We start from the raw sequence: 115,343 nt of genomic DNA, 5'->3' as shown, positions 1-115,343 counted from the left end.
ATCTGCTTGAATCACGGCATCGATGACATCATGTCGGACATTTTCACTAGTCAAGCGTTGACGGAAACGCGCTTTGATAAAATCAAGCACCTCTTCTTGTCCACTAGTCAGTTGAATCCCGAAACGTTGTCCATCGGTATTAACTTTTTCGTCAATGGCTGCCTGTAATTTCCGCAATGGGAAGTACCAACCACGGTTTTCGACAATCCGTACAATCCCATATGATTGACGACGCAAGGCATAAGGGTCATTTGAACCCGATGGCACCATCCCTACGGCAAAGAAGGAAAGCAAGCTGTCTAGTTTATCAGCAATGGCCAAAACAGCTCCAATTTCTGACTCTGGCAAAACCCCTTCAGAAGAGATTGGCAGATAGTGTTCCCGAATTGCTTGGGCTACGGCTGGTTTTTCTCCTTGCAACAAGGCATATTTTTCACCCATAATCCCTTGCAACTCTGGAAATTCCCCTACCATATTGGTGACTAAATCAAATTTGTAAATTTCTGAAGCCCGACGCAAATCTTCCAATTGTTCATCGGATAACCCAACTGTTTCCCCAATAATTTGAGCTGCGACAGCAACCCGTTGCATTTTTTCGTAGATACTCCCGATTTTTTCGTGGAAAGTAACATTTTTTAGTTTTTCCACCAAGTCATCGATAGCCAATTTTTTATCTTCATTGTAGAAGAATTCAGCATCTTCCAACCGGGCAGTCAAAACTTTTTCATTACCCTTAGCTACATTTTCCAATTTGACATTGTTCCCATTACGAACTGAAATAAAATGCGGTAATAGCAACCCTTCTTGATTACGCACGTCGAAATAGCGTTGGTGTTCTTTCATGGAAGTTACTAAAACTTCTTCCGGAACCGCCAAGTATTTGTCTTCAAAATTACCGACAAAAGCGGTTGGGTATTCTACTAAATTGTTGACTTCTTCTAACAAGTCTTCGTCTAAGCCTACTTGAAACTCATTTTTGGTAGCTAATTCAGCGATTTGATCTGTGATGAGTTGTTTCCGTTTCAGCGGATCCACAATAACAAATTCGGCCGCCAATTTTTCTTCATACTCTGCGGGATTTGCAAAGGTCACATCTTCTCCTAAGAAACGATGGCCGCGAGAAGTCCGTCCCGTTTTCACATCAAGAATTTCAAACGGCAAGACTTCATCATCCAACAATGCCACAATCCAGTGAATCGGGCGAATGTATTCAAAATCAAAATTACTCCAATGCATCGTCACAGGGAAAGTTAAGCTGGTAATCACATCTTTTAAGCCGGTCAAGACTGTTTCTGCTGCTTCACCCTTGACGTATTTTGTGACATAGACATATTCCACACCTTTAAGCTCTTTAAAGGTAATGGCGTCTGTCGTCACTCCTTGCCCGCGGACAAAACCTTGGGCGGCTTTGGTCCAGTTACCTTCAGTATCCAAAGCAATCTTTTTGGCTGGTCCCTTGACTTCTTCCTGGATATCTTCTTGTTTGTCGACAATTTTTTCCACCAATACTGAAAGGCGACGAGGAGTAGAGAAAGCCTTAATCGATTCAAAACTCAAACGGTTTTCATCTAAAAAAGCAGTCACTTTTGTTTCCAATTGTTTCATGCTTGGTGTGACTACATGAGCCGGCATTTCTTCCAAGCCGATTTCCAATAACAAATCTTTTGCCATCTTATTTCTCCTCCTCTAACAACGCCGCTGCTGCAGCTGGATCCAACAATGGGTAGCCTAAGCGCGCCCGTTCTGCTACGAAAATCTTAGCCACAGCCCGTGCCATATTCCGAATCCGAGCCAGATACCCCGCCCGTTCCGTCACGGAAACCGCCCCACGAGCATCTAACAAGTTGAAGGTATGGCTACATTTTAAGATATAATCATACGCCGGATGCACCAAGTTTTCGTCAATGCAGCGTTTGGCCTCTTTTTCAAAGCGATCAAAGTTTCCTAGGAGCATCTCTTGGTCACTGATTTCAAAAGAATACTTGGAATGTTCATATTCCGGTTGATTAAAGATTTCACCGTATTTGACCCCTTCTGTCCACTCCAAATCATAGACGCTTTCCACTTCTTGAATGTATGAAGCTAAACGTTCCAACCCATAGGTGATTTCAGAAGTCACCGGTTTACATGCCAAGCCACCAACTTGTTGGAAATAAGTAAACTGGGTGATTTCCATGCCGTCGAGCCAAACTTCCCAACCCAAACCAGCACAACCCATGGAGGGATTTTCCCAGTTGTCTTCTACAAAACGGATATCGTGTTCTAGGGGTTCAATCCCCAACAGTTTCAAACTTTCCAAATACAATTCTTGGATATTGGCAGGTGAAGGTTTCATCACCACTTGGAATTGATGGTGTTGGTACAACCGGTTTGGGTTTTCCCCATAGCGACCATCAGCTGGTCGACGAGAAGGCTCCACGTAAGCCGCATTCCATGGTTCTGGCCCGATAGCCCGTAAGAAGGTATAGGGACTCATGGTACCGGCTCCTTTTTCAGTGTCATAGGCCTGCATCAACATGCAGCCGTTGCTTGACCAGAATTTTTGTAAGGTCAAAATAATGTTTTGGACAGTCATTTTTGTCATTGTGACGCTCCTTTCAAATATGTCGACAAGAAAATTGTCAAATTGTGCAAAAAGATGGTCCCCAAACAAAAAGCCCTGTGTTTGTCTTCTCCATAAAGGAATAGACAAACACAGGGACGAAAAATTCGCGGTTCCACCCTGCTTCCGAACACTCGGCAGCTTTCATTTGCTGATGCTCCCAAACGCCTACGCAAAAACGGCATCCATATCCGGCTTCCACCTCCCCGGATTCGCTGCAATGTCTGGTCTGTTTTGCAAATTTGATCAATGCATCTCTTTAATTACTTTATATAATAGCGACTCTGCCCGCTATTTGTCAATGAAAAAAGTTAGCTTGCCAATATTATCTCTAAGAATCATTCCTCGTTAGGCTCTTTTTTCTCATCAGCTTTTGGCATTAGCAATTTCGACCAACTTTGCATATCATCGATAAATTTCTTACTCTTTAAATGAATCCCCACATACTCCTCGTATAGCTGATCAATAAAGTGCCGCAAATTTTGCTTCGTTTCAGCCTTTACTTGAATAGAATTGATTTGCTCATAGGAAATTTGCATCAAGAGTCGTGCCAAATGCAGCCCTCGTGGATTGACATGCCAACGATAGCGGTCCATCTCAAAATGTCGCTGACACAACAAGCCAGCATATTTAGAAGAATAATCAAAGGGACCTTCTTGATTGCCACAAACTGCGCAATGGTCCAACTGGGGGGCGACACCAAAGCGTTGCAAGAGTTGCAATTCAAAAATATTAGTAATTATCTCAGGGTCAGAGCCATTGTCTAGCTGCATCAAGGCTTGCTGGGTAAAACTATAGAGATGAGGATCGTATAGATGATCCTCGATAGCAACATCCACCAGATTTAGCAGATAACTCCCATAAGCGGTTAAAAAGATATCTTGTTGAATCTGACGAAAAGGTTTGACTTCCTTCGCCCCATTTAAAAAGGACAACCCTTCTGAACGAATGGAGCCAAAATAGACTGCTTCAGTAAAATTCAACAACGCTGGGGCTAGCGGATTATTTTTACGATGGGCACCTTTGACGAAAAACATCTGCTTGCCATAGCTTTCCGTAAAAATCTTTACTAATTTATCTTTTTCCTGATAATCCCGCGAAAATAAGACAATCCCTTTCGTCTCTGCCACTTGCATCCAATCCCCACCTTTCTCAAATGCTATGTATGATCAACCAAAGGCAAATTTGTATTTGGCATTTGCCGGTCTAGCTATCGTCAGATCACTTCCTAGATCGCTTAATTTCACCTTTTTCGTAACACTAAAATGACAGCATGATATGCACTTAATTACTGATACATCAACATTTTTAGAGCATAACTTTTTATCAGCCCTTTATCATAAAAAAGGCAACAGCTGCTCTTTTCCGCCACTGCTGCCAATCCTGCCATCTGTTTTTCTCAACAGTTTTTTAAAAGTGCTGAAGCTCGTCCGCTAAAGACCTTTAAAAAACTTTTAGTAGTCTTCGGTTTTATAACCATAATCCATCAGATATGTTTGCTTGTCTCGCCAATCTTTTTGAACTTTAACCCATAATTCCAAGTACACTTTATCACCCAAAAGCAATTCAATATCTCGCCGCGCTTTGCTACCGATATTTTTCAGCATTTTACCACCTTTGCCGATGATAATACCTTTTTGACTATCTCGCTCCACGATGATTGTCGCTTGAATATGCACTTTGTCATCTTCATTGCGCTTCATGGAATCCACTACCACCGCTACTGAGTGAGGGACTTCATCTCTTGTCAGTAAGAGGACTTTTTCGCGAACAAGTTCTGAAACGATAAAGTATTCTGGATGATCGGTAATTTGATCATCGGGGAAGTATTGAGGACCTTCTGGCATTTGTGAAACCAACGTCTTCATCAAGGTTTCAAAGTTATTGCCTTCTGTTGCTGAAATTGGGATGATTTCTTTAAAATCCATCTGCTGACGGTAATCATCAATAATTCCCAACAATTGATCCGGATGAACTTTGTCAATTTTATTGATGATTAGATAAACAGGGCTAGCCACATTTTTCAAGCGTTCGATGATAAAATCATCTCCCCGCCCCCGTTTGTCATCCGCAGCGATCATGAACAAGACGGCATCAACTTCTCGCAGCGCGCTATAGGCGGTTTCTACCATAAAATCCCCTAAGCGGTGTTTGGGTTTATGAATGCCCGGCGTATCGATAAAAATCAATTGTGCTTCCTCGGTCGTGTAAACCCCTTGAATTTTATTTCTAGTTGTTTGTGCTTTGTCACTCATGATGGCAATTTTTTGGCCAACGATTCGGTTTAATAAAGTGGATTTGCCCACATTGGGACGTCCCACGATGGCTACAAAGCCTGATTTATGTTCTGTCATTGCTTACTCCTTATTGCGTTTCTCTGATTTTTATTGAAAGATTTGCCATAATTTAGGAATGAATAAAAAGGCCGCCACAATCAACGCAAAGCCCGAGGTCAGTAAGACTGCCCCAGCTGCCATATCCTTGATTTTTTTGCCGATGGGATGAAAGTGAAAATCCGTCACCATATCCACCACATTTTCAAAGACGGTATTGATGATTTCTACCAACCACACCAAAAAGATTGCTAATAATAGCCAGAGCCATTCCCTGGCATCAAGGCGAAAAATTAACCCGGCCAAGACGGCTAAAGCCCCCAAGACCGCGTGACGACGCATATTTTTTTCATCTTTAAAGACCGTCTTCACCCCAGTGATTGCAAATTCCACCGAGGCAATGAAGGTTTTATTTTTTTGCGTATTTTTATCTTTTGAGTCCATAAGCATCAAGGATTTCCTTTTGTAGTGTGAACATTTCTTTTTCATCTTCTGGGTTCATATGATCGTACCCATTGATGTGTAAAAAGCCATGCAACGCCAGAAAACCCAATTCGCGATCGTAGGAATGGCCGTATTCTTCCGCCTGTTCTTTGGCCCGTTCCACCGAGATCATCAAGTCGCCAAGTTCTCGTGGCAAAGGACTGTCTTCCTCGTCAAAAATGACTGGGATTTCCCCTTCTCCTTCTTCCTCCAAGGCAAAGCTGATAACATCTGTCGGCGCATCTTTCCCCCGGTAATCCCGATTGATTTCTTGAATCGCAGCGTTGTCCATGAAAGTGACAGACATCTCCGCATTTTCCGGTAGTTTTAGATGATCAGCTGCAAACTGCAGCAAATCATCAATCTCGTGAATTTTGTCTTCGGGTACACTATTGGTTTCATCAATAAAAGTGATCTCCATTAATTTCCACTTCTTTCTTGTTCTTCTTTCATTTTTTCCGCTTCTGATTTCATCTTTGGATATTTGATACGGGAATGGAAGGTACTACACAAACCATTGACGAGGGATTTTTCTACTAGGCGGATCTCTTTCATGGTCAAGCCACTATCATCCAGCTGACCATCGATGATTCGATCAATAATCAAATTGTGCACAAACTGTTGGATCTTCACATTGTCAGGATGGTCCATCGCCCGAACGGCAGCTTCACAACTGTCAGCAATGCTTACCACCCCGGCTTCTCTCGTTTGCGGTTTTGGCCCAGGATAACGAAAGTCGGCTTCCGTAGTCTTAGGATTACGTTCTTTGGCTTTGGCATAGAAAAACTTCATCATGGTGGTGCCGTGATGCTGGCGACAAATATCCACCACCATCTGTGGCATCTTGTGCTCTTCTAAGATTTTGGCGCCATCCGTCACATGACCAAAGATAATCTGCTTGCTGTCTTCTGGTAATAAGAAATTATGAGGATTCTCTGCTCCTTGAGGCAGGTTTTCCACGAAGAAATTGGCATGTTTTAACTTGCCAATGTCATGATAGTAACAGGCAACACGAGTCAATAACGAACGTCCGCCAATTTCGGCTACTGCATTGGCACTCAAGTTGGCTACCATCATGGAATGATGATACGTCCCAGGTGCTTCTTCCAGCAACTGTTTTAACAAAGGATGATTGGGATTACTCAATTCATTTAGTACAATGACCGAATCATCAGATACCATCAGTTCGATATACTGATGAAGCCCCATCGTCAGCAAAAGAGAAAAAATATTCCCGGCAAAGCCACAAATAATCGTCAGCCAAGTACTTCCATCACCAAAGCTCATCCCTTGGAAGACGACTAAGACAAAATTCAGTAGCGTTGGAAATAGCACAATCCATGCTACCGCTGGCCATCCTTGCTTGCCAATCGGTTCCCGTTTAACGATGCTACCCATCAAACCGGAAAAAAGATAGGTCACCAAGATTGTGGTCAACAAGTTGGTGCCCACCGCGCTGTTATAGACAAATAAGGCGGCAATCACTTGGAACATCGCTGCTAAAATACCCGCCCGGCGATTTAAGAAAAGATTTAAGACTAACGGAACAAACGCCGCGGGGAAAAATAGGGGAATGTAAGGAATTTGCTCTGTTTGAAAAACTTCAAAGAATTTCATTACCAAAATACTCAAAGCCAACATGCCGGTATAAAAAGTAAAAAGCTGTTGTCGCTGAGTTTTTGAATGAAACTGCCGACCAAAATAGAGGAGCACTGCTATTTGTAATAAAATCCCTAACGCCATCGCAACTAATGGAAAAATCGAACTCGTCTGACTGGTCAGACCCAACAGCTTCATTTTTTCCATAGCATTGCTATCGATTTGGGAACCTTCGCGGACGATGATCTCCCCTTGATAAATCATTACCGATTGGACCGCATTTCGAGCGGCTTCACGTTTTTCTTCTGTCGCGGCTTCATTAGGAAATTCATTCACCACGATTCCTTTGGCTATCAGTTCTTCCATGATGATTTGACCAGCATCAGAAAGGTCTAACGTCAGCATTTGCTGGGTAGCATTGTCCTGGATATCTGACAGGTTGCTTTTGCGAATATGCTGCGCCATTTCTTCACTGACAATATTTAAAGCTTCGTTTCGCACCGTAATCAGTTCACTAGCGGAAACTTCAAACAACGATTGATAAAAATCGGCAGACAAGCTTTGATAAAAGGCGACGTCCTCATCATCGATATTTTCAAATTTTTTCTTCAAGGCAGCGGTATGTTCATCCACAGTCGGTTCGGGAACACTTTCTTTTTTCGCCTTTTTCTTATCCGCTTCGTATTGCTTTTTCAAGTCATCATTGACGGTATTTACAAGATCAAATAATCGTTTCACTCGATCGTATTGCACTGTGGCTAAGTCTTCTTGGTAGTTGTACTCGGTGGGCACACTTTCAGCTGCTAACTGACGTTTTTGCTCAGTAGCAGCAGTATTTTCCACGGTTTTATTGGCACGAATATTTTCTGCAGCTACCTGACCTTCTGTGTAATTCTGTTGCTTTTGTTGCACACTAGTAAATAAGGTTGCAAAAACCAGCGCAAAAAACAACAGAAAAAGTAACGGGGTATACCAACGCCCAAGTTTTTGTTGAATCTTGTTTAAAGGTTGAATGATCATGAGTTCCCTCCGACAATAGTCATGCCCTAAACGGTTTTAGGGTCAGTTGTATCATGCATCGTTTTTTAAACTGGCCTGTCCATACGCTTCGATAATTTCCGCCACTACGGGATGTCGCACCACGTCGCTCGCTTCAAAGGTGACAAACTCAATCTGCTTGATATTTTGCAGGGTGCGTTCCGCATGAACCAAGCCACTGACGACACCTTTTGGCAAATCGATTTGACTCGTATCACCATTGACAATCATTTTTGAGTTAAAGCCAAGACGCGTCAAAAACATTTTCATTTGGGCAATCGTCGTATTTTGCGCTTCATCCAAAATCACAAACGCATCTTCTAGGGTTCGCCCTCGCATATAGGCAAGGGGCGCAATTTCGATCACACCTCGCTCCATCAAGCGATTCGTATGGTCCGTCCCAAAAATTTGATACAAGGCATCATAGACGGGTCGTAAGTAAGGATCGACCTTTTCTTTCAGATCTCCTGGTAAAAAGCCTAAGTTTTCGCCAGCTTCCACAGCCGGCCGCGTCAAGATAATCTTTTGAACTTCGCCTTTTTTTAAAGCAGCGATCGCCATCACCACTGCCAAAAAGGTTTTCCCCGTCCCAGCTGGTCCAATGCCAAAAACCACATCATGTTTCTTGACACTCTCCACATAAGTCTTTTGCCCGGCATTTTTGACACGGATGGGTTTACCATTACGATCTTTGACAATTTCTTCTTCATACATCGCAATAAAAAACGCCAGACGCTTTTGCTTACCCATCTTCAAAGCAGAGACGACATCAGGCGTACTAATATTGACGCCTCTTTTAATCAATTCTTGAATCGCTTCGATAACCGCTTTAGCCAAATCGGTCGCTTCTGGGCTACCTTCAATTTGAATAACTTCGCCACGAGCTCTTATGACTGTATCGGTATTTTCTTCGATCAATTTCAAATTTTTATCATGAGCCCCTAACAACATGGCAATGTCGTCAGATTAGGTTAATTTCATTTGTAAGGTTTGTCTTTCCTCAGTCAAAAGCGCATCTCCTTTATCCTTCATTCTTTCCCATTTTACCATAACAACAAGGAAAAGAAAAAAACTCTGTCATTCTTTCCGGCTTCAGTGATTTAGCAGAAGCTTATTTTTTTTGAGAACTTTTTGACCTAAACATCCACAATCTGACAGTATGAGACTTCCAGTGTTTCGTGAGGGAGAACCTTTTGAAGCCAAAAAAAATCGCGGACATGATATCCGCGATTTTGTGCATTCATTGTAATAATTCTTTGACGATTGCGTTGACTTGGTTGCCATCTGCTTTGCCTTTAACTTGTGGCATCACGACACCCATCACCTTGCCAAACTCCTTGACAGAAGCGGCACCGGTCTTAGCGATCGCCTGCTTAACAATCTCACGAATTTCGTCGTCAGAAAGCTGTGCAGGAAGATATTCTTCAACAATTGCGATTTCGACTTTGACTTTTTCTGAGAGATCGTCACGTCCGGCGTTTTCAAATTCAGCCAAAGAATCGCGACGTTGTTTCATCTCCCGGGATAAAATCGTCAGTTCTTCGTCATCATTCAAAACGTGTCCAACTTTGATCTCTTCATTTTGAATCGATGCTTTCAACATACGAATCACCGCCAAGCGTTCTTTATCTTTGGCTCTCATCGCTGTCTTCATATCATCGTTCAGTGTACTTAGTAGTGTCACACTACCAGCTCCAATCCTTTTGCGCCAAAATTAGAATTTTTTACGTTTTCTGGCTGCTTCAGATTTTTTCTTGCGTTTCACGCTTGGTTTTTCATAGAATTCACGCTTGCGAGATTCTTGCAGAGTACCGGCTTTTGACACGGAACGTTTGAAGCGACGAAGAGCATCGTCAAGAGATTCATTTTTACGAACCACTGTTTTTGACATGTAAATTCCCTCCCTCCGAGCTTAAAAAGTAACCGTTTTTGCTTTTTGAAAAATAAATCAAAAAACAAGACTGTCCTTAAAAAATTATAAAGGAGGTTTAAAACGGTGTCAAGGAATTCCGCAAAAAAATAATCCTCCCTTTGCTTCTTTTCGCTAACTCTAAAAATAAAATAACTACTGACAATCTTCACAGCGACCTAAAATTTCGAAACGGTGCCCTTCGATGACACAGCCAGGTAATTGTTCGGCAAAATAATCCATGGGACATAAGTCCAATTCTTTGGTTTTGCCACAAACCGTGCAAATAAAATGGTGATGATGGTGTTGACCATCTTGGCAACAATGAAAGCGAAACTTCATCTCGCCATTGAGGTCCGTTTCTTCCAGCAAACCAAGTTCCGCAAAATCATGGAGATTGCGATAGATGGTATCATAGCTGACTCCCGGAAACGCATCATCCAGATAATGATGAATTTCTTTCGCTGCGATGTACCGATTGCGTTTTGCCAAATAACTCAACATCATCTCGCGTTTTTTGGTGTGTTTAAAGCCATTTTCTTTTAAGGTAACCATGGCTTGTTCAATTTTTGTAAGGGTCATCTTTTTCCTGCTCCTTCACCTGATAAGCTTGGCAAAGCTCTTGGCGCAAAAAATATTTTTCTCCAGCGCCAAATCATAATGATTCCGAATTAAAAACCAGTAACCGTATGGTATAATAATCTACATAAAAACACAAGAGGAGTTGCTGTATTCATGAACGATGAAACCAATATTTTAACAATTTATGTGATCTCTGATTCGGCTGGTGAAACCGCTACAAAATTGGCCCAAGCGACCATGGCTCAGTTTCCAACAGTCGAATTCAACTTGTATCGCAAAACCTTCGTCAATGACAAAGAAAATCTCATCAAGGGCTTACGGGACGCTAAAAAGCATGATGCGATGATTCTTTATACCATGATTGATGAAGAGCTCTTGCAACTGATTCAAGCATTTTGTCAAGAAAGCGACTTGTACAGTGTCGATGTCCTCTCTTCCACCATCGATGAAATCGAAAGACGCAGTGGCATCAAAGCTAGCCGCGAACCTGGCGCCCTCCACCATCTGAATAAAAACTATTTCAAACGCATCAAGGCGATGGAATTTGCTGTTAAATATGACGATGGCAAAGATCCCCGGGGCTTTTTGGAAGCCGATGTCGTGCTATTAGGTGTTTCTCGGACTTCCAAAACACCTTTGAGCCTCTTTTTAGCCAATAAAAACCTAAAAGTCGCCAACTTGCCTCTAGTCCCTCAAGCCCACATTCCCAAACAGCTTTGGGAAGTGGATCCGAAAAAAATCGTCGGCCTCACCAACGACCCTGACGTCTTAAACAGCATTCGTAAAGAACGGATGCGAGCATATGGCTTAAATCCTGATACCGCCTACTCAGACATCGACAAGATTCGTGCCGAGTTAGAATTTGCCAATGAGTTATATCAAAAACTTGGCTGTGAGGTCATCAACGTGGCCTCCCTCTCCATTGAAGAAACGGCTTCAATGATTATGAATGCCTTGAAGTTAGAGGACCATAGTTATTACGCGACAGAAGAAGAATAGTTTTGTGAGAAAGCTGCTTGGTAATTCCGAGCAGCTTTTTTTAGGACAAGTTAAGAAAAAATGATTCAACCTCCAAAAGGCGAAGCAACAGTAATCAAACTCCTTGTCTACTGTCGTTTCGCTGCTGCAAAAAAAGGGAACCAACTGACTAGCTCTCACTATAGTTAGTCAATGGGTTCCCATCATTTACTCTTCGGTTGTGGTGGCCTTTCTCCGGACTCTCTGTCGACTAGGAATCTCGGCTAGTTGATATGGCGTCATCTGATAGACGTCATTTAACCAATTGTGATACAGAAGATGAGCGTGTCCCCGCCATCGATTGATAATCGGATTCTTGGGATTGTCCTGCTCATAATAATGCTGTGGTCTGGGGGTGTTTAGCCCTCTTTGCAAGTCCCGGTGGTATTCTTTTTCTAAGGTATCGGTATCATACTCAAAATGTCCCAAAATGAAAATATCGTGAGCGTCTCTAGAAATCAAAATATTGGGACCGATGACTTCATCTCGAGCAATAACTTGCAGTTTACTCCCATCGATTTGATCTTCGGCAATACCGGTATAACGCGATTGTGGCCCCCAGAAACAGTCGTCGAAGCCTCGACACAGGCGATGTTTTGCCACTACTTTTTGAGGAAAAACACCAAAGAGCTTTTCCGCATAAGCCACTTTTGCAATCCCATAATGATGGAACAAACCGGCTTGCGCTCCCCAGCAAATATGCACCACACTAGTGACATTGGTTTGGGACCAGTCCATGATTTCCGTCAGTTCCTCCCAATAATCCACTTCGGTAAAGGCTAATTGTTCCACCGGAGCACCGGTAATGATCATGCCATCGTAACAGCTCGTCACTACATCAGCAAAGGTTAAATAAAACTTTTGTAAATGAGTAATACTGGTATTTTTATGCTGGTGACTGGAAATCTGCAAAAAATCCACGTCAATCTGCAAGGGACTCTGGCTAATCAAGCGCAACAACTGTGTTTCAGTAGTAATCTTGTCAGGCATCAAGTTTAAAATCAACAAACGCAAGGGGCGAATATCTTGGTGAATCGCCCGCTCATTATCAATAGCAAAAATATCTTCGGCCAACAACACTTGTTTTGCTGGAAAATCCTCCGCCAATTTGATGGGCATCCTTATCCCTCCATTTGTTCAAAGGCTTGAGCCAAATCTGCCAAGATATCTTGGATGTTTTCAATTCCCACCGAAATTCGAATCAAGCCAGGTGAAATCCCGGCAGCGGTTAATTCATCATCAGACATTTGCCGATGAGTAGAAGTTGCTGGATGTAAGGCACAGGTCCGAATATCAGCTACATGGACTTCCCGAGAGACCATTTTCAAAGCGTCCAACCACTGGGCAGCCGCTTTTCTTCCAGCGGTAATTTCAAAAGAGATAACGCCACACAATCCCCTGGGTAGATATTTTTCTTTTAGCTCATAGGAGGTATCCCCTGGCAACCCAGGATAAGTAACCGTTGCAACAGTTTCTTGCTCTTGAATAAACTGGGCCACTGCCATGGCATTTTCAAAATGACGATCCATCCGCACTGGCAACGTCTCCATTCCCAGATTCAAATAAAAGGAGTTTTGTGGTGAAGGCGTAGCGCCCAAATCCCGCATGAGCTGCACTCGCGCTTTGGTAATATAAGCAGCTGCTCCAAACGTTTCCGTGTAGACAATTCCGTGATAAGTTTCATCTGGCGTGGACAATTGCGGAAACTTCCCATTATCCCACGGAAACTTCCCACTATCCACAATCACCCCACCGGTAGCCACCGCGTGACCATCTAAGTACTTAGTGGTGGAATGAATCACGATATCAGCACCGAACTCGATTGGCCGACAAAAATAGGGTGTGGCAAATGTATTGTCGATGATAAAGGGCACTTGATGATCATGGGCCAATTGCGCAAATTTTTCGATGTCCAACACTCGCATGGCCGGATTGGCGATGGTTTCCGCAAAAACCGCCTTAGTATTAGGTTGCAGTGCTTTTTGCAATTCTGCTAAAGGCAAATCTTGATCGACGAAAGTGACTTGAATCCCCATTTTTTGGAAAGTATGGGCTAGCAAATTATAACTGCCCCCGTAGATGCAGGAAGAAGCAACCAGATGATCGCCACTTTCCAAGATATTCAATATAGCTAAAAACGTCGCCGCCTGACCCGAAGAGGTACATAAAGCCCCCACGCCACCTTCCAAAGCCGCGATTTTCGCTTCCACTGCTCCTGTCGTAGGATTGGCCAATCGAGTATAAAAATAGCCGGCCTCCTCCAAATCAAAGAGCTTACCGATTGCCTCGGTGGAATCATAAGTAAAAGTGGTGCTTTGGCTGATTGGTAATACCCGAGGCTCGCCATTTTTGGGAGTGTAGCCAGCGTGTAGACATTTCGTTTCAAATTCCATATCGATTCCTCCAGTTTTAAGCGCTGTGGCAATATTGGCTAGCTTGTTCATGAATTCATCGTCAATCATAGCCTCACAATTATCTAAATATTGCCACAACATATTTGCTAAAAAAGATGAGACCGGCATTAAACAGCAACAGCCTCATCCTTATAGATTTAGTCTTGGTTAATCTATCCCAGTTCTTTAAAAAACTTGTACGCCTTCTCGATCCACTGCTAACACTTCCACCGCAGCATCTAATTCCAACGCGTTAAGTAACTGTTGGATTTTTTGACAACGATTTTCCGGTGTCAGCACTAACACGGTGGGCCCGGCACCACTCAAAAAGCAACCGTAAGCTCCCTCTTCATGGGCCAGTTCTCGAATCACTGCTAGATGGGGTACCAATTGACTGCGGTATTTTTCGTGGAAACGGTCTTTTTCCATCATCTGCCCAGCAACCGGCAAATTGCCCGTCATCAAAGCTGCAACCATCACATTGGCAATCGAGCTAGCAGCCACGGCTTCTTTAAAAGGCACTTCACTAGGTAAAACGTGACGGGCTTTTTCAGTACTCAAGGGCTGCCGTGGAATCACTGCAATAATTTTGCAATCCGGAAAATAGTGTCGGACCACATCCACCTGTCCGTCTACAGCACTAGCAATCACCAAATCGCCAAAGATAGCCGGTGCCACATTGTCAGGATGCCCTTCCAACTTCGTAGCGAGCACCACTTTGCTTTCTTGGGTCAAACCTAAGTTACCCAAACGGTTGGCTAATTCAATCCCTGCTACAATCACCGAAGAACTGCTGCCTAAGCCTCTTGTGATGGGAATATCTGAAGTCATTTTTAGATGGTGGGGAGGTAAATCTGGAACAAGCTCCAAAGCCGTCTTCAGCAATAAATTCTCCTGATCATTGGGAACTTCTGGCCCTAGCTCATGCTCCACTAGCCATTCATAACTTTCTTCGATGACTTCCACAAACAAGTAGCGATCCAAAGCCACCCCACAAGAATCAAAACCTGGTCCTAAATTTGCACTAGTTGCGGGTACGCGGATTTTCATAGTTTTGCCACACCTTCTCGTAAGTGAGTCCGCATTTCTTCTAGATCACTCATCTTATGGATATCAGCTTTGGCTTCTGCAATCGCCGTATCTGGATCTTTTAAGCCGTTACCAGTAAAGATAGTGATCACCGTTTCCCCTGGTTTGATTTTGCCGGACTTGACATGTTGGATCACGCCAGCTAAAGATGCAGCGGAACCTGGTTCAACAAAAACACCATCCATGGCTGCGACTTTACGGTAGGCGTTGAGGATTTCTTCGTCGGTGACCGAATCAATATAGCCTTTTGACTCATCCCGAGCAGCTTCAGCTAATTGCCAGCTAGCAGGATTACCGATCCGAATGGCAGTGGCAACCGTTTCTGGTTGTTCAATCACTTTACCGCGAACAATCGCAGCGGCCCCTTCCGCTTCAAACCCGTGCATTCGTGGCAATTCGGTCCCTTTGACCTCATGCCATTCTTTAAACCCTTTCCAGTAAGCGGAAATGTTTCCAGCATTACCGACAGGGATTGCCAAAACATCCGGCGCTGCCCCTAATTGCTCGCATACTTCAAAAGCAGCGGTTTTTTGCCCTTCCAAACGATAAGGATTGACGGAGTTGACTAAGGCTACCGCTTCTGTGTTAGCAATGTCCCGTACGGCTTTCAAAGCTTCGTCAAAGTTGCCGGGAATCGAGATAATATCAGCACCATAGGCAATCGCTTGGGCTAGTTTACCCATTGCGATTTTACCATCAGGGATCACGACATAGGCTTTGACACCAGCCCGGGTGGCATAAGCTGCCGCAGCGGCTGAGGTATTCCCAGTAGAGGCACAGATAATCGCCTTGGCTCCGGCTTCCACCGCTTTAGCTACCGCCATCACCATGCCACGATCTTTAAACGAGCCAGTAGGATTTAGTCCTTCGTATTTTCCGTATAACGTAATCCCCAGTTCTTTTGAAAGATTAGTCAATGGGATTAAGGGGGTGTTCCCTTCACACAAGCTAATCATCGGCGTTTTGTCAGTAATTGGTAAATACTCCTTGTATTGCTTCAACAAACCCTCGTACATAGTTTACTCCTCCATTACTTTCATGATTTGAGTGATCTTAGTATCCTCGATTTTTTCCACGGCGGACACGAATTGATGTCTTTGAACTTCACTGCAAGGCTCCGTCATCACCACGATGCGGCGTTTACCAGCAGTGGTTATTTGGTTTTCCAATTCACGATATGCGATAGCGAATCCTGTGGCTGCCTCTTTGATTTCCTGCCAAATCTGAGGATCGTCAGTGAGTTCCATAGCCACAAAATAGGCACTGAAGACATCTTTAGGATCAGCGAAGATTTTTTCGCTGCGGTAGTCAACAAACTGGGGTGCTGGTTTATTGTCCCCTTGATTCTCGGCAATTACCGCTAAATCTGTCACTACGCTTGTCGCAGTAGGCAAGGAGCCTGCTCCGGGACCAAAATACATGGATTGACCAATACCAGTACTACGAATAAAAACACCATTGAACTCATTGCGAATCGAAGCCAGCGGATGATGGACAGGCACAAGAGCTGGCGCTACCTCAGCAAAGACGCCAGTACCAACTTTTTTTGTCATCCCGATCAGTTTGACTTCATAGCCTTGGGTTTTGGCCAACTCAATATCTTCAATCCCAATGCCTCGAATCCCGCGTACTACAAAATCGTCAATGGCAATATCTGTACCGTAAGCAAAACGTGTCAAAATCACTGTCTTATAAGCCGCATCAATCCCATCTACATCATTGGTGGGATCAGACTCGGCAAAACCCAGTTCTTGGGCTTTAGCTAAGGCATCTTCATAAGACATCCCTTGTTCAACCATCTGTGTCAACATATAGTTGGTGGTCCCGTTGATAATGCCTAAGACTTCGGTGATTTCATCTGCGATAAAAGAATTGGCCAAGGTCCGTAAAATCGGAATCCCACCAGCCACACTCGCTTCATAATAGAGGGAAACATGATTTTTCACCGCCGTTTGTACCAATTCGGTCCCATGTTGTGCCAGTAGGTCTTTATTGGCTGTCACCACGTGTTTGCCTGTGGTTAAAGCAGCCAAGACAAACTCTTTCGCTGGATGGATTTTCCCCATGACTTCCACCATGACATCGATACTGGCATCTTCAGTAATGTCTTTGATGTCATAGACCAATTGCAAGCTGTGCTGCTTTGCAAAGTCTACTTTGTCTTCACCAGGACGAATTAATGCTTTGGTAATGACCAACTCTACGCCGGTTTTTTCTTTGATCTTTTGGCCTTCTTTGGCCAAGATCTCCACGACCCCGGTACCGACGACGCCGAGACCCAAGATGCCAATCTGCAATCGTTTCTCCATACGTTCCCCACCAATTCCCTTAATATTGTTAGAATTCTCCACTTTATTGTTACTAGCATACCAAAAATGACCGCAAAAAAAAAGAACTTTCCGAAAAATTGGAAAGTTCTTACATTGATACTAGCGATGATGGATATGCTCAAAGGTTTGCTCTAAGATATCAATCACATGGTCGTCATCAAAGCTGTATAAAATCGTTTTGCCTTCGCGACGAGATTTCACCACATGGTTTTCCCGCAAAAGCTTCAGTTGATGGGATACCGCCGACTGTTCCATCTTCACCCCTTGGGCAATGGCAGTCACATTGCGCTCCCCTTCTTGCAAGGACAGGAGAATTTTCAGTCGCGTCGGGTCTGCCAACACTTTAAAAAGCTGACTGACTTTTTCAATTTCTGAGGCCGTCTGTGGCATCTGCTCCGCTCCTTTCCTGTCAATTTTTAAAGAGACTTGGTAAGGAGAAACTCATCCTTACCAAGCATTTGCTTTACTGGCTTAATCCCCAGTTACTTCATTAATCGCTTGTTCCAACTCGGCTACCCGAGCATCGGCAGCCGCTTGATCCGTTCCTTTGACGCCGATATAGAACTTGATTTTTGGTTCGGTACCAGAAGGACGCACAGCAACCCAACTTTCGTCTTCCATCACATATTTTAACACATCTGATGGTGGCGTCGTCAATTTTTGAATGTTGCCATCTAAGCCCACACGTGTCAATTGTTTGAAGTCTTCCGTCTGCATGATTTTCACCCCACCCAAAGTAGATGGTGCTTCATTGCGGAATTTGTCCATGATGGCTTTGATTTTAGCTGGACCTTCCAAGCCGCTCAATGTCACAGAGATGGTTTTTTCGGTATAGTAACCGTATGTTTCAAAGATTTCTTGCAAAGCATCATACAAGGTCTTGCCTTGTTTCTTATAGTAAGCGGCAACTTCAGCCAGCATCACCAAAGCTTGGATAGCATCTTTGTCCCGAACAAAAGGTTTCACCAAGTAGCCGTAGCTTTCTTCAAACCCAAACATAAAGGTATGACTGTGGTCTTCCTCAAATTGTTGGATTTTTTCAGCAATAAATTTGAAACCAGTCAATACGTTAAACATCGTGACATCATAAGATTGCGCGATGGCAGTAGGCAGTTCACTGGAAACGATGGATTTCAATACCGCTGCGTTTTCCGGCAACGTCCCTGCTTGCTTATGAGCTTCCAAGATGTATCGTACTAAGATGGCACCGATTTGGTTCCCAGATAAGACTTGGTAGCTACCATCTGGCAAACGCACAGCTGCTCCTAGACGATCGGCATCTGGATCAGTAGCAATCAATAAATCCGCATCTTCAGCTTCACCGAGGCGAATGGCATATTCAAAAGCCGAATGCTCTTCTGGGTTAGGAGATTTGACAGTGCTGAAATTCGGATCTGCCACTGCTTGTTCAGGTACCAGCATGAATTTCTCAAAACCAGCTTGCTTCAAGGCTTTTTCACCTAACATTTTCCCGGTACCATGAAGTGGGGTGTAGATCAATTTCAATTCTTTCCCCATCTCATCGATCAATTCTTGGTTGATCGTAACTGTCTTAACATTTTTCAAATAAGGGGTATCGACATCTTCACCAATAATTGAAATTAAGCCACTAGTTTTGACTTCTTCATCTGACAACACTTGAATTTCCAGAGGATTGTCGATTGCCCGCACATAAGTCGTCAACGCATCCGCATCGGCTGGTGGCATTTGGCCTCCATCTTGACCATAGATTTTATAGCCATTGTAGGCCGCTGGATTGTGAGAAGCGGTAATCATAATCCCTGTAAAGGTTTTTAAATAACGAACAGCAAATGAAAGTTCCGGTGTCGGCCGCAGACTTTCAAACACATAAGAAGGAATATCGTGTTTGGCCAACGTTTTGGCAGCTTCCATGGCAAATTCTGGTGACATGTGCCGTGAATCATAGGCAATGGCTACCCCACGACGGCGGGTGTCAGCATCTTGTTCATCCATAAAGCGTGCCAAACCTTCTGTTGCTTGGCGGACGGTATAGATGTTCATCCGGTTGATTCCCGGGCCTAAAATTCCTCGCATTCCGGCTGTACCAAATTCAAGGGGTGCATAAAAGGCATCTTCCAATTTTTCTGGATCATCCCCTAGATCAGCCAATTGTTTTTTTAGATTTTCTTCCAAATCGGCATTGTTTTTCCATTGTTCATAGACTTGTTCCCAAGACATGAAATAACACCTCTTTCACTTTTAATTAGATTTCTCTTTTAGTATAACACTACCTTTTGACACCGCCAACAAACAACCACAAAAAAAGCGAGTAGACGCCGGTAATTTTGGCGAACTACTCGTTTTTGATAATTGAGCTAAGATAACTTTCTGTTTGCGCAAAAAATCAGTTGTTACCAAAACCACCACAGAACACTTTGCCTATTCCCCTTGTGGCACGACTTTTTGCTCTTCTAAATATTGGAAAACTTGTTGGCCGGCAATGCCACCCTCACCAACAGCAGTTGTAATCTGACGCAAGGTTTTCTCACGACCATCTCCAATTGCAAAAATACCTGGAATAGTCGTTCGCATTTGATCATCCGTTAGAATCCAACCGGCTTCATTGGTGATTCCCAAGGCTTTCACCGGTTCAGACAACGGTTCTAAGCCAACATAGATAAATAACCCATTGCAGTCTTCGATATGGGTTTCACCGGTTTTGACGTTTTTGATTTTCGCGCCAGTCACCACCATCTCGTTTCCTTGGATTTCTTCCACTACAGAATCCCACATAAAGGTGATTTTATCATTGGCAAAAGCCCGGTCTTGAATGACTTTTTGAGCCCGCAAAGCATCCCGACGATGAACAATCATGACTTCAGAGGCAAATTGGGTCAAATAGATGGCTTCTTCCACTGCGGAATCGCCACCACCGATGACAAGTAATTTCTTATTACGGAAAAAGGCGCCATCACACACTGCGCAGTAGCTCACTCCACGGCCGGCAAAACTTTCTTCCCCAGGCACACCCAGTTTACGATGGACACAGCCAGTAGCAACAATCACACTTTTTCCTTGGTACGTCTTGTCTTCAGTTACCACTTCTTTGTAGGTGTCATGATCGACCACTTTTTGGACGATACCATATTCATTTTTGGCACCAAAACGTGTTGCCCCTTCATACATTTTCATAGATAGTTCCGGCCCCATGATGGTATCAAAGCCAGGATAATTTTCAATCTCCGCGGTATTGTTCATTTGTCCCCCGGGAGCCCCCCGTTCAATCAATAGCACAGATAAATTGGACCGTGACGCATACAAGGCTGCTGTCATCCCAGCTGGGCCGGCACCAATTACGATTACATCATACATTCTTTTTCCTCCTGTATCAGGCGAGTGGTAGCTCACCACTTATCAATAGTAAGTCAATCCTAGTTGATTCTGGTCTTTCTGTCGAATACTATGCTCTGCTATGTTACTTTTTGATAACAATTTTTAAAAGACGTTGCTTTTTTCTGATAATTTTGTAAAATCATTGAGGCACAAGCGTTGGATTCAACGATACTTATTATAGTAGAAAGAAGGCGTACATACAATTGTCCCAGAAAAAAATCCTGAATATCTCTGATCGTGAACTGTTATTTTTGAGCTGGCCCATCTTTATTGAACTCTTTTTGCGGGTGGTGATTGGCAATATCAATGTCTGGATGATCGGTCATTATTCCGAGCCTGCGGTAGCTGCAGTAGGTGCAGCCAATCAATTGCTCAACCTGACCGTATTTATCTATGGTTTTATCACCGTGGGCACCCAAATCATCATCGCCCAGTTAATCGGAGCCAAGCGCATAGCAGAAATCAAGACGGTAATTAACACTGCCTTACTTGGTTCAGTGGTCATCGGTGTCCTCATCAGCCTGGCCTTTATCTTTTTTGCCGATCCCTTGCTCCACTTTATGAACTTAGACCAAGAATTGATTGAAATCGGTCGTAATTATTTGCAAATTTATGGTGGGAGTCTCTTTATTTCTTCGCTAACCGCTGTGGTAATCGCAGTGATGCGTAGTCACGGCTTCACCCAACCCGCTTTGTTAGTCCCGATGACTGCGAGTATTTTAGCGGTGATTGGTAATTACGTTGCACTGTACAGTCCTTTTGGCTTGCCAAACTTTGGCGTGACTGGCTTGGCAGCTTCTAGCGTCTTTGGGAACACCATCGGCTTATTGATTGCCGTCATTTTATTGAAGAAATACATCGGCTTTTCTATTTTTGATTTTCGCCCAAAACAAGTATCAAAAGACTATATCAAAAAAATCCTCACCTATGGCATGCCTTCTTCGGGGGAATCCCTTTCCTATCAGGGTGCGCAAATCGTCGTCACCATGATTGTCGCATCATTAGGCTCAAGTGTCTTAGTGGCTAAATCTTACATCACTGCGATTAGCCAATTTGTCTACCTTGTCGCTAATGCCCTTGGGCAAGGAAACCAGATTATGATTGGTCGCAATGTCGGTGCTGGTGAATTTGAAAAGGCCCACAAACGCGGCATCCGGACCATGATCATTGGCGTTTTTGCCTCGTTAATTATCTGTATCCTGACCTTCATTTTTATTGAACCCATCATGGGAATTTTTACGACGAATCAAGAAGTTATCGACATTTCCCGAGGTGTCTTCTTAGTGGAAATTGTGTTGGAAACCGTGCGGGCAGTCAATATTATTTTAGTCGGCTCATTGAACGCTTCTGGCGATGTAAAATTTCCTTTACTGTGTAGCTTGCTGGTACTGTGGGTCATCAGCCTACCTTTTTCCTACGCCATGGCCATCCCAGCTCATTTAGGATTGATAGGTGTTTGGATTGCTTACGCCATTGATGAAGGCTTACGAAGCATTCTGATGATCTATCGCTGGCACTCAGGCGTCTGGCGCAGCAAAGCAGTGGTCAATGCACCAACCCCAGAGTTTCCAGAAACTCAAGGGGAAGCTCTCCATTAACCCTTCTAGACAGAGGACATCTTTCAGATTTCAGCTTAGCAAATTACTTGCCATTTCAAAAAATGTTATCCTGTTTTTCGTGGCATCAAAATGACGGTATAATATGCCACTTAATTTCCAAACCATCAGCCTTTCGGGAGCTGAAGTTTTATAAGTTCTTTCTCTACAATTGAAAAGAAGCAGGTCTTCCAATCTTTTGGAAGACCTGCTTCTTTTGCTTGTGTCTTACCTATCGTGATGTTCGGGTAGAAAGACTAAACTGAGGCTTTTGTCACAGCCCCTTAATTCATGAGCGTTGAAGGAGTTGTGACAACAGCCTTTCTAATTATTCCAGTTACTCTCCTTCTGCTAAAGCTTGGTATCCTGAATCATATTGATCACGAAATTCTTTAGGAGTGATCCCATTGAGTTTTTTAAACATTTTCGAGAAGTAATTGGTATTGTTGTAGCCAATTTTTTCAGCGATTTCACTAATGGGTAGTGGTGAATGCAACAATAATTGTTGGGCTTTTTTGATTCGAATTTGATTCAAATACTGAGAAAAACTCTTTTTGGTTTCTTTTTTAAAAAGTTGACCGAGGTAGACCACATTCAAGTGTAATTGTTCGGCAATCGTCTTTAAGTTTAGCTCTTCGCGATAATCTTCCTCCACCAAGGCGATGACTTGACTGACCGCCTCCGAATAGACCGCCGGATGATCACTGTGACGGACGTTAGCCAGCACTTCTACTAAGAGTGCTTGAATCTGATCGATGGTCTGGCTTTTACGAATCGCAGCTACCGTCTCATCGTAGCTTTCCTGGGTAGCATTCGGAAACTGACGAGATAGATCGGCAAACAGCAAAAAAGCGACATAGCGGACATATTCCGGTGGATAGTGATAGTCGTTTAGCTGTTTAAAAATTTCTCCCAAGCGTTCTTTGACGGTACGTTCATCCCCGATCATCAAAGCCTTGTTGAAAGACAAGAAAGAGAGTTCCTCCTCCCGTTGCGGAACCGGTGTTTTATGATTGATTTTTTCCGGTAAAAGATCCGGATAAAAATCAGCCAAGCGTTGCATCTGCCACACCCGTTCATAGCTTTCATAGAGATTCTCCCATTCCGGTACGGTCTCTCCTACTAAGAAACGCAACTGTTGGCCATATTGTCGTTCAATTTCATGCAGGGTAACATATAATCGCTGCCGTGAGCCCATGACGATCCACAGCAGTTGAGCGGATTGATGAATCCAGCTAGTCACGACTAGCTGCTGCCCCTGAGCTTGAAGCCCGCTAGCAACTTGTTGCAGCGCATTGGTGGAACCTTCAAATAAAACCGCTGTGTAAGGTGACTGTTGTTGGAGTTTAAAGTGTTGGAGCATCGCCTCAAACTCGGCTTCATTGAGCTCATCATTGACCCAACGGATAACATTGGTTTCCAAGTACAATTGTTGTTGGCGATCCAATTGTCCCTCTTCTTCCAACAGTTTTTTGATCTGATTGACACTTTTGGCTAATTCATTTTTATCCACTGGTTTCAACAAATAATTTTTAACCCCTAAATCGATGCCCCGTTTAACGTACTCAAATTCTTGATACCCAGATAAAATCAGGCTAAAGAAATGCTGGCCTTCATTTTGGGCCGTTTCAATTAATTGGATACCGCTAATTTCTGGCATATTAATGTCGGTAATCAATAGATCAATTGCTTGCTCTTCCAAAAAGGCTAACGCTTCTTTTGCATTGCGGGCTGTTTTGACAATTTCAAAGCCCAGTTCTTGCCAAGGTAGAATTTGTTTCAACCCTTCCAAAATCATGTATTCATCATCAACTAGCATAACCTTATACATGCATCAAACCCCCTTCGTCTTTCACCTTAATCTGAATGGTTGTGCCTTCCCCTAACGTTGAATCAATCGTTAGCTCATATTGCTCACCGAAAAAGCTCTTCAAACGTTCGTGAACATTACGCAACCCGATAGAAGTACTCATTTCAACATCGACTGCCGCCAGTTTATTGCGCACTTGCGCCAAGCGAGTCGGCGTCATCCCTTTGCCGTTGTCTCGTATCAAGATGACCAACTCACCATTTGTCACGCTGGTTTTCACACTGATGGCATTGTCATTGCGGGTATAGTCGATACCGTGAACAAAATAGTTCTCAATCAAAGGTTGAATGGTAAACTTGGGAATTTCCACTTGCTGCGTTCCTTCTGCCAACTCAAAATGGTAAGCAATCTGATCTGGATAACGCATTTGATAGAGATAGACGTATTTTTCACAAAATGAGAGTTCTTTTTCAATCGTCGTGGTTTTTTCTTGAGTCGTATTGTTACGCAACAAAGCAGAAAAAGCATAGACCACGTCTGCCAATTCTTCTTGTTGGCGACTAAGAGCATACATCCGAATATACTCCAAAGTATTGTAAAGAAAATGGGGATTGATTTGCGACTGCAAAGCCCGCATGTTGGCATCTCGTTGCTTCACTTCAAGGGTATAGATATCTTCTATATAGTGATCCATACTTTCAATCATAAAGTTAATGGCTTCTGCCAAAACATTTAGTTCATCTTGTACTTGGGTAGCGTCAATGCGGTCCTTTAAATTCCCTTGCGAAACATTTTCGGTGACAGCAACAATTTTTCCCACCTGTTGAGAATAGCGTTTGAAAGTTCGCCGCAATGTTAATAATAAAAGCAACGCCAATAAGGTCCCAATTAGAACAATCACTAAACAAGTTCCTAAGGTCCGTCTCCAAAAATGTTGCTTACTGGTGAGTAATAAGATCCGATTTTGACTAATTGTCACCTGTTGGGAAACAAAATAGTCTTGTGCCACAAAACTTGGCAAGCTTTTTTGGTCTTTCACTGCTTCTTCAACGGCTAGTAACTCTTTTTTGCTTAATTTTCCTTGACGGGAATAAATCGGATCATCATTGTTATCAAAAACCAAGGTGGTCATTTCCAAATCTTTGGCATCCTGGGCCAGATCATCTAGAACCCCGCTCTCGGAGAAAACCGCCCAGATCATACCGATCGATTTTCCTGAGTAGTAGTCTTGAATACTCCGCTTCAAAACCAAGCCATCATCTTCCATCTTTAACTCACTGATCTTTCGACCATTGGGATGGGTGCGATCAGCTCGTAAAGTATCCTCCACATCCGCCATTTGAATATATAAGGTTTCCAAATCAGGATACGTTCCAAACATCGTAGCCAAGGTCGAAACAAAATTGATATCCGTTCGGTAAGTAGCATAGGAATCGATGGTGTACTGGAGATAATCCGACAAAGGCAACACTAAATAATTGCGCATATTTTCAACTTTTGAATTATTACCAGCTAAATCGGAATAAATGTTTAGCATAGCATCATTTTTATTCACCGCATAGCTCCGTACCTGACTCTCAACTGCGGTAGTTTGAGTGTCCAGTTGCTTTTTACTGGAATATGTGGTGTAAACGCATAAAGAGGCCACTGTCAACAGGATAATTCCGGTTAACAGAAGCCCATAAATAAACATCAATTGATTAATCAAGTAGCCTTTTTTGAACAATTTCATCCCTTTTTGGAACATGCTAAACCAACTTCCCCTCAACTAAATGCCGAATGTTTTTGGTGGCGTATCCGCTCCAGACCAAAAATAAACTGAAGGTGGCGAAAAGTAAGAGTCCTTTGAAAAACCAAGTCACCACCAAGATACTGATCACTCCAAAAAGAACTTTTAAAAACGTCCCGAAGTTCAAAAAAACACTGATAAAAGCCAACTTCAATAAATTACCAATCGAAATGTCGTAAGTGGTTTCATACTGTACCGCATATAAGTATACAACGAGTAACAAGAGAATGGCAAAAAACAAAACAAAAGATAAGATAAACCATAATAACCCCTTGATCTGACTGGCCAAAAATAAATTATAAGCCACGATTCCCAGCAAGGCAGCAAAAATCCAAAAAATACCATTGCTCCGTTTGAAATTGGCTTTAAAGCGTTCCGCCATTTTACCAAAAGTGATATTTTGATAATCCATCCCGGAGGTCAATAGCACATCATTGGCACTTTGAAAAGCTGGCCCCATCCCTAATACGATCCCACCAGCTAAAGTGAAGACTAAGATATATAAATTAAGTTTAATAATTGCCCAGAGGATATAAAAAAGACGTTGAATACCAGTACTTTCCATGAGTGTGCTCCTTTGTTTGCTTTTTCTTAGATTACTAGACCTAAGCATTATGTAAATTCCAAAGCAGTCGGTAGTGCTACCGGCTGCTTTGGCTAAAGATACTAATTATTTGTTTTCTTTGACGAAGGCGTCCAATTGACTTTGCATTTCTGTCATGACTTCTTTGATTCCTGCTTTTTCAAGTTCGTTATTCAATTCGTCAATGTTCTTTTCTGGGTCAACTGTCCCAGTATTCAAACTTGCAGCATAACGATTCATGACATTGATTACGTTAGTCATTTGTGTTTTCACTTTATCAGTGACAAATTGGAAACCAAGAATTGGTGAAACTTTTGCATTTTCGATACTTTCATCCCGTTCTTTGATCTGTTCATCAGTGATCGATTCTTGAGTATACAAGATCATGTTGTTCCCAGTGTTCCAAGCGGCCATATGGGTATTTGGTTGGTAACCATCTAACAATTTCAATTTGTCGTCACCGACTTTTTCCCATTGTTCCCCTTCAACCCCGTAAACCAAACCATTCAACAATTCAGCATCCGTGTTAAGCAAGTTCAAGAATTCTACAGCTTTTTCTTTGTTCTTAGAAGCGTTACCCACCACAAAGTTTGCCATTTGAGCTTGGCTAGTGGATTCCAATTGTTCTGTCAATGGACGAGAAACCAATGGACGGCCAGCAGCGTTAGTCAAAATCGTATCACCGTAGTCAACTGGTCCTTGGGTTTCTTCCCGCATGAACCAAGTGTCTTTATCCAGTGGATAGTCGGTGGTGCTAGTCGCAGCATCTGAAGGAATCAAGCCTTCTTTGTACCAACCATGCAAGGTTTTCAAGATATCTTGGAATTCAGGATCTTCATAACGATTGATAATTTTTGGATTTTTTTCATCATCCAATTTGACTGCAAATGGATAATCTTTTCCTAATGGGTAATCCGCATTGTAGGATGCTTTGAAGCTTTGGCCGATGGCAAAAGCCGCGATATTTGGTTCTTTTTCGTGGAATTGACGCAAGACTTCGGTTGCAGATTCATAAGAACCGTCTACTTTGGAAATATCTAAATCGTATTTTTCAACAAAACTTTGGTTGAAAGTTAACATTTGTTGCGCCCAAGCATTACCATAGACTGGGATCGCATAGAGTTTGCCATCGATTTTGTTCCCTTTGACATACATTTCTGGCAATTGATCCATATAATCTTTCGCATATTTTTCAGACAACTCAGTCAAGTCAGCGAAAGCACCTTTTTGTGCATTGGGTACATATTGGAAGGCAAAGGAAACATCATAGGCTTCACCAGATGCAATCACGGCAGACATTTTCTTGTCCCAGTCGCCCCAACCAACGTATTGAATGTCCACTGTCGCATTGATTTTTTCTTTAATTCGTTTGTTGGCGATTTCCATCAGTTTATCATAGTTTTCAGGTTTGTCCCCAACTTGGTACATCTTCAACGACACGGTACCTTTGTCACCAGAATCTTTCCCCTTGTCAGAAGAACTTCCGCAGGCTGCTAAGCCCAAGGTCATCCCACTGATGGCAGCAATTCCCAATACTTTTTTCCAAGCTTTCATTTCTATTCCTCCTATTTCTATTAGTTAAAACTGTCAGGTCCTTGATGCCGACTGATTTTTCAATTTCAACCAGCCTTCATCAAGTCCCTGGACAACTTTTGACTCCTACATGACAACTACACAACAGATTACTCTTTGACGCCGCCAATCGTCAAACCACCGACAAAATATTTTTGGAAGAATGGGTAAGTCAAGACAATCGGCAATGTAGCGATTACAGTGATCGCCATCCGAGCAGATTCACTCGGCAAAGCAGCTAAGCCACCTTGCAATTGGGCGCTCGCCCCAGCATTCTTCGACAAGTATTCCAAATTGTTCATAATGCGCATCAACAAGTATTGCAACGGAACCAGTTCATCTTTTTGGATGTACAACAACGCGTTGAACCAATCGTTCCAATAACCCAAAGCAGCAAATAAACTGATGGTAGCAATCCCTGGTACGGCTAGTGGCAAAACAATCTTCATAAAGATTTTCATTTCGCTGGCACCATCGATTCGCGCAGATTCGATGATACTATCAGGAATGGTCTTTTTAAAGAAGGTGCGCATGACTAAGATATTGAATGGCCCTAAGGCAAGAGGTAAAATCAACGCCAAAACAGTGTCTTGCATGTTCAAGAGATTGGTAACTACCAAGTAATTCGCTACCATCCCTGGGGTAAAGAGCATAGTAATCAAAGCAAAAACCGTAAAGAATTTCCGGTAAGGGAAGTTTGAACGCGAGATCGTATAAGCATACAAAGAAGTCATGGATGCATTGACGATTGTTCCCACTACGGTAATAAAGACCGTAATCCCAAATGATTGGAAAAGTTTTTGACTCATATCCCCTGCAAAGATAAAGCGATAAGCGGCCGTCGAAAATTCTTTCGGCCAAAAGGAGTAACCATTCACCGCTAAAGCATGTTCACTAGTCAGGGAAATGATGACTACGAAGAAAAAGGGTACCACACAGGAGATGGCAAAGACGGCAATCAAAATATTGAAGAGTAAGTTCGCTCCCGAACTGAAGGAACGGACTTGGACGTTATAGACTTGTTTCTTTTTCAAGTTTCCTTCCTCCTTAGAATAATGCTGAATCTGGTTCGATTTTGCGAACAATCATATTCGCGATAAGCAACAAGACGGCACCTACTGCAGATTGATACAACCCAGCAGCTGCGGTCATACCGATATCCCCAGTGGCTGTCAATCCGTTGTAAATGTAAGTGTCCAATACGGAAGTCACTTGGTACAACGCGCCAGAGTTTCGTGGAACCGTGTAGAACATCCCGAAGTCAGCTCGGAAAATCCCACCGATATTCATAATCAACAAGACAGTCATCATAGGAATGATTTGCGGAATGGTGACATTTTTGATTTGTTGCCATTTGCTGGCCCCATCCACCATCGCTGCTTCATAGTAAGTAGGATCAATCCCCATCACGGAAGCGTAGTAGATAATACTGTTGTAGCCTAACCCTTTCCAGACATTTAAGAAGACAAAGATAAATGGCCAAAACTTAGGATCAGCGTACCAGTTGATCTGTTCATGTCCACCAGCCGTCAACCATTGATTGACAATCCCTTTATCAGGGCTCAAAAAGGCATAAACAAAGGCACTAATGACTACCCAAGAAAGGAAATATGGTAATAAGGACATGGTATGGTAAACTTTCACCAATTTCTTATTCCGTAATTCACTCATGATAATCGCAAAGGAAATCGCGAAGAATAAGTTGAATGCCAAGAAGATGATGTTGTACACCAAAGTATTGCGGGTGATCAACCAAGCATCACTAGAAGAAAATAAGAACTTAAAGTTATCAAAACCCACCCATTTACTATTAATTAGTGCATCGATAAAGCCGTCTGGTGAATAATGAAAATCTTTAAATGCTACCACGTTTGCTAAAACGGGAATATAAAAGAAGAAAATAAACCAGACAAAGCCGGGGAGAGCCATCAAGATTAAGGCTTTATAGCGCCAAACATTTTCGAGAAAGCCACCCTTTTTTTTCTTTTTCACATTTTTCAGCTCCTTTCTGATTGTCGAGGAGTTTTTTGAAAGCCCTCTCACTCGATCCATAGTCAGTTTACCCGTTTTCTTTATGGGAAAGAAGAAACAAATTAAAGGTCTTCTTGAACAAATTAAAGAACTTTTTTTAGGTAATCTATGAAGAAATTGTGAAGACCACAAAAAAACGGTTTGACCGCATCCTAAGATGAAGCCAAACCGCCCCTGTATTTTACAAGGCATCATTATTGTTATTCCCCTAAGCTTTCGCCATTACTTTCAATCACTTTTTGATACCAGAAGAAAGATTGTTTCCGACTTCGAGCAAGGGTGCCTTGGCCTTCATCGTCTAGATCAACGTAGATAAAGCCATAACGTTTACTCATTTCACCAGTACCAGCGGAGACCAAATCAATACAACCCCAAGGCGTGTACCCCATCAAATCAACCCCGTCCAACTCCACCGCATCTTTCATCGCTTGGATGTGATCGCGGAAATATTGGATACGGTAGTCGTCGTTAATGGTGCCATCTGCTTCCACGACATCTTGGGCACCAAAACCATTTTCTACAATAAATAACGGGATATTGTAGCGATCATAAAGTTTACACAATGAGATTCGCAACCCCAATGGATCCACTGCCCAGCCCCAATCAGATTCTGTCAAATAGGGATTTTTAACCGCCGGCATTTGGTTTCCTCCGACATACTTCACTTTGTCCGGGTCAGCTGACGAAGCGGTGGACATATAATAACTAAAGCCGATATAATCCACCGTTCCTTGAGCGATTATTTCGTCATCTCCCTCTAGTTTTTCGATAACGATTCCTTCTCGTTCAAATTCCTTGATGCGGTGGGCTGGATAGTAGCCTTTCACCTGCACATCGATGAAAGATTCTTGATCGCGGTTAAACTGCAAAGCCGCAAAAACATCTTTGGGATCCGCGGTCATGGGATAGCTGGGAATGTAAGCGACCATCATGCCGATTTGGTTGTCTGGATCGATTTCATGGCCTTTCATAACTGCTTTGGCACTAGCCACAAATAGATGGTGCATGGCTTGCCAGCGTTTTGGTTTGCTGTTGTCGTGAATCCCGATTTGCGTCCAACTGCGCAGGAAGTTAATTTCATTGAAGGTCATCCAATAGCGGACTTTGCCTTTGTAGCGTTTGAAAATCGTCTCACAGAAAAAGACGAAGTAATCGACTACTTGGCGATCCAGCCAGCCATCTAACTCATCAGCCAAATGCATAGGAATATCAAAATGATTAATCGTCACCACCGGCTCAATCCCGTGTTTTTGGAGTTCATCAAAAATTCGGTCATAAAAAGCCAAGCCTTCTTCATTGATCGCAAAATCACCTTTTGGACAAATCCGGGCCCACGAAATCGACATCCGGAAGCATTTGAAGCCTATTTCCGCAAACAAGGCAATATCTTCTTGCCAATGATGATAAAAATCTGTCGCTACATGACTAGGGTAATACTGCTCCGGATCAACGTAGCCCACCGCTCCTGCTGGTAAACTCTGTTCCCGGGTCACCTGGTGTGTCTTACCATCCTTGGTTTTAAAACTAATCATCCGCGGGTGTTCTTTGCTACCACCGGTAATTGCATCCAAGGTACTCAAGCCTTTGCCACCAGAAAGATAGGCCCCTTCATATTGATTGGCGGCAGTTGCCCCGCCCCATAAAAAATCTTTTGGAAATGCCATCGCTCGTTTTCCTCCACTTCGTTGAAAAGAGGCAGCCGCTTTATCAGCCACTGCCCATTTCTGCTTAATTTTAGTCGTTACTCAAGTCTTCCCCATTTGAGGCAATCACTTGTTTGTACCAGTCAAAAGATTTTTTCTTGGTCCGAGCTAGTGTCCCATTGCCCTCATTGTCCCGATCCACATAGATAAAGCCATAGCGTTTTTTCATTTCGCCAGTCCCTGCTGAAACCAAATCGATACAACCCCAAGTGGTGTACCCCAACAAATCGACACCATCTTCTTCGACGGCGGCTTTCATGGCGGCAATATGAGCTGCCAAGTATTCAATCCGATAATCATCTGCTACATAGCCATTCTCATCCGGCGTATCTACTGCACCAAGGCCATTTTCCACGATGAACAGCGGTTTTTGGTAACGGTCATAAATATCATTCAAGGTAATTCGCAAACCTAATGGATCGATTTGCCAGCCCCATTCACTAGCTTCCAAGTAAGGATTTTTAACGGAAGCAAAAATATTACCCGCCGTTTGTTCCAACAACTCAGGATCTGTAGTAGATACTCGCGAAGAATAATAGGAGAAGGAAATGAAATCGACGGTATGAGCTTTTAACAGTTCCAAATCCCCAGGTTCCATCTTGATTTCGATACCATTTCGAGCCATCTCTTTTAAGGCATAAGCTGGATACTCACCGCGGGATTGCACATCGATAAAGAAGTAGTTTTCCCGGTCTGCTTGTCGTGAAGCCCAAACATCTTCCGGTTTACAGCTATAAGGATAGTACGCTCCCGCAGCTAGCATACAACCCACTTGATTTTCAGGATCGACTTCATGAGCAATTTTTGTTGCCAGCGCTGAAGCTAGCAACTCATGGTGAGCTGCTTGATACTTAACTTGCTCTTGATTATCTCCTTCTTCAAAGTACAGACCCGCTCCCATGAAAGGAGCATGTAAAATCATGTTGATTTCATTGAAGGTCAACCAATACTTAACCAAGCCTTTGTACCGGTTGAAAATTACCCGACAAAGGTTTTCATAAAAGCCCACCAACTCGCGGCTCCGCCATGCGCCGTATTTTTCAATCAGGTGCATAGGACAATCAAAATGGGTAATGGTTACTAAAGGTTCAATTCCATATTTTTTACATTCTTTGAAAATATCTTCATAAAACTGTAAGCCTTCTTCATTGGGTTCAGCTTCATCTCCTTTTGGAAAAATCCGTGACCAAGCAATGGATAGGCGGTAAGTTTTGAAGCCCATTTCCGCAAACATTGCGAGATCTTCCCGCCAACGATGATACATATCGATTGCGGTTTTTGCTGGGTAAAAATGCTCTTCATCAAAATCAAACATCTTCATTTTACCCGCGATAACTGGAAAACGATCCTTGCCAATCGGTACCACGTCGACATTGGCTAAGCCGCGGCCTCCTTGATCATAGCCTCCTTCACATTGATTAGCTGCGGTTGCCCCGCCCCATAAAAAGTCTTTCCGAAATCCCATTGATACTTTCCTCTTTTCTATTAAATTGATACCAGCTTATTCTAGTATTCGTTGTTATTAGATTAATCCAAAATGTTGAAATGCTGACCATAGTCCATGATCATCCACTGAAGCGGTGATATAATCCGCCATTTCTTTGATCTCTTCACCACCATTTCCCATAGCAACACCCGTTCCACAATGAGCGAGCATCGGGATGTCCACCTTGGCATCACCAAAGGCAAAGCTATCTGCCACCGGAATTTGTAAGTGAGTCAAGAGCTCTGCTACCGCCACGGCTTTATCAATATTCCCTAAAGCCAGGTCGCCAAACAAGGCTCGCTCACCGACACCGCCCCAAGTCCCTGCTTGCAGCTGGGGAAAAGCCTTTTTTGCATCCAAGAAATCTTGGTAATCTTCCAAGATAAAACTGATTTTATTGATATCATCCCGATACAAATCGGCATCAAAAATCAGATCTGGAAAGGCTTTGCGGACTGTCATATCCTCCCTGTTGCCCTTGCGTTGGGAATATTCTTGAATCGTAGGCTGGGCCCGCTCTTCAAAATTATGGCTAGCATACAGACCACTGTTGGCCTCCAAATAAAACTCCAAGCCCCGACTTTGTAACCAGTCGACGATTTTAGTCGTTTCGGCTAAGGACAAAGTCGCTTCTTTGAGGACTTCTCCTCCCACTTCGATGTAGCTGCCATTGCCACCAATATAGCCATCAAAACCGATAGCCACAATGGGTGGATACATTTCAGCTTTACTGCGACCAGTAACTGTATAGACGAGATTTCCTTTGGCTTGGGCTGCATGAATTGCTTCCACCGCTGAATCTGGTAGGTAGTTGTCATAGTTAACTAGTGTCCCGTCCACGTCGAGAAAGATTATTTTTTTAGTCATATCCGGTCCTCAGACTTTCACAGCATCCAAATTGCGAGCAATTTCGTCTTGTACTTGGATTCCTTCTTTTTCTAAACGTTGGATGGTCTCAGCAAAGTTCGGCAAGTACTTTTTATGAGCGATAAAGAGTTCATCCATCACGCGTTTGGCGGTGGCACCAGAAGTCACCAATGGATTCAAGGTAAAGGCTTGCAAAGCTGTCCCATAATCACCGGTCACCGCCGCTTCAATGGTCAACAATTCCATTGCTTTCATCACCTGTAACCAGCCCCGTTCGGCTACTGGTAATTCCCCGAAAGCGACGTTACGAGCTCCTTGACCACCGACATAAGCGGTCACTTCAACGACACAATCCGCCGGTAAATCTGGAACGGCCCCATTGTTTTTAGTTGAAACCACGATTTGCGTTTGCTTATTGGCATAAATCGAAGCAATCGTTTCACAAGCCGCATCGGAATAATAGGCTCCCCCCCGTTGTTGTAGCTGCTCTGGTTTATAGTTGAGTTCAGGATTTTTATACAGTTCAAATAATTCGTGTTCCGTTTGTTTCACTTGTTGGGCCCGGGTCCCCACTGTTTGATATTCTTCCAACGCATGATGAAGCATCTCTTCTTCTTGATAATAATAACGATGGTAGGCACAAGGAATCATCTTCATCTGTTCCAAGAGTTCCCGTTCAAAAGGAATATCATAAATATTTTTTGGTAAGCCGTTGTCCTCTTGGTACATTTTATCGATCAAATCCAAGGTGACATCATGGCCGTGAGCGTCTGCAACTTTATGCCAATGAAAATGGTTCAGTCCAGCAAACTTATAAATCAACTCATCCGTTTCTTTCCCAATTAGCCCTGGTTCCAACATGGTTGCCATCACCGGTACATTACACAAACCGATGACTTTATCCCATTTCCCGTAGCGCACGACCGCTTCGGTAACCATCCCACTCGGATTGGCAAAGTTGACTAGCCACGCATCTGGGCAAAGCTCTTTCATATCTTCAACAATATCCAAAATTACTGGCACGGTGCGGAAAGCTTTAAACATCCCACCAGCACCATTGGTTTCCTGCCCTAACATGCCGTAATATGCTGGGATTCGTTCATCTTTAATCCGTGCATCCAACAAGCCAACACGAAACTGTGTCGTTACAAAGTCTGCATCTTTCAACGCTTCTCGGCGATCCAATGTCAAATGGATTTTGACATCATAGTCGGTCGCATCCCACATGCGTTGAGCCATTTTCCCGACGATTTCCAGTTTTTCACGGCCTTCTTCAATGTCTACCAACCAAATTTCGCGGATAGGTAACTCATCATAACGTTTGATAAAACCTTCCATCAATTCTGGTGTATAGCTGGATCCGCCACCGATTGTTGCAATTTTTACGCCTGTTGTCATTTGTTATTCTCCTCACTTTTCCAATTAATTGATTAAACCGCGAACTCCTGTTTACATTTTCATTATCCGTTATGTAAATCTCATTTACTAGTTTTGACGAGTCATTCGCAATAGCATTTACAAAATAATTGGGAACCAGCCAAGATTTTGTAAAGATTTGTAAACTGCCGTCTAGCAACGACAAGTGCTATCAGAAGGAACGCTTTTTAGACTAGTAACCGCTTTCCATTAGAAAAAACATTCTAAATTCTTCACTAAAATATCTATTTAGCTAGCATAACATTTACAAATCAAATAAACTATTTGTAAATAAACGAGGTGATAAGATGCTACTCCGTGAAAAAATGCAAGGAACTGCCTTTTCCAGTGCCGAGCAACAATTGGTGGACTTTATTCTCCAAAACCCTGAAAAACTCCCCCATTTAACCGTTCAACAAATAGCACAAGCCAATTTTGTTCATCCCTCCACTTTAATTCGTGTGGCCAAAAAACTGGGCTTTAATGGTTGGGTCTCCTTAAAAGAAGCCTATCTCCAAGAAGTCCACTACTTAAATGATCATTTTCAAACCATCGATGCCAATCTACCCTTCACGGCATCAGATGGTATTACCACGATTGCTCAGAAGATGGCGGCTTTAGAAATCTCAACGATAGAAGATACCTTGGCTTTAGTCGATCACGATCACTTGAATCAAGCCAAGCAACTTTTACTCAGCTGTGCCCCCATCAAAATCTTTGGTAGCAATGCCAATCGCCTGATCTCACAAGATTTTGCCTTGAAGATGAATCGAATCAGTAAACAAGTCAGCCACTGTATCCCTGGTGAAGAAGCTTACGAAGCCAGTTGCCTTGCTACAACAGGCTGTGGCCTCTTGATTTCATATACTGGTGAAAACCAAGCTTTGTTGAAAATTGCTAAGATCCTGCAAGAACGGCAAATTCCGATTATTACGATTACTAGCATCGGCAATAATCATTTGAGCCAATTAGCTACTTGTCCGCTGCGCTTGACGACGCGAGAACGCTTGTATTCCAAAATTGGCAACTTCTCGATTAACAAGTCGATTTGTTACTTATTAGATTTGCTTTACGCCTGTGTTTTCGCAGAGAATTACACCCACAATCTCAATTCATTGATTGAAATCGGTGCCGCCGTCGATAAACGGCAAACCAGCCTAGCAATTATTGCTGAAAACACTGTCGAGACCAAATTGCAGTACCAAGATTCCTTTACCCCTAATTAAAGGCGAGTAAAGAAGAACCCAGCCCTGGGGTTTCCTATCTTGAGCCGACTTTGACTTTTTTGCAGGGGCTTACTGGACTATGCTTTTCCCCAATTGAATAGGTGCGCTGAATCAATGCCCACCTCAAAGCAATAAGAAAAGCTGGACGAACTTACTTTGCTCCCGAGAATTAAGGCGGAACCGCCCTATGATGTGCTTTACCATGAATCGGTTACGATTTAATTTTAGGAAGATGCTCGTCGGCCTTAGCAACTTTTGCTTAGTCCAACTGTCTGCAATAGCCAAACTAGTTCGTGAAGCCAGACATTTTTAGAATGCCTTAGTCTACAAGAAAAGAGGACAGCCGAGGTTGTCCTCTCTCTTGCCTAGGGTTTTCCTTTAAGCCAATGCAGTAATCAACTCATCACTGCCAGTTACTTTCGCTTTATCACTTTCAATGATATCCAAGTAGTCGCCGGCATTGGTAATGATAACTGGTGTTTCGACACTATAGCCAGCTGCTTCAATAGCTGCAATATCGAAGCTGACTAATTTTTGACCACGTTTGACACGATCCCCTTGTTTCACATGAGCAGTAAAATGTTCCCCATTCAGTTGAACCGTATCCAAGCCAATATGAATCAATAGTTCCAATCCATTATCAGAAATTAAACCGATGGCGTGTTTGGTTGGGAACAAGGTCATCACGGTGCCATCAAAAGGTGCAATCACTTCCCCTTTTTCTGGATGAATCACAACCCCTTTTCCTAAGACACCTTGGGCAAACGCTTCGTCTTTAGAAGTTGACAAAGGCATCATTGCCCCTGCAACCGGTGAAGTCACGATTTCTTTGCGGACTTGTCCAGCAGTGTCTGTCGTTTCAACTTCCACATAGTCATCTTTCCAGAAGAAGTAAGTCAAAGTGAAGCTGATTGCAGCAGCAACTAAAATCGCAATAATCGCAGTCCATGCATATTGCGCGTTGCCGTCTGGTGCGATGTAGCTTACGATCCCAAAGACGCCCAAGCCCCCCATTTGATAAGAGGTTGCACCGTTCATCATCATGATCATGCCACCGATAGCAGCCCCGATACAAGAGATGATAAATGGTTTTTTCTTCGGTAAAGATAATCCGTAAATCGCTGGTTCAGTTACCCCACAGATACCAGAAATAATCGCTGGAACTGCCAAGGTTTTGAGTTTTTTGTCTTTTAGTTTGAAGAACATTGCGACGATTACTGCTGTTTGTGCAAAGCTGGCTGCAAATGAACCTGCCAACACTTGTGAAAAGCCATTTTCGGTCATTTGCATGATCGCCATTGGCACCACCGCCCAGTGCAATCCGAAGATTACCAAGACTTGCCACAATGCACCTAGAACCAAACCATAAAGAGCTGGTGAGAAGGCCATCAAGTTATTGAAACCAAGGCTCAGTAAATCGGTTGCCCCAGAGATGATTGGACCAATGACTAAGAAACCAACTGGCAACGCAAGCAAGAGAACGAAGAATGGGACAAAGAAAGTTTGCACTAACTCAGGAATCACCCGTTTTGCCAATTTTTGAATTTGAGCCGCAAAAGCGACAATAAAGATAACTGGCATAACTGAGCTTGTGTAGTTACCAGCTACCCAAGGAATTCCCAAGAAGGTTTCATAGGCTGGTAAACCGAACAACGATTGCGCAGCACCATCTGGATAAGCGGCTGCTAATGTGCTCGCTTGAATACTCGGATAACAAAGAGCTGCCCCAATGACAATCCCCACCATCGTGTTCAAACCAAATTTACGTGCTGCCGTGTACCCAACAATCACCGGCATAAAGTAGAAAATCGCATCCCCGATAGCATTAAGCATCAAGTAGGTTCCGCCAGTTTGAGCATATTCAAACCAACCTGTTTGAGAAGCAATAAAGACTAAGAGGGCATTTAACCCTTTCACCATACCGGCTGCTGACAAGGCCCCCAAGAATGGTTGGAAACAGCCGCTTAAGATGTCGATAATTCGATTAAAGATACTGCCCCCAGAAGCTTCGCCGCCACTGTCTGCCGAAATCCCTGCCACATCGATAACATCTTCGTAAACCGCTGGCACATGGTTACCGATTACGACTTGGTATTGGCCACCAGATTTCATCACCGTTACCACACCGTCCATGTTTTTCAACACGTCATCATTGGCTTTTCCTTCATCTTTTAACTTGAAGCGTAACCGGGTAATACAATGGGTTAAGCTATTGATATTCTCCTTACCACCAACATTTGCTACAATTTTTTCTGCTAAATCACGATATTTTCCCACAATTTTCCCTCCTTATAGGTATGTAGAAATAAAAATAAATGCAAGCAACTTTTTTGTTTGGGTGAACCTCGCCCCTCCTTTAGTGAATGATTTTACTGATTTGCCTTCTGGACTAAACGAGCCAGATGGATTGTCAGATATAATTTTTCATCATTGCTCATCACATAATGATATTTTTCCGTGATGAACTGTTGAATCTTTAATACACCTTGATAAGCATTCCGATACTTCCGCTGAATGATCAGCAATAAGTCCTCATCTGTTTCATCTTGGTATTGTTTGCCACTCATAATACGTGAGGCAAAAAAACGGAGATGGGTGCGAAATCGATAAAAATACACCGACTCTTCATCAAATTGAATCTTGAAATAATAGCTGGCAATTTGAATAATTTCTTGCATCAACTCCGTCATTTCATAGACATCGTGGTGCTCGGTTTCTGTTTGGGCATTGACCAAATGCAAAGCGATAAACCCTGCTTCATCCTCTCCTAAGTCGATGCGATAACGCTGAGCAATCATGGCGACGGCTTTTTTGCCAATTGCATACTCATCAGGGAAGAAACGCTTAATATCCCACAATAATAAATTGCGCACCCGGATACCTTTTTTTACTCGTTGGATTGCCGTGTATAAATGGTCCGTGATGGAAATATAGATGGAATCATTGAGACTAGCTGCTAATTGCTTTTTGGCATCATCAATAATTTCCGTAGCTAGCTCCAGATACGTCACAGGCACGTCCATCAGCAACTCTTGAAAGCGTTGCGAAATCCCAGAATCTGAAAGATGGTAGCGTTTGTCGATTTTGCTTTCATCAATCCGATCACCATTGCGTTTTTGAAAGGCTAACCCCCGACCAGAGACAATAATTTCGTTATCTTTCTCATCTTTCGTCAAAACTACATTGTTATTTAGAATCTTGACGATTTCCATTTTACGGCCTTCCTTTCTAAATAATAAAACAATTATTATCATAAAGTTTTAATCTTAATTACATTTCCATGATAATAAACCTCATTTGGTTTGTCAACGCTTACAATGGATTTTTGTTGTTTTATTTTTTCAAAAATATGCAATAAACAAATAAAAAACCCAATGAATGCACACAAAAATGTGGCTTCATCAGGTTTAGCTTGTTTTCACAATCACTATCCAGAATAATCGGTCTATTTAATTCATGTCTATCTTAACAAAACAAGAAAACGCTGTCAATCACTATTTCTCTTTAAGTTCAAAAAACTTTTATTAAAGAAAAGACGATATTTTATTATCTTATTTTTTAAATCGCATGTATTTTTAATAAAGCTTCTGAGTGGTTTTTCGTTTTTCAAAATAAATCCAGTGATGTTTGATTATTTTATCATCTCTTTTTGGCTTGATAAAAGAAAACAGCCAGCAAGCAGGTTGTACTTCCCTGACTGCTGGCTTTGATGGATCTATCGTGGCTTGACTATTCCTCTACGGATTGCAATTTGTACATATCTGCATAGAGTCCAGCTTGAGCCAATAACGTCTCATGAGTCCCTCGCTCCACCACTTGACCTTTATCAAGGACTAAGATCATATTTGCGTCGCGAATCGTGGATAGCCGATGAGCGATGGCAATCGTGGTCCGGCCTTGGCGCATATTTGCCAGCCCCTCTTGGATTAGCCCTTCTGTTTCAGTATCGATATTGGCGGTTGCTTCATCCAGAACTAAAATTTTGGGATTTGTGACCATTGTGCGGGCAAAGGACAACAATTGTCGTTGACCGCTAGAATAACCGGCTCCTCGCTCGATTACCTTTGCATGATAGTCCCCTGGTAAGCTTTCAATAAATTTGTCCGCCTGAACAAACCGGGCCGCCGCTTTAATCTCTTCATCGGTAATATCTTTGTTTAGCAAGCGGATATTGTCAGCAATATCACCATAAAACATAAAGGCATCTTGCAAAACGAGCCCCATTTTCTGCCGTAGCTCACTGATGGGATACTCACGAATATCTTTGTCATCAATTAAAATTTGTCCTTCTGAAAACTCGTAAAATCGCATCAAGACATTGATGATGGAACTCTTCCCACTGCCGGTGTGCCCGACTAAGGCCACTGTTTCACCAGGATTTGCTACAAATGAAATATTCTTTAGGACATCATGTTCCCCATCATATGAAAAACTGACATTGCGAAATTCAATTTTGCCGGCACCAATTACTTCACTAGCATCGGGATTTTGCTGAGGTGTATACTCCTCTTCATCCATAATTTTTAAAATTCGACTTGAGGCTACTACTCCATCGGTAAAGACCGACAAGAAATCCATCATTTGGCTCATGGGATTGAAAAAGCCTTGGACGTAAGTGGTGAAGGCATAAATCAGCCCTACCTCCACTGGCGATTTTAAGGCATCAATGCCAAACAAAGTCAAAGATAAGGCGATGGCAATGGCATACAAGAAATTAATAATCGGTGAAAGCAATAACGAATTGGTTTTAATCATGGCATAGCGCGTCTTCAAATAATCATCATTGATTTCTTCAAACTCTTCATTCAGACGAGCTTCTTGACGAAATTGCTGAATGATTGCCATACCGGAGATGGATTCATTTAGCTTGGTATTTAACTGACTAAGGCGTTCCCGCATCTGTCGGTAAATTCGTGAGCTGAATTTTTGATAATACCAGATCACCACCACTAACAAGGGTAAGAATAATAAATTAGCCAAGGCAATCTTTGGCGAAATTTGAAACATCGCAATAAAAGACGAGCCTACCGCAAAAATCCCCGTTAACAACATCAAAAATACATACCAAAAATCATACAAGGTTTCGGTATCATTCGAAACTCGGGAAACAATGGAGCCCGCCGGTGTCTGATCGAAATAACGCATCCCTAACGTATGAAGTTTTTCAAATAGTTTCGTTCGGACATACTGGAAAGTGCGCAACGAAGCCATCGAATACATAAACCATTGATAAAACCAAATGATGGCTTTTAGTAAAACACCAAAGAAATAACCGGTCGCAAACAAAACAATGATCTGGGTCGTAGCCGTTTTGGGAGTCAGATAATCATCCATAAAAGTCTGGATGATCCGAGGTAGTAAAATATTGACTACCGATAACAATAAAGCAAAAACAATCGCCGTAAAAAATGTTTTTCGAAACGGTTTGGCAAATTGAAACATGCGTTTGATGATCACTTTTTGTTCCGAAAAGGGAATCGACTTGGACCATGCAGACTGCTTATCTTCCATTATTTACTGATACCTCCCTCGATTTTTGCTTCTAACTGTTGCCGTTGCCACATCCGATGGTACCACCCATCGATTGCTAACAATTCCTCATGGGTGCCTCGTTCAATGATCTGTCCTTCATCAATAACGATGATTTCCCCTGCATGCATCACTGAGCTTAAGCGATGAGCAGCGATGATCGTCGTTTTATTTTGGCGATAGGCTTTTAAGCCAGAGAGAATTGCTTCTTCTGTTTTGGCATCAACTGCGGACAAGGCATCGTCAAGGATCAAAAGCTCTGGATTGACCACCAACGCACGAGCGATGGAAAGACGTTGTTTTTGCCCACCGGATAATGACACACCTCGTTCCCCTACCATGGTGTCATACCCTTTTGGAAAAGCTTTGATATCTTCATCAATGGCTGCTAATGCGGCCGCTTGTTCAACTTGTGCTTGCGGCAGTTTCGGATTAGCAAAGCGAATGTTGTCTCTGATATTCATGGAAAACAAGAAATGATCCTGTGGTACATACCCAATGGAACCAAGTAACGCATCCAAAGTATAATCCTTAGTGTCTACCCCACCAATGGTAATGTTACCGGAAAAGTCATCGTATTCCCGCATCAATAACTTCATAATGGTTGTTTTACCGGCCCCAGTTTTACCAACAATCCCCAAGGTTTTTCCTTCAGCAAGAGTAAAGCGGATGTCTTTTAGCGCTTGCGTTTCTTGATCATCAGGATAAGCAAACGAGTCAATTTCAACCTGGATATCCCCTTTGGCTGGCGTCATTAAGGCATTCGGTCGTTCCTGAATATGGGATTTTTTTTGCAACAATTCTGCGACGCGATCATAGCTCGCATTGCCCCGTTCTAGGACATTGAAGAGGCGACCAATCGCAAACATCGGCCACACTAGCATGCCGATATAACTAATAAAGGAAACCATCTGGCCAATAGTGATGGTGCCGGCCATGATAAAACGGCCCCCCACGATGATTGTAATCACATAACTAATCCCAATAATCACCGTAATAAACGGATCAAAAAGAGCATCTAAGAAATTTACCCGGCGATTTTTGAGGATTGCCGTATCGATTTTGGTTTGAAAATCCCCTAAGTCTTCTTTTTCCTGACCAAAAGTTTTAATGACTTTCATACCGGTCACACTTTCTTGGGTTTTATCATTGATATCAGAAAAAGCTTCTTGGGAATCCCGAAAAGCATCATGGAGTTTGGAGCCTAACACCCGTGAAGTCACTGCCAATAAAGGGAGCGGCAATAAGGCAATCAAGGTCAAACGCCAGTCTACAAATAACACCATCGCGATAATGGTCGCGCCACCGGTGATAAAGGAATCTGCAAACGTTAAGATGCCCGCTCCGGCAACGTTTTGAATCGCATTTAAGTCATTGGTAGCGTGAGCCATCAAATCGCCAGTACGGTGTTCTTGATAAAACACGTGATCCATCTGGGTAAAATGTTGAAACAACTGCCGCCGTAAATCTTTTTCCAAACGGGCGGCCCCACCCCAGATATTCATTCGCCAAACGTAGCGAAACACATATTGCCCAAGAGCAGCCAACAATAAGATGACTACCCAAAAAATGATGATTGGCAATTGAATATTGTTTTCCGCAATTTCATCAATGATAATTCCAATAACTTTCGGTGGAATTAATTGCACGAGGGCTACCAAAACCAAGGCGGTAACCCCAATCAGGTAAGCCTTTTTTTCTTTTTTAAAAAACCAGTCTAATTTACGAAAGATCGACATCTTTACCCTTCCCTCTCCACTTACTTTCTTTACTGCACTCCCACGCTAACAAAACTGTTTTGCAGGTCGCCTCTAAAACTCGTTTGCTGCTACTCCTTCAGTTTTTATTTTCGAAAACTTTGTCACGAAAATAACCACACCCAATAAGAAAGCCGGCCGTTCTTGCTTCCGGAGAATGCCAGTTCGTGAAGCCAAAAATTTTAGACTTGGCATTGTGAAAATTCTCCAATACCTTAGTCTATAAAAAGGTTTTCACTCCCCAAAACCACAAAAATAGCGGGCCGAAAATCAGCCCGCTGGTAACATCAAAAAGACCTGCCTATTTTTTCTTGCTATTGCTGGCAGCTTGCCCTTTCATTTGCGCCATCATTTGACGAATTTTTTTCTCTGAAGGCTTTTGCCCCATCGACATCATCATTGAACGCAACATGTCCTCATTAATGGGAGGATTTTTTTCGAGATAATTTTGCATATATTTACGGGCGAGGAAGAAACCACCCACAGCACCCAATAATAGGGCAATGATTATCAATAATACGACTACCGGTGTTGACATCTATATCGCTCCTTTCCTTGTTTTGTCGCAAATTTTCACCCGCGACTCTCTCAATGAATTATTTTACTAGATATTTTCCTAAAAGAAAAGGCGTTTTCCGAAATTCATCGTATTTTCGGAAAAAGCCTTCAAACTCAAGTTAACGCAACATCCCGTGCGCTAAAAATCCAATTTCCAAAAAAGTAGAGCAAACCGCCGTACAGCCCCAGCAAACCTAAAGATTGCCAAAAATCCAAGGTTAACCATTGATCCAAAGGTTGGCCCGCCAATTGAGGAATTGTCTCTTTAATATTCGTTGCATTAAAGAAATTCCATTTCAGCCAGGGAAATTTCGTTTGGCCTAAAAATAAAAGATTATTGAAAAGACTACCGCCAAATAACAACCCAATACCCAAACCGACACTCATTGCTTGGGAACGTAAAATGGCTGAGATAAACATGGTGATGGCGATATAAAAGGATAACAATAATAAGTTGACACCAGCAGTCACCAGGGCTACTTTTAAGGCTGACCAATCCCCGAAACCAGCCACCGGTAACAAAGGTGACTCAGCTTTCATAAAAAGATTCGCGGCAGCAAGGCAGGTAATAAGCAACAGGACCGTCGACAAGAGACCAAAGAGGAGCGTCGTAAGGAATTTTGCTGCATAAACCTGCGTACGAGAATAGGGGCGAATCAGTAAAAATTTAATCGTCCCCCGTGAAAACTCCTCAGATATGATGGTGGCAGCGACAATCACCACAATCAGATTGAGTACCGACAGCATCGAGGCCAAGCTGGCAAAGGTTTGATTGGCCCCCACTTGCCGACTGGTGATGGCACCTCCCAAGATGCACAAAAAGATCGTCAATCCCAGCAAAAGCGCTAGCATGATCCAGGTTCCAAGTTTTTTCGTCAGTTTGAGCCATTCGTTGATGATTAAGTTTCCCATCTTACACCCCCCCTTCTGTCCACTTAAGAAAGACATCTTCCAAAGAATTAACTTTTAATACCAACTGCAAAAGACCAACATCACCATTGACCAGCACTTTGGCAATTTCACTCCGACTTTCTTCAGCCGTTACAACCAAGAGCTCGTCGCCTTCCGCGGTGACATGTTGAAACCCAGCCGCTGTTAGCAGCTCTTTGGCAAGAGTATTGTTAGTAGTGATTAGCGATACTTGATGGTGGTCGCCTCTTTTAATATCAGCCATGGCGACTTTATGGGTAACCTCACCGTTTTGCAAAATCACTAATTGATCTGCCAACTGCTCCACATCACTTAATTGGTGACTAGAAATCAAAACAGAGATGCCTTGGTCTCTAAGATCAAGGAGCATATCACGAAACTCCCGCATCCCCAATGGATCTAAACCATTCATCGGTTCATCCAATACCAAGAGGGCTGGTTGGTGGAGCAAGGCTTGGGCGACACCAAGTCGTTGCCGCATCCCTAAGGAGTAAGTTTTCACTTTTTGCGAAATCTTGTCTTCCAAGTGAACCGCCGCCACCACTTCTTGAATGCGGGCGTTAGAAATCGGTGTTCGACTGATCCGGGCGTACTGTAGCAAATTATCATACCCGCTAAGGTAATTGTAAAACTCAGGATTTTCCACAATCGCCCCTACATTGGCGATAGCGCTTTTGAAATCTTTGGTTAAGGAAGAGCCATTGATCATAATATTTCCTTGATCCAATTGCATCAGACTGACAATGACGCGAATCAGCGTAGTCTTACCAGCCCCGTTAGGTCCTAAGAGGCCGACGATTTGACCTTTTTCCACGACAAAAGCAACATTTTTTAGAATCATTTTTTTGCCAATGCGTTTCCAAATATTTGATAGTTCTAAAGCATTCTCAGCAGACACAAACTTTCCTTCTTTCGCTTCAATGTTATCCAATTCCTTGATTATTTCACCAGAAAACAGATGATTTCCGTGCAATTCTAATACTATTCAATAATCATAAGCAGTGGCTTTATTAAAGTCAAACTGTTTTCTAAAAATCCGACTAAAGTCTGACCCTGCGATTATCGAGGGCTAAAAATATTTTATTAGCACAAAAATATTTTTAGCTAGTAAACGGTGTAGGCGTTTTCATTTCGTGAGAAACATGCTATCATGAACTATAGGGTAAGTAAAGGAGTGTTAGCAAATGGAACAAACATTAGTCATTATCAAGCCGGATGGGGTCCGGCGTAAACTAGTTGGACGGATCATCCAACGCTTTGAAGATCGCCAATTAACCATTACAGCGATGCGAGTGGATCGGATGAGTCGTGATTTAGCCAAAGTTCACTATGCTCATCTGCAAGAGAAACCTTTTTTTGAAGAAATTCTGGAATATATGACCTCGGGACCGGTGATTTATCTCGTCTTAGAAGCAGATAACGCAGTGGCATTGGTTCGGGGGATGGTGGGCTTCACTGATGGCTTGAAAGCTACACCAGGGACCATTCGCGGCGACTTTGCCATTAATAAGGATGAAAATGTCGTCCATGCTTCCGATTGCCCGGAAGCCGCTCGCAATGAAATTCAGCGCTTTTTCGGAGCAGAAGCCCCATTGGAAATTGCGATTTAAAAAATGTTGCATCAAGAGTGCATAAAAATAGGCGCGTTCACTACCGATAAAGCAATCGTAGGGAACGCGCCTTTTTTTGACTAGTTTAAAAGCTACTGGTCTTGAATCTGGAGTTTTGCTTTTACGCCATAATTTTATCCAACAAATCAGCCTCAAAAACCTGATTTTTCAACATGGTGATTTCAAAACCATAGGGCGCCCGCTTATTTTTCTTATCTTCGCCAACGTATGGGGTTTCTAAAATCTTAGGCAATTGAGCGAGTTGGGGATGATGCACTACCTGATTCAAGGCATCAAAGCCGATAGTTCCAAAGCCAAGATTGGCGTGCCGGTCTTTGTGAGACCCTTGAGGATTTTTCGAATCATTGACATGGACGACTTTTAAGCGATCCAAGCCGATAATTTTATCAAACTCATTTAAGACACCATCAAAATCTTCCCGAATATTATAGCCTGCATCATTGGTATGGCAAGTATCTAGAGTCACTGAGAGTTTTTCATTGAACGTTACACCATCGATAATGGTGGCTAGTTCTTCAAAGGTCCGCCCGAGCTCCGTTCCCTTACCTGCCATGGTTTCAAGGGCAATTTGCGGAATTTGATCGCGTTCCAAAACTTCATTCAGGCCTTTGATGATTTGCTTGAGCCCCGCCTCCACTCCGGCGCCGACATGAGCTCCAGGGTGAAGCGTGATCTGCGTGGCCCCCAATGCTTGGGCCCGTTGGATTTCTGCTCTTAAAAAGTTCACGGCGAAACCGAAATTTTCCGGTTTAATTGTATTCCCTAAATTGATGATATAGGGAGCATGAACGACAATATTTGAGAGCTGGTGTTCTGCCATAAAGGCCTGACCGGCTTCAATATTTAAATCCTCAATCGGTTTGCGCCGGGTATTTTGTGGTGCCCCGGTATAGATCATAAACGTCGTGGAGCCGTAACCTGCGGCTTCTTCTGCTGCTCCCAAAAGCATTTTTTTGCCACTCATGGAAACGTGAGATCCTAGTAATAACATATCCTGTATCCTCCTAATTTTTCAATAAAAACCTTTGTTGTATTTAATGGTAGCCACCAACAATTGCTACTAATCTTTACCTGCTTAAGAAAGCAACAATCACCGTCATTAACGGTAGACTGATTAAAAAGCTAATCGATGAGCAAAAGCCGGTGATTTCTTCTTTGATACCAGCACTGACGGAATGAATCACGCTAAATAATGGCACCGGCGTCACCGCAAGCAAACACAAAATCAACTTGATGGACTGAGGCAAGGGGGCCAACCCAAAAAGAGCCACCAACACAAGACCAAAACCGTAACGTAGCGCGAGGCCTTTCACCACCAATTTCAAAGAAGTACGAGGTAAGCGCAATTGCAGATACAAGCCAATCATAAACATAGACAAGAATGTATTGGCACTGGCCACCGGTTTTAAAATCGTGAGCCAAGCTAGTGGCAACTGGAGATCCATCAAGCGAACAAAAAGCATCAGCAAGTAAAAGGTAAAGGGTGGACTAGTAAATAGCTTTTTTAAAATGCTTTTGAGATGAGGAGGCTCTTTTTCACCAGTGAGATGGTCGATCACCACCGTCGTGCCGCCAGCCAGCATGATGGAATTCCCTAAATCAAAAATCGATAAAATAGGCACCCCTGCCCCATAGAAGCTCTGGACAAAAGGCAAAGTAAAGTTGCCAATATTAAACCCCGAGCCAGTGTACAGTAGAAAAATCTGATCTTGCTGCGTATCTTTACCGGCAAATAGTTTTCCTACACCGATTTGGCTCAACGTCAGAAGCAAAGCAAAAGGAATCAGCAATAATAATTGGCCTGATAATTGTAATGTCGCAAGATTCACCACAATAACGGCGGGAATCGTAACATTGATGATTATCCGAGATAAAATCGTGCCGTCTCCTTTGCTTAATAACCCCGCTCTTTTTGTGAGATAGCCTAAGATGATCATAACAAACAATGACACTGCATTTGTAATAATATGCCCCATGTTCCCCTCCCTGAATAGTGAAACGCAAATTTGGCGGTCCGCTGAACAGCTTGACCGTACCACTCTTGCTAAACATCAAACGCTTTCTTTCCTCATATAATAAGAGAGGCCATCTTCAGATGACCTCTCTTGGATTTTAGAATTCCAACAAGAAATATTTTTTCTTGCCACGACGAATCACAGTGTAGCGATTGTCTAATTTATCTTCCGCAGTCAAAGCCGCCGTCAAGTCTTGGCGCCGCTCGCCGTTGACATAGATGGCTCCGTTTTGAATATCTTCTCGCGCTTGCCGTTTCGAAGCTTCGATGCCAGCAGTCACCAACAATTCCACCAATTGCAAATCATCGTCACTTTGAACTTGGTAACTTGGTACACCTTTAAACCCTTGCTGAATTTCCGCCGCCGACAAGCCTTTAATCTCACCAGAAAAGAGAGCTTCCGAAATATGAACGGCTTGTTGGTAAGCTGCTTCTCCATGAACCAAAGTCGTCACTTCTTTGGCTAACGCTTTTTGGGCGACGCGGGATTCTGGTGATGCCACAAAATCTTTTTCGATAGCCGCAATCTCATCTAAGCTTAGGAAAGTAAAGTATTTCAAGAACTTCACAGCATCCCGGTCATCGGTATTAATCCAAAATTGGTAAAATTCGTAAGGGGTAGTTTTTTCAGGATCCAACCAGACGGCATTGCCTTCTGTTTTCCCAAATTTCGTCCCATCTGCTTTAGTAATCAGGGGCATCGTCAAACCAAACCCTTGGACTTCCCGTTCCCGACGCAATAACTCAATCCCTGAAGTGATATTTCCCCATTGGTCAGAACCACCCAGCTGCAACAAACAGCCTTCAGAATCGTAAAGGTTAAGGAAATCGTAGGCTTGCAATAATTGGTAGGCAAACTCAGTATAAGAAATCCCACTTTCAATCCGACGTTTGACACTTTCTTTTGACATCATGTAGTTAATCGTAAAGTTTTTCCCTACGTCACGGAGGAAATCAATCAGTTTCATTTCCCCTAGCCAATCGTAATTATTGGCTAAAATAGCCGGATTTGTCTCATCGTCAAAGTCAATAAAACGAGACAGCTGGTTTTTGATACTTTGTGCCCAATCTTTGACTGTATTCAAGGTGTTCAACTGACGTTCTTGATCTTTAAATGAAGGATCGCCAATCATACCCGTTCCACCACCGACTAAAGCGATAGGCACATGACCGTTTTGTTGGAAGCGTCGCAGCATCAGAATCGGCAATAAGTGGCCGATATGCAAGCTGTCTGCAGTAGGGTCAAACCCGATATATAACTTCACAGACTCTTCGTTTAGTTGTTTTTCCAACGCCGCTTCATCTGTCACTTGGTGCACCAGACCGCGACTTTTTAGTTCTTCAAAAAATGCAGAACCCATGGTGTAGCCTCCTTAATTATTTTGAGATTTGCTTTTCAAATCTTCTTAATTTTGCCGATTCTTCTGCGTCTGAGACAGAAGAACAAAAGCAATGTCGTTCACTGTCCATCTTAACTGAATTGGTGGTTAAATAAAAGGGATAATTATAAGAATGTTTGCGATTTTATTAGTATTAGCTTGCTACTTTGGTGGGCGCTATCCATTTACGGTGATTTTTGCTATAATACAACGGTACTTGTTTGAAAGATAAGGTCTGTTTTGCTAACGTAGTCCTAGTAGTAAAACACGCCAGCCCTTTCAGCCAACCAAATCACAAGCCGCTCTTCAGTCTCCAACAACGTTCCTACTCATAAGGGTGGAGCTTTAGTAACTGCTTGTGGCAATATTTTGACGAGGTGAAAAACGTGCCCCAAAAGAAAAAACGCCAACCTACAAACGAGCCGGATGTCAAACATAAAGGCTGGTTTTATTTTAATGTCGGCTTGCGTACAATTAATGCGCTATTATTAGTAGGAATCTCCTTTTTAATCATCGGTGGTGCTTTAGTCGCCGGGATTGGTGCGGGTTATTTTGCCTATTTAGTAGAAGATACCCAAACCCCTACCAAAAAAGAAATGCAAAAAACGCTGGGAGAGTTTTCGGAAACCTCCAAGCTGGTCTATGCGGACAATAGCAATATCTCCACTATCCGCTCTGATTTAAGTCGAACGGCGGTAAAATCCGACCAGATTTCCGATTTACTAAAGAAAGCGATCATCGCAACCGAAGATGAGTATTTCAATGAGCACAATGGAGTGGTGCCAAAATCCGTCGTCCGGGCCCTCCTATCTGAGGCAACTGGCTTTGGTGGCGGAGGCGGGGGCTCGACCCTGACCCAGCAATTGGTGAAACAACAAGTCCTCACCAATGAAACCACCTTTAAGCGCAAAGCCAATGAGATTTTGCTGGCAATGGAAGTTGAAAAATATTTTTCAAAAGATGAAATTGTCACCATGTACCTCAACGTTTCACCATTTGGCCGCAACAACAAAGGGCAAAATATCGCCGGTGTCCAAGAAGCTGCCAAAGGGATTTTTGGCAAAGATGCCAGTGAAGTCAATCTTGCTCAGGCTGCCTTTATTGCAGGTCTGCCCCAAAGTCCAATCGTCTATAGTCCATATGACAATAGCGGCCAACTTAAGGAAAACTTATCCGCTGGTTTGAAACGAAAAGATTATGTCCTCTTTAGTATGTATCGTAACCATGACATCACCAAAAAAGAATACGATGCTGCGGTAAAATATGATCTATCCAAAGATTTCTTACAACGGGAAACCCAAGACAATAGCAATCATGACTTCCTCTACTACACTGTTTTAGGGGAAGCACAAGAAATAATCGCGGAAAACATGCGACAAGCCGATAAAGTTTCGGATAAAGAATATAAGAAAGAAAAAGTCAAAAACAGTTACTTAGAAAAAGCTGCGAATGAACTAGTCTCCGGGGGCTACACGGTAAAATCCACCATCGATAAAGACATCTACAAAGCGATGCAAGATGCCGTTGCCGAATACGGCTATATGCTGGATGGCACCGATACCGGTACCGTCCAAGTGGGCAATATCATGATGGATAATAAAACCGGACGCGTCCTTGGCTTTGTAGGGGGGCGGGACTTTAACGACAACCAATACAACCATGCGTTTGACGGCGCTCGTCCAGCCGGTTCCTCCATCAAACCGATTTTGGTTTATGGTCCAGCCATTGACCAAGGAATCTTGGGCACCGAGACCCGCATCTCCGACTTTGAACGGGAATGGGTCGGAAGCGACGATTTGGATGAAGATGATCCAAACAACTCCAAAGGCAAACCGATCGTCAACTCTACCAACGCTGGGACGAATACTTTCTTGACGACTCGTGAAGCCCTAAATGTCTCCTCCAATATCGCCGCAGTCAATGTCTTTGATAAACTGAAAAGCGAAAAAGGTGAGACCTTCGCTTACGACGAATACTTGAAAAAAATGAACTACCACGCCACCAACCAATGGGCCTATGAAGGGGCAGCTTTAGGTCCAAATGATGTGTCGACGATGGAACAGACAAACGGCTTCCAAACACTAGCTAATGGCGGGGTTTATGAAGAAGGCTATATCATCGAATCCATCACTGATAGCGAAGGCAATGTGGTATACCAACACAAAAACAAACCCGTTCAAGTCTTCTCCAAGGCAACCGCCTCGATCATGAACGATCTGATGCGGGGGATTCTCGACGCTGGCATTACCAGTAACTTCAAGTATACCGTCTCTGGTCTCAATTGGTATCTTGGACAAGGAGACTGGGTAGGGAAAACCGGCTCTTCTGATGAATACCGAGATTCTTGGCTGATCGTCTCCACCCCAGCCATCACCTTAAGTAGTTGGTCCGGGGTTGCCGACAATACCTTAAAAAATGATAGCGACGCCAGCAAACGCACGGGTCAATACATGGCTTATCTGGCCAACCGCATTTATATGGCCAATCCTGATGTATTTGGGGTCGAGGAACGCTTCCAATTAGATAGTAGCGTTAAAGGCTATGATGTAGCGACGGTTACCGGTACCGAAGCTGGTAAAGTCACAGTCAATAAAAAGCAACAAACAATTCCAGTAGCAACCACGCAATCCCTTTATGCTAAAGGAAAACCCGCTGAAGCTAGCTTCAACTTTGGGATTGGAGGCACAGAGGAAAATTACCAAACCTATTGGGAAACCATCTTCGGCAAAGAAGAAGAAAAGAAAAAGGAAACCGAAAAATCCAAAACTGGAAACACCAGCTCAAGTGGTTCTAGTGACGCTAGCGATTCCAGTAACACCAGTGACTCCAGCGAAGGAAATTCCGGGGCTTCCTCCGATTCAAGTAATACTGAGGAAGAGACGCCTTCCTCAGATGCTGCGGATGACGATGAAAAAACAGCAGCGGCTGAAACTGATAAAGATGACCCTGCCGCTGAGAAAGACAATGAGAACAAAGCTGACGAAAAACAAGACAAAGCAGAGGAAAAATAAGCATACATCCCCTTCAGCTTGGGGGACGTATGCTTTTCCCTAGGCTTGATAAAAGGGATGCTCTTCTTCGCTTCCTAAACCTGTCTTTTTCAGCTTTGCAAAGTTACCATCTCTCACATAAAAGGAGACCCTCGTCGATAAAACGAGGGTCTCCTTTTATGAAATGAAGCTGAACACTATTTAGCTGAAAGCGTTCGTGCTGCCTTTCTTATTCACTGTACAGCGATTTATTCAATTACTTGTAAGGTTTTATCAGTCTTCGTAAATGGTACGCAACCAGATTCGGTAACATATAGACAATCTTCAATGCGGACGCCCACTTTACCAGGAATGTAGATACCTGGTTCAATCGAGAAGCACATACCTTTTTCAATCACGAGGTCGTTACCTTTCACTAAGGATGGAAATTCGTGAACGGTGGTCCCAATCCCGTGACCTAGACGATGGTTAAAGTATTCCCCATAGCCAGCATCGCTGATAACATCTCGTGCGATTTTATCCAATTGAGCAGCTGTAATGCCTGGCCGAACAGCTTCTTGGGCAGCCAATTGGGCTTTCAAGGTCAAGTCATAGATTTCCCGTTGATAGGCAGTTGGTTCTTTGTAGGCGACTGTCCGCGTGGCATCACTACAATAACCTTTCCAGACGACTCCTAAGTCGAATAAGACTAACTCATTTGGTCGTACTTGATTCTCACCAGGTGCACCATGAGGACTTGCAGCATTTGCTCCGGCGAGAACTAAGGTATCAAAACTCATTTGTGACACACCGCGACGCTTTAATTGGTACTCAATTTCAGCAACAATTTCAGCTTCTTTGGCCCCTTCTTTGATGGCCCCAAAACCAATTTCAAAAGCCACATCCGCCCAGTCACCGGCTTCGATCATCGTGGCCATTTCTGCCTCGGTTTTGATCAGCATCAAACGTTGCACAATACTTGTCAAATCCAGTGAAAGATCACATGCTGGAAACATTTCCCGCAACAATTCAAAGCGATCAACAGTCAAGGCATTTTTTTCCAGCGCTAATTTCTGTGGTACACCGTAACGACTAGTGATTTCCTGCTTAATTTTTTCCCAAGGGTTTTCGCTATCAAGATACCCCACCACATCATAGGCCCAGCTGCTAGCTTGTGCATCCTCGACTTCTAAGGCTGGTGTGAACAAAAAGGGATTCCCTTGAGAAGGGATAAACAATGCCAAAATCCGTTCGTGAGGGTCGCTAGCATAGCCACTCAAATAAGCGATATGTCCAGGATCGGTAATATAGGAGAGATCCGCCCCTTCTTTCGCCGCTGCCGCTCGTAGTTCCGCTATCTTCTGTTGATTCATAACTATTGCCTCTTTTCTTTTTGATAATCGACAAGCCAAGTGCTTTTCATCCTAGCGCGTAACCCGTCGATAAAACACTCATCTTCATTATACCACTCTTACAAAAAAAGCACTTCTTGAAAGGAACACAACCTTTTCATGAAAACTGCAATAAAACGGTTGCAATCTTTGAAATAACATGCTATTCTTACTTAGAAATGTAAATCAGATTTTCTGAAAACAGATAAAGAGGAGCATAAATATGGATAAACAAACGATTACCATCTATGACGTCGCCCGGGAAGCGAATGTCTCAATGGCCACTGTTTCACGGGTTGTCAATGGCAACCCAAATGTGAAGCCGGCCACCCGCAAAAAAGTCTTAGAAGTCATCGACCGCTTGGATTACCGTCCAAATGCCGTCGCACGGGGCTTAGCAAGTAAAAAAACCACCACGGTGGGCGTAATCATCCCCGACGTCAGCAATATGTTTTTCGCTTCATTAGCACGAGGGATTGACGATGTAGCTACCATGTACAAATATAACATCATCTTGGCTAACTCCGATGGCGATGGTCAAAAAGAAGTCAATGTTTTAAACAACTTATTGGCGAAACAAGTGGATGGTGTCATCTTCATGGGACATCGTATCACAGAAGAAATCCGTGGCGAATTTTCTCGCTCTAAAACTCCGGTTGTTTTAGCTGGTTCCATCGATCCTGATCAACAAGTGGGTTCTGTCAATATCGATTATACTGAAGCGACTAAAGATGCCGTTAGCTTATTAGCCAAAAATGGCAACAAAAAGATCGCTTTCGTCAGTGGTGCTTTAATCGACCCTATCAATGGTCAAAACCGTTTGAAAGGGTATAAAGAAGCCTTGAAAGCAAACAACTTGGACTACAATGAAGGCTTGATTTTCGAAGCGAAATACAGTTTCAAAGACGGCTTGAGCTTAGTTGATCGCATCTTGAACAGTGGTGCTACGGCTGCCTTTGTTTCAGATGATGAATTAGCCATCGGGATTTTAGACGGCTTAATCGACGCTGGCAAAAAAGTTCCCGAAGACTTCGAAATCATCACTAGCAACAACTCTTTGTTGACAGATGTGGCTCGTCCTCGCTTGTCTTCCATCACCCAACCTTTGTATGACTTAGGTGCCGTTTCCATGCGTTTATTGACTAAAATGATGAACAAAGAAGATGTGGAAGACAAAACAATCATCTTACCTTATGGAATCGACGAAAAAGGCTCTACCAAAAAATAAACCAATAATAAAACAGGGCAGACTCGCTTTCGGAGAATCCCTTGGGTTGTAGTAGGACCGGTAAATACCAACTAAAAAACCGTTGTCATTTACCTTACCGAAGACAAACTTGTTGTATGTCCAACAAAATCGTTGGACAACAACAAGTAATTCCTCGGACATCCTTTATCCTACAACTCGAGAGCTTCTCCTTCAGCAAGTCTGCCCTGTTTTGTTGATAATCGCTTTATTCCCTTTGCTTCATAAATCCAGCAAATTATTTCTATGTAGGATAGCATGTGTACCTTTTTTAGCGGCATCAAAATATCGGTATGATACACACTTAATTTCTGATACATCCGTCTTTTTGGAGTTTAATTTTTGAAGATAGTTGGACTTAGCGGCTTTTAGTTAGCTCAACTGTCTGCGGTAGCTGAACTCATTTGTGAAGCCAAACAGAATATCCAAATCAAAAAGGCCCATCCATGAAGGACAGGCCTTTTCAGTTACTTAGCTTTCCCCCTGATCAGGGTTGTTTTCTTCCAGCGCTTCTTTTAAGTCTTCAGCAGCTTCGTTTAGGTCAGCTTTCGCCATTGCTACATTTTCACCGGCTTCTGCCTTCAGATCTGCCCCTTGGTCGGCAAGCGTCTCTTTGGCTACTGTGGCAGAATCTTTTGTAGCCTCTTTTAAATCTTCAAGAATTGGCTGACTTTCATCCACCGCTTCCGTCACAGAATCTTTGAAATCTCCTGCGGCATCTTTGACATCAATGACGATGTCTTCAACAGTTTCTTGGGCATCTTCTTTTAAATCAGAACCTTGATCTGCTAAATCCTCCGCCGACTTTTTAAAGCGTTGGGATAATTCTCCTGTTTGCTTTTTCAAGTTATCCAATAAATCACTAGAACCATCATGCATCCCTTCCACTGATTCTGATGCTTTATGTTTAATGTTATCAGCTAAATCATCGGCTTGTTGGCTCAACTTAACCGCAGTATCTTTCGCAACTTCTGTCAAATCGCCGCTTTTTTCTTTAACGGTATCTGTGTAGTCACTCACGACATCTAACAAATCATCCGCTTTTTCAGCCAATTTTTCCCGTAATTCTTTTCCTGATTCTGGTGCTAACAACAAGGCTGCTGCCGCTGCCGCACTGGCACCGATCACGGCACCTAATAAAAATCCACCTTTTTTACTCATGTTTGTCCCCTCCATTATTTTTTAAGCTAAGCCTTCTTATTCGTGGCTCATTACCTTCTTTTTTCAATGCTATTGGTTGTCATTCCGCTGTTTGAAAAATTTCAGTGCCGTTTGGCCAACTTTACCGGCCACAGTCGCTTGAGCAGTAGTTTTGGTGACTGCTGACAGTTTAGAAATCGCCTGTTTTCCGGAATGGTTCAAATCAGAAACACTTTCGCTTAAATCAGCCACTGCTGTAAACAACGGATCGATGGTGGCGACTTTGCCATTCACATCATTTAACAAGGTATTGGTTTTTACCAAAAGCCCTTCCACTTCACTGGACAAAACATCTACATCTTTGGTAACGACGCGAATCGTGGTGTTGGCTTCATCCACGGTTCGATTGACTTTGGTGACTGTTTTTGAGATTTGCAACAACAAACGAATCAAAAAAACGACTAGTAACGCAAATGCGATAGCTGCAATTAACGCAGCAATCTCTCCTCCACTCATCTTCTTTGCTCCCTTCCTACTCTACATAGATAAAGCATATCATTTCAGCTTTTTTATCACAACTAAAATACCCAAAAACCGCGGTTTTCTCGGAAATTAACCCAGGTTAAAAAGATAGCAATCTGACTTTCTTAGTAGTCTCAGGTAAAAAATAAGGCCCCCTGAAATTCTTTGTACAAGCCAAAACTGTACGTAAGAAATTCAGGGGGCCTTGCGCCTTTACTGATCCGCCTTTTTCGTTTCTGCTATTGGTTTTTTTGCGGCTTTCGCAGATATGGCTTGCAGTTCGTCTTCTGCCGTCAGCTCTGCCCCCAACTCTTTGATAAATGCGCGCAAATCGGCCTTCACTTCTGGATGCGTCAATCCGTATGCGATGCTCGTTTTCAAAAAGCCAATCTTATCCCCTACATCATAGCGTTTGCCCTTGAACTCTTGGGCAAAGACACGTTGGGTTTTATTCAAGGTATCGATGGCATCTGTCAATTGGATTTCATCACCGGCGCCAGGAGCTTGATTTTCCAAAATATGGAAGATTTCTGGAGTCAACAAGTAACGACCGATAATTGCCAGATCACTAGGCGCATTTTCGGGTTTTGGTTTCTCCACAAAACTGCGCACATTGTACAAGCCATCAGCGACTTCCGCTTCAGGATCGATAATACCGTACTTGTAAGTTTCTTCGTGAGGTACTTTCATGACAGCAATCGTGGAGGCATGCGTTTTTTCATAGTCATTGATCAGCTGTTTGGTCAAAGGAATCTCATCTTCCATCAAATCATCCCCCAGCATGACGACGAAGGGTTCGTTGCCGACAAAAGCTTTGGCCTGTAAAACCGCATGGCCCAAGCCCCGAGGATGGGATTGCCGGATAAAGTGCAAATTGACATCAGTCGTTTCTTCCACTAATTTTAATAATTCCGTTTTACCTTTTTCTCGTAGATTGGTTTCCAATTCAATATTTGCATCAAAATGGTCTTCAATGGGCCGTTTGGCTTTCCCAGTCACAATCAAAATATCTTCAATTCCCGCCTTCAAGGCTTCTTCCACAATAAATTGAATCGTTGGCTTGTCTACGATGGGCAACATTTCCTTAGCCATGGCTTTGGTAGCAGGTAAAAAACGCGTTCCTAAACCGGCGGCTGGAATGACAGCTTTTTTGACTTTCATGCATACTCCTCCTTCAAATACAAACAGGGCTGATTAGCTCTGTTGATTACTCCAATGAAAACTCGTTTTCTTCCCGTGCATCCCGTAACATGATATTCTTAGCAGCATCTTTGACATCTTGTCCTTCATACAACACGCCATAGATTGTTTCGGTAATTGGCATTTCAACGTTTAATTGTCGGGCCAATTCCATCGCAGCTTTCGTCGTGGAAACACCTTCCACAATCATTCCCATGTTTTCTAAGACTTCATCAAGTTTATGCCCTTTACCTAGCAGGTTACCCGCTCGCCAGTTACGAGAATGGACACTGGTACAGGTCACGATCAAATCCCCTACCCCAGACAACCCGATGAAGGTCAATGGATTGGCACCCATGGCAACCCCTAAGCGACTGATTTCTGCTAGTCCTCGCGTCATGATTGCTGCTTTGGCATCATCCCCAAAACCTAGTCCTGCGATTGCCCCGGCACCAAGGGCGATGATATTTTTCAAAGCCGCGCCGGTTTCCACACCGATGACATCATCGTTGGTGTAGATGCGGAAATAATCATTCATAAACAAGTCTTGCACATATTTGGCAGCGGCTAAATCCGTGCTAGCAGCGGTGATGGTAGTGATATCATGTTTGACCACTTCTTCAGCATGACTCGGACCTGACAACACCGTCACGGCTTTGCGGTGGGCTTCGGGAATTTCTTCAATCAAAATTTCGGAAATCCGTTTGTGGCTCCCTTGCTCTAACCCTTTTGCCGCATGGATAATCACTGGTGCATTTTTGACTTTTTGCGCAAATTCTTGTGCCACCACGCGAATCGCTTTAGTGGGAATTACGAATAAGACGGCATCACAATCAGCGATAGCCTCCGCCAATTCATCGTAAGCCACGATACTATCGGGAATTTTGACATCCGGTAAGTAGTGACGATTCGTATGGTAGGTATTGATTTCGGCGATTTGTGCGGGGAGATTGCCCCAAATACGTACTTCATGGCCATTTTCTGCCAAGACTTGCGCTAAGGCTGTGCCCCAAGATCCCGGACCTAATACTGCAATTTTTTGATTCATGCTTATTTCCTCCTTAAAGTTACTCTCGTTTGAAGCGAAAGAAAGCTACAAATAAACTGCCATTTTTATGCTAGATGACAGCTTTAGGCGGGAGTTTTTTCTCCCGCAAGCTCTTCTTTCTTATTATAACAGGTATTGATTACTTCCTTGACTCCGATCATAGGCTGGCAGTCGTGAATTGGTTTTACGACGATAAAGCAATAATCCCCATCCACCGACAAATAAAACTACCGACAACAATTGGGATACACGAATCGGACCAAAGAGATACAAGCTATCCGTCCGCAACCCTTCAATCCAGAACCGTCCGAAGCTGTACCAAATCACGTAGGCTAAAAAGACTTCCCCTTGTTTGAAAATCTGTTTCTTTCGCAAAAGAATCAACAATAAAAAGCCCAAAAAGTTCCACAGGGATTCGTACAAGAAGGTTGGTTGTCGAAAAGCACCGTCGATATACATATTGTCGATAATAAATTGAGGCAAATGCAATTTTTCCAAAAAAGCTTCCGTCGTTTTTGGTCCAAAGGCTTCATGGTTCATAAAGTTACCCCAACGACCAATTCCTTGGGCTAAAATTACCGTGGGAGCGGCGATATCCAAAAAAGTCCACATATTGATCTTTTTTCGACGACAGAAAAAGGCTAACCAGATAACCGCCGCGATCAAGCCACCATAAATTGCTAACCCCCCCGAACGCACATTGAAAATCTGTATCGGATCTGCTAGATATGTTTGAATATCAAACAAGACATAATACAAACGTGCACCAACTAAAGCAAGCGGTAATCCCACCAGCATAAAATCTGTCACATCATCGGGTCCTAAACCTGCTCGGACCGCTTCTCTAGTGGCTAACCACATAGCGAGGATTACCGCTGAAACGATGATGATAGCATACCAGTAAATTTCAATGCCAAAAATCTCAAAAGCGACCCGATTGACAACATTCAAAAACATATTTTCCTCCTTCATTGTGGCGAGTAACAACAAGTCGATTCCTCACTCTTGGCTTCAAATCAGCCCTGCTCTTACTAGCTTTCCTGCAACTAGTCCCTTAGTCATTGTCTTTGTTTTGAGCAATTAACTGGGTCAAGCGTTCTTCAAAGGTCTTGGTAGCATCATAACCCATGGCTTTCGCCCGGAAATTCATCGCTGCCACCTCGATGATAATCGCCACGTTACGCCCGGTTTTTACCGGTATTTTGATTTGGGATACCTCGACTTCCGCAATTTGAATCGCTGTGTCGGCTGAGCCTAAACGATCATACTTCTTATCTTTGGCCCAAGCTTCCAAGTAGACACACAGTTGCACTTGCATGCTCCCTCGAACTGCTGAAGCCCCAAAGAGATTCATGACATCAATAATACCGATTCCACGAATTTCAATTAGATGTTGCAAAATCTGCGGTGGTTCACCGACTAAAGTCAACTCATCTTGTTGATAGACATCTACCCGGTCGTCAGCAATCAAGCGATGCCCTCGTTTGATTAATTCTAATGCGGTTTCACTTTTCCCAATCCCGCTATCCCCTTGAATCAGCACCCCTAATCCATAAACGTCCACTAAAACCCCGTGAACACTGGTCCGTGGTGCCAAAAAGCCACTGAGATAACTGGACATTTCTCCTAATAAGCGGGAACTACTAATCGGTGAACGCAAAACTGGAATATCGTGTTCGGCACAGGCTTCTATCATTTCATCTGGCACCGGTAAGCCCCGAGATACCACAAAAGCTGGAGTATCTTCTGTACACATGCGCCGCAATACCATCAAACGCTCTTCCGGCATCATCCGCTGAGCAAAAGTAATTTCCTTTGACCCAAACAGTTGAATTCGATCATGGGAATAATAATTGAAATAACCAGTTAGTTCCAGACCAGGGCGTGAAATATCCGCGATTGTCACATTTCTTGCTAGCGAAGTCTCCGAACCGGAAATAATCTCCAAATTCAGTTTTTGCACCATTTGGCTAACAGTTACAAACTCTGCCATCAGTTTTCCTCATTTCTTGTCATTTAATTTTCTTCACTGAGCCTATTCTACCTTACTTTAACCAAAAAAACACCCATCACAGGCGAAAATGCCCGGGACTTTCCCCTTGGGCATATCAGAATCAACCGCTTTATGCTATCATTTGAGAGTAAGCTTGCAGAATGTCAATTTTCATCAGAATTTAAGTGAAAGATGCCTTCTGCCTGGCAAACATAACAAAAATCACGTTGAGGAGGTTTCCCATGAATTTTGCAGATTACACCTATACCCGCCCTGATTTTGCTACTTATAAAGAGGCTTACCTAGCCAGTGTCGCCCGATTGCAACAGGCCTTTACGCTAGAAGAGGCTAAAACGGCTGTCGATCAGCTAAATCACTACCGTTCCCAAGTGGATACCGCTATGAATCTGGCTAGCATCCGCTATTCCATCGATACCAATGACCAGTTTTATGAAAAAGAAGATGCGTGGTGGAATGACTATCTGCCCCATTTTGAATCCTTGGATTTCCAGTTTTATCAAGCCTTATTAGCTTCCCCCGTCCTTACTGAATTAAAAACCATCTATCCAGCAACCTTATTTTTATTTGCAGAAAGTCGCGTAAAACTGTTCGATGAAAAACTGATTCCCCTGTTCCAAAAAGAAAACCAGTTGGCCTCAGATTACAATAAACTGATTGCCTCTGCTGCAATCGAGTTCGCAGGGGAAACCCGGAATCTGCCGCAAATGACTCCCTTCACCCAAGCCACTGACCGCACGACTCGTAAAAAAGCCGCCCAAGCCACCACTGCCTTCTTTGTTGAAAACGAAGAAAAGTTTGACGCCATTTACGACGAGATGGTCAACGTGCGGGATCAAATCGCTAAAGGGCTGGGCTTTGACAATTACGTCCAATTTGCTGACGTCAAGATGAATCGCTGGGATTACAACCGTCCTATGATTGAAACTTATCGCAAAGAAATCTTGGAAAAAGTCGTACCGGCTGCCCAAACCCTCTATCAACGACAACAAACACGCAATCAGCTAGACCAGATGTACAACTATGATTTGTGGCTTGTCTACCCTAGCGGCAATGCCAAGCCACAAGGAACACCGGAAGAACTAGTGGCTCACGCCCAAGTCATGTATCACGAACTTTCTCCGGAAACCGGTGCCTTTTTCGATTTTATGAAAGAACACCAGCTCTTGGACTTGTTAAGCAAACCAGGGAAACAATCTGGTGGCTATTGTACCTATATTGCGGATTTCCAATCGCCCTTTATCTTTGCCAACTTCAACGGAACCTCTGGAGATGTGGACGTTTTGACCCACGAAGCCGGCCATGCTTTCCAATGCTATGAATCTCGTTGGATCAAAGAACCAGAAATTGTCTTTCCTAATTTTGAATCCTGTGAAATTCACTCCATGTCCATGGAATTTATTGCATGGCCTTGGATGGAAGGTTTCTTTAAAGAACAAACGGCAAAATATAAGTTTGCCCACTTGGGAGATGCCTTAGAATTCTTACCATATGGGGTCTTAGTGGATCATTTCCAACAAGCCGTCTATGAAAATCCGCAGTGGTCTCCTGCTGAACGCAAAGCTTGCTGGCGCAAATTAGAAAAACAATACTGTCCTGAACGTGATTATTCAGAAATTCCTGATTTGGATCGTGGGCTATTCTGGTTCCGTCAAGGCCATATTTTCCAAAGTCCCTTCTATTATATCGATTACACTTTGGCACAAGTTTGTGCTTTCCAATTTTGGAAGAGATTCCATGTGGATCACGACGAGACAGCTTGGAGCGACTATCTGGCAATTTGTCAGGTCGGTGGTACCAAAACTTTCTTGGAGATCTTAGACATCGCCCATCTGCGTTCCCCATTTGAAGCTGGTGCACTGGATGATACCATCGCAGCGGTTTCTGAATATTTAGCCGCTGTACCAGAAAGTGATCTGAACTAAAGAAAAACAGACAAGGACACCCTTTTGATGAGGTTGTCCTTTTTTGTAGACTAGAGTTTTACAAATTTGCAAACTACTAGGATGCTACCTATCAAAGTTTATTTAGTCTGTCATCTTGTTGATGTGCAAAAAAAGATGATCTTTAGCTCTGTAGGAATTGGCATGACAGTAAGTCAGACCGGCCAGTTTTCATTTAAAACAAGAGGTTTCCATCAAGCAAGAAAAGGGTTACAATAATCATTGAGTACGATGTTCTTATTCCAAGCATTTAGGAGCCTCAACTAGTTTTACTGCTATCCTAAATGGTCCGTCCGAGGAGGAAACTCATGCTAGAAAATTTTTATACGACACTCCACCGAGAAGTGGCAAAACAAGTCATCGGTAATCATCAGGCCCAAAAACTATTACTAACTGCCCTTTTAGCGGAAGGACATGTGTTATTAGAAGATGATCCTGGTAGCGGGAAGACTGCCTTGAGTCGCGCTTTGGCAAACAGTCTCGGTCTTCATTTTCAGCGGGTCCAAGCTACACCTGATTTATTACCATCGGATTTAACAGGGATAAATATCTATCGCCCAGATACCAAGCAATTTGAATTTCATGCTGGTCCCATTTTTACTGAGATTTTATTGGTGGACGAAATCAATCGAGCCACGCCCCGCACCCAATCGGCACTTTTAGAAGCGATGGCTGAGCGCCAAGTAACAGCTGATGGCCAAACACGTTCTTTGTCAGAGTTATTTTTTGTCATAGCAACCCAAAATCCCCTGGAAACAGCCGGGACATTTCCACTGCCAGAAGCTCAGCTGGACCGTTTTATGTTGCAATTTTCATTGGAAAAGCTACAACACCAAGACAAAGAACAGCTGGTGTCCCAAGCATTAAAAGAAGGCTTGCTCCTGCCTCCCTTAAGTCCGGTCACCGATGCCCAACAGATTCTGGCAATTCGTCAAACCGTCCGGGAAGTCTATTTCCATCCCGTACTACTGGATTACTTAGTGTCCCTCTGCGAACAAGTCCCCAGTCTGGAAGGTGTTGTCACTGGTGTAAGCCATCGTTGTTTGATTCAATTTGCCAAAGCTTGCCAAGCCTATGCTTACCTCGAAAAGCGCCAGTTCGTCTTACCAGACGATATTCAAACCTTGGCTGTGCCAATCTTAGCCCATCGACTGTTCTTTCAAAATGCCTATACCACCACCTCTCGCAAAGAAGAACTGATAGGCGAACTCTTACACAAAATCCAGGTACCGACAGAAGATTGGGAGTTGAAATCGGTATGATTTTGCTATTTTTAGGACTCCTGTTTTCGGCCTTTTGGGGCATTCGTTACTATTGGCTACACAACTGGCAAAAAGGCTTGTCAATCGCCGTTGAAATGAAGCAACCGCAAGTCTTTCCAGGGGAAATTTTCACCTTACGTCAAATTGTTTTCAATCAAAAAAACTTTGGGCTTCCCTTTTTGCGCTTATTGATTTCTTTTGATCCTCATTTTGATTTGGTGGAAGCTGACCATGAAAAACCCGTCAACGATCTTTTTCAGGTCTTTTCCTTAGCCAGTTGGTCTCGTTCAGAAAATGTTTTTCGGATCAAAGGCCACAAACGCGGCGTATATCCCCTGACAGAACTGCAACTCCACTGTCGGAGCTTACTTTTTCAAGAGGCCGTGACCCAGACTTACCCCCTGGACAAAGAAATCATGGTCTATCCTAAGTTAGTCAGTACCCAGGAAATTTTTCAAATCCTCCATACTTCCTTGGGGGAGCAACTGGCCAAACAAGGTCTCGTGTCGGATCCCTTGAGCTTTCGGGGATTGCGAGAATACCGTAGTGGCGATGCCATCAAGCAGCTGGATTATAAAAAAAGTGCCCAACTAAACCAATGGATGGTGCGACAATACGATCCTACTGCCAATCAAGAAGTTACCTTGGTACTGGATTTACCAGAAACTACCAACTGGAAAAGTGATCCCTTGGCAGAAGCGAGCATTTCCCTGTTTGCATCTTTAGCCAAGGAATGTCAACAGTTGGGCTACTTAGTGCGTTGTCAGACTAACGGGCGCAATCAAACCGGTCAACACTTATTCAGTGGGAACGCCGTAGCCACCAGTGTTATTTTGCAAAATTGCAGCCACCTTGCTTTGTCACAAACAGTCCCCACCAAGGACCATCTCCTATTACCAAGTCAGCAACGAAATCACAACTGTCTGATTGTCACGTCCGCTGCTGCTTGGTCTTCAGAAAAAGCCCGCCTCGCTGAAGAAATGGCCGGTACTTCCGGCATCGTCCTTTTAGCGACCAAATTAGCTCAGGAAACAACCAGCAATGGCAAATTAACCATCAGAGAGTGGGTGATTACATGAAGCAGATGAGACGCTTACATTGGGGCCTGGAGCTCCTCATTCGTGCTCTGTCCGTCCTAGAAACTATCTGGATAGGTCAGCTAGTTGTCTTAAAAACTGCACCGTCAGTCACCACGGCTCTTTTACTTTTGGTCACTGCCCTGCTTAGCCTACCGCTGATTCAAAAGCTACGCCAGAAATGGCCCCTATTCTATCATGTAATCACCATGGGAATTTTAGGGATGGCAATTTGGGCCGCCACCGGCTTTTCCCTTTTTCTAGGTTGCCTCTTACTCGTCATTGCCCTATTTGGAAGCCTCCCCTCCTTCACAGCCAGTTGGGCACTATTCTTGTATCCACTAGTTTGTTATTTGGCAGGGTTTCTTTTAAATGCGGTTTCTTTGCGACTTTTCGCTCTCTTAATAGTCCTGTTGTTATTAATGATTCGCCAATTACTTACTTGGCTCAAGGAAGTAACTGCCGCGCAGACATTGAGTAAGGCCGTTTCCGGTCATAGAAACCGCGGCTTTTTGACCATTAGCCGCAAACAATTATTACTCATGTTAGGCGGACTGGCGATAACGGGACTAACCTTTATGGCAATTTTGGCTTGGTTACAACCTTTTGGAACCTTCAGCTATTCGCCAAAAGAAGGCCCCTTACCTCAAGTAACTAAACAATCTCAAGCACCAATGCCGATCGACTCTCCTGATCCGGCTAAAACGATGGAAAAAATCGCCGGAAAAAGTGAACCCAATCAGCTGCTTGTGGCATTTTGGGAGATATTCGAACAAATCCTAAAACTTCTCCTCCTGCTAGCAGCGATCCTCCTACTTTTAACTATCGGATTTCAAATGATACATTATCTCAAAGCAAAAAGGCCGGTTCCTGAAACCGAAGAGCTACCTGAACTAGCCGATTTTGTTTTGTTAGATCAAAAAAAAGTAAATCGAAGGCCTCCTTCCCTGTTTTTTGGGGATTACAATCATCGGGTGCGGCAGCGCTTTAAAAAGGAAACCCGCCCCTCACAGTATAGCGCCACGCCTCGTGACCTGATGACATCACTGGAGGAGACTCCCTATCGCAAGCGCCTGCTAACCCTCTACGAAAAAGCCCGCTATGATGAAAAAAAGGTGACAAAAGAAGAATGGCAGGCTCTCAAGACTTTAAAAAAAGAAAGCTAAACAAAAGTTAGCCCCTTCATCAATCAAAAAAGCTCAAGCGCTGATGGTTTTTCAGACTTGAGCTTTTTTGTTATTCTTTGGTCTTTTTCACAGGAAAGATTTTACTGAGGGCTTTTGACGATAAATAAATAATAAATAAGACTAAAAAGACGCCCCCCCATCCAAGAACGAGTAGTTCTAAGGATGTTTTTAAATCTTCAAGATTAATGGCCATACTTTCTCATCCTCTCTCAACTTTTCAATGGCAACTTTTATCCCAACAAGGCTAACAATAAACCGCCAGCAATCACCGATGCGATTTGTCCCGAAACATTGGCACCTGCTGCATGCATCAAAATAAAGTTTTGGGGATCCTCTTCGGTAGCCATCTTTTGGATGACCCGGCTAGACATCGGAAAGGCCGAAATACCAGCGGCCCCAATCATCGGATTAATCTTCTCTTTGCGGAAGAGATTGAGCACTTTGGCAAATAACACACCGCCGATTGAATCCATGATAAAGGCAATAAGTCCTAGGAAAATCACCATCAACGTATCCACCTTTAAAAAGTCTTCATAGTGCATACTCACCGAAATGGATAATCCTAGTAGGATACTGATGATATTGACTAGTTCATTTTGGGCGGTGACCGATAACCGTTCCAAAACACCACATTCTCGTAACAGATTTCCAAACATCAAAAAGCCTACCAATGGCAAAGACACTGGTGCAATCAAGCCGGCCACAATACAAATCACTATCGGAAATAGAATCTTTGCCGTTTTTGAAACTTCTCCCGCGCGATAAGTCATGCGGATTTTTCTTTCTTCTTTGGTGGTGACCGCTTTGATCGCGACTGGTTGGATAATCGGTACCAAAGACATATAAGAATAGGCGGCTACCATGATCGCTCCCATATATTTCGAGTTGAGGGTATTGGCCACAAAAATCGAAGTCGGACCATCCGCTGCCCCGATGATTCCAATAGAGGCGGCATCGTTTAAATCAAAACCCAATAATACCGCCATAATAATGGTAAAAAAGATACCAAACTGAGCGGCAGCCCCAAACATCAGCATAAAAGGATTTTGCAATAAAGGCCCAAAATCAATCATCGCCCCAATGCCGATAAACAGCAACAGCGGAAAGAGTTCGGTTGATATCCCCATATCAAACAGTACTTGAAACGGCCCGGCCTCCCCTCCAGCACTCAGTACGCCAGAATTCGGGAAATTCACTAAAATTGTTCCCAAGCCCATTGGTACTAATAAAGTGGGCTCGTATTCTTTTTTGATTCCCAAATACATCAATAACCCACCAATGAGCATCATCACTAGTCGACCAGGCTCTTGCCACATCCCAATCGCGCCTTCCAACAACGTTTCCATGTCCTTCACTTCCTCCACATTAATCATGTTGTCTATGTTCACAAAAAATCAACTACTTAAGTTTTACTTGACTGTTTGATCCAGAAGTAATTCACTAAACTAGAACAATCATCACCGTTTTTATCTCCTATTTTTTGTTATTGTCAACCCTTTATCTCGTTTTTTAGCTAAAAGATGTTAGCGTATTCAACAATTTCAATGTTTTCACGAAATTAGCCGTGCTATCAGTGATTTCAAACTGATTTAGCAAGTATCGATTCATCTCTACATAGACATAAATATGCTTTAATACATATATTGTATCATGTTTTTTTATGAACTGTCTGTCAAATCTTAAAAGATTTTTCCTGCGAGAAGATTTTGCATTGAAGATAAGAAAGATTGAACGAACGCCTCCAATTTTCGTGAGTCAAATCCGAAGAGAGCTAGTCCGTAAAATCAGACTTTCATCGCAAAGAAAAACACCTGATCATCACAATCAGGTGTTCCATTATTATTCTTTGGTAAACTTTTGCATACTGTGTTCGGTTACGATCAAATTGACGATGGACATAATCACCGCCACTAAAATCGCAGCACCAAAGGAAGAAAAGCCAAATTTAGCTGTTCCCACCAAATTAGAAGTAATACTCAACATGCCGGCATTGATCACAAAGGTGAACAAACCTAGCGAGAGGAAGTTTAATGGCAGGGACAATAATACTAAGAAGGGGCGTAAAAAACCGTTTAGAATCGATAAAACAAAAGCTGCTATCAACGCCGTAAACAAGCTTACCACATGGAACATATTGGGAAAGATGACCGTCAAGGCGATAAACGTCAAGGTGTTTACTAACAGTCGCTGGAAGTAAGTCATTAGAAATCACTCCAGTCATCGTCATCGATTTTTTCGGCTTGTTTCGGTTGTTTTGGCTTTTGGCTAAATTGCTTGTAATCCCGATTGGTTCGTGAGTTCTGATTTTGGTAATATGGGTTGCGTCCATACCCGCCGTTTTGGGAACTACGGCCTGAAGGGATAATCAACGCCATAATAATATACAAGGTAATACCAGGAAAGGCAACGGTCACTAAGGACAAGAAGACATAGATCACCCGAATAATCGTGGCATCAATCCCTAAAAAGTCAGCAATACCGCCAAGAGTACCTGTAATCACCACATTGTTGGTAGATTTCGTCAATTTTTTTCTCATAATCTTTCACCTCTATCCCCTCAATTTTACCGTAAATCCCAGAGAATATCATCCCTGTTGCTATTTTTTTCAAGAACCGAGACGGCAAAATCCTGTTTTTTGCCGTCCCAGTCCAGTTACAAACTTATTGATCGGTATCCTTCAATAAGATGTTTCCTGTTGTTGTAGACAAATCTAGCTGTGCCAAAGTCTCCTCTTGAACCCGACGGAATTGCAACAACTGATTGAGTTTTTCCTTTTTCTCCCGTACGACTTCAATTTCGGTCAAGCGGGAATTGATTTTCCCTAAGCTTGTTTTGGCCAACCCTTCGATGCCGAGATTGGCTGGCAAAGCAACTTTGACATTACCATTCACCGAGCTAGCATCGACTTTTTTCAAATGATCTTCTTTAAAGGTTAGTTTGATATCGCCATTCACCAGCGAAGCCCCGATGGTTTGAGGCGTCGCTTGGACTGTGATTCCGCCATTGACATTTTCAATGATGGTATCCATGATTGTGCCATCAGCAATCGTGATATTGCCATTGACACCGGCGATTTCTAACATAGTGGCATCAATCTTTTCAAAATCAATGTTGCCATTGGTGGATTGGGTATAAACATCTTTAGCTTCCAACTGCTTCACGACGACATTGCCATTTAGCAATTTCACCGCTACATGGTCATAGGTTTGTTTTGGCAAATAGAAGACTAAGTCCGCCCGTACTCGTTTGTTTGGGACATGGAAAAGAATATGGTCATCATCGACTTCAATCCGGCTCCGTTCACTAAAAGCGTCAAACGGTGTCGCTGCATCCATCTTACCGTACAAAGCGATCTTCGCTTCCACCTTCACATAATCGGCTTCCCATAAATCGAAAGTCACATTCCCGTTAGCGGCTTTGACATCCAAAATCGTCGCTTCAGTGGCTGGAAATTCGAAGGTGTGGTCGAATTTGGTGTTGGCAACACCAGGTACACGAATGCTGATGTCTTTCCATTCGACATTGTCATTGAAGGTTTGGGAAACGGAATTAAAGGTATGTTTGAAGAAACGGCCTAATTGGCTACCTGCTTCGGCCATTTTTTCGCCAGCTTGGTTGAAAGCTTCCGTCGCTTGATCTTTCCATTCATCGTTAAACTTCGTCCGGAAATCATCTTTCATTTGCGACCATTGATCTTTTTTCAAGCCTTTTAAGCGACTTTCTAACCCGCTCTTTTCAGTTTCCAATTCGTCAGCGGCGGTTTCCAACGATTGCAGTTCCGCTTCCAGTTCTTGACGATCAGCTAATTCTTCGTCATTTAAGATGTCTAACTCTTCTTTGGTATTGAGTTCCATCAATTTGCCTTGGACCTCTGCTATTTGTTCATGGACGCCAGCGACTTCCACATTTAATTCATCCAATTCCACAGAAGCTTGGTTTGCTTCTGTTGCTAAGTCATCTAAAATCGTTTCTAAGTTCTTTTTATCTGCGGCTGTTTGTTGCGCCATTTTTTCATCAAAATCTTTGTCTTCCGGATCTTCCAATAAAGAAGCCAGGGCATCTTGTTTTTCAGCTGTCACTTCTTCGCTGACTTTTTGAATCTGTTTTTCATCTTTTTCTTGGGCCATGCTTTCCAGCAGATCTAAGGCTTCCTCTGTTGAAAGCACACCTTTTTTCACTAAGTCCAGTACTCGTTCTCGTTCATTCATGGCTTAGGAGCCTCCTTGAGTGTTTCATATTTGTCGGCAATCACTGTGATTACCTTACATTGCTATTATGCCAACTTTTTTGAGAAATGTCATAGGACTAAAGACCGAACTTTCGCAAGACCATTGACGGATAAGGGGCTAGGTCGGATTTACTCAATTGATCATCGCTTGTCAGGAAACACAATTTAACTATAAAAAACCACTTCTTCTCACAAGCCGAAGCACTTGCTGAAAAAGTGGTTATTAGTCATCTAATGATTAGAACTCTTCATCGTGATTGGTATTCAATTCAGTGATTTTACCGGTAGCTAGATAGACAATCCATTCACAGATATTGGTCACATAATCACCAATCCGTTCCAAATACTGAGCCACTGAAAGATAATCTGTCCCACTAATGACCGTTTCTGGATTTTCTTTCATCGCTTCCACTGCTTGGTAATAGATTTGCGAGTAATAATCGTTGATGCGTTTATCCATATTAGCAATCAGGCGGGCATCTTCTTCATTGGTTTTGACATAAGCCACTAGGACATTATCCACCATTTTTTTGACATAGTCAGACATATCAGATATTTCTTTTTCAATCTCGGGAATTCGAGTTTCCCCTTTGACCCGAATAGTCGATTTGGCGATGGAAACCGCATGATCGGCCATCCGTTCCAAATCAGAACTAGCTTTCATCACTGTGATAATCATCCGGAGATCGGTAGTGACTGGTTGTTGTAAAGCAATCATCTCAAAGCTTTTTTTCTCTAACTTGACTTCCATATCATTAATTTCCACATCATGGGCGATGACTTCTCGGGCTAATTCTTTGTCATGCTTGATGTAAGATTTAACCGATTTATGAACAGCATTTGACACCATCATTCCCATTTCATAAAACTGATTGTGAAGATTTAATAATTCTTCCTCAAACTGCGTCCGTAACATGTATGCTTTCCCCGCTTTCCTTCACCAACCGTAAAGTTAACCAAAACGGCCGGAGATATAATCTTCCGTTTCTTTTTTTCCTGGTTCCAAAAAGATTTTCTTGGTGACATCATACTCGATCAAGTTACCATCTAAGAAAAAGGCCGTGCGATCAGAAATCCGCGAAGCCTGTGACATATTGTGAGTAACGATGATCATGGTATAACGATCTTTCAACTGCAATAATGTATTCTCAATTTTACCTGTAGAAATCGGATCTAGGGCACTAGTGGGTTCATCTAATAAAATAATCTGTGGATCCACCGCCAATACCCGCGCGATACAAACCCGTTGTTGTTGCCCGCCAGATAGGGACAACGCACTGGAATGGAGCTTATCTTTCACATCATCCCAGACAGATGCGGCTTTTAAGCTTTCTTCCACCACTTGATCCAATTTTGCTTTATCTTTTTCACCTTTTAATTTTAACCCATAGATGACATTTTCGTAAATGGAAAAAGGAAAAGGATTCGGCTGTTGGAAAACCATGCCGATTTCCTTACGCAACTCCACGATATCTTGTTTGGGACTGTAGATATCTTGTTCCTTATACTGGACATTCCCGGTAATCGTCACTCCTGGAATTAAATCATTCATCCGGTTTAGCGTCCGTAAATAGGTGGATTTGCCACATCCAGAAGGGCCAATCATAGCGGTGATTTCATTTTTATTAAAGCCCATAGTAATGCCTTTGAGGGCTTCTTTTTGACCATAGTACAAATGCAAGTCTTGTGATGATATCAGATATTCAGACATAGTTTTCCTCCTGAAAATAGCGGGCATAAGCTATTGCTTGCCTGATGCCTTTACTGTAACTACCCGAAGTGGCCGGAGACATAATCTTCCGTCGCCTTGATTTTCGGTCGCGTGAAAATCTTACGGGTCAAGTCATATTCCAAACAATGCCCCATGTAGAAAAAGGCGGTATAGTCGCTAATTCGAGCTGCTTGTTGCATATTGTGGGTCACGATGATGATGGTATAATTTTCTTTCAAATTCACCAAGGTCTCCTCAACGGTCCCTGTCGAAATAGGATCCAGTGCGGAAGCTGGCTCATCTAGCAATAGAATATCAGGTTTCATGGCAATGGCTCGGGCGATACAAAGGCGCTGTTGTTGCCCACCGGATAAAGCAAGTGCACTCTTATGCAGGTTGTCTTTGACCTGCTCCCATAAAGCGGCTTGTTTCAAACTGGTCTCGACGATTTCATCTAATTTGTGCTTATCCTTTTCGCCATGGCGTTTCAAGGCAAAGGTGATATTCTCATAGATGGATTTACTAAAAGGATTTGGTCGTTGAAAAACCATGCCGATGCGTTTGCGCATTTCGTAAACATCAATTTCAGGACGATTGACATCGACTTCTTTGTACATAATCGAGCCGGTCACTTTGGTACCAGAAATTCCATCGTTCATCCGATTTAGCGAACGAAGATAGGTGGATTTACCGGATCCAGAAGGGCCAATCAAAGCGGTAATACAGTTTTTCTCAAACTGCAAGTCCACCCCATGAATGGCTTCATTTTGACCGTACCAGACTTTTAAATCTTCGGTATATAAGGCAATGTCTTCAGCTTGGTCAAAGGTGATGAGATTGCGATCATTGATATCATAGCTCATAAATTCTACTCCTTCTTATGCGGAAGTCATTTTATTATACAAACGCTTGCCGACAGCTCGAGCGCCGAAGTTAAACAGCAAGACGGCGATGATCAATACTGCCGATGCCCCAGCCGATACTGCCGCGCCATCTGGCATGGTGCCTTCTGTATTGATTTTCCAGATGTGCACGGCTAAGGTTTCGGCTTGGCGGAAAATACTGATGGGACTAGAAACACTGAGAGGATTCCAGTTGGAGAAATCCAAAGCCGGTGCACTTTGACCAGCCGTGTAGATCAAGGCCGCCGCTTCCCCAAAAATTCGTCCCGAGCTTAAGATGATCCCGGTTAAAATACCTGGTGTCGCCTCAGGGACGACGATACGCATCACTGTTTCCCACCGGGATAAACCCAAAGCCAAGCCAGCTTCACGTTGGGTGTAATGAATCGCTCGTAAGGATTCTTCCACATTGCGGGTCAATAGCGGTAAGTTGAAGAAAGTTAAAGCCAAGGCCCCGGAAATAATCGAGAAACCATAACCAAACTGAACCACAAATACCAAAAAGCCAAACAAACCAACAACCACTGAAGGCAAGGAACTCAAGATTTCGATGGAGGTCCGAATCAAGTCCGTCAACCAATTTTTCTTAGCGTACTCCGATAAGTAAATCCCTGCTCCCAAAGAAATCGGGAAACTGATTAACATGGTAATCAGCAACAAGTAAAAGGAGTTAAACAACTGAATCCCAATCCCGCCACCTTCTTGATAAGCCTTCGAAGGTTGGGTCAAAAATTCCCAGGAAATATGAGGCACCCCCCGCACCAAGATATAAAGGAGCAAGGCAGCCAAGATCAACACGATGGTGGCGGAAATCCCATACAGGACGCCTGTGGCAATTTTATCTGAACGTTTCGCATTCATTTATTGAAGGCTCCTTTCTTCCCAATCAAACGAATAATAATGTTGAAAATCAACGACATCAACAACAAGATCAAGGCCAACGACCAGAGGACATTGTTTTCCACTGTCCCCATGATGGTGTTCCCAATCCCCATCGTCAAAATCGAAGTCAAAGTTGAAGCCGGTGTAACCAAGGAAGTCGGCATCAGCGCTGCATTCCCGATGACCATCTGAATCGCCAAAGCTTCCCCAAAGGCACGGGCCATCCCAAAGACGACAGCCGTCAAAATTCCCGGTACCGCTGCCCGCAATACCACTTTATAGATTGTTTGCCAGCGAGTCGCTCCCAAGGCCAACGAAGCTTCTCGATAATGGCGAGGCACCGCCTTCAAGGCATCGACGGTCATGGTGGTGACAGTAGGTAAAATCATGATAAACAGCACAAAAGTCCCTGCCAAAATCCCAAATCCCGTCCCGCCAAACACGGAACGAACCGTTGGAACAATCACTGATAACCCGATAAACCCATAGACAACAGAAGGAATTCCCACCAATAGTTCAATCACCGGTTACAAGATTTTTTGTCCTTGCTTGGGAGAAATCTCCACCATGAAAACCGCCGCGCCGATTGCAAAAGGCGTTGCTACAATTGCGGATAAAAACGTCACAATAAATGAACCAGCAATCATCGGGAGGGCCCCTACTTGTGGTTTACCATCAGGTCCTAGCTGGCTAGGGTTCCAATCCGTCCCAAAAAGAAAACCCAGAACATTGACTTTATCTTTGAAAAAGGTTGCCAATCCCTTACTAGCAACAAAATAAAAAATCGAAATCACCACGGCAACAATTAAAGCAATACACAAAAAGCTGATGAGTTTGCCTCGTTGTTCCATTCGCGCTCGCTTAGACTTAGTCAGCAGCGCCTTTTTCACATCTTCTTCCAAAATGATTCCTCCTAGTCTCGCATCGATGGCTTACTTCTTCATTTTACCTTATGAATAAAGGTCTTACCATTCATTGAACCCTCCGCTGAAAATCGGACAAAATGGCAAATTAAAAACAGCAGACGTCCATTTACACACAAGGTGTAACGCAGGCCTGCTGTTTCCTGCTAGAATACAATATCATTCTAGAAGACCAACATCAATTTTGGATAAACTTCATGTAAATTTTGTGTAAAGATTAGCCAATCAGATTTCCTTGCCAATCCCGTTCTACTTCCATCCGCGAAACGGGAATATAGCCTAGTTCGGCAACAATTTTCTCCTGTACCTCTTCTGATAAAACATAGTCCAAAAAGTCCGCCGTCAACTGATCAGGCTTGCCTTTCGTATACATATGCTCGTAAGCCCAGATTTTCCAAGCATTAGTGGTGACATTTTCGTCGGTAGGCTCTACCCCATCGATTTTTAACGTATCCACCTCATCAGTCACATAAGAAAAAGCCACATAACTGATGGCTCCTGGTGTGTCGGCCACGATTTGGCGTACCATCCCACTGGAATCTTGTTCTTGAGCACGGATGGCTGTTTTACCTTCCAAAACCCATTTTTCAAAAGTCCCACGGGTCCCGGAACCGGCTGCTCGGTTTAAGATGACAATCGGTAAATTCGCGCCGCCAACTTCTTGCCAGTTGGTGATTTCTCCCAGAAAAATCCCCCGTAATTGGGCCATTTCCAAGCCATCGATACCAACTTCTTGATTGACAATTGGGGTAATCCCCACCGCCGCGACTTTGTGATCTTGTAATTTGGAAGCATCGATCCCCGATTTTTCTTCCGCAAACAAATCGGAATTGCCGATTTCCACAGCGCCACTTTGAACTTGGCTCAAACCAGTCCCACTACCGCCACCTTGAACATTGATAAATTTACCAGGAAACTTGGTCTGGTATTCTTCGGCGACGGTTTCCACTAAAGGTTGTAACGCCGATGAGCCCACTGCGGTGATGGATTCTCCACGATCAATCCATTTGGCACAGCCGCTTAAAAGAACGCCGACAGTTAACGCCAACGTAAGAAAAATCCGTTTTTTCATTTTCCTTCTTCTCCTTTTCGGATCTTACAATCCGGAATAATCGACTAGTCGCCGCTTGATTCATGCCGAAGATTTCCAGCCTCCTCATCAGACGACTGATGATTGCTTGCTTATGAGTAACAAACTCATGTTAACATTAACCGACAATCGGGAAAATCGCAAATATATTTTCAGTAATTCTTTATTTTTTGTCAGTAAAATCATTAAAAAGGCTAGTCCTAGAAAGGTGACTATGCTATACTGTCCATTGAAAAACGTCCCTAAAAAGAACTGACGTATTTTCTTGCTTCCCCAAACAAGAAAACCCCTTTACCCCCGTTGTTCTTGACGTTTTCACTTTTTCGCATCTCCCCATTTGCGAAAAAAATCGCGGAAAGAGGATACCCTTTCGTCTCCTCTTCTCGGCGCTACATAGGAAACGTCTGATTTCACTTTTTGTAAGTGACGTCAGACGTTCGTTTTTTTATCACTAGATCAGCAAGGGTCAACTTGCAACCAAGCTGGCAATTACTAGTTCGATAGTGGTCTTTTTTTGTGCTACTTAACAACCCTTACCACGATTCCATATTCCAGCTTTAAAAAGCCTCCAAAACGCAAATTTGGAATCTGATCGCCTTTTCAACATGACGGTAAAAGCTTACAGCAAAGGGGAAATCAACCGCGCCAGGCCTTCTTTGACCTTGATGAAAAAACCGCGGTTGGCATAAAGCTCTTTGGTCAACGGTTTTGAATCCAGACTATCAGCAAAAAAGGCATTGCGAACTTTTTGAGCCATTTGCTCGTCATATAAGACACAGTTCACTTCAAAATCTAAACGGAAAGAACGAACATCAATATTGGCTGAGCCCACCGAAACAATACCGTTATCGACAATCATCGTCTTGGCATGCATGAACCCTTTTTCATAGGTTTCCACCACTGCACCGTATTCCAAAAGCTCCGCAGCAAAGGAGTAGGTGGCCCAGTAAACAAAGGGGTGATCTGGTTTATTGGGAATCTGCAAATGCACTGCCACCCCCGATAACAAAGCCAGTTTCAACGCTTCATGAATCGAACCATCGGGGATATAGTAAGGGGTCTGTATCAAGATTTCACTTTTGGCCATACTGATCATTTTCAAGTAGGTCATTTTAATTTGCTCATAGGGCGAATCTGGCCCACTAGTCACCACTTGCATCGATACCGCCCCTTGATTGGCCATCGTCGGGAAATACGCCTCCGCAAACTGGACTTCATTCGTATGTTGCGAATTCCAATCCATCAAAAAACGGTTTTGTAGAGAATAGATAGCTGGTCCTTTGATTCGTAGATGATTGTCTCGCCAATAGCCAAATTTATCCACCAAGCCCAAATACTCATCCCCGACATTGAAACCGCCAGTGTACCCAATCATTCCATCGATGACGACAATTTTACGGTGGTTACGGTAATTTAGCCGGGGATTGATATAAGGAACAAATAGCGGGAAAAATAACGCCACTTCCCCACCGGCTGCTTTTAAGCTATCAAAAAAATTCAATGATACTTGTGTCGATCCCCACGCATCCAACAATACTCGGACTTTTACACCCCGTTTTGCGGCAGCAACCAAGGCATCGCGAACTTCCACTCCCAGTGCATCACTACGATAAATATAATATTGCATGTGAATATGATCGTGGGCATTTTCGATGTCTTGAATTAAGGCATCAAATTTTTCCCGGCCATCGGTAAACAAGCGGACATCATTGGTGGTGGTATACAAAGACCGTTCGAATACCGTCAGCATATACACCAATTGACGAATATCCACGCGTCCTGTCGGTGGATGAGGAAATAAATCCCTTTGTAGCGCTTGTCGTTGCTCCTCGATTTCCACATTCATCCCGATTTTACTTTGCATCTTTAGGTCAAAAATCTTATCTTTGGAAATCCCCCGACCAAAAAAGATATACAAGACAAAGCCAACCACTGGAATAAACATCAAAACCAACAACCAAGCCCAAGTTTGAGCTGTTTCCCGGCGTTCCCGAAACACAATCACGATGGATAGCAAAATATTGGCAACCATCAAGATAGTAAATAAATTATTTGTTATCAGCTGCATGTTTTTTCTCCAACACTCATTCTTTTATTTCAGAATAACGTAAAGGCGCTATCCTTGTAAAGCCACACTGACTTGCGCTGACAAATTTTCCCAAAGTAAAAAGGCCATGCACGGAGCATGACCTTCACGTATCAGATTATACTTTCAAGAACCGGCGCATGGATAAGACTGAGCCTAATGACCCAATCAAAAAGCCAACCAACACCATCATCAAGGCGATTTTGAAACCTAAATCTCCCGGCGTTACCATGCTATAGTTGGAACGCAATAAGATGGGATTCAAAATTTGATAGGCTTTACCATAACCAAATATGATTAATAGTACTGGGATAATCGCACCGATTAAGCCAATCCAGCCACCTTCTAAAAAGAATGGCCAGCGAATATACCCGTTTTTCGCTCCCACCAGACGCATGATTTGGATTTCTCGTTGCCGTGAAATAATCGTAATCCGAATGGTATTTGAAATTAAGAACATCGCGACAAACAACAATAAGACGGCGGCGGCTAGGCCCCAAGTTTTCACGATATCGGCAATGTTGAAGATTTTTTCGGATTCAAGACCACCGTAATCAGCTTTGTAAACATTTGGCAGTTCTCCGGCGTCTTTAGCAACCTCTTTAGTCAGCTTCGGTTCAGTGGTACTGACCACAAAGACATCATACAAAGGGTTGCTATCTTCATCAAAGAGATCCCATTCAGAGCCCATCGTTTTTTTGATTTTTTCTAGTTCATCATCGGCACTGGAGAATTTAACATTTTTTACATTGTCCAGTTTATTTAGTTCAGCTTCCAAGGCATCGATTTCTGGTTGCTTCGTGCCATATTCGATAAATACCGAGACGTCCACATTGTTTTCGATGTCCTCGGCTAACTTGGTAGCATTGAATATCACCGCCATAAAAACTCCCACCAAAGACAAAGTGATGGTTACGGCACTGACTGAGGCGACTGTCATCCAGCCGTTACGCTTCAGACTCTTGATACTTTCTAGCATATGACGGAAAAAAGTTCTAATCATCGTATCCGTATTCCCCTTCCACTTGGTCTCTGATGATGCGACCATTTTCGATTGCGATAACCCGATGACGAATGGTATTAACAATCGTTGAATTATGGGTCGCCATGACAATCGTTGTCCCTTGGGCATTGATACGATCCAACAATTTCATAATTTCCCAAGAATTTTCTGGATCCAAATTCCCGGTTGGTTCATCACAAATCAAGACTTTCGGGGTGTTAACAATCGCCCGCGCAATCGAGACCCGTTGTTGTTCCCCACCTGAAAGCTCACTAGGGAACACACGAACTTTGTGCTTTAAGCCCACCAAATCCAAGACTTCCATCACGCGCTTTTTGATTTCACGGGGTTTACGCCCGATAACTTGCATCGCATAAGCCACATTTTCATAAACTGTTTTCTTTGGCAACAGTTTATAATCCTGGAAGACCACGCCAATTTCGCGGCGCATCAAAGGAATTTCGTGATTTTTTATCGTCATTAAGTCATGACCGGCTACCGTCAACGTGCCTTTGGTAGCTTTTTCTTCTCGATACATCAACTTGATAAAGGTGGACTTCCCAGCCCCAGAAGGACCTACCACGTACACGAATTCACCTTGATCGATATTAATGGTGATATTACGGATGGCAGTTGTACCATTGGAGTACTTCTTCATTACATCCTTCATTTCAATCATGGCTATCTCTCCATCTTAATAGAATTCAATACTCACGTAGTATAGCACATGAATATTGCAACTTTCTTTCATTAGGTTACAAATATATGTCATTTCATAAGGAAAAGACAAAATCAGCGTCAAACCAGACAAGGGCAGACAACGCCAGGGCTCTCAGCTCGTCTTGAACCCTACGCTTGTCGATTCAACTTCAATTTTAAATAAGCATCAATAAAGCCATCTAAATCGCCATCCATTACCGCTTGAACATTACCAGTTTCAAAGTTGGTGCGATGGTCTTTCACCATGGAATAAGGATGGAAAACATATGAACGAATTTGTGAGCCCCAACCGATTTCCAGTTGTTCGCCTCGCAAAGCTGCGGCTTCTTGTTCTTGTTTTTCAATTTCCAATTGATACAACTTGGCTTTCAACATGCCCATCGCGGTATCTCGGTTTTGGAATTGGGAACGTTGGGCTTGACTAGCCACCACAATCCCAGTTGGAATATGGGTAATGCGTACCGCAGAAGATGTTTTGTTGATATGTTGTCCACCAGCCCCACTCGCTCGGTAAACATCTACGCGAATGTCATCTGGATTGACTTCAATATCAATATTGGCATCCAACTCGGGCATCACATCACAAGAACAAAAAGAGGTATGACGTCGTTTGGCAGAATCAAATGGCGAGATGCGCACCAAGCGATGCACACCTTTTTCTGATTTCAAATAGCCGTATGCATTGTAGCCTTTAAATAGCAAAGTCACACTTTTGATTCCTGCTTCATCCCCCGCCTGATAATCCAAGGTTTCAACCGTATAGCCATGTTGTTCCCCCCAGCGAGTATACATCCGCAACAGCATACTTCCCCAGTCTTGGGATTCAGTCCCACCGGCACCTGGGTGTAATTCTAAAATTGCATTGTTGTGGTCATAGGGCTCATCCAAAAGCATGGACAACTCATAGGATTGCATTTTTTCTTCCAACAGACCTAGGCGTTCTTCCAATTCTTGGTGCATCTCATCATCTGGTTCTTCGGCAATCATCTCTTCCATCATGACCAACTCTTCCACTTCATCTGCCAATTCTTGAAACGAATCGTAAGCCGCTTTGTTGGCATTGTTTTCGTCAATCACCTTTTGCGCTGTGTCATTGTCATCCCAAAAACCAGGTTCGGCCATCTTGTGCTCAGCCTCAGCGATGTCTTCTTCCAACTGATCTAAGTCAAAGAGACCCCCTAAAGCTAGTAATTTTGGTTTGCATTTCTTCTAAGGCATTACGGATTTCTGCTAATTCCATTCAAATCGCTCCTTGTTAAATTAATCAGACAGGCTAAACAAATTTTCCTGGCTTGTGAAAGTATAGGCAGCAGCACCACCGCATACGCTCTTTCTCCAGACGGTTTCCCTTACAACTTCGAAGAGACTCGTTGGGCCTGCGCTTTGGCTTAGGCCAACTGGAGAGACAAGCTAAGAAATTCGTAAAGCCAAACAGCATAAGACAAAGGCCTTCTTTTGTGAAACTGGCTAAGGCCTTCCTCTATTAAAAACAGGCTGGGCAAAAGCACCAGCCTGTTTGCATCCTCAGTTATTGTGACAGCTTTTTTGCCGTTTGTCAAAAACCGAAAGTGATTTTTTACAATCCTTTACCATGGCAATTTTTGAATTTCTTACCACTGCCACAAGGACATGGATCATTGCGTCCAACTTTTTCGACATGGACTGGTCGTTGGGGTTGTGCTTGTTCTTCTGTTTGTTCCGGTTGTCCTTGTGCGACTTGTTCCCGTTGAACATTTTGGCGGATTTCAGCTTTCATGAAGAGGCGTGTGACTTCAAACTCAATGGCACCAATCATGCTTTCAAACATGCTGTAGCCTTCTGTTTGGTATTCAACCAATGGATTGTTTTGTCCATATGAACGCAAACCGATGGATTGACGGAGTTGATCCATTTCATCGATATGATCGGTCCACTTGGAATCCACTACTCGTAAAATAACCACTTTTTCAAACTCTAATAATTGTTCTGGGGAGTTCAATTGGTCTTTTTTCTGATTGAAAATGGCTTCTGCCCGTTGATATAGCTCATCTTTGATTTGTTGTTGGTCTTTGCCTTCTAAATCAGCAACTGAGATAGAATCCTCATGAACCAAGGTATTGCCGGCAAAATCCACGATGGCTTGTAAGTTCCATTGGGATGGTTCCAATTGGGTATGAGCATCGACAGCTCGTTCAATAGTACGTTTTACCATATTCATCAAGGTGCGATTTAGATCTTTTTCTTCCATGATGACTTCTTGGCGTTGACCATACATGACTTCCCGTTGTTCCCGCATCACGTCATCGTACTGCAAGACATTTTTCCGCGTGTCGTAGTTGTTCCCTTCGACGCGTTTTTGAGCGCCTTCTACTTGACGAGTGATCATTTTTGATTGAATGACTTGGTCTTCTTCCGCCACATTCATTTTTTCCATGAAGGCTTTGATACGGTCTGAACCAAAACGTTTCATCAAATCATCTTCAAGTGACAAATAGAATTGGGAAACCCCAGGATCCCCTTGACGTCCAGAACGTCCCCGCAACTGATTATCGATACGGCGAGATTCGTGACGCTCAGTCCCGATGACCGCTAAGCCACCAAGATCAGCAACCCCTAAGCCCAATTTAATATCGGTACCCCGACCGGCCATGTTGGTAGCGATCGTAACCGCACCTTTTTGACCAGCATTTAAGATGATTTCCGCTTCTTTAAAGTGATTTTTGGCATTCAAAACTTCGTGAGGGACATTGGCTTTATTCAAGAGATTCGAAAGCAATTCAGACGTTTCAACGGCTACCGTACCCACCAAGACAGGTTGCCCTTTCCGGTGACGGTCTTTGATATCTTGCACCACAGCTTTAAACTTGCTATCTAAAGAAGGATATAACAAATCTGGACGGTCATCCCGGATAACTGGACGGTTCGTTGGAATCTGGATAACTTGCATATTATAAATTTCACGGAACTCTTCTTCTTCCGTTTTAGCAGTACCAGTCATCCCGGCTAATTTTTTGTACATCCGGAAATAGTTCTGGAAGGTGATGGTAGCCATCGTCTTGGATTCATCCTCAATTTCCACGCCTTCTTTGGCTTCAATGGCCTGGTGCAACCCATCAGAATAACGACGGCCATCCATGATCCGACCAGTAAATTGGTCGACAATCATGACTTTGCCTTCTGTAACCACATAATCGATATCTCGTAGCATGATATAGTTGGCCCGCAACGCTTGATCCATGTGGTGAGTCAATGCGGTATTTTCGATATCGTATAAGTTGTCCAAGCCAAAAGTTTCTTCGGCTTTTTCAATCCCAGCCTCAGTTAGGCCAATGGTTTTTGATTGAACATCGATGGTATAATCTTCCTCGTTTTTCAAGCGTTTCACGAAGTTGTCGGTGCGGGTGTATAAAGCCGTAGATTTTTCTGCTTGACCAGAGATGATCAAAGGGGTCCGGGCTTCATCGATCAAGATGGAATCGACTTCATCCACCAAAGCAAAGTTTAGTGGGCGTTGCACCATTTGATTGCGATAAACCACCATGTTGTCGCGCAAATAGTCAAAGCCTAGTTCGTTGTTGGTACTGTAAGTGATATCACAAGCATAGGCGGCACGTTTTTCTTCTGCGGACATCGCGTTGGTATTTAACCCGACAGTCAAACCTAAGAAGTTGTACAATTCACCCATTTCATTGGAGTCACGGGTTGCCAAGTATTCATTGACAGTTACCACGTGAACCCCTTGGCCACTTAAGGCATTCAAATAAACCGGCATCGTCGCAGTCAAGGTTTTCCCTTCACCTGTCCGCATCTCAGAAATATTCCCATCGTGTAGGACGATCCCCCCCATGATTTGGACATGGTAAGGATAAAGCCCTAAGACCCGACGAGCGCCTTCTCGAACAACAGCAAAAGCTTCTGGCAAAATATCGTCTAAGGTTTTGCCGTCTTGCAATTGGCCACGAAACTCATCGGCTTTTGCCCGTAATTGCTCATCTGACAAGCCTGCCATTTGATCAGCAAAAGATTCCACTTTATCTGCGATAGCGCCTAAACGCTTTAATTCTTTTTTGTCATTTTCAATAATTTTACGTAAAAAATTGGCCATTGATTGATGATTCTCCTTTAATCCAATTTGTTCAATGTAGAAACTCTCCAGACTATTCTATCATTACTTTTCCTCAAAAGGAATAGTTAGAGCAAGATTAGAAGTCCAAATCAAAAAATATTCTGGCGATATCACCGGGAAGACCAACTGTTGGCAATCAAAAAGACCTATCTGACTGGAAAAAATCCATAATAGGTCCCTTTTAAGGAAATGCTAAGTTTTTATGTAGGCATTTTAGCAAAAGCAGCTGCTATTTTTGAAACACGGAATTGCGCTTCGTCCAACTGTATACTGTATGCGGTAGCTGGCTAGTTTGTGCAGCCAAACATGGTTAGACTTGGTCTGATAAAAAAAGCAGGAACCCTTGGGCTCCTGCTTTTTATCATCAATCTGTTTCAATTAAACCGTATTTGCCGTCTTTTCGACGGTACACGATGCTTGTACCATTCGTTTCTGCATCTTCAAAGATGAAGAAGTTATGGCCCAACATGTTCATTTGTAATACGGCTTCTTCACTATCCATTGGTTTCAATGATAGGCGCTTCGTCCGCACGATATCTAAGTCAGAGCCATTGTCTTCTTCGGGGGTATCGTTGGTGAAGATGGCAGTTGCTTCGCCATTTGGAACACCAGTTTCCCGAGATTTACGGTTAATTTTGGTTTTGAATTTGCGGATTTGACGTTCCAATTTGTCAACCACCAAATCAATGCTCGCATAGAGATCAGGTGATGTTTCTTCAGCCCGCAATACCAAATATGGTAGTGGAATCGTTACTTCCACTTTCGCAGTTTTCTCAGTGTATACTTTCAGATTTACATGTGCAGTTGCGTTGGGCACGTCAGTAAAGTAACGTTCCAATTTTCCAACTTTTTTCTCCACGTAATCACGAATAGCATCTGTAACCTCGATATTTTCTCCGCGTACATTGTATCTAAACATAGCAATTGCCCCTTTCATCTACCACTAAAGAAAGAATAAGGACCACTCTTATTCCCTCTTCTTACTTTTATTATAGCGGACTCTCACTGTTTTGCAAACTTAAACGCTAACAATTTCAGCGGATTCTTAGAGATATTTTTTAGCGAGCTAAGGAAAACGTCCGAACTTCTTTAGGCTGATGTTGCCATAAGATATCTGCGGCGTGAAAGAGCGTCCGACCAGTGGTATAAACATCATCGACTAATAGGATCTTTTTGCCAATAAGGAGCTCCGGTGAACAAGCAAGCACATAGGGTTGGGGTAAGGCCAGACGTTCTTGACGATTCTTTTTGGATTGGGGTGAATCGTGACTGCTACGTCGTAAAAGCGTGTGGGTTTTAACTCCACTGGCTTCCAGAAAGGCGGAGGTCTGATTGAAGCCTCGCTCTTGATAGCGACTTTGGGATAAGGGAATCGGACAAATGATAAAGCCACGATATCCCTTCAAAGCGACTCTTACTTGCTGCTGAAAAGTCCGTCGTAAGCGATAATCGCCGCCAAACTTATACTCCTTCAACCAGTTGGCAAAGGCCTCATCATACTGATACAAAGCTTGATGAAAAAACTGGCGCTGCGGATATTGCTTTTGCCAGCGCTGACAGTCAGCACACAGCTCTTGCTCCCCTGAACGCATGCACCGTGGACAGGCCTGGTCTTTTTGGATTGGTGTAAACTGGCGAAGACACTGGGAGCATAATTCTGTGTCAGATAACAACCAAGGAAATAAGATCTCCTTGACGGTTAAGTTGCGTAAAATAACTTTTTGACAATACCCGCAAATCATTTTTTCACCGCCATCCTTTTAGCTAGACGGTTTAAGTGGCGAATCTCTTTAAGCGCCCGCCGGATACTAGTCGTTTGTTCTTGAAAAAGAAACCAGACTTGTCCGTGATTAAACGCCCCTTTGCGATCGACGCGACCAGCGATTTGGACCAAAACAGATTTCGTGAAAACCGCGTGTTCGGCACCGATGACAATCACCGAGACATCGGCAAATGTAACCCCCCGTTCTAGAACAGTACTTGTCAACAAGAGATCCCAGTGACCCTCCCGCATTTTCTGAACTTTTTCTTCCCGTGTGGCGTCTTGCGCAGAAACAGCCGCAATCTTTCGACTAGGCATCACAACTTTTAAAGCTTGTGCCAATGAATGCATATAAGCGATATTTGGACAAAAAACCAGAAGCCGATTGTTTTGAAGTAGTTTTTCACAGAGTTTGCGAAAGCGAAGTAGTTGACGCGGTCTTTCCGGTAAGAGCCGCCAACCTTCCCAAAAACGACACTGGGGAAGAATTAATGGTCGTTGATGATAACGTTGAGGCAATTGAAGAATTTGCCAATTTTCGGCCTTCGCCTTGGCAAGCAAAGCCATCGTGGGGGTAGCAGTCAAGTAGATGCTTACGCCACTGGCTTTCACCGCCTGCTGGGTTGCAAAAGCCAACTGGCGATTCCCCTCATAAGGAAAAGCATCACTTTCATCGATAATCAGTAAACTAAACCCTCGATAAAAATGCAACAATTGGTGGGTCGTACAGACTAACAAGCGAAATCCTCGCCAGCTTTCTTCGGCTTTCCCATAACGCAACAACGTCTCCGCTAGCGGAAAAGCCGCGACCAACCGCGGGAATAATTCCCGGCAAACATCAATCCTCGGAGTTGCCACGGCAACTTTGAGTCCGGCTTTTAGAGCATCTGCAATCACCGGGAATAACATTTCTGTCTTTCCTGATCCCGTCACAGCCCACAACAATACATTTTGGCCATTGATGAAAGCTTCCTGTAAAGCTTGTGCCAATTGTTGTTGCTGTTTTGTCAGTTGGCCTTCCCACTGACAGCAGGCGACTTCAGTCAAAGGTGGGGTCGGATTTTCCTCATAATAGGTCACCAACTCATCTAAATCCGTCAAGCGCCCATAGGAGACACAAGCAGGACAATAGTAAAAACCAGCCGGTAACTGGCCCTTCTGTTTGCGTGTCTGTTCCCCACAGCGAGCGCAAATCAGCCACTGATGCCCTACTACCAGAGCTTTGCGCCGGTGTATGATATAGCCCTCAGCCGTCACTGCTTCCCCTGACTTCACAACGGTCTGTTTTCCTTCAATCATCTTGCTTTCCCTCCTAACCCCTTCACTAAAAGCTACGCAAATGAAGGAAAAACAGTGCAGCAAAAGAAGAAGTGATAGGTAATTACCCACACAAAAAGACGGCCTCCATTAAGAAGACCGTCTGGTGATCTATGAGTCAATTGACTGTTGTTAGTGAATTATTCTTTGATGAGTGAAAGTGCTTGTTTCAAGACATTTTCGCCATTCATCATGCCATAATCCGCCATGTTGATGATGTCCAATGGAATATTTTTGCCTTCCAAACGTTTTTCGAAATCACCTTTCATAAAACGTACTTGTGGGCCTAACAGTAAAACATTTACTGGTTTGGATTCCAAATTGTTATCAGCATCTGATGCAGAAACCGCAAAGATATCTGCGTCTACTCCTTGTGCTTCAGCTGCTTTTTGCATTTTAGTCACCAAAAGACTGGTGCTCATCCCAGCAGAACATACTAACATGATGGTTTTTTTAGCCATAATTAATCGCCCCTTCAATTTTGTAGGAATGCACTTTCATTCCTATCTCTTATTATAGGTTTTCTGTTATATTTGTCAATTTTCTTCCATTTTGCAGTAGATTATCTTGCCGGTCTTTCAACAGGGTCGCTAAAAAAACCGTTATGATAAGCTCCTACAAGACAAATTTACTGAAACAACCAATTACTCTTGATTAACTTATTAAAGACAACATACTCTTTTTCCAAATTGATCACTACCACTTCATAGCCTGCATTGAGCCAAGCATAGGCACCGTTTTCGGGATGGGTATAATCATTGGCCCACCAATCCGTCGTCCGCCGCGCCGTCTTTGGCAAACCCGTAGCTGGAAAAAGTAGCTCATCAAACTGGGTAAAAGTCAAGGTAACTTGCGAGCCTCCATTGGTTTTTAAATAATGGGTGATAATGTCGTATTTCTTTTTTCGTCCACTCATGACTTACCGCCACACCCCTTTTCAAACTAGCTTCTCTTTTATTATCCCTTGTTTTGTAGGAAGTGACAAGGAAAGGCTCACAAATATTGCATGAAAGCTAGCTTTTTTCTATACTAAAAGAAATGCCAACAAAAGAGGTGCCAAAATGCCAGAGACTTATATCACGATTAAACACGACGGGGAAGCAGAAATGGAAGTTAAAAAATCCCGTTTTATCACCAGTCTCAAACGAATAGAAACCGAAGACGAGGCCAAGACCTTCATCGCTGGGCTAAAGAAAACCCACTGGAAAGCCAATCACAACTGCAGTGCTTATGTCCTTGGGGCTAATAATGAAATTCAACGTTCCTCTGACGATGGCGAGCCTAGCGGTACCGCTGGCGTCCCCATGTTAGAAGTCTTGAAAAAAAATCAGCTAAGTAATGTCTGTGTAGTAGTCACCCGCTATTTCGGCGGAACCAAACTTGGGGCTGGTGGGCTAATTCGTGCTTATTCTCACGCGGTTTCCCATGGGCTCACAGAACTTGGGCTAGTCATCGGCAAACCCCAACAAGAAATTCGTTTGACCATCGCCTATAGTTTATTAGGAAAACTTCAAAGCTTTCTCGAAAACCAGTGGCATACGAAAGACACCCTATTCACTGAGGCCGTCACGGTTATCTGCCTCATTGATGAAGAAAAAGTACCTGACTTTACTGAACAGGTAATCGATTTACTTGCCGGCCAAGTCACGATCGAAAAAGGAGAAATCAGCTACCATGAGTTGCCCTTAAATCCTATAGAGAAAGAAAATGATTAGGTAATCCAATGACTCTTGATTAGATTGACATTGATTGCTTATGGAAGACGCTTTAATCTCGTAGTCATTTGATAGCTCCACCCACTACGTGATTGCCTAAAAAGCATCGAGGCCTGCAAGGTAGCCTCGATGCTTTTTCATGGTTATTTTTCAAAATAAAATTCAAAACGGTTGCCGACATATTGGGTACGGACATATTCAAAAGGCGTCCCATCTTCAAAAAAGGAAACTTGACGCATCCGCAAGATGGCATCCCCCCGCTTAGTTTGTAAAAACTCTGCGATTTGCTCAGTGGCCAGCATCGCCGAAATAGTTTGGTTGGCGGCGCCGATTTTGTGGTGTCCCCGTTCTTCCAAAGTCTTATACAAAGCGGAAGTTACCTCTGCCTTGCTGAAATTCTTAATAAGTCTTTCGGGAATACTCGCAACTTCAAAGCAAATTGCGACATCATCGGCATAACGAATCCGTTCCATTCGTAAAATTTGTTCATCCGCTTTTAACTGAAGCTTTTCCATTTCTGATGAACTGGGAGCTGTGTAGAAGTAAGAAACAACTTTGCTTGAAGGCTCCCGCCCTTGCGACAACATAATCTCGGTAAAACTTGTGGCGCCAGACATTTTTTCTTGGACTTTTTTACGGGCCACATAGGTTCCTGAGCCGATTTTCCGTTCCAAGATGCCTTCGTCCGCTAAAGTTTGAATCGCTTGGCGTAAGGTCATGCGGCTGACGCCAAACTGAACCGATAAGTCCCGTTCAGAAGGCAAGCGGTCACCGATTTTCCAAAAGCCCTTTTCGATTTTTTCTTTAATTTGATCATGAATCTGGATATATACTGGTAAATGTTCACTCATGGTTCCCACGCTCCTGTGTCTTTGCTTGAAATTATTATAACTGGTATATACCTAATTAGCAAACATTTCCCCAACAGCTTAAAAAACCGCTAAGAAGACCCTTCCTACTTCGAAAGGGTCTTCTGATATTTTGCTAACAACTGCTGTTTCATTGAAAAGTGTTTTGGTACACCTCAAACCTTCACTGCTTGTTCTTCTTTCAGTGTCTTATTGGCAGTAGCCATCATCAACCGGATGCGGTTTAACTGATTGACCAAGGAAACGCCTGGATCATAGTCAATGGCAGCAATATTGGATTTTGGATATTGATGCCGCAACTCTTTGATGACCCCTTTACCTACCACGTGGTTAGGTAAACAGCCAAAAGGTTGCATACAAACAATATTGTGAACCCCCGTCTTCAAGAGGTCGATCATTTCCCCAGTCAAGAACCACCCTTCTCCGGTATGGTTCCCGATGGAGAGGATTTGGCTAGCATCATCGGCCAACTGATAGATGGAATGAATCCCGTCAAAGCGAGATGATGCTCGCAACGCTTTATCCATCGGTTTTTCCACCACTTCGATGATCTTGATGGCCAGTTCTGCTAACACTTTACTGCGTTTGGCCATGCCAAGGTTTTCGTACTTCCAAATTTGGTTGTACAAGGAATAGTTCATAAACCCGATAATATCAGGGACCACCGCTTCCGCTCCTTCTGCTTCCAACAAACGCACGATATCGTTGTTAGCAGTTGGGGAGTATTTCACGAGGATTTCTCCTACGACTCCGACCCGCGGTTTTACCTCATCTGATAAGGCAATCGTGTCAAAATCGCGAATGATTTTCTTCATGTTGCGGTTGAAGAGGGTCAAGGAACCATTGCGGACATTTTTCGCTACTTTAGTCAGCCATTCTTGGTGTAAGGCATCCACCTGTCCTTTTTCCAATTCATAAGGCCGCGTTCGATAGACGACCCGCTCGAACAAGTCCCCGTATAAAAAGGCTACGACGATCCGTTTCAGCATCGGTAAAGTAAACTTAAAGCCAGGATTTTGTTCTACCCCTTTGTTCCCCATCGATACAGAAACTACGGGTACTTGGGAGAAGCCAGCATCGTTTAAGGCTTTACGCAACAGCGGAATGTAGTTTGTCGCCCGACAACCACCACCGGTTTGGGTCATCATGACACTGGTATTTTCCAGATCATACTTGCCACTTTGCAAAGCTTCCACCAATTGACCAATAGAAATAATCGCCGGGTAGCAGGCATCGTTGTTCACAAATTTCAAACCAACATTGATAGCTTCCTTGTCTTCTGATGGCAAACAAACCACATCATAGCCAGAAGCTTGCAACGCCAAGTCCACCAAACCTTCTTGGTGAATCGGTGACAGCATCGGCATCAACAAAGTATGCCGTTTGGCCATGTCTTTGGTGAAGACGATTTTTTCTGGTTCTTCGTAACGTTTGCTAGGCACAAAGTCCAGCTTTTCCCGTTCGTTAACCGCTGCTTTCAGGGAACGCAGACGAATGCGAATGGCCCCTAGATTGGAGCCTTCATCGATTTTCAAGACGGTATAAATTTTGCCGTATTGATCCATGATTTCTTCCACTTGGTCTGTCGTTACGGCATCTAAGCCACAGCCAAAGGAGTTTAATTGCACCAATTCCAAATTTTTGGATTTGGCCACCACTCGAGCAGCTGCATACAAACGGGAATGGTAAACCCATTGATTCACCACTCGTAGATTCCCGACATCTCCCAAGTGGGAAATGCTATCCTCTGTCAACACGTGAAAGCCTTCTTGCGTGATGACATCGGCAATTCCGTGGTTGATTTCGGGGTCCAAATGATAAGGACGACCTGAAACGACGACGCCTCGTTGATTTTTTTCTGTCAGCATCGCGAGGGTTTCTTCCCCTTTGCGACGGACATCGGCTTTAAACTTATCCAACTCTTCATAACCATGATGTAGTGCTTGACGAACATCAGCTTCCGCAATGCCTAAATCCGCAAAAGTCGCTGCTAAAACTTGCCCCACTGACTCTTCATCAGCCAGGTTAATATATGGGTTACGATAGTCCACTTTGCCTTCGCGGATATCATCGACATTGTTACGGATAACATCCGGATAGCTTTGCACGATTGGACAGTTAAAGTGATTGTCCGCATTGGCCGATTCTTGCCGTTCAAAGACGACCCCCGGATAGAAAATCAATGGTACATCTTGGTTTATCAAGGCTTGGATATGCCCGTGAGCGATTTTTGCCGGATAACAAGCCGTATCACTAGGAATGGTTTCCATCCCTTGTTCGTACAAGTCCTTATTTGACCGCGGCGACAGTTGCACACGGAACCCAAGATCCGTAAAGAAGGTATGCCACAAAGGATAGTTTTCGTACATATTTAAGACTCGAGGAATACCAATGATTCCTCGGGGAGCATCTTTTTCTTTCAAGGGACGGTATTTGAAGAGACGTTTGTATTTGTAATCCACCAAGTTGACTTTGCGTTGGCTCCGGTCAATCTTGATGCGAGCTCCCCGTTCACACCGATTCCCGGTAGTAAATTGGCGACCATCAGAAAAGATCGTGACAGTCATCATGCAGTTGTTTTCACAAAGGCCGCAATGGGTAAACTCTTTTTCTGCGGTAAACTTAGCCAAAGCTTCCGCATCCAAAATGGTACTAACATCACCGACTTCAGCGTTTTCCAAAGCGATAATCGCAGCGCCATACGCCCCCATCAAACCAGCAATAGAAGGTCGCACGACATGGCGCCCGGTGATTTCTTCAAAGGCCCGTAAAACGGCTTCGTTATAGAAAGTTCCACCTTGGCAGACGATTTTTTCACCGAGTTCTTCCGGACGTCGAATCTTAATCACTTTATAGATAGCATTTTTGATGACCGAATAAGACAAGCCCGCCGAAATATCCGCTACGGTTGCCCCTTCTTTTTGGACTTGTTTGACTTTTGAATTCATAAAGACGGTACAACGGGAACCCAAATCCACCGGGGCTTGCGACTTACAAGCTTCCAAAGCAAAGTTTTTCACATCGTAGTTCAACGACTTAGCAAAAGTTTCAATAAAGGAACCACAACCGGAAGAGCAAGCTTCATTTAATTGGATAGAAGACAAGACGCCCTCTTTAATGGTCATGGCTTTCATATCTTGACCACCGATATCAAGGATAAAGTCTACACCAGGTTGGAAATGATTAGCCGCTTTGTAATGGGCCATCGTTTCCACTTCTCCGATATCGACTTTCAACGCACTCTTGATCAGTTGTTCACCATAACCGGTGATGGCAGCTTTGGCGATATAGACAGCTTCTGGCATCTGGGAATACAAATCTTCCAAGACGGCCATCGTGGTTTCAAGAGGCTGTCCTTCATTGTTTCCATAATATGAAAATAAAATCCGACAAGCATCATCGATTAAAATCACTTTGGTCGTGGTAGAACCAGCATCGATTCCTAGAAAAGCCGCCCCGCTGTGTTGAGCCAAATCAGCTGTTTCCGCGGTAGCTTTGGCGTGGCGGGCACGAAATTCAGCTAATTCCGTTTCATTGGCAAATAAGGTGGGCAAGGTATCGCTGGGTTTCATTTTGCTTTGATCCCCCGAATCCAAGGCAGCCAATAATTGGGACAAGGTCTTTTCTTCGGCCTCCTCCGCATAAAAAGCGGCTCCCATTGCGACAAACAATTGGGGATTTTCAGGAAAGATGACATTTTCAGGTTGGATATTTAAGGTTTCAATGAATCGTTTCCGCAATTCCGACATAAAATACAAAGGACCGCCCAAGAAAGCGACATTGCCCTTAATTTTTCGGCCAGCTGCTAGACCGGCAATGGTTTGATTCACAACGGCTTGAAAGATACTCGCTGCGATATCTTCTTTGGCGGCCCCTTCATTGATCAAGGGTTGGACGTCTGTTTTGGCAAAAACACCGCAACGAGACGCGATGGGATATAGTTGTTGATAATCTTTTGCTAGCTCATTGACCCCATTGGCATCCGTTTTCAACAAGACTGCCATCTGGTCGATAAAGGCCCCGGTCCCCCCTGCACAGCTACCGTTCATTCGTTGTTCCAAAGCACCTTCGAAAAAGGTAATTTTGGCATCTTCCCCGCCAAGTTCAATCACCACATCCGTCTCAGGAATCACTTCTTCCACGGTACGGGTACAAGCAATCACTTCTTGAACAAAAGGAATAGCTAACACTTCTGCTAGTCCCATGCCTCCTGAACCTGTGATATTCATCGCAAGCGGAGCGTCTCCGATCAACTCACGGGCTTCCGCGAGGATTTTTTTGGTAGCTGTCAGAACGTCGGAAAAATGCCGTTCATATTTGGCAAAGACAGCTTGATTTTTTTCATCCATTATTACTAGTTTGACTGTGGTGGAGCCCACGTCAATTCCCGCACGAAATTTCATGTTTTTCAGACCCTCTTAACTTTTAGTTGACAGTGTGTTGAATATCTTACATGCTGTTTGATATAATACTCATGACTATTTTAATAAGTTGTGAAAAAAATGACAATACACAATAAAACATCATTTGTGAGTTAAGCAACAAATTAACAAGTTTTGTTGGATAAGAAAGGGATTTTCATGAAGAAAACCGATTTGCGGGTGAAGCGGACCAATAAAATGATCGTGGAAGCCTTTATTCATCTAGTAGAAGAAAAAGGCTTTGATCAAGTCACCGTCCAAGACATTGCTGATGAAGCGATGATTAATCGAGCAACTTTTTACGCTCACTACAAAGACAAACACGATTTATACGAAAAGATTTTTGATCTAGCCATTGATGCCTTCACCTCCGTCTTATCCCCTGATGATCTAGTAACGGGTAACCGCCTCCGCATCAAAAAAGTCGAATTTCTTATGACCAATATTTACCAAAACATCCAAAAAAACAGCAAGTTTTATTTGACGATTATGGATGGGACCTCGATGGAAATCTTACGGAAACGGATTGCCGATATCCTCAATGAGCAATATGCCCATATCTTCGATCGCTTGAAAATCACCGAAAACGATATTGAAGTACCCATGGATTTTATCATCGAGTACATGACTTCCATCTTTATCGGCACCCTTCATTGGTGGCTGACGACCGATTCCGAAATGACCCCTGAACACTTGGCAAAACTGGTTATTAAATTAGTCGGCAACGGACACTTGACTGTCTTGGGACTTGAAATTGAGAAGTAACTTCGTATTAGTTGCCTGTTTGGATAAGTTGCGCTACGATAAAAGTGTCCTCATAGCTTGTAGCTAAAGCTGGATGAGCGCATTCAAAAAGACAAAATTCGTCAGTACTTATCAACCAAAGGAGGCGTTACGATGAAGCTCAAAGATGTTGTCAATGATACTGCAGAACGGTTGCATTACATGATGAAAAAAGAAAACTATACCGTCAATCTGGACAAAAAAGGTGTAGATGTAAAAAAACTGCGCCCTACAAAACACACCATCAAGTGGGGTGCGAAAAACCACTAAACTAGGCATCAGCCTATCTTATTGGTCGTTTAGCACCAGTCAGCTCGAGTTTTTTCTTAATCTCACTGGGATAAAACTAAATTGAAATCAGCTAAAAACCGTCGGACCAATTGATGATCCGACGGTTTTTTTGTTTCACAAATAGGTTCGGCTTACTTTACTCGCAAACAACGCATGGCATTTAAAACTGCTAACAAGGTCACACCGACGTCAGCAAAGACTGCCATCGCCATCGAGGTATAACCTAAAGCCCCTAATACCAAGACAATACCTTTCACTCCTAAGGCGAAAATAATATTTTGTTTGACGATTTTCAAGGTTTTTCGAGAGATTTTGATGGCTTGCACCAGTTTTGATGGTTGGTCATTCATGATCACCACATCACTGGCTTCAATGGCGGCATCACTCCCTAAGCCCCCCATGGCAACCCCCAGATCGGCGGTCACTAAAACAGGCGCGTCATTGATGCCATCGCCAACAAAAGCGACTTTACCCGTAGCCTTTGCCATGATGTTCTGTAAATGAGTCACCTTGTCTTCTGGTAACAAACCAGCAAAGAAACTAGTCAAGCCAAGTTTTTGTGCTACCATTTCACCGACTTGAGGACTGTCCCCGGTCAACATCACCGTGTCTTTGATGCCCGCTTCTTTCAACTGGCTGATGGTACTTGGAGCATCTGCTTTGATTTGATCATTGATGACTAAAACCCCAGCATACTCCCCAGCCACAGCTAGATACAAAGCTGTTCCGACCCGATCGATAGTCGGTGCCTTTACGTTCAAGGACGTCATCAGTTTCAAATTCCCGATGGCAGCCTGCTGGCCATCGATGACACCGACAATCCCCTGCCCAGCGACTTCTTTGAGTTCACTTACTGGAGCAAGGGCCTGATCGCCATAAGCCCGCAAGACGGATTGCGCGATTGGATGGGTAGAATGTTGTTCCAAAGTGGCCGCATAACGCAGGATGTTTTCATTACCGAAAGGGCCACTGACTGATTCTACAGCAAATTTACCTTCTGTCAAAGTCCCGGTCTTATCAAATACGACCGTCTCCACTTGGGCTAACGTTTCTAAGTGATTGGAGCCTTTTACCAAGATACCGGATTTACTGGCACCACCGATTCCGGCAAAAAAGCTTAGCGGCACTGAGATGACCAAAGCACATGGACATGAAATCACTAAGAAGGTCAACGCACGATACAACCATTCCTTCAAATCACCACCAAAGAATAACGTTGGCACCACTACCAATAAAACGGCCAAGGCCACCACAGCTGGTGTATAGTAACGGGCAAATTTGGTGATAAATTTTTCTGCGGGGGCTTTTTGGCTACTGGCATTTTCTACCAACTCCAAAATTTTGGACACAGTGGATTGGCCAAAACTCCGGTTCGTCTTGATTACTAACCGACCTTCTTGGTTGATCATCCCACTGAGAATTTCCTCCCCTACTTTGGCTTCTCGCGGCATCGATTCTCCCGTCAGAGCCGAGGTATCCAAACTACTAGTCCCTTCTGTAATGACACCATCTAGAGGAACCTTTTCACCAGGATTAACAACAATCAAACTATTCACTGGCACAGCTGCCGGCGATACTTCTTTTTCACCCTTTTCCGTCAACAGTCGCGCGGTGTCTGGTCGGACATCCATCAATTCCTTGATATTTTTGCGGGAACGGTCAACAGCATAATCTTGGAAATATTCGCCAATCTGATACAAGAACATCACCGCAACAGCTTCGGGAAATTCGCCGATTCCTAACGCCCCAATCGTAGCCACGGTCATCAAAAAGTTTTCATCAAAAACTTCGCCATGGAAGATATTGGTAATGGCTTGTTTGACGATATCGCCACCAATAAAAAGATAAACAGCTACATAAGCCACGACTCTAAGCCAACCGCTGGGATCCAGCCATAACAATAGGACTAACGCTATAGCAGTAATCAAAATCCGCCAAAGATTGTGATTATCCCCTCCTGAATGCTCATGGCTATGTCCTGATTTGCCAGACTCTGGGTGATCCACCACCGGCTCTACTACCACATCTGGTTCCAACTTGTTAACGATCGCCAAAGCTTGCGTTTCAACGGTAGGCAAGTCTGCCTTTTGACAACTGATGGACATTTTTTGATTGATGAAATCCACGTTTGCTGCAGTGACACCATCGACTTTGCTGACGGCCCGCTCAATCTTGGCTGCGCAATTGGCACAATCCAAGCCTTTTAATTGATAATTTTTTTCCATGGAAATTCCCCCTTTACCCTAAAAATCTAGATTAAGCATCCATGTATGGTAAAGTATCATAAAAACGAATACATGAATAACCGTTCATTTGTATTATAAATGAACAGTTATTCATGTGTCAACCATTATTGCTAATAAACGTCACTTCTTACCCTTTTTTAGCAAATCAACGCTTCAGCGACGCCAAGGCATCACCCGGTTTGCCAATAAATCTAAGAGAATGAACAACACCAATCCCAACAAACTTAGCAATAAGATACTGCCATACATCGCAGGATAGTCCATCCGCATCCAGGCATCCATAATGAAATAACCCATCCCAAATTCAGTTCCGTAGTTTTCTGTAAAAAATAAAATCGAAATCGCAGTCCCCAAGGATACTCGCGAAGTGCTAAAAATTGCCGGCAAACATGCTGGTAGCGTAATTTTGCGGAATAAACGTCCCCGACTTGCTCCGATACAGCGATACACATCATAATAATGGGGAGGGATCTCAGCTACCGCATCTCGTACCGCTACGAGAACTTGCGGCGTGACAATCAAGATAATCATGATAATCTTAGACAAATCCCCTAAGCCACCCAGTAACATAACAATCGGCAGGAGAGCCATCTTGGGAATCGGATAGGTCAAATAAACCAGCGGCGAAAAGAAACTCTGCCATTTAGGAAGACTCCCCATCAGTAAGCCCAAAAGAAACCCCAAAAGAACAGCCAACCCCATCCCTACTGAAATCCGGTACAAGCTAGCCAATAGATGGACCGCCATATTTTTTTCAAAGAGCAACGGTAACTGTTGGAAGACCGTGATTGGACTAGGCAATACGGTTTTTTGAAAGATGAGACTAGCCAGTTGCCAAAGAGCTAAAAGAAAAAGCAAAGCGCCTAAAAAACCAATACTTCTCCAATAATTGCGTTTTATTTTCATGATAATTGCCCCCTCAAATAAGCTGCGGTTTCGAATAGTTCTTGAGAAGTTCGATCATCTTCTAACTGGCTTTTGTCGGTCACCGGTGATGGAAGAATTTCTTTGATGCGCCCCGGTTCTTTCTCCATCACTATGACCTGATGCCCGACCAAAAGAGCTTCCGTGACATCGTGGGTAATAAATAAGGTGCGGGTGGGACGTTTGAGCCAGTTGCTTAAAAATAAGGCTTGCGCTTTTTCTCGAGTCAAAGCATCCAAAGCAGAAAAAGGCTCGTCCATCAACAACAACTCACTTTCACAAGCAAAGGCACGGGCAATAGCCACCCGTTGCTTTTGCCCACCACTGAGTTGATTAGGGTAGCGTTGGCTTTCTTTGACCAACTCCATATCCTTAAATAATTGACGAACTTCTGCCAATTCAGCATCCGTTAGCTTTTTTTGCTGGCGACTCGTTTTGACAGCGTCGATTACGGCCTGTTGGGCAGTTTGCCACGGGAGCAACCCATAATCTTGGGGAACAAGAGCAATTCGATGCTGACTAGGACGATAGGGCTGCTGTGCCAAAGTCATTTCACCGGTTGTTGGAGTGATCAGCCCTGCAAGTATTCTTAAAAGCGTGGTTTTTCCTGCTCCTGAAGGCCCGATTACTGTATAAATCTGGTTTTCTGCTAGGCTTAACGAAAGATCGGCTAAAATGGGTTTTTCCGCCGTCTCATAGCCGATTTTTTGCAAGACTAATGGGGTTTTCACATTTGTCATTTTGAATCCTTCCTCTCAAACTGCCGCTACCTTTTGGGTAAGTTCAATCAGATAGTCGGCAGGACCGTTGCTATTGTACCATTCATCACAAGAAAAAAGAAACGTGAGTTGATCTTCGCCACCAGAGTCAGAAATAAGACGCTCTGCTTCAGCATTGTTCACCGGTACATTCACCTTCTGGGCGCTTGAAGGTTTGTCAGACTTTAGACGCCAAATAAGAAAGGCGGAACGAACTCCTTCAGCTCTCATGAAGCCAGACATTTTTAGACTACAAAAAGCTGCTCTTCCATTAAGAAACATTGGAAGAGCAGCTTATGTTTAATCTCTAAAAAACTAAGGCATAGGAATGTTTATTCTACAACCAGAAGAAGTCCGTTGCCCCGAAACCTTTTTACTTTTTGTTTTTTTCTTGGTCTTCACTGGGTGCATCCGTAATCGTCGGCTGATCTTCTTCAGCCGTTATTTGTACATTTTTTTGCGCTGGCGCTTCATTAGCAGCAGTTTTCTTATCAGTATCAGCTTCTTGTGCTGATGGTGGTATCGTGTCTGGCTTTGTCTCCTCTTTCGCTTCCTTTTTATCCGGATGTAAGACGTTTTGGCGATAGCTTCGATTCCCTAAAAACTTCAAGACAGTCATCAACGGCTGACGATTTTCGCCAACTAATCCGATCAATTCGATGAAAAGCTCCAAACCAATCACCGTACAAATAATCAGCAAAATCATCGCTGGTGTGCTGGCATAATTCATCAATAAAGCAATGAAAGAAAAAACTAAGGCCAATGCATAAATGGTCAAGACTGCCCCACGATGGGTAAAGCCTAACGACAACAAACGATGGTGAAGATGCATCTTATCCGCTGAAGAAATCTTTTGATTGTTAAACTTCCGGCGAATCATGGCATAGACCGTGTCGGTAATCGGTACTCCCAAAATCAACATCGGAGTCATAATTGAAATAAAGGTGGCATTTTTCAAACCGGTCATGGAAATGATTGAAATCATATACCCCAAAAACAGGGCCCCGGTATCGCCTAAATAGATGGTAGCCGGGTAAAAGTTGTAAGGGAAAAAGCCCATAATTGCAGCAACCAAGGTAAAGATAATAATCGTAGTTACCAAACTTGCGTCCGGCAAGAGGAAGAAGAAAGAAATAATCCCAATCGTAATCAAACCAATAATTGAAACGCCGGCTGCTAGTCCGTCCAACCCATCAATTAAATTGACAGCATTGGTCAGAGCTAAAATCCAAATCAAAGTGATTGGCAAACTGAGCCAGCCCAATTCCCATTTTCCAATAAAAGGAATACTGATACTATCCATCTGAATACCAGCGATAAAATAGGCTTCCAGAGCAGCGAGCACAATCCCTAGGGTTTTCTGCCAGGGCTTGATCTCCCAGATATCATCAATCAAGCCAGTCGCCACGACAATCGCCGCCCCTAAAATGATCGGCCCCGTCACTTCGTAAAGTTTGATCTCGGGAAAACCAAAGAGCATCGAGATAGCAAAAGCAATAAAAATCGCCAACCCGCCTGCTGATGGCATTGGTTTGGTATTGATGCGGCGGGCATTGGGATTGTCCACAGCACCAATCTTAAAGGCTAGCATCTTAACTAAAGGTGTTAAAACCAACGCCAAAATCATAGTAATAAACATCTGGATGATAAACTTAAAGGCAAAATGAGGCACGCTATTTTTCTCTCTTTCTATTCGTTTCTAGCCAACTGAACATGCTTGGCAACTAGCCTACTGCCAGCAGCTGCTATTAGCTAGCCAGTAGGAAAAATCATGAGTTGTCTTGGTCTGGTTCCTGCGTCTTTTGTTTAGTAGAACCACCCTTAGAGGGAGTATCGGCGTCCTTTTGGGCGCTATCGTGTTTGACAAACCTTTGAAATAACCGGGCCGACAATCGTGACATTGGACCAGTCCGCTTTGCCACCGAACCACCTGAACGGTAGGCAGCGATTATGGCATTCACAATTCCCCCTACTAAGACAATGGTCGCTGCAAAATTGAGCCACAACATCAATACGATAAAACTTCCGATGATTTGATAACCGCTCACCTTGGCGGCAAAAAAGCGCGTATACAAGCCAAAAACTTGGCCTAAAATCATCCAGCCAATGGTGGCTACTACTGCCCCGGGAAAAGCTGAGGGAAAGGTAACTTTGGCATTGGGCACCAACCAATAGATAATGGTCATGATGATCAATAAAGCCACAATCGTCGCCGGCCATTTGACCGTTTGAAAGAGGCCAATCACCTCATCGGGAATTCCCACAACTGGCTGTAACGCATCTAAAATTGATTTTCCCACCCCGAGAATCAAGGTGATTCCGATAATTCCCATCAACAACAAGATAATAATAAGTACCGACACCAAGCGACTGACGATAAAGTTTGGCCGTCCTGCTACACCATAAGATTTATTCAATGCACCTTGTAAGGCATTGATACTCTGACTCGCGGACCACAACGCTGCCAGCGCGGAAATCGACAAGACCCCACCAGAGCTTTCCGTCAAGAGATTGGTAATCGCCGGCCCGATAAAACTGAAAATTTCAGCCGGAATAATCTCTTGGATATACGGTAACACCGTGTCAGGGTCAATATGTAAAAATGGCAGCAAATTTCCCACTGCCAACAATAGTGGAAACAAGGACAACAACAAGTAATAAGAAACAACAATGCTGCTATTACCTAGCTCTGCATCTGAAAAACGTTTTTTGGCAATCTCCAAAAGACGCATCAGTTTTTGATGCTTCTTTAATTTTGCAATCACGGACATGACACTCCTCCAATGAAGTAAATATAGTTAGGTAGTTAGCAAGACCAGGGTTGCTAGCGGATTTCTCAACTCTGCTACTTAAAAGGAATCCACAAGCTCTTCAAAAGCCACTTCAAACTAGCGTACCATCAAAGGAGTGCCGCCGTTGTAACTCCGACTTAATAAGTCCCTTCTTCTCCTTGTGAAGTCAACAATAATGGACCATCGTTTGTGATGGCAATCGTATGTTCATATTGGCAACTCAAGCCGCCGTCTAAGGTGTAAGCCGTCCAACCGTTGGGATCCATCTTCATCTTCCAGGTTCCTGTGTTAACCATCGGCTCGATGGTAATCACCATACCGGCTTTCAAACGCAGGCCTTTTCCAGCTTCCCCATAGTGAGGAACAGGGGGTTCTTCATGGATCGTCGGACCAACACCATGACCGATAAAGTCCCGAACAACACCGTAACCTTCTCCTTCGACATAGGTTTGGATTGCATGACCGATATCCCCGATGCGCTTGCCGACTTGCGCTTGTTCAATCCCTAAGTACAGGGCTTTTTTGGTCACAGCCATCAAACGGTCGATTTCAGGGGTGCTTTCCCCCACGACGTAAGCCCAACAAGAGTCAGAAATGCCACCCTTTAAGTCGATACACATATCGACTTTGACCAAATCACCATTCTTTAATGGTTTTTTGCGAGGAAAGCCATGGCAGATTTCACTGTTGATGCTCACACAAGTTGCGTATTTATACCCCTCAAAGCCGATTTGAGCAGCAATACCGCCGTGGGATTCGATGTATTTCCGCACAAAAACTTCAATATCCCAGCTGGTAATCCCTGGTTTAATAAAACTCCGCAACTCTTTGTGGACAGCTGCCAACAAAGCGCCGGATTCCTTCATTGTTTCGATTTCTCTTGCTGATTTCAATGTTATCATATTCTGCTCAGACTCCCTTTATAAAATCGTTCTTATTTTATCATAGGAAAAGTTTTTGCGCCAATTTTGCAGAAAATCATTTAAGAAAAGCGAAAAAGACTCCCCTTCAGCTCTCGTAATTTAAAGGAAAACCGACCGCTGATCCTGTTATCAACGGTCGGTTTCAGGAGGACCAGTTGGTGAAGCAAGTCAAAAAAACGAGAAGGGACCAAGTAACTGGTTCCCTTCTCGTTTTTACCTATTAGTTGTTAAAAATAGCTCAAGACATATCAATTGGTTCTTTGCGGTCCAAAATACCATCGATGGTTTCTTTGATCAAACGGACGATTTGATCATCAGATGGACTGATGATACCAGAAGACATCAAGGCAGCAATCCCTGTAGCGACGATCCACGTCCCGGTATGCAGTGATTCCACTTGATCTTCAGGAAGTTTTTGAAATTTCTCCTCAGAGCGAACCAAATCTTTGAAATAATGATACGAGAACTCTTGCATCTCTTGACCACCACCATACTCTTCTAAATACATCGCCCGATACAGGCGGCGTTCTTTGGTGGCAAACTTGATGTAATTTAATGCGATATCGACAATTTTGTCACCGGTCCGTTCGACTGGAAAAATATCTTCTGCTAGATAATCATAAACTTTTTTCAGCAAGGCTTGCTTCAAATCTTCCATGTTTTGAAATTCAAGGTAAATTGGTTGGGTGGAACAGTTCATTTTAGCTGCGATATTTCGTGCTGTAAAACGTGAAAAACCTTCCGTTGAAACAACGGCATAGGCCGCGTCTAATATTTGATCTCGTGTTATTGTCTTTTTTCTAGCCATACGGATTCTCCCCTATATTTTATGTAATTCGCTTTCAAACCACTACAATTATTGTAACATGTTTTTTTTTCAAACTCAAAAGCTGTTTCAACATTTCGTCATTTAATCACAGGATACCGCGTTATTTACATGACCTGGTAACAATTTTTGACAAAACGTGCTTTTTAGGCTTTTTCAGTTGTTCCCAACGTGTCACAATGTTATCATAATTCTGATTATAATAATAATTGGAGGTAACTTATGACTGACCAAACATTCTTACAAAACTTAGAAAAATACGCCCAATTAATCGTGGAAGTCGGCGTGAATGTTCAAAAAGGCCACACGGTGGTTTTAACGGCAGCCGTGGATCAAGCACCCCTGGCCCGTATGATTACTAAAAAAGCCTATGAACAAGGGGCCGCAGAAGTCATTTTGCAATGGACCGATGACACCATCAACAAGGAATTCTTCTTACATGCGGCTGATGACCGCTTGACAGATATTCCTCAATGGATCGTGGATCGTGGTGACGACTGGATTCTCAATAAGGAAGCTAGCCGAATCAGCCTCGTTTCTTCGAGTCCAGATGCCTTGGCTGGTACCGATGCTGACCGGGTAGCAAAATACCAAGCCGCTTCCGGAAAAGCCTTGAAAACCATCCGCCAAGCTACCCAAGCCAATAAAGTCAGCTGGACTGTGGTGGCTGCTGCCGGTCTGGATTGGGCTAAAAAAGTCTTTCCTGACCTAGAACCAGCAGCTGCTCAAGCAAAACTATGGGAAGAAATTTTCAAAACAACTCGGGTTGATCAAGCCGATCCCGTTGCTGCATGGAAAGCCCACGATGAAAAACTGGCGACGAAAGCTGCTGAGTTAAATGAACAGCAATTTACAGCTTTACACTACACTGCACCAGGTACTGACATTACGATTGGCTTACCGAAAAATCATCTGTGGGAAGGTGCCGGTAGTTTTAATAGCCGCAACGAAAAATTCATGGCCAATATGCCAACTGAAGAAGTCTTCACTGCTCCTGATAGTCGTCGGGTGGATGGAGTGATTTCCAGTACCAAGCCATTAAGCTATGCCGGCAATATCATCTCAGGTATGAAATTTACCTTTAAAGATGGTAAAGTGGTGGACTTCTCTGCTGAAGAAGGACAAGATGTCTTGGCAAAATTATTGGATACAGATGAAGGCGCAAAACACCTAGGGGAAGTTGCCTTAGTGCCAGACCCCTCTCCAATCTCGCAATCTGGCATCATTTTCTTCAATACCTTATTTGATGAAAATGCCTCTAATCACTTGGCTTTTGGCTCTGCTTATGCCTTCAACTTGGCCGGCGGTACAGAAATGACTGAAGAGGAATTGGCTGCCGCTGGACTTAACCGTAGTCATACTCACGTAGACTTTATGGTGGGTTCCGATCAAATGAACATCGATGGTATCAAAGAAGATGGCACACGAGTTCCCGTTTTCCGCAATGGTGATTGGGCATAAGGGCAAATTTTCGTTACATGATGTTATGAAAGCACAAAGAACACCGATTATTTTTTCGGAGTTCTTTGTGCTTTGCTGTTTTCATTTTCTACTTCTTAGTGGTCTTCAGGCGCGATAAATAGCCACTTTGGCATTTTTTTGGTAGAATTGACAAGAACCATCCCCATGTTTTTTTTGACACCTACATCCAACAAAAAACTGGCTCTAAAACAGCGGATTTGTTGGTTCAGAAAGGAATGAGACTTGTGACCCCCAATCGTGAAGATTATCTAAAACTGATTCTTGAATTGGGAGGCGATCGGCAAAAGGTCAGTAACAAGCAGATTGTCACGGGTCTGGCTGTCGCTCCAGCATCTGTCAGCGAAATGATTACCAAACTGGTGAAGGAAGGTTTAGTCGCCCATACGCCTTATCAAGGAGTGCAGCTTTCAGAAACCGGCTTGGCTACTGCCAGTACATTGATCCGCAAACACCGTCTATGGGAAGTTTTTCTGGTAGAGCATTTGGGCTATTCATGGAATGAAGTCCATGACGATGCGGAAGTTTTGGAGCATGTCACCTCAGAAAAACTCGCTCAACGCCTCTCTACCTATATGGCCGATCCCCAAATTTGTCCTCATGGAGGCATGATTCCCCGTGCCCATGAGACCGTCCACGAAAAAGAACGCCAATTACTCACAGATTTTGCAGTTGGCGACACCTTACGCATCGCTCGGGTCTTGGATGAACGGGAACTATTGGATTATTTGGTCACACTGAATATCAAACTCGGTGCCATTTACCAAATCACCGCCATCGGCCCTGATGAAGGCCCCATCACGATTCAAGATACACACGGCACAGAAGTTGCTGTTAGCTACAAAGCTTGTAGCACGATTTTTGTTGATCAGATAAAAGGAGCTGTTGATTAATGCCTGAACATAAACCTGTCCTCTTTACCATTTTCGGCGCTACCGGGGACCTCGCCTATCGAAAACTCTACCCTTCTTTGTACCGTCTTTACCACAAGGGGGACTTGCAAGAAAATTTTGCAGTCATCGGTACCGCACGGCGGGAATGGTCCGATGCCCATTATCGTGAAATCGTCCAAGAAGCCATCGCTAGTCTAGAGCCTGATGCTGTAGAAGCCAAAAACTTTGCTAGTCATTTTTACTATCAAGCCCATGACGTACAAGATACCAGTCACTACGACAGTATCAAGCAGCTCACAGATGAACTTGATGAAAAATACCAGTTAGCTGGCAATCGCCTCTATTACCTGGCGATGTCACCTAACCATTTTGGCACCATCGTCACCAATTTGAAGAAAAGCGGCATGAAAGATTCCCAAGGCTTTCATCGCGTGATTATCGAAAAACCGTTTGGCTCAGACTTCCAATCAGCCAGCCAATTGAATAATGAAATCGGTGAAGTCTTTGCGGAAAACGAAATTTACCGCATCGACCACTACTTAGGCAAAGAAATGATTCAAAATATCTCCGCTATCCGCTTTGCCAATAATATCTTTGAATCCCTCTGGAACAACCGCTACATTGACAACGTACAGATCAACTTAGCCGAAAGCCTTGGTGTCGAAGATCGAGGTGGCTACTATGATAAAAGTGGTGCCCTGAAAGATATGGTGCAAAACCATATTCTCCAGATTTTATCCTTGTTAGTCATGGAACCCCCCGCTGCTTTTTCCAACGCAGAAATTCGGGCAGAAAAAATCAAAGCCCTCAACGCCGTGCGGATTTACACCCCTGAAGAAGTTCAAAAAAACTTCGTCCGGGGCCAATATGCTGCTGGCAAATTTGATGGCAAAACCTTTGCCGCTTATCGGGAGGAGCCAAATGTCGCTGCTGATTCCAAAACAGAAACCTTCGTGGCAGGTAAATTTACCGTGGATAACTTCCGTTGGTCCGGGGTACCTTTTTACATCCGCACTGGTAAACGCTTGACCGAAAAAGGGACGCGGATCAATATCGTCTTCAAGCAAGTCCCCCTGAATCTTTTTAAAGCGGAAATCAATGCTGACTGCAAAGAACGCCAACTTCCGCCAAATATCCTAACGATCTATATCCAGCCAACAGAAGGCTTCAACCTAACCTTAAATGGCAAAGAAATCGGCCAAGGCTTTGATACCCATCCAGTCAAACTAGATTACCGTAACAGTGCCGAGACCGTAGAAAACAGTCCCGAAGCTTATGAACGGTTGATTTTGGATGCTTTACGAGGAGATGCGACTAACTTTACTCATTGGGATGAAGTCGCCCAATCTTGGCGAATCGTGGATGCCATCCGTCAAGCCTGGGACCAAACCGAACCAGATTTTCCTAACTATGAAGCCGGCACCATGGGTCCAAAAGCTGCGTATGATTTGGTGGCAAAAGATGGCTTCCAATGGATTTGGGAACCAGATGAATGGTACCGGGAAAGAGATTTGTTGTAAAAGTTAATGCTGAAGCAAAGAGGCTTTTAGCTTTTTCGGGCATCACAATGACGGCATGATAGGCCACTTAATTCCTGATACATCAAGCTTTTTGGAGCATAATTTTTTATAAGTTCTTTATCGACAAAAAGGCTGAACGAACTCGTTCCGCTCTCGAGAATTAAGTCAAAACCGACACATGATAAAGAACATCATGTGTCGGTTTTGACTTAATTCCGAAGAGAGCTAGTTCGTGAAGCCAAATGTCGTTAGACTTGCTATTATAAAATTTTACTTGTGAAAATTTTATAATACCAAGTCGATTAGAAAAAGATGCCGCCTCTAAGTGAATGCGACATCTTTTTTGCTTTATTGGTAGATCAACGCACGCAAAGATGCGTCGACTTTTTCGGCGACTTTACGGCCTTCGCGAATGGCCCAAATCACTAGACTTGGACCCCGTTTGGCATCACCAGCTACCAAAATCCGTTCATTGTTGGTAGTGTAATCATCTAAAATCTCTTTGATCCCAAATGCATCCAACAAGGCTTGTTCTGCTCCCGTAAAGCCCATCGCCAGCAAGACCAAATCTGCTTTGAGGACTTCTTCGGTACCAGGGATGGGTTGGAATTGCCCATCGACTTTCACGGTTTCAATCGCGATGAGTTGGCCCCGTTCCGCACCGATAAACCCGGTGGTAGAAGTGCTATAGCGAGAAATCTCTTCTCCCATCACAAAGGCAGCTTCTTCTTGACCGTAGCCTAGTTTGGCAGTGAAAGGATATTCTGGCCAAGGGTTGTTGGCGGAACGACTAGTTGGTAAGGCTGGGGTGATTTCCAGTTGTTTCACCGATTGAGCCCCTTGGCGAATAGCTGCGCCGACACAGTCATTGCCGGTATCCCCCCCGCCAATCACTACCACGTGTTTGCCCGCCAGTTTTTTGGATTCCGCTTGTTTGCCATGTTTCAGCACGTCCTTGGTAGCTTCAGTCAGATAATCTACTGCAAATTGAATGCCTTGCAACTGGCGACCTTTCACCGGTAAGTCCCGAGGAACGCTGGCGCCGGTTGCTACAATAATGCGGTCAAACTGTTTATTGAGCTCCTTAACCGAGATATCTACGCCTACTTCGGTATTAGCTACAAAATGAACCCCCAATTCCGCCATCAGATCCACTCGGCGTTGGACAATCTCTTTATCCAATTTCATATTAGGAATGCCATACATCAACAACCCGCCGAAACGATCACTGCGTTCATAGACAGTCACCTCATGGCCCAACTGGTTTAAGCGCCAAGCTGCCGACAAGCCTGCCGGACCTGAGCCAATGACTGCGACTTTGAAACCTGTCGCAGCCATCGGTAGACCACTTTCTTTGACCCAGCCATTTTCAAAAGCGGTATCGATGATGTAGCGTTCGTTATCATGAATCGTCACGCCCTCGCCATTTAGTGATTCGGTACAACCTTTTTCACAAGGTGCTGGACAAACGCGTCCGGTCATCTCTGGCAATGGATTAGTACGAGCCAAACGTTTAAAAGCCTCTTGTTCCAAACCTTGATACAACAAATCATTCCATTCCGGAATCAGATTGTCATTGGGACAACCAGAAGCCGCCCGTTGTTCACCATAAAAGGTACCGGCGTGACAGAAAGGAATCCCACAGTTCATACAGCGAGCCGCTTGTTCTTGCCGCTCCTTCTGGTCCAAGGGAATCTGTAGCTCTTGCCAGTCATTGATACGCTGGTCCACCTCGCGATAAGGGTTGTCCTTTCGCGGATATTTCATAAAGCCAAATGGATCTGCCATTTAGATCCCCTCCTTTCCAAGTGCTGTTACGACGGGGGCTGCTTGTTGTCCCACGACTTTCTCGAAGGCTTTAGCAACCAATTCAGCTCCCGCCACCCCCTCAGCAGCAAACTCTGCCATAGCATCATTGACTGCATGGTATTCAGTTGGATAGACTTTGACGAAATGCGTCACCGCTTCCTCCCAATTGGCTAACAAGGTTGCCGCTTTGATGGAGTTGGTAAACTCATAATGTTTGATGACCATTTCTTTCAAGATGGCATCATCTCCACATTCTCCCACAGCGTACAGGTCCACCATTTCCAGATTGCATTTTGCTGGAAAAACACCTTCTGGATCATACACGTAGGCGACACCGCCACTCATGCCGGCGCCAAAGTTGCGACCCGTTTTCCCTAAAATAACGGCCACGCCACCGGTCATATACTCACAACCATTATCACCAACGCCTTCCACCACTACCCGAGCGCCGGAGTTACGGACACAGAAGCGTTCGCCAGCCAACCCGCGGAAATACCCTTCTCCGTTATTAGCCCCAAAGCAAGCTACATTACCGACAATTGGTGAACTTTCCACATCATACGCCGCATCTGCCGGTGGGACGATAATCAAACGACCGCCACTTAAGCCTTTTGCTACATAGTCATTGGCTTCCCCAATCAGTTTTAGTTCCATTCCCTGCGTGGTAAAGGCACCAAAACTTTGCCCAGCAATCCCAGTATAGGTGTAATTCAATAAGCCTGGTTGTAAGCTATCATTGCCAAAACGTTCGGCAATCCAGCCACCCATTCGCGCCCCAACAGAGCGTTCCACATTGTTGATACTTGCGGCAACAGTGGTTTGTTGCCCATTGTCAATGGCTGCTTGAGCATAGTTGTCCAACATTGGCCATTGGCGTTTTTCTTGGAAAGGATTGACGGTTTTCCGTTGAATGCCGATAGTGGTTCCTAGCATTTTGGAGAAGTCCAAGGATTTCGCCTTGCCTTTTGCCACAAAGCGCGGTTTTAAGACTTCCGTGTGTCCTACCATTTCATCGATGGTTTGAAAACCCAGTTCTGCCATGATTTCCCGCAAATCTTCGGCCAAGTACATCATCATGTTGACCACATGCTCTGGTTTGCCCACGAAGAATTTGCGCAAAGCAGGATTTTGCGTCGCTACCCCCACCGGACACGTGTTCAAGCTACAAACTCGCATCATCACACAGCCGATAGCTACTAGCGCTAAGGAAGCAAAACTGTATTCTTCCGCCCCTAACAAAGCCGCAACGGCAATGTCACGACCGGTCATCAACTTGCCATCGGTTTCCAAGGTCATTCGTTGCCGCAAATCGTTCAACGCCAACGTTTGATGAGCTTCTGCTAAGCCCATTTCCCAAGGCAGTCCGGCATCTCGCACCGAGTTTCGTGGAGAGGCACCGGTGCCACCATCATAGCCAGAAATGACCACGACATCCGCACCAGCTTTGACGACCCCGGTAGCAATCGTCCCGACACCAGTGGATGAAACTAGCTTAACGTTGATTCGAGCATAGGGATTGATGGCTTTCAAGTCATAAATCAACTGCGCCAAATCCTCAATAGAATAAATATCATGATGAGGCGGTGGTGAAATCAAGCGCACCCCTGGCGTGGAGCCACGGATCGTCGCTACCCAAGGAAAGACTTTATTTCCCGGCAACTGGCCACCTTCGCCAGGTTTTGCCCCTTGCGCAACTTTGATTTGCAATTCTTCCGCACTCATCAGGTATTCGGCATTGACCCCGAAACGACCGGATGCCACTTGTTTGATTTTACTATTGAAATTGCGCCCGTCAGCAGTTGGCTTGAAGCGATCCCGATTCTCGCCACCTTCTCCAGAATTGGATTTGGCACCAATGGAATTCATCGCTTCTGCCAAACATTTGTGGGCTTCTTCGCTCAAGGAGCCATACGACATGGCGCCGACTTTGAAGCGTTTCACGATATTTTCTGCCGGCTCGACTTTATCCAACGGGATGCTTGGTCGGCTATCATCAAATTCCCACATGCCCCGTAAAGTGGTAGGCGTTGCTAAAGTTTCTTCATTCATGGCGTTGGCATAGGTTTTATACAACTGATAATCCCCAGCCCGCACCGCTTTTTGAAAATTGTAGATTGTTTTCGGGTTGAACAAATGATGTTCTCCGTCTGCTTTGTATTGGAAACTTCCGCCAGAAGGTAAATAATCACTGGCTTGCGAACCATAAGCGTCTTGGTAACGAGCTACGTATTCCGCTTCGATTTGGGGCAAACTTAACCCCCCGATACGAGAAGCAGTTCCAGCAAAATACTGGTCACATACCGCTGCCGAAATTCCCACCGCTTCAAACAACTGAGCTCCATGATAGCCCGCCACGGTAGAAATCCCCATTCGGCTCATGACTTTGATCAAACCTTTTTCACAGGCTTTGCGATAGTTTTCCGCCTTGTCTTCCAAACCATAGGCCACCAATGTACTATATGCCAGATACGGATGAATCCCGCTGGCTCCGTAGCCAATCAACATGGCACAATGATGGACTTCGCAGACTTCTGCAGTATCCGCCACAATCGATGCTAAGGAACCCTTCCCTTGTTTTACCAAATAATTGTGCAGGCCGGCTACCGCTAATAAAATTGGAATCGCCAACTGCCCTTCGCTGCGGTTGCGATCGCTTAGCACAAGGATCGATACGCCACTGTCCACCTTTGCTTCAGCTTCTTTAAATAAGGCTTCCAGAGCTTGTTGCAACGTGTTGGGATTGTCGGTATCCATTTGATACAAAATCGACTGCACTTGCGTTTTTTGTTTTCCTTGATTCACTGCCAATAATTTTTCAAAATCATCAGTAGACAAAATCGGATTGGCGACTTTGAGTTTGCAACAGTTTTCTGCCACGTCTTTTCTGATATCCCCGTCCCGTCCTAAAAACAGCTCGGTACCGATGACCATCTTTTCTCTAATGGCATCGATGGGCGGATTGGTAACTTGGGCAAACTGTTGTTTAAAGTAAGTAAACAAGGATTGTGGCTTGTCGCTTAAGACGGCTAACGGTGAATCATAGCCCATGGAAATCACCGGTTCTTCACCATTTTTCGCCATCGGAGCAATCACGGTACGCAATATTTCATCAGTATAGCCGTTTAACTTCCATAGGCGTTTGCGTTCTGCTTCCGAAAAATCTCTTTTGACTGGAGTGGTTGCTGTCAACTTCTCCAACTCAAGGCGGTTTTTCGCCAACCATTTTTCATAAGGCTTCGCTTTGGCATAGTTGTGTTTAATTTCATCATTACGCAAAATTTTGCCATTGCGGGTATCTACCAAGAAGATATTGGCTGGACCTAAGACGCCTTTTTCAATCACGGTTGCCGGATCCAAGTCCACCACCCCTGATTCAGAAGCGACAATAATAAAACCATCTTTGGTAATGGAATAACGAGATGGTCGCAAGCCATTGCGATCTAGTGCCGCACCGACAATCTCTCCATCGGTAAAGCATAAAGCAGCCGGCCCATCCCATGGCGTCATAAAACTAGCATTGTATTCATTGAAAGCTTTCAACTCAGGAGCTAGGCTAGCTTCTTTAGACCAAGCTTCTGGCACTAACATCATCAAAGCATGGGGAATATCCCGGCCATTGCGGTACAAGTATTCCAGACAATTTTCTAATTTGGCAGAATCAGAATTGTCATCGTTATAGATTTCGATTTTGTGGCTATGCATCCAATTTTCGGCACCTCGTAAGGTATTGATTTCCCCATTGTGGGCCAAAAAACGAAACGGTTGGGCCCGATCCCAACTCGGAAAAGTATTGGTGGAAAAACGTGAGTGAGTCAAGGCGATACTAGTAGCCATCTCAGGATCTTTGAGATCTGGGAAAAATTCTCCCACTTGATAAGCATGTAGCATCCCTTTATAGACGATGGTTTTAGAGGAAAGACTGCAAATCGCCACTTCATTGGCATCATAGGATTTCTCGATTTTCCGACGCAAACGGAAAAGCTGGTCTTCAAAAGCCCGCCCTTTTTTAATATCCAACGGTTTTTCGATAAACAGCTGCAAAAAGCTTGGCATCACCGCTTGGGCACCAGGGCCACAATTGTAAAAATTGTAAGGCACCGCCCGCGTCCATAAGACATCAAAACCTGCCGTAAAAATGTCATGAATCAGAGCTTTGGTTAGCTCATCGCGTTTCTTGCTCTCCTTGGGCAAAAATAACATAGCCACCGCATATTCGCCTTTTTTCGGTAACGTCACCCCGGCTTGTTGCGCCTTGCCTTGAAAAAAGGCATCCGGCAACGCCATCAACATCCCCGCACCATCACCGGTATCTGGTTCTGCGCCAGTCCCGCCACGATGATTCATTCGCTCCAACATGGTCAGCGCCCGCTCAACTAATAGATGTGATGCCACACCATCTTTCTGTGCGATAAAGCCCATCCCACAAGCGTCTTTTTCAAATGAAGGATCATACATCAAGTTATCTTTCGCTAGGTCTCGCTTCATCCTCACACCTCACCCTTTGTAATAATAATCTGAAAATTCTAATTTCTGTTAGTTTACATTGTTTTGTTAATCCTGTAAATATTTTTCCTTAGCCTTTGAAAATAAAAGAAAAAAATCGTTCGGATTTAATAACTATTCTAAGTTTTCCTTACATCAAATGTCAACAATAGCCAAACAATCTCTCAATGAAGAGCGTTCTTCGTTCCGATATACCGGTTTATCAGTAAGCGGGAAATAATCCAACGCATCGACAAATAGCCCTAGTCTCACTAAAATTTAGTGAGATTAGAGCTATTTTGC

94 protein-coding genes and 1 pseudogene (1 of these 95 running past the window's edge) are annotated in these 115,343 nt (G+C 43.6%); 16 read left to right on the top strand and 79 right to left on the bottom strand.

Features of this window, described 5'->3' with window-relative positions:
* From glyS to ACO03U_RS02030, 11 genes are all read right to left on the bottom strand, one after another.
* Positions 1 to 1,671: the 5' portion of a glycine--tRNA ligase subunit beta gene (glyS, locus tag ACO03U_RS02080; protein ID WP_204685110.1), read on the bottom strand. Its footprint begins 402 nt before the window's first position; only the first 1,671 of its 2,073 coding nucleotides appear in the window; the start codon lies at positions 1,669 to 1,671; the stop codon falls past the left edge of the window.
* Position 1,672: 1 nt separating this feature from the next.
* Positions 1,673 to 2,584, bottom strand: coding sequence for a glycine--tRNA ligase subunit alpha (glyQ, locus tag ACO03U_RS02075; protein WP_161868417.1), 912 nt, complete (start codon positions 2,582 to 2,584; stop codon positions 1,673 to 1,675).
* A 356-nt stretch (positions 2,585 to 2,940) separates the two neighbouring features.
* Complete coding sequence (gene recO / locus ACO03U_RS02070; RefSeq protein WP_204685109.1) at positions 2,941 to 3,738, bottom strand: DNA repair protein RecO; 798 nt, start codon at positions 3,736 to 3,738, stop codon at positions 2,941 to 2,943.
* A gap of 318 nt (positions 3,739 to 4,056) precedes the next feature.
* On the bottom strand, positions 4,057 to 4,956 hold the full coding sequence (gene era, locus ACO03U_RS02065) for a GTPase Era (protein ID WP_204685108.1): 900 nt from the start codon (positions 4,954 to 4,956) through the stop codon (positions 4,057 to 4,059).
* A gap of 30 nt (positions 4,957 to 4,986) precedes the next feature.
* The gene (locus tag ACO03U_RS02060) at positions 4,987 to 5,385 is read right to left on the bottom strand and encodes a diacylglycerol kinase family protein (protein WP_204685102.1); all 399 of its coding nucleotides are present in this window, start codon (positions 5,383 to 5,385) and stop codon (positions 4,987 to 4,989) included.
* Complete coding sequence (gene ybeY, locus ACO03U_RS02055) at positions 5,363 to 5,839, bottom strand: rRNA maturation RNase YbeY (protein ID WP_204685100.1); 477 nt, start codon at positions 5,837 to 5,839, stop codon at positions 5,363 to 5,365. Before ybeY ends, ACO03U_RS02060 begins: the two co-directional genes overlap by 23 nt.
* Complete coding sequence (locus ACO03U_RS02050) at positions 5,839 to 8,037, bottom strand: HD family phosphohydrolase (protein WP_204685098.1); 2,199 nt, start codon at positions 8,035 to 8,037, stop codon at positions 5,839 to 5,841. The genes ybeY and ACO03U_RS02050 overlap by 1 nt, the downstream gene beginning before the upstream one ends.
* A gap of 51 nt (positions 8,038 to 8,088) precedes the next feature.
* A complete protein-coding gene (locus ACO03U_RS02045) occupies positions 8,089 to 9,006 on the bottom strand; it encodes a PhoH family protein (protein ID WP_423104384.1) in 918 nt (305 codons plus the stop codon).
* Positions 9,007 to 9,295: 289 nt separating this feature from the next.
* Positions 9,296 to 9,739, bottom strand: coding sequence for a GatB/YqeY domain-containing protein (locus ACO03U_RS02040; RefSeq protein WP_161868410.1), 444 nt, complete (start codon positions 9,737 to 9,739; stop codon positions 9,296 to 9,298).
* Between the two features lie 30 nt (positions 9,740 to 9,769).
* Positions 9,770 to 9,946 carry a 30S ribosomal protein S21 gene (gene rpsU, locus ACO03U_RS02035; RefSeq protein ID WP_002356740.1) on the bottom strand — a complete coding sequence of 59 codons (177 nt, stop codon included), beginning with the start codon at positions 9,944 to 9,946 and terminating at the stop codon, positions 9,770 to 9,772.
* 174 nt (positions 9,947 to 10,120) lie between these two features.
* The gene (locus ACO03U_RS02030) at positions 10,121 to 10,546 is read right to left on the bottom strand and encodes a Fur family transcriptional regulator (RefSeq protein ID WP_161868409.1); all 426 of its coding nucleotides are present in this window, start codon (positions 10,544 to 10,546) and stop codon (positions 10,121 to 10,123) included.
* A gap of 153 nt (positions 10,547 to 10,699) precedes the next feature.
* Here ACO03U_RS02030 and ACO03U_RS02025 point away from each other — a divergent pair, with 153 nt between their 5' ends.
* Entirely contained in the window at positions 10,700 to 11,545 is an 846-nt protein-coding gene (locus ACO03U_RS02025; RefSeq protein WP_161868408.1) for a pyruvate, water dikinase regulatory protein, read from the top strand.
* A gap of 186 nt (positions 11,546 to 11,731) precedes the next feature.
* On the opposite strand, the gene ACO03U_RS02020 is transcribed toward ACO03U_RS02025, so the two are convergent.
* The 8 genes from ACO03U_RS02020 to trxB all read right to left on the bottom strand — a co-directional run bounded on the left by ACO03U_RS02020 (position 11,732) and on the right by trxB (position 20,708).
* Complete coding sequence (locus ACO03U_RS02020) at positions 11,732 to 12,682, bottom strand: homoserine O-succinyltransferase (protein ID WP_204685096.1); 951 nt, start codon at positions 12,680 to 12,682, stop codon at positions 11,732 to 11,734.
* 2 nt (positions 12,683 to 12,684) lie between these two features.
* Positions 12,685 to 13,956: an O-acetylhomoserine aminocarboxypropyltransferase/cysteine synthase family protein gene (locus tag ACO03U_RS02015; RefSeq protein ID WP_204685094.1), complete on the bottom strand. Its 1,272-nt coding sequence runs from the start codon at positions 13,954 to 13,956 to the stop codon at positions 12,685 to 12,687.
* Positions 13,957 to 14,142: 186 nt separating this feature from the next.
* Positions 14,143 to 15,006 carry a homoserine kinase gene (gene thrB / locus ACO03U_RS02010; RefSeq protein ID WP_204685092.1) on the bottom strand — a complete coding sequence of 288 codons (864 nt, stop codon included), beginning with the start codon at positions 15,004 to 15,006 and terminating at the stop codon, positions 14,143 to 14,145.
* The gene (thrC, locus tag ACO03U_RS02005) at positions 15,003 to 16,061 is read right to left on the bottom strand and encodes a threonine synthase (RefSeq protein WP_204685090.1); all 1,059 of its coding nucleotides are present in this window, start codon (positions 16,059 to 16,061) and stop codon (positions 15,003 to 15,005) included. The genes thrB and thrC overlap by 4 nt, the downstream gene beginning before the upstream one ends.
* A 3-nt stretch (positions 16,062 to 16,064) precedes the next feature.
* Positions 16,065 to 17,354, bottom strand: a complete 1,290-nt coding sequence (locus tag ACO03U_RS02000; RefSeq protein WP_204685089.1) for a homoserine dehydrogenase — start codon at positions 17,352 to 17,354, stop codon at positions 16,065 to 16,067.
* 120 nt (positions 17,355 to 17,474) lie between these two features.
* Complete coding sequence (locus ACO03U_RS01995) at positions 17,475 to 17,765, bottom strand: ArsR/SmtB family transcription factor (protein WP_161868402.1); 291 nt, start codon at positions 17,763 to 17,765, stop codon at positions 17,475 to 17,477.
* Between the two features lie 81 nt (positions 17,766 to 17,846).
* Positions 17,847 to 19,574, bottom strand: a complete 1,728-nt coding sequence (locus tag ACO03U_RS01990) for a phospho-sugar mutase (protein ID WP_204685088.1) — start codon at positions 19,572 to 19,574, stop codon at positions 17,847 to 17,849.
* A gap of 201 nt (positions 19,575 to 19,775) precedes the next feature.
* Entirely contained in the window at positions 19,776 to 20,708 is a 933-nt protein-coding gene (trxB, locus tag ACO03U_RS01985; protein WP_204685087.1) for a thioredoxin-disulfide reductase, read from the bottom strand.
* A gap of 224 nt (positions 20,709 to 20,932) precedes the next feature.
* On the opposite strand from trxB, the gene ACO03U_RS01980 reads away from it, so the two are divergent.
* Positions 20,933 to 22,327, top strand: coding sequence for an MATE family efflux transporter (locus ACO03U_RS01980; RefSeq protein WP_204685086.1), 1,395 nt, complete (start codon positions 20,933 to 20,935; stop codon positions 22,325 to 22,327).
* A gap of 334 nt (positions 22,328 to 22,661) precedes the next feature.
* On the opposite strand, the gene ACO03U_RS01975 is transcribed toward ACO03U_RS01980, so the two are convergent.
* The 10 genes from ACO03U_RS01975 to ACO03U_RS01930 all read right to left on the bottom strand — a co-directional run bounded on the left by ACO03U_RS01975 (position 22,662) and on the right by ACO03U_RS01930 (position 35,563).
* Positions 22,662 to 24,155 (bottom strand): response regulator, encoded by a 1,494-nt coding sequence (locus tag ACO03U_RS01975; RefSeq protein WP_204685085.1) that lies wholly within the window; start codon positions 24,153 to 24,155, stop codon positions 22,662 to 22,664.
* On the bottom strand, positions 24,148 to 25,866 hold the full coding sequence (locus tag ACO03U_RS01970) for a sensor histidine kinase (RefSeq protein ID WP_423104383.1): 1,719 nt from the start codon (positions 25,864 to 25,866) through the stop codon (positions 24,148 to 24,150). The genes ACO03U_RS01975 and ACO03U_RS01970 overlap by 8 nt, the downstream gene beginning before the upstream one ends.
* Before the next feature lie 16 nt (positions 25,867 to 25,882).
* Positions 25,883 to 26,488 carry a YesL family protein gene (locus ACO03U_RS01965; RefSeq protein WP_204685081.1) on the bottom strand — a complete coding sequence of 202 codons (606 nt, stop codon included), beginning with the start codon at positions 26,486 to 26,488 and terminating at the stop codon, positions 25,883 to 25,885.
* Between the two features lie 105 nt (positions 26,489 to 26,593).
* Positions 26,594 to 28,060, bottom strand: coding sequence for an ABC transporter substrate-binding protein (locus ACO03U_RS01960; RefSeq protein ID WP_161868396.1), 1,467 nt, complete (start codon positions 28,058 to 28,060; stop codon positions 26,594 to 26,596).
* Positions 28,061 to 28,188: 128 nt separating this feature from the next.
* Positions 28,189 to 29,112 (bottom strand): carbohydrate ABC transporter permease, encoded by a 924-nt coding sequence (locus ACO03U_RS01955; protein ID WP_161868395.1) that lies wholly within the window; start codon positions 29,110 to 29,112, stop codon positions 28,189 to 28,191.
* 13 nt (positions 29,113 to 29,125) lie between these two features.
* Positions 29,126 to 30,007, bottom strand: a complete 882-nt coding sequence (locus ACO03U_RS01950) for an ABC transporter permease (protein WP_202625800.1) — start codon at positions 30,005 to 30,007, stop codon at positions 29,126 to 29,128.
* A gap of 302 nt (positions 30,008 to 30,309) precedes the next feature.
* Positions 30,310 to 31,773 carry a glycoside hydrolase family 1 protein gene (locus ACO03U_RS01945; RefSeq protein WP_204685077.1) on the bottom strand — a complete coding sequence of 488 codons (1,464 nt, stop codon included), beginning with the start codon at positions 31,771 to 31,773 and terminating at the stop codon, positions 30,310 to 30,312.
* Between the two features lie 70 nt (positions 31,774 to 31,843).
* Positions 31,844 to 33,277 (bottom strand): 6-phospho-beta-glucosidase, encoded by a 1,434-nt coding sequence (locus tag ACO03U_RS01940; protein WP_204685076.1) that lies wholly within the window; start codon positions 33,275 to 33,277, stop codon positions 31,844 to 31,846.
* Positions 33,278 to 33,334: 57 nt separating this feature from the next.
* Positions 33,335 to 34,165 carry a Cof-type HAD-IIB family hydrolase gene (locus tag ACO03U_RS01935; RefSeq protein ID WP_204685073.1) on the bottom strand — a complete coding sequence of 277 codons (831 nt, stop codon included), beginning with the start codon at positions 34,163 to 34,165 and terminating at the stop codon, positions 33,335 to 33,337.
* A gap of 9 nt (positions 34,166 to 34,174) precedes the next feature.
* Entirely contained in the window at positions 34,175 to 35,563 is a 1,389-nt protein-coding gene (locus ACO03U_RS01930; protein WP_161868390.1) for a 6-phospho-beta-glucosidase, read from the bottom strand.
* 326 nt (positions 35,564 to 35,889) lie between these two features.
* Between ACO03U_RS01930 and ACO03U_RS01925 the strand changes: the two genes are divergently transcribed.
* Positions 35,890 to 36,807 carry a MurR/RpiR family transcriptional regulator gene (locus tag ACO03U_RS01925; protein WP_204685071.1) on the top strand — a complete coding sequence of 306 codons (918 nt, stop codon included), beginning with the start codon at positions 35,890 to 35,892 and terminating at the stop codon, positions 36,805 to 36,807.
* Positions 36,808 to 37,185: 378 nt separating this feature from the next.
* On the opposite strand, the gene ACO03U_RS01920 is transcribed toward ACO03U_RS01925, so the two are convergent.
* The 7 genes from ACO03U_RS01920 to ACO03U_RS01890 all read right to left on the bottom strand — a co-directional run bounded on the left by ACO03U_RS01920 (position 37,186) and on the right by ACO03U_RS01890 (position 46,422).
* Positions 37,186 to 39,084, bottom strand: a complete 1,899-nt coding sequence (locus ACO03U_RS01920) for a beta-glucoside-specific PTS transporter subunit IIABC (RefSeq protein ID WP_204685069.1) — start codon at positions 39,082 to 39,084, stop codon at positions 37,186 to 37,188.
* 92 nt (positions 39,085 to 39,176) lie between these two features.
* Complete coding sequence (gene licT, locus ACO03U_RS01915) at positions 39,177 to 40,019, bottom strand: BglG family transcription antiterminator LicT (RefSeq protein WP_161868387.1); 843 nt, start codon at positions 40,017 to 40,019, stop codon at positions 39,177 to 39,179.
* Positions 40,020 to 40,536: 517 nt separating this feature from the next.
* Entirely contained in the window at positions 40,537 to 42,318 is a 1,782-nt protein-coding gene (locus ACO03U_RS01910) for an ABC transporter ATP-binding protein (RefSeq protein WP_161868386.1), read from the bottom strand.
* A complete protein-coding gene (locus tag ACO03U_RS01905; protein ID WP_204685067.1) occupies positions 42,318 to 44,075 on the bottom strand; it encodes an ABC transporter ATP-binding protein in 1,758 nt (585 codons plus the stop codon). The genes ACO03U_RS01910 and ACO03U_RS01905 overlap by 1 nt, the downstream gene beginning before the upstream one ends.
* A 319-nt stretch (positions 44,076 to 44,394) precedes the next feature.
* The gene (locus ACO03U_RS01900) at positions 44,395 to 44,631 is read right to left on the bottom strand and encodes a YneF family protein (protein ID WP_161868384.1); all 237 of its coding nucleotides are present in this window, start codon (positions 44,629 to 44,631) and stop codon (positions 44,395 to 44,397) included.
* Positions 44,632 to 44,765: 134 nt separating this feature from the next.
* The gene (locus ACO03U_RS01895) at positions 44,766 to 45,563 is read right to left on the bottom strand and encodes an ABC transporter permease (RefSeq protein WP_204685058.1); all 798 of its coding nucleotides are present in this window, start codon (positions 45,561 to 45,563) and stop codon (positions 44,766 to 44,768) included.
* Between the two features lies 1 nt (position 45,564).
* Positions 45,565 to 46,422 carry an ABC transporter ATP-binding protein gene (locus ACO03U_RS01890; protein WP_161868594.1) on the bottom strand — a complete coding sequence of 286 codons (858 nt, stop codon included), beginning with the start codon at positions 46,420 to 46,422 and terminating at the stop codon, positions 45,565 to 45,567.
* Between the two features lie 343 nt (positions 46,423 to 46,765).
* Here ACO03U_RS01890 and ndk point away from each other — a divergent pair, with 343 nt between their 5' ends.
* Entirely contained in the window at positions 46,766 to 47,191 is a 426-nt protein-coding gene (ndk, locus tag ACO03U_RS01885; protein WP_161868382.1) for a nucleoside-diphosphate kinase, read from the top strand.
* A 121-nt stretch (positions 47,192 to 47,312) separates the two neighbouring features.
* On the opposite strand, the gene ACO03U_RS01880 is transcribed toward ndk, so the two are convergent.
* From ACO03U_RS01880 to tyrS, 3 genes are all read right to left on the bottom strand, one after another.
* Positions 47,313 to 48,203, bottom strand: coding sequence for a deoxyribonuclease IV (locus ACO03U_RS01880; protein ID WP_161868381.1), 891 nt, complete (start codon positions 48,201 to 48,203; stop codon positions 47,313 to 47,315).
* A gap of 76 nt (positions 48,204 to 48,279) precedes the next feature.
* A complete protein-coding gene (locus tag ACO03U_RS01875; RefSeq protein ID WP_204685056.1) occupies positions 48,280 to 49,188 on the bottom strand; it encodes an AEC family transporter in 909 nt (302 codons plus the stop codon).
* A 136-nt stretch (positions 49,189 to 49,324) separates the two neighbouring features.
* The gene (tyrS, locus tag ACO03U_RS01870) at positions 49,325 to 50,587 is read right to left on the bottom strand and encodes a tyrosine--tRNA ligase (RefSeq protein WP_204685054.1); all 1,263 of its coding nucleotides are present in this window, start codon (positions 50,585 to 50,587) and stop codon (positions 49,325 to 49,327) included.
* Positions 50,588 to 50,991: 404 nt separating this feature from the next.
* On the opposite strand from tyrS, the gene ACO03U_RS01865 reads away from it, so the two are divergent.
* Positions 50,992 to 53,616, top strand: coding sequence for a transglycosylase domain-containing protein (locus tag ACO03U_RS01865; protein WP_204685052.1), 2,625 nt, complete (start codon positions 50,992 to 50,994; stop codon positions 53,614 to 53,616).
* A 227-nt stretch (positions 53,617 to 53,843) separates the two neighbouring features.
* On the opposite strand, the gene ACO03U_RS01860 is transcribed toward ACO03U_RS01865, so the two are convergent.
* A complete protein-coding gene (locus tag ACO03U_RS01860) occupies positions 53,844 to 54,947 on the bottom strand; it encodes a M24 family metallopeptidase (protein ID WP_204685050.1) in 1,104 nt (367 codons plus the stop codon).
* Between the two features lie 241 nt (positions 54,948 to 55,188).
* Here ACO03U_RS01860 and ccpA point away from each other — a divergent pair, with 241 nt between their 5' ends.
* On the top strand, positions 55,189 to 56,193 hold the full coding sequence (ccpA, locus tag ACO03U_RS01855) for a catabolite control protein A (RefSeq protein ID WP_204685048.1): 1,005 nt from the start codon (positions 55,189 to 55,191) through the stop codon (positions 56,191 to 56,193).
* A gap of 489 nt (positions 56,194 to 56,682) precedes the next feature.
* Here ccpA and ACO03U_RS01850 read toward each other — a convergent pair whose 3' ends face one another.
* From ACO03U_RS01850 to hprK, 6 genes are all read right to left on the bottom strand, one after another.
* On the bottom strand, positions 56,683 to 57,372 hold the full coding sequence (locus ACO03U_RS01850; RefSeq protein ID WP_204685046.1) for a YtxH domain-containing protein: 690 nt from the start codon (positions 57,370 to 57,372) through the stop codon (positions 56,683 to 56,685).
* Between the two features lie 69 nt (positions 57,373 to 57,441).
* The gene (locus tag ACO03U_RS01845; protein ID WP_204685044.1) at positions 57,442 to 57,867 is read right to left on the bottom strand and encodes a DUF948 domain-containing protein; all 426 of its coding nucleotides are present in this window, start codon (positions 57,865 to 57,867) and stop codon (positions 57,442 to 57,444) included.
* 219 nt (positions 57,868 to 58,086) lie between these two features.
* Positions 58,087 to 59,034, bottom strand: coding sequence for a UTP--glucose-1-phosphate uridylyltransferase GalU (gene galU / locus ACO03U_RS01840; RefSeq protein WP_270789292.1), 948 nt, complete (start codon positions 59,032 to 59,034; stop codon positions 58,087 to 58,089).
* A gap of 46 nt (positions 59,035 to 59,080) precedes the next feature.
* Entirely contained in the window at positions 59,081 to 60,100 is a 1,020-nt protein-coding gene (locus ACO03U_RS01835) for an NAD(P)H-dependent glycerol-3-phosphate dehydrogenase (RefSeq protein WP_161868373.1), read from the bottom strand.
* A 123-nt stretch (positions 60,101 to 60,223) separates the two neighbouring features.
* Positions 60,224 to 61,057, bottom strand: coding sequence for a prolipoprotein diacylglyceryl transferase (gene lgt / locus ACO03U_RS01830; RefSeq protein ID WP_161868372.1), 834 nt, complete (start codon positions 61,055 to 61,057; stop codon positions 60,224 to 60,226).
* A gap of 97 nt (positions 61,058 to 61,154) precedes the next feature.
* Complete coding sequence (gene hprK / locus ACO03U_RS01825; protein WP_204685042.1) at positions 61,155 to 62,093, bottom strand: HPr(Ser) kinase/phosphatase; 939 nt, start codon at positions 62,091 to 62,093, stop codon at positions 61,155 to 61,157.
* A gap of 242 nt (positions 62,094 to 62,335) precedes the next feature.
* On the opposite strand from hprK, the gene ACO03U_RS01820 reads away from it, so the two are divergent.
* The 4 genes from ACO03U_RS01820 (at position 62,336) to ACO03U_RS01805 (ending at position 67,558) form a co-directional block, all read left to right on the top strand.
* Positions 62,336 to 64,036: a M3 family oligoendopeptidase gene (locus ACO03U_RS01820; protein ID WP_204685040.1), complete on the top strand. Its 1,701-nt coding sequence runs from the start codon at positions 62,336 to 62,338 to the stop codon at positions 64,034 to 64,036.
* A gap of 326 nt (positions 64,037 to 64,362) precedes the next feature.
* A complete protein-coding gene (locus tag ACO03U_RS01815; RefSeq protein ID WP_204685038.1) occupies positions 64,363 to 65,316 on the top strand; it encodes an AAA family ATPase in 954 nt (317 codons plus the stop codon).
* On the top strand, positions 65,313 to 66,395 hold the full coding sequence (locus ACO03U_RS01810; RefSeq protein ID WP_204685035.1) for a DUF58 domain-containing protein: 1,083 nt from the start codon (positions 65,313 to 65,315) through the stop codon (positions 66,393 to 66,395). The genes ACO03U_RS01815 and ACO03U_RS01810 overlap by 4 nt, the downstream gene beginning before the upstream one ends.
* On the top strand, positions 66,392 to 67,558 hold the full coding sequence (locus ACO03U_RS01805; RefSeq protein ID WP_204685032.1) for a hypothetical protein: 1,167 nt from the start codon (positions 66,392 to 66,394) through the stop codon (positions 67,556 to 67,558). The genes ACO03U_RS01810 and ACO03U_RS01805 overlap by 4 nt, the downstream gene beginning before the upstream one ends.
* Positions 67,559 to 67,628: 70 nt before the next feature.
* Here the strand turns inward: ACO03U_RS01805 and ACO03U_RS01800 are convergent, their stop codons facing one another.
* From ACO03U_RS01800 to ACO03U_RS01700, 21 genes and pseudogenes are all read right to left on the bottom strand, one after another.
* On the bottom strand, positions 67,629 to 67,772 hold the full coding sequence (locus ACO03U_RS01800; RefSeq protein ID WP_202625789.1) for an OadG family protein: 144 nt from the start codon (positions 67,770 to 67,772) through the stop codon (positions 67,629 to 67,631).
* A 37-nt stretch (positions 67,773 to 67,809) separates the two neighbouring features.
* Positions 67,810 to 68,925, bottom strand: coding sequence for a sodium ion-translocating decarboxylase subunit beta (locus tag ACO03U_RS01795; RefSeq protein WP_161868366.1), 1,116 nt, complete (start codon positions 68,923 to 68,925; stop codon positions 67,810 to 67,812).
* A 493-nt stretch (positions 68,926 to 69,418) separates the two neighbouring features.
* Positions 69,419 to 69,781, bottom strand: coding sequence for a phage holin family protein (locus ACO03U_RS01790; protein WP_204685030.1), 363 nt, complete (start codon positions 69,779 to 69,781; stop codon positions 69,419 to 69,421).
* Complete coding sequence (locus tag ACO03U_RS01785) at positions 69,781 to 70,116, bottom strand: PspC domain-containing protein (protein ID WP_161868364.1); 336 nt, start codon at positions 70,114 to 70,116, stop codon at positions 69,781 to 69,783. The genes ACO03U_RS01790 and ACO03U_RS01785 overlap by 1 nt, the downstream gene beginning before the upstream one ends.
* Positions 70,117 to 70,240: 124 nt before the next feature.
* Complete coding sequence (liaX, locus tag ACO03U_RS01780) at positions 70,241 to 71,788, bottom strand: daptomycin-sensing surface protein LiaX (RefSeq protein ID WP_204685028.1); 1,548 nt, start codon at positions 71,786 to 71,788, stop codon at positions 70,241 to 70,243.
* A 258-nt stretch (positions 71,789 to 72,046) separates the two neighbouring features.
* A complete protein-coding gene (gene phoU, locus ACO03U_RS01775) occupies positions 72,047 to 72,724 on the bottom strand; it encodes a phosphate signaling complex protein PhoU (protein ID WP_161868362.1) in 678 nt (225 codons plus the stop codon).
* A 36-nt stretch (positions 72,725 to 72,760) separates the two neighbouring features.
* Positions 72,761 to 73,519 (bottom strand): phosphate ABC transporter ATP-binding protein PstB, encoded by a 759-nt coding sequence (gene pstB, locus ACO03U_RS01770; protein WP_204685021.1) that lies wholly within the window; start codon positions 73,517 to 73,519, stop codon positions 72,761 to 72,763.
* Positions 73,520 to 73,578: 59 nt separating this feature from the next.
* Entirely contained in the window at positions 73,579 to 74,382 is an 804-nt protein-coding gene (gene pstB, locus ACO03U_RS01765; protein WP_161868360.1) for a phosphate ABC transporter ATP-binding protein PstB, read from the bottom strand.
* 15 nt (positions 74,383 to 74,397) lie between these two features.
* Positions 74,398 to 75,282, bottom strand: a complete 885-nt coding sequence (gene pstA / locus ACO03U_RS01760; RefSeq protein WP_161868359.1) for a phosphate ABC transporter permease PstA — start codon at positions 75,280 to 75,282, stop codon at positions 74,398 to 74,400.
* A pseudogene (gene pstC, locus ACO03U_RS01755) lies at positions 75,279 to 76,154 on the bottom strand (phosphate ABC transporter permease subunit PstC). Before pstC ends, pstA begins: the two are co-directional and overlap by 4 nt.
* Positions 76,155 to 76,443: 289 nt before the next feature.
* On the bottom strand, positions 76,444 to 77,298 hold the full coding sequence (locus ACO03U_RS01750; RefSeq protein WP_161868358.1) for a phosphate ABC transporter substrate-binding protein PstS: 855 nt from the start codon (positions 77,296 to 77,298) through the stop codon (positions 76,444 to 76,446).
* Positions 77,299 to 77,935: 637 nt separating this feature from the next.
* Complete coding sequence (gene cls / locus ACO03U_RS01745; protein ID WP_204685019.1) at positions 77,936 to 79,384, bottom strand: cardiolipin synthase; 1,449 nt, start codon at positions 79,382 to 79,384, stop codon at positions 77,936 to 77,938.
* A gap of 136 nt (positions 79,385 to 79,520) precedes the next feature.
* Entirely contained in the window at positions 79,521 to 80,405 is an 885-nt protein-coding gene (gene ftsX / locus ACO03U_RS01740; RefSeq protein WP_161868356.1) for a permease-like cell division protein FtsX, read from the bottom strand.
* Entirely contained in the window at positions 80,398 to 81,084 is a 687-nt protein-coding gene (ftsE, locus tag ACO03U_RS01735) for a cell division ATP-binding protein FtsE (RefSeq protein WP_161868355.1), read from the bottom strand. The genes ftsX and ftsE overlap by 8 nt, the downstream gene beginning before the upstream one ends.
* A gap of 170 nt (positions 81,085 to 81,254) precedes the next feature.
* Positions 81,255 to 82,365 (bottom strand): peptide chain release factor 2 gene (prfB, locus tag ACO03U_RS01730; RefSeq protein ID WP_204685018.1). Its coding sequence is split into 2 segments (ribosomal slippage): positions 81,255 to 82,292 and positions 82,294 to 82,365, totalling 1,110 coding nucleotides; the frame shifts between segments, so codons are not numbered across the junction.
* Positions 82,366 to 82,701: 336 nt separating this feature from the next.
* Positions 82,702 to 85,209: a preprotein translocase subunit SecA gene (gene secA / locus ACO03U_RS01725; RefSeq protein ID WP_204685017.1), complete on the bottom strand. Its 2,508-nt coding sequence runs from the start codon at positions 85,207 to 85,209 to the stop codon at positions 82,702 to 82,704.
* A gap of 385 nt (positions 85,210 to 85,594) precedes the next feature.
* Positions 85,595 to 86,149, bottom strand: coding sequence for a ribosome hibernation-promoting factor, HPF/YfiA family (gene hpf / locus ACO03U_RS01720; RefSeq protein WP_161868352.1), 555 nt, complete (start codon positions 86,147 to 86,149; stop codon positions 85,595 to 85,597).
* Positions 86,150 to 86,288: 139 nt separating this feature from the next.
* Positions 86,289 to 86,972 (bottom strand): ComF family protein, encoded by a 684-nt coding sequence (locus ACO03U_RS01715; protein ID WP_204685012.1) that lies wholly within the window; start codon positions 86,970 to 86,972, stop codon positions 86,289 to 86,291.
* On the bottom strand, positions 86,969 to 88,291 hold the full coding sequence (locus tag ACO03U_RS01710; RefSeq protein ID WP_204685011.1) for a DEAD/DEAH box helicase: 1,323 nt from the start codon (positions 88,289 to 88,291) through the stop codon (positions 86,969 to 86,971). Before ACO03U_RS01710 ends, ACO03U_RS01715 begins: the two co-directional genes overlap by 4 nt.
* Before the next feature lie 158 nt (positions 88,292 to 88,449).
* A complete protein-coding gene (locus ACO03U_RS01705) occupies positions 88,450 to 88,770 on the bottom strand; it encodes a PTS sugar transporter subunit IIB (RefSeq protein ID WP_161868349.1) in 321 nt (106 codons plus the stop codon).
* 167 nt (positions 88,771 to 88,937) lie between these two features.
* Positions 88,938 to 89,225: a DUF7662 domain-containing protein gene (locus tag ACO03U_RS01700; protein ID WP_161868348.1), complete on the bottom strand. Its 288-nt coding sequence runs from the start codon at positions 89,223 to 89,225 to the stop codon at positions 88,938 to 88,940.
* 145 nt (positions 89,226 to 89,370) lie between these two features.
* On the opposite strand from ACO03U_RS01700, the gene ACO03U_RS01695 reads away from it, so the two are divergent.
* Positions 89,371 to 90,024, top strand: a complete 654-nt coding sequence (locus ACO03U_RS01695) for a YigZ family protein (RefSeq protein ID WP_204685010.1) — start codon at positions 89,371 to 89,373, stop codon at positions 90,022 to 90,024.
* 143 nt (positions 90,025 to 90,167) lie between these two features.
* Here ACO03U_RS01695 and ACO03U_RS01690 read toward each other — a convergent pair whose 3' ends face one another.
* Positions 90,168 to 90,875 (bottom strand): GntR family transcriptional regulator, encoded by a 708-nt coding sequence (locus ACO03U_RS01690; protein WP_161868346.1) that lies wholly within the window; start codon positions 90,873 to 90,875, stop codon positions 90,168 to 90,170.
* 173 nt (positions 90,876 to 91,048) lie between these two features.
* Positions 91,049 to 95,296 (bottom strand): 2-hydroxyacyl-CoA dehydratase, encoded by a 4,248-nt coding sequence (locus ACO03U_RS01685; protein WP_204685009.1) that lies wholly within the window; start codon positions 95,294 to 95,296, stop codon positions 91,049 to 91,051.
* 177 nt (positions 95,297 to 95,473) lie between these two features.
* Here ACO03U_RS01685 and ACO03U_RS01680 point away from each other — a divergent pair, with 177 nt between their 5' ends.
* Both ACO03U_RS01680 and ACO03U_RS01675 read left to right on the top strand, forming a co-directional pair.
* Positions 95,474 to 96,079, top strand: a complete 606-nt coding sequence (locus ACO03U_RS01680) for a TetR/AcrR family transcriptional regulator (RefSeq protein WP_161868344.1) — start codon at positions 95,474 to 95,476, stop codon at positions 96,077 to 96,079.
* 132 nt (positions 96,080 to 96,211) lie between these two features.
* Positions 96,212 to 96,367 (top strand): hypothetical protein, encoded by a 156-nt coding sequence (locus ACO03U_RS01675; RefSeq protein ID WP_202625788.1) that lies wholly within the window; start codon positions 96,212 to 96,214, stop codon positions 96,365 to 96,367.
* A 152-nt stretch (positions 96,368 to 96,519) separates the two neighbouring features.
* On the opposite strand, the gene ACO03U_RS01670 is transcribed toward ACO03U_RS01675, so the two are convergent.
* The 8 genes from ACO03U_RS01670 to ACO03U_RS01635 form a co-directional block, all read right to left on the bottom strand.
* Positions 96,520 to 98,613: a heavy metal translocating P-type ATPase gene (locus tag ACO03U_RS01670; protein WP_204685008.1), complete on the bottom strand. Its 2,094-nt coding sequence runs from the start codon at positions 98,611 to 98,613 to the stop codon at positions 96,520 to 96,522.
* A 174-nt stretch (positions 98,614 to 98,787) separates the two neighbouring features.
* Positions 98,788 to 99,540: an ABC transporter permease gene (locus ACO03U_RS01665; protein ID WP_237583871.1), complete on the bottom strand. Its 753-nt coding sequence runs from the start codon at positions 99,538 to 99,540 to the stop codon at positions 98,788 to 98,790.
* Positions 99,537 to 100,298: an ABC transporter ATP-binding protein gene (locus tag ACO03U_RS01660; RefSeq protein WP_204685006.1), complete on the bottom strand. Its 762-nt coding sequence runs from the start codon at positions 100,296 to 100,298 to the stop codon at positions 99,537 to 99,539. Before ACO03U_RS01660 ends, ACO03U_RS01665 begins: the two co-directional genes overlap by 4 nt.
* Positions 100,299 to 100,313: 15 nt before the next feature.
* Positions 100,314 to 100,598 (bottom strand): hypothetical protein, encoded by a 285-nt coding sequence (locus ACO03U_RS01655; RefSeq protein WP_204685002.1) that lies wholly within the window; start codon positions 100,596 to 100,598, stop codon positions 100,314 to 100,316.
* 91 nt (positions 100,599 to 100,689) lie between these two features.
* Positions 100,690 to 101,955 carry a glycosyltransferase family 4 protein gene (locus tag ACO03U_RS01650; protein WP_204685326.1) on the bottom strand — a complete coding sequence of 422 codons (1,266 nt, stop codon included), beginning with the start codon at positions 101,953 to 101,955 and terminating at the stop codon, positions 100,690 to 100,692.
* 130 nt (positions 101,956 to 102,085) lie between these two features.
* Positions 102,086 to 103,087: a YihY/virulence factor BrkB family protein gene (locus ACO03U_RS01645; protein ID WP_204685001.1), complete on the bottom strand. Its 1,002-nt coding sequence runs from the start codon at positions 103,085 to 103,087 to the stop codon at positions 102,086 to 102,088.
* Positions 103,088 to 103,245: 158 nt separating this feature from the next.
* Positions 103,246 to 104,010 (bottom strand): type I methionyl aminopeptidase, encoded by a 765-nt coding sequence (gene map, locus ACO03U_RS01640; protein WP_161868339.1) that lies wholly within the window; start codon positions 104,008 to 104,010, stop codon positions 103,246 to 103,248.
* Between the two features lie 259 nt (positions 104,011 to 104,269).
* Positions 104,270 to 104,839, bottom strand: a complete 570-nt coding sequence (locus ACO03U_RS01635) for a TetR/AcrR family transcriptional regulator (protein ID WP_204685000.1) — start codon at positions 104,837 to 104,839, stop codon at positions 104,270 to 104,272.
* A 240-nt stretch (positions 104,840 to 105,079) separates the two neighbouring features.
* Between ACO03U_RS01635 and ACO03U_RS01630 the strand changes: the two genes are divergently transcribed.
* The 3 genes from ACO03U_RS01630 to zwf all read left to right on the top strand — a co-directional run bounded on the left by ACO03U_RS01630 (position 105,080) and on the right by zwf (position 108,749).
* A complete protein-coding gene (locus ACO03U_RS01630; RefSeq protein ID WP_161868337.1) occupies positions 105,080 to 106,318 on the top strand; it encodes an aminopeptidase in 1,239 nt (412 codons plus the stop codon).
* Between the two features lie 245 nt (positions 106,319 to 106,563).
* The gene (locus ACO03U_RS01625; RefSeq protein ID WP_204684999.1) at positions 106,564 to 107,229 is read left to right on the top strand and encodes a metal-dependent transcriptional regulator; all 666 of its coding nucleotides are present in this window, start codon (positions 106,564 to 106,566) and stop codon (positions 107,227 to 107,229) included.
* Entirely contained in the window at positions 107,229 to 108,749 is a 1,521-nt protein-coding gene (gene zwf / locus ACO03U_RS01620) for a glucose-6-phosphate dehydrogenase (RefSeq protein WP_204684997.1), read from the top strand. The genes ACO03U_RS01625 and zwf overlap by 1 nt, the downstream gene beginning before the upstream one ends.
* 348 nt (positions 108,750 to 109,097) lie before the next feature.
* On the opposite strand, the gene ACO03U_RS01615 is transcribed toward zwf, so the two are convergent.
* Entirely contained in the window at positions 109,098 to 110,537 is a 1,440-nt protein-coding gene (locus ACO03U_RS01615; protein ID WP_161868334.1) for a glutamate synthase subunit beta, read from the bottom strand.
* A complete protein-coding gene (gene gltB, locus ACO03U_RS01610; protein WP_204684991.1) occupies positions 110,538 to 115,043 on the bottom strand; it encodes a glutamate synthase large subunit in 4,506 nt (1,501 codons plus the stop codon).
* Positions 115,044 to 115,343: the final 300 nt, after the last annotated feature.

This window comes from Enterococcus diestrammenae (assembly GCF_049384045.1).
GTDB lineage: Bacteria > Bacillota > Bacilli > Lactobacillales > Enterococcaceae > Enterococcus_C > Enterococcus_C diestrammenae.
Note: the sequence above shows the minus strand (reverse complement) of the source record. Positions and strands in the feature narration are given on the sequence as shown.

Excerpts from the sequence above, each read along its gene's own strand:
- glyQ (WP_161868417.1), bottom strand. The coding sequence starts at position 2,584 with ATGACAAAAATGACTGTCCAAAACATTATTTTGACCTTACAAAAATTC.
- recO (WP_204685109.1), bottom strand. The coding sequence starts at position 3,738 with ATGCAAGTGGCAGAGACGAAAGGGATTGTCTTATTTTCGCGGGATTAT.
- era (WP_204685108.1), bottom strand. The coding sequence starts at position 4,956 with ATGACAGAACATAAATCAGGCTTTGTAGCCATCGTGGGACGTCCCAAT.
- ACO03U_RS02060 (WP_204685102.1), bottom strand. The coding sequence starts at position 5,385 with ATGCTTATGGACTCAAAAGATAAAAATACGCAAAAAAATAAAACCTTC.
- ybeY (WP_204685100.1), bottom strand. The coding sequence starts at position 5,839 with ATGGAGATCACTTTTATTGATGAAACCAATAGTGTACCCGAAGACAAA.
- ACO03U_RS02050 (WP_204685098.1), bottom strand. The coding sequence starts at position 8,037 with ATGATCATTCAACCTTTAAACAAGATTCAACAAAAACTTGGGCGTTGG.
- ACO03U_RS02045 (WP_423104384.1), bottom strand. The coding sequence starts at position 9,006 with ATGTTGTTAGGGGCTCATGATAAAAATTTGAAATTGATCGAAGAAAAT.
- rpsU (WP_002356740.1), bottom strand. The coding sequence starts at position 9,946 with ATGTCAAAAACAGTGGTTCGTAAAAATGAATCTCTTGACGATGCTCTT.
- ACO03U_RS02030 (WP_161868409.1), bottom strand. The coding sequence starts at position 10,546 with ATGACCCTTACAAAAATTGAACAAGCCATGGTTACCTTAAAAGAAAAT.
- ACO03U_RS02025 (WP_161868408.1), top strand. The coding sequence starts at position 10,700 with ATGAACGATGAAACCAATATTTTAACAATTTATGTGATCTCTGATTCG.
- ACO03U_RS02020 (WP_204685096.1), bottom strand. The coding sequence starts at position 12,682 with ATGCCCATCAAATTGGCGGAGGATTTTCCAGCAAAACAAGTGTTGTTG.
- ACO03U_RS02015 (WP_204685094.1), bottom strand. The coding sequence starts at position 13,956 with ATGGAATTTGAAACGAAATGTCTACACGCTGGCTACACTCCCAAAAAT.
- thrB (WP_204685092.1), bottom strand. The coding sequence starts at position 15,006 with ATGAAAATCCGCGTACCCGCAACTAGTGCAAATTTAGGACCAGGTTTT.
- thrC (WP_204685090.1), bottom strand. The coding sequence starts at position 16,061 with ATGTACGAGGGTTTGTTGAAGCAATACAAGGAGTATTTACCAATTACT.
- ACO03U_RS02000 (WP_204685089.1), bottom strand. The coding sequence starts at position 17,354 with ATGGAGAAACGATTGCAGATTGGCATCTTGGGTCTCGGCGTCGTCGGT.
- ACO03U_RS01995 (WP_161868402.1), bottom strand. The coding sequence starts at position 17,765 with ATGCCACAGACGGCCTCAGAAATTGAAAAAGTCAGTCAGCTTTTTAAA.
- ACO03U_RS01990 (WP_204685088.1), bottom strand. The coding sequence starts at position 19,574 with ATGTCTTGGGAACAAGTCTATGAACAATGGAAAAACAATGCCGATTTG.
- trxB (WP_204685087.1), bottom strand. The coding sequence starts at position 20,708 with ATGTATGATGTAATCGTAATTGGTGCCGGCCCAGCTGGGATGACAGCA.
- ACO03U_RS01975 (WP_204685085.1), bottom strand. The coding sequence starts at position 24,155 with ATGTATAAGGTTATGCTAGTTGATGATGAATACATGATTTTGGAAGGG.
- ACO03U_RS01970 (WP_423104383.1), bottom strand. The coding sequence starts at position 25,866 with ATGAAATTGTTCAAAAAAGGCTACTTGATTAATCAATTGATGTTTATT.
- ACO03U_RS01965 (WP_204685081.1), bottom strand. The coding sequence starts at position 26,488 with ATGGAAAGTACTGGTATTCAACGTCTTTTTTATATCCTCTGGGCAATT.
- ACO03U_RS01960 (WP_161868396.1), bottom strand. The coding sequence starts at position 28,060 with ATGAAAGCTTGGAAAAAAGTATTGGGAATTGCTGCCATCAGTGGGATG.
- ACO03U_RS01950 (WP_202625800.1), bottom strand. The coding sequence starts at position 30,007 with ATGGCTCTCCCCGGCTTTGTCTGGTTTATTTTCTTCTTTTATATTCCC.
- ACO03U_RS01945 (WP_204685077.1), bottom strand. The coding sequence starts at position 31,773 with ATGGCATTTCCAAAAGATTTTTTATGGGGCGGGGCAACTGCCGCCAAT.
- ACO03U_RS01940 (WP_204685076.1), bottom strand. The coding sequence starts at position 33,277 with ATGGGATTTCGGAAAGACTTTTTATGGGGCGGGGCAACCGCAGCTAAT.
- ACO03U_RS01935 (WP_204685073.1), bottom strand. The coding sequence starts at position 34,165 with ATGACTAAAAAAATAATCTTTCTCGACGTGGACGGGACACTAGTTAAC.
- ACO03U_RS01930 (WP_161868390.1), bottom strand. The coding sequence starts at position 35,563 with ATGACAACAGGCGTAAAAATTGCAACAATCGGTGGCGGATCCAGCTAT.
- ACO03U_RS01925 (WP_204685071.1), top strand. The coding sequence starts at position 35,890 with ATGCTACTCCGTGAAAAAATGCAAGGAACTGCCTTTTCCAGTGCCGAG.
- licT (WP_161868387.1), bottom strand. The coding sequence starts at position 40,019 with ATGGAAATCGTCAAGATTCTAAATAACAATGTAGTTTTGACGAAAGAT.
- ACO03U_RS01910 (WP_161868386.1), bottom strand. The coding sequence starts at position 42,318 with ATGGAAGATAAGCAGTCTGCATGGTCCAAGTCGATTCCCTTTTCGGAA.
- ACO03U_RS01905 (WP_204685067.1), bottom strand. The coding sequence starts at position 44,075 with ATGTCGATCTTTCGTAAATTAGACTGGTTTTTTAAAAAAGAAAAAAAG.
- ACO03U_RS01900 (WP_161868384.1), bottom strand. The coding sequence starts at position 44,631 with ATGTCAACACCGGTAGTCGTATTATTGATAATCATTGCCCTATTATTG.
- ACO03U_RS01895 (WP_204685058.1), bottom strand. The coding sequence starts at position 45,563 with ATGGGAAACTTAATCATCAACGAATGGCTCAAACTGACGAAAAAACTT.
- ACO03U_RS01890 (WP_161868594.1), bottom strand. The coding sequence starts at position 46,422 with ATGATTCTAAAAAATGTTGCTTTTGTCGTGGAAAAAGGTCAAATCGTC.
- ndk (WP_161868382.1), top strand. The coding sequence starts at position 46,766 with ATGGAACAAACATTAGTCATTATCAAGCCGGATGGGGTCCGGCGTAAA.
- ACO03U_RS01880 (WP_161868381.1), bottom strand. The coding sequence starts at position 48,203 with ATGTTATTACTAGGATCTCACGTTTCCATGAGTGGCAAAAAAATGCTT.
- ACO03U_RS01875 (WP_204685056.1), bottom strand. The coding sequence starts at position 49,188 with ATGGGGCATATTATTACAAATGCAGTGTCATTGTTTGTTATGATCATC.
- tyrS (WP_204685054.1), bottom strand. The coding sequence starts at position 50,587 with ATGGGTTCTGCATTTTTTGAAGAACTAAAAAGTCGCGGTCTGGTGCAC.
- ACO03U_RS01860 (WP_204685050.1), bottom strand. The coding sequence starts at position 54,947 with ATGAATCAACAGAAGATAGCGGAACTACGAGCGGCAGCGGCGAAAGAA.
- ccpA (WP_204685048.1), top strand. The coding sequence starts at position 55,189 with ATGGATAAACAAACGATTACCATCTATGACGTCGCCCGGGAAGCGAAT.
- ACO03U_RS01850 (WP_204685046.1), bottom strand. The coding sequence starts at position 57,372 with ATGAGTAAAAAAGGTGGATTTTTATTAGGTGCCGTGATCGGTGCCAGT.
- ACO03U_RS01845 (WP_204685044.1), bottom strand. The coding sequence starts at position 57,867 with ATGAGTGGAGGAGAGATTGCTGCGTTAATTGCAGCTATCGCATTTGCG.
- galU (WP_270789292.1), bottom strand. The coding sequence starts at position 59,034 with ATGAAAGTCAAAAAAGCTGTCATTCCAGCCGCCGGTTTAGGAACGCGT.
- ACO03U_RS01835 (WP_161868373.1), bottom strand. The coding sequence starts at position 60,100 with ATGAATCAAAAAATTGCAGTATTAGGTCCGGGATCTTGGGGCACAGCC.
- lgt (WP_161868372.1), bottom strand. The coding sequence starts at position 61,057 with ATGTTTTTGAATGTTGTCAATCGGGTCGCTTTTGAGATTTTTGGCATT.
- hprK (WP_204685042.1), bottom strand. The coding sequence starts at position 62,093 with ATGGCAGAGTTTGTAACTGTTAGCCAAATGGTGCAAAAACTGAATTTG.
- ACO03U_RS01820 (WP_204685040.1), top strand. The coding sequence starts at position 62,336 with ATGAATTTTGCAGATTACACCTATACCCGCCCTGATTTTGCTACTTAT.
- ACO03U_RS01815 (WP_204685038.1), top strand. The coding sequence starts at position 64,363 with ATGCTAGAAAATTTTTATACGACACTCCACCGAGAAGTGGCAAAACAA.
- ACO03U_RS01810 (WP_204685035.1), top strand. The coding sequence starts at position 65,313 with ATGATTTTGCTATTTTTAGGACTCCTGTTTTCGGCCTTTTGGGGCATT.
- ACO03U_RS01805 (WP_204685032.1), top strand. The coding sequence starts at position 66,392 with ATGAAGCAGATGAGACGCTTACATTGGGGCCTGGAGCTCCTCATTCGT.
- ACO03U_RS01800 (WP_202625789.1), bottom strand. The coding sequence starts at position 67,772 with ATGGCCATTAATCTTGAAGATTTAAAAACATCCTTAGAACTACTCGTT.
- ACO03U_RS01795 (WP_161868366.1), bottom strand. The coding sequence starts at position 68,925 with ATGGAAACGTTGTTGGAAGGCGCGATTGGGATGTGGCAAGAGCCTGGT.
- ACO03U_RS01790 (WP_204685030.1), bottom strand. The coding sequence starts at position 69,781 with ATGACTTACTTCCAGCGACTGTTAGTAAACACCTTGACGTTTATCGCC.
- ACO03U_RS01785 (WP_161868364.1), bottom strand. The coding sequence starts at position 70,116 with ATGAGAAAAAAATTGACGAAATCTACCAACAATGTGGTGATTACAGGT.
- liaX (WP_204685028.1), bottom strand. The coding sequence starts at position 71,788 with ATGAATGAACGAGAACGAGTACTGGACTTAGTGAAAAAAGGTGTGCTT.
- phoU (WP_161868362.1), bottom strand. The coding sequence starts at position 72,724 with ATGTTACGGACGCAGTTTGAGGAAGAATTATTAAATCTTCACAATCAG.
- pstB (WP_204685021.1), bottom strand. The coding sequence starts at position 73,519 with ATGTCTGAATATCTGATATCATCACAAGACTTGCATTTGTACTATGGT.
- pstB (WP_161868360.1), bottom strand. The coding sequence starts at position 74,382 with ATGAGCTATGATATCAATGATCGCAATCTCATCACCTTTGACCAAGCT.
- pstA (WP_161868359.1), bottom strand. The coding sequence starts at position 75,282 with ATGAATGCGAAACGTTCAGATAAAATTGCCACAGGCGTCCTGTATGGG.
- ACO03U_RS01750 (WP_161868358.1), bottom strand. The coding sequence starts at position 77,298 with ATGAAAAAACGGATTTTTCTTACGTTGGCGTTAACTGTCGGCGTTCTT.
- cls (WP_204685019.1), bottom strand. The coding sequence starts at position 79,384 with ATGCAGCTGATAACAAATAATTTATTTACTATCTTGATGGTTGCCAAT.
- ftsX (WP_161868356.1), bottom strand. The coding sequence starts at position 80,405 with ATGATTAGAACTTTTTTCCGTCATATGCTAGAAAGTATCAAGAGTCTG.
- ftsE (WP_161868355.1), bottom strand. The coding sequence starts at position 81,084 with ATGATTGAAATGAAGGATGTAATGAAGAAGTACTCCAATGGTACAACT.
- secA (WP_204685017.1), bottom strand. The coding sequence starts at position 85,209 with ATGGCCAATTTTTTACGTAAAATTATTGAAAATGACAAAAAAGAATTA.
- hpf (WP_161868352.1), bottom strand. The coding sequence starts at position 86,149 with ATGTTTAGATACAATGTACGCGGAGAAAATATCGAGGTTACAGATGCT.
- ACO03U_RS01715 (WP_204685012.1), bottom strand. The coding sequence starts at position 86,972 with ATGATTTGCGGGTATTGTCAAAAAGTTATTTTACGCAACTTAACCGTC.
- ACO03U_RS01710 (WP_204685011.1), bottom strand. The coding sequence starts at position 88,291 with ATGATTGAAGGAAAACAGACCGTTGTGAAGTCAGGGGAAGCAGTGACG.
- ACO03U_RS01705 (WP_161868349.1), bottom strand. The coding sequence starts at position 88,770 with ATGGCTAAAAAAACCATCATGTTAGTATGTTCTGCTGGGATGAGCACC.
- ACO03U_RS01700 (WP_161868348.1), bottom strand. The coding sequence starts at position 89,225 with ATGAGTGGACGAAAAAAGAAATACGACATTATCACCCATTATTTAAAA.
- ACO03U_RS01695 (WP_204685010.1), top strand. The coding sequence starts at position 89,371 with ATGCCAGAGACTTATATCACGATTAAACACGACGGGGAAGCAGAAATG.
- ACO03U_RS01690 (WP_161868346.1), bottom strand. The coding sequence starts at position 90,875 with ATGAGTGAACATTTACCAGTATATATCCAGATTCATGATCAAATTAAA.
- ACO03U_RS01685 (WP_204685009.1), bottom strand. The coding sequence starts at position 95,296 with ATGAAATTTCGTGCGGGAATTGACGTGGGCTCCACCACAGTCAAACTA.
- ACO03U_RS01680 (WP_161868344.1), top strand. The coding sequence starts at position 95,474 with ATGAAGAAAACCGATTTGCGGGTGAAGCGGACCAATAAAATGATCGTG.
- ACO03U_RS01675 (WP_202625788.1), top strand. The coding sequence starts at position 96,212 with ATGAAGCTCAAAGATGTTGTCAATGATACTGCAGAACGGTTGCATTAC.
- ACO03U_RS01670 (WP_204685008.1), bottom strand. The coding sequence starts at position 98,613 with ATGGAAAAAAATTATCAATTAAAAGGCTTGGATTGTGCCAATTGCGCA.
- ACO03U_RS01665 (WP_237583871.1), bottom strand. The coding sequence starts at position 99,540 with ATGAAAATAAAACGCAATTATTGGAGAAGTATTGGTTTTTTAGGCGCT.
- ACO03U_RS01660 (WP_204685006.1), bottom strand. The coding sequence starts at position 100,298 with ATGACAAATGTGAAAACCCCATTAGTCTTGCAAAAAATCGGCTATGAG.
- ACO03U_RS01655 (WP_204685002.1), bottom strand. The coding sequence starts at position 100,598 with ATGTTTCTTAATGGAAGAGCAGCTTTTTGTAGTCTAAAAATGTCTGGC.
- ACO03U_RS01650 (WP_204685326.1), bottom strand. The coding sequence starts at position 101,955 with ATGTTTATTACTATGATTTTGGCGTTGGTTTTAACACCTTTAGTTAAG.
- ACO03U_RS01645 (WP_204685001.1), bottom strand. The coding sequence starts at position 103,087 with ATGTCCGTGATTGCAAAATTAAAGAAGCATCAAAAACTGATGCGTCTT.
- map (WP_161868339.1), bottom strand. The coding sequence starts at position 104,010 with ATGATAACATTGAAATCAGCAAGAGAAATCGAAACAATGAAGGAATCC.
- ACO03U_RS01635 (WP_204685000.1), bottom strand. The coding sequence starts at position 104,839 with ATGGCTAGAAAAAAGACAATAACACGAGATCAAATATTAGACGCGGCC.
- ACO03U_RS01630 (WP_161868337.1), top strand. The coding sequence starts at position 105,080 with ATGACTGACCAAACATTCTTACAAAACTTAGAAAAATACGCCCAATTA.
- zwf (WP_204684997.1), top strand. The coding sequence starts at position 107,229 with ATGCCTGAACATAAACCTGTCCTCTTTACCATTTTCGGCGCTACCGGG.
- ACO03U_RS01615 (WP_161868334.1), bottom strand. The coding sequence starts at position 110,537 with ATGGCAGATCCATTTGGCTTTATGAAATATCCGCGAAAGGACAACCCT.
- gltB (WP_204684991.1), bottom strand. The coding sequence starts at position 115,043 with ATGAAGCGAGACCTAGCGAAAGATAACTTGATGTATGATCCTTCATTT.